We start from the raw sequence: 86522 nt of genomic DNA, 5'->3' as shown, positions 1-86522 counted from the left end.
TATCCCTTCCACATTCCAAGTAACTTAAATTTAAATAAAGAAAATCAAATAAAACATTGATAAAATTAAAAATTTTTATATTCAACCATCTGGTATAATTAAAACACCATCCCCTTTTAATTAAATATCTAAGATATCTAATTTATTAATACCTAATAAAATATTTCACACAAGAAGTGAAAGATAAAATCTACAACTGCATAACTTAAAATTATTTTACAGAGCGACTCCCAATGAAAATCAAACTCGCATTACTAGCACTACTATCATTCAACACAGCATCAGCCAGCGAAATATTCTTATTTGATCAAGTCACCGCTTTCAAACTAGGTGGTGTGAAACATAGCTTGAGTGGCATAGAGAAATACACAGGACAAAGAATTCGCATCGAGTGGCAACAAAGCCCCTACGAAAAGCCACAACGTTTAGATAGATGCATTGACACTTTCCAACAAGCGATGAATCAACCGGAGCGCTATTACTTACATGTTGAGCTATCCGAATCGACATTCATAAGTTGTGAAATCGGCGTGAAGGAAAGCTTGTTAGTAAACTGATCCTGGCAGTTTGATAATCCACGAGAGTATTCGTTATTACCAATCGTGTCTAATCTCATTCAAGTTCAGCGTCGACGATTAGACACCGAGAACCTGAGTCATAATTGATTTATATCTGTGACATATGCAACTTAATTTATACATTTATGTTGAATATATAAGGAAGACTAACTAACTTCGCATGCTCCACAAAAAACTAAAGGAACCATTTGCATGCGACGTTTGTTACCACTCTTAACTGCCGCTATACCTGTGCTCTTTTCACCAACGTTATTTGCTCAAAGCTACTATTCTGTAACTAACTGTGATCAGCTAGTAGACATATACAATGAAAAAAACAGACCACAGTACATCGATATTGTCGGTAATCTAGATTGTACAAGTTCTCCGACCTTAGTTGAGAGCCTATCGGGACTAATCAATGGTAATGGCCATACCATCACGAACCTGAATTTCCAAAGTGAAAGAGGATATAAATTAACCAAGGCAAATTTAAAAAACATCACATTTAAAAACACTTCTGTCCATAATGAAAACAGCTTTGATCACTTGTTTGACATCAATGATCATTGGCGAAACGTCAAATTCATAAACATTGAAACCACAGGTGCACCATTCAACCAGCTTTTTTATTCACTTGATAACAAAGAGCTTACAGATGTCTCAATTGATCTTGTGGGGGTAAAATTGGCAGTTGATAGAGATTTACTCTCTTCACGTATTTCTCGATCTAAAATTAACAACCTAGAGCTTTTGAATGCATTTGTAAGCCGCCATTCGTCAGATCCGCTATCTCTGCTTAGTAGGAATGTATCCAGGTCAACTTTAACGAACACTAAACTAGCTGATATAACAGTTGTCGGTGAACCTACTGGTGATAGAGGGAAAACCAACATAATAGATCAGATAGCTGACTCTGACATTAACGGGCTAACTCTATACAACGTTACATTCTCACGTTCAGAAGAAGATGCATTCTTTTATTCTGAGTCTGATAACAAAAGTACCTACACAAACATCTACCATAACCTGTTCGATGACACGAAAAATATTGGGACTATCCCATTAGTCTCACAACCTATAGACGATCCACTAAACCGTACGATCAATTTCCAATCTATGAATCAACCAATGCAAGCTCCGGCAATGTGTACCCCATATTTACTTCAAGATAGTTACTTTGGCATAAAAGCTGAATAAATAAAAAAGTGACTCAAGCTTAAGTGACCAAACTAAACTGGCCACTTAAGCTTCTTTTACAACATTGCCTGTTATCCTCAAAAATGAGAATAGGAAAAACAAACCCCGCTGGGGTTAAACTAGTGGTTAGCAATAAATAAGTGGCTGTTATCAACCAATTCAAAATGTTGTAACTCTTACTCCGTTTATCGTAAGACAATTACCTACCCGTTACAGGTTTACTGCCCAATAATAGTAGTAACAGAGCACCTACGACTATAGCTATATCAGCAATATTGAAAATACCAGTACGAAATGAACCAAAGCCTATATTGAGAAAATCTACGACCGCGCCATTATTTATAACTCTATCATAAAGGTTACTCGCTCCTCCGGATAGAGTCATTGAGATTGCAAACAACGAGTTAGCGCTTAATCGAGGACTTGTCACTAAGTAAGTAATGCCTAAACACAAGAAGACACTCACACCTAATACAAAAATACCAAATCGGAACTCATCCGATAGACCATTGCCCAAGCCTAAAAACGCACCAATATTTTCAGTATAGCCAATACGAAGAGTGCCGATAAAATAACTACGCACCATGTTCCTGGGCAAGTACTCAGCAGCAATAAGCTTTGTTATCTGATCAATACTAACGCACAAGAAGGCGACAACTGTTACCACCTGAATTCTCTTTTTTAACTCCATATTACCTCTATGTTATTAAAGTCTAATTGCACCCTGCCAAGCGCAGTCAACGTTTCTCGTATTCTAAAAAAGTATCAACTTATATGCGTCTAAAGTAAGGAGTTAAACACCTTTATAAAGTCTTTGTATAGGGCTATTTCCGCCCCGGCTCATGCCTATGGTATCGCGGCAATTCTGCATTTAAATCTTCCCAGTTAGCTTTCGAAGTCACGAAGTTGTGAGAAAGGGGACGCTCCAATATATCGCTATCTAATGCCCCTATGCGAAGGCGATACCTTTCTGGAGATTTAGCATTTGAACTGTATAATGGCGAACCGCAAGTCCGACAAAAATACTTCCGCTTACCCTCGCTGCTCTCGTAAAAGGTGAGCGAATCACTATGATCTGTTAGCTTCAGATCTTGCGCATTAATAAAACCATTTGTAGCGTAAGCACTTCCACTCGCTTTACGACACAATGAGCAATGACAGTGAATAATATCAGTTATATTACCGTCAAGTTCAAACTGGATTGAACCACACAAACAGCTACCTTTGTACATCTACTTTTCCTGAATTTAGTTTACGAATATCCGTCAGCACTTATAGCACCACACCATGAAATATCATCTCAATTCCTATCGACTGTATTCGGCCCTCTCACTTTACAAACGTCATTGGAATCACTTCAACTACCGCCATCAAAAAATAGGCTACTAATTTCAAGCAAGAACAACGTTTTACTCGTTAAGGAAACTTCCAATTTGTTAGATACATGTTTTTGATTATTTCTGATAAACAGCTTCCGACTAGGATTGACAAACAAATTCTGTCTATGACTATTATGAAGCATATTTTATAACAATCTACCACTCGCGGAGGCTACAACCTTAGTCCAATTAAGTTCAAGTGGATGTGCCTAGTAATGGTATGCACAGCCAGTTTTACGCAAAAAGCATTGACTTTCTTACATTAACGATTCGTCGAAATAATTAATCAGAAGCTAAGTAACTTTAATCGCCTGCTGATCAAGAGAAGTTATGCGTTGGTTGGAATGTGTCGATTACCTAGATTGCATTGTCGATTTTATATCCACGGTTTAGGCTAACGTGGTTATGCTCTCTTAGTTCTAAAATACCCTATAGTCGGAGTAAGAACAGTTGAGCATGTGACAGCATTTCCTTTCCAACGCTTCTCGAACCGCTATTCCGCATATTCCTCCATGCTTTCAGAGGCAGATTCTCGGGGTTATCTTTAGTAAATATTCATTAAGGGAATCTTTTAATCCCATCAGCAGTAGAAGTAAGTCGACAAAACGATCCATTCACTTGGTGAATCCGTTTTTACTAGTTCAGTAGATTTACATAATGATAATAAAAAGTGGTTGTAGAAACGAATTAATGAAGTCACAACGTTTGAGTTCAAAAGGAGAATGTAATCAACACACAACTTTGTAACAAACAGGTTGCATATCTAGAAAATGTAAATATATTAATCAGGCTAATTAAAACAACAAGTTAGGCTGATATATATTATGAAAAAACAGATCCTTTGCGCGTCTCTGTTGCTTGCGACTTATGCCAATGCAGCTATTGAGCTAACTGCCAAAGCACAAATGGACAATGGCTTCCCAATAGAAATACCTTATCCTGAACTCGAGTTTGCGGCAAACCAGCGTGGTAATGTTAACTTTGGTACTAAGTTTAAATCAGTCCAAGAACTTTGCTTCAAGTTCAACAGCATTGCTGATTACAATCCGTTCTACTTTCGCCCTTTTTTAGAGGGCGAGCTTTTCAGTTCATCTTTTGCAATCACATACCGACCTGGTCAGTATCAATGTTGGGTAGGCTCTGGGGACACTTTCTTGAGTGGTGATATCGATTTTATTCTTTGGAGTACTCGGGAGACAACCATATATGATTTTGAGTTAATGATCATAGGAGAGCCAGACGTTGAAGGTGATATTCTAACCATTAAAGCTGAAGAGCATACGATGAATGCCATAAACGGAAACTACCTAACACATACTGTTGAACCGCATACCACCTATGCTGTATCAATAATAAAAAATAACGCCATATATAATACTGCGTATGACAAATTTGGCAGTGTTGGCCTAACGTTTGTAGACCCTGAAGGCGTTAAACGTCTTGTCGCTGTAGAAGATAAAGAAGTATTGATTTCGACTCAAGGCGAGATAAATTTGTTCTTAGCTGACACAGATCAAGATAACAGCGGCGAGGTTTTATTGAACATTAAGAGAGCTTCCCCCGACTGATACACACAAAAAGATACACTCTGGTAGTCTCAAGCTGATTCCTATATTTGAGCGTTCAAGTATGAGCCCGATATTGCAAACTCTATAAAAAAGCCAGCATTCAATCTATCAGCACTGGCTTTTGCTTGTTGAAACGGTATGAAAATCGGGCTACCAATTATGGCCTTGACTCTTCAATCAAACCAGTATCTTTCGCAAAGTCATTATGATTAATTATCTTATTCACGTTTTAGATGGTTAAAGGCTTTTTATTCTCACCAATATAATTATATTAATTTATCAGTAACTTTTACTTAGTAACAGGATTAGCAATATGGTCAGTTGGAAGATAAGATACCTATTAATACCTCTATTTTTAACTTTACTTAGTTTCTCATCTTTAGCTAATTTTCAGAATTGCCGTGAAGAGCCATCTGGACTTTGTGTTAGCCTTATCACTGCAGATAATCACTATATCAATGTTTGGTTTGATCAAAGCATTTACGTTGATATTCTCGCTGTTGGTTATGACTTAAACTCTTGGCGTAGTTGGTTTGTATTAAGGGATAAATTTGCTTCTTTTAGTTCTTTTCAAGTTTCACATTTCGCAGACTACGATAATAATCGAAACGAAAGTGTTTGGTTTACGGCATACAAAGCTCAAGGAGCTGAGTGCTGGTTAAGATCGAAGTCGCTTTATTTTTATGAGTCTTGGGACGGTGCTGATCGCATAAAACGCCCTAAAAAATATTCTGACAGCAGGGCTTATGACACATCAGTTGATGAAATTATAGATAGAGTAAATGAAAGATACGGGTTTACAGATAACTCAGGAAATCAAATCACTTTTTGCGATGTTGAAGTTCCAGTAATTATGACTAACTAAAAGTATGAGTAACTTACTATTAGAGTGAATTATTTAACTTTTTCATACTCAAAAAGCAGTACTTGTACTCTAAAATTCATTGGCTTTGCTAGTACTTTTGCTAATTATGCAAGTGATTAAGAAAGTCCCAGTTTAGAATCTGCCTATGATCAGCGAGGGTCTGAAACTTCCTCCCCTCGCTGTTCATGTAGAAGCTCCACAGCGATTAAACGAACGGTCTACTATTTTAGCTAGTTTGAATACCAAGCTAATTTACATAGAAAAATGGTTCAATGATGTTCGTGATAACGACAGGGTTCCCAAATATAGTGCACCGCACTTCAATGGCTTATCTAAAAGCTTACTTCACTGACCAATTTGACTTTACTCCAACTTGGTATTCGGACATACAGCATATTCAATTAGTGTGTATCAGTAAGGGCCGTTTCCTGAGCCCCATCCTTGTCCACTCAGTGCGTTTTCTACTAGCTCCTCTATTGCCAGTCTCTCCGCTTCTTTTTTTGCACGATCTTCATTTTTAATGATGTCTTCGAGCGAAGTATGTAATCCAGAAAAAACAGGGCCAATGGACTCCATATTTTTATAGAAGTAACTTGGCAGCCGATGTGTGTTAAGTGTGTCTCTGAGACAATCTATCTGTTGCTCTTTGGTCCTTTGAACAAATGGACAACCATAATCTTCCGCTCTAAATTGATTAAACTCAGGCGTTTTAAGCTTTCTAACAAAATAAAACACATTATTTTTTATAACCCCACCAAAACCAGTTTCAAACATAAGGTCGGAAAGTTGAATTGATGCTATGTCTTCTCTTACCTCAGGGTTATTATTATGAATGTAAAGGATTAAATCTTTGGTACTAAAGGCACCAAGCGCTGCTCTGTAAAGCCTTATTTCTTGCTTGTTAGAGATGGTCTTGCTGAATAATGTTGTGTTCGTCGGCTTATGATAGACAGAGAGTACGTATTCTGACTCATCTTGTTCATGGAAAGTCGTAGAAGCTGTGATAGAAAATACTCCTTTTTTGAAAGTGGGAGTAAATACACACCTATCCTCTAGTAACATGTATAAAACAGTAGGTAGTCGCCATTCACTCCTGCTACATCCATACCTTAACACCTCACCTTCAAGTATTCTTGGTATTTTCTTCAACACAACATTTGTAAAAATATTTACCGCAAAAATTTTATTATGGGAACCAGGATCAAACTGACCTGAGCGAAGAGACGCCAGTTTAACTCCTGAAGAAAGTAAAGATTCCATTTGACCGGTAGCAGTAAGCCACCTGAATGTCATATTTGCAATACTCGATAAGCTCAGTTCTACGCCTTCACTTCTAATTGCATCTTTGATTTCTTGAAAAATCATGAGACGTTCGTTATCACTTAAATCATTCAAATTTCGAGTGCGATCGATAAAATAAGGCGCATTCTCATGAACATATGTTTTTAAACCCAGTAAAAAAGGGATGATTTCACGGACGTAATAGTGTGGGAAGGCAATGCGATAATTATCGAATCCCTCTATTGCGAGGGATCTTTTGGATACAAATTCAGCCACGTTTGTTTCACCGTAGCTTTTAATGGGTGAATAATCGTTATAATATTCAACAATAAAGGAGGTTGTACAATTTTCACAACGCACCACTCTGCCTGGCTTGTTTAACGTTTCTCCGATTGTAGAACTCATCAGTTCATTCATTTGCAGGCTTAAAATATTACCTTGAGAGTAGCTACTCAAAATGGATTGTAATAATAGCAGGTAAGCCCTAGAGAGATTGTTTTCAAAATTAAAGTTTTCCGATAAGAATGGAATATCAAGACGTTCAAATTGATTCTCCTCTAATTCTTTGAGTAATGTGGCATAAGCTCCTTTAAACTCTATGGGCGTTGCTTGTGCATTCGCTATTAATATTTCTTTAAGAAGCTCTTGCTTCATTAGGCTTATTCGTATGTTCACAAAGCTCAATGGAACATCGAATGCTGTGAGGTTTTCACCGCCTTGTTCTAACTGAGTATATGCATCTTGAAGATACAACAGTTCTTGCTGAGCGAGTGTAGAACCCGTCTCCCTTACTTTTATCTGTGCTGTAATTAAATGCGAGTATATCGCATGCTCACAGTATCCAGGACTGACTGTACATTCATTCGCAACCTCTAATTGCTTGAGAAGTAACTCTTCTGACTCTTCATTATTAAGGCTAGAATAATAGACACCTAATTCACTAGAATATATATGGTCTTTTAAATTATCAGACAGGGAGGTAGCATGTGCGGCGTTTATTGACAATAATAACGCCAACATGGAAATGAAGAAATTTTTGGGCATAACTGACTCTCTTTAGGACGGTATCTTGTAATACCGTTTTTACGTTTTATAGTATTAGTTCCATGCATCATACTTAAATCCAGTTGCATATCAAATTAAATCAACTAAAAACACCTATACTATTAAGTTATCATTTAAGACATCAACTAACTAATAAATACTCGTAAAGACTCCGAACCACTTAGGATATTGCTGTTTATAGGATTTTTATTTTTCACAAAATTAAAACAAAATTAACAATTGATTTTCATTCTCACCATATATACTGGAATAATTTTATTTTGGACTTCGAATATCCATTTACTATGCCTAAACGAAAATAAACGTCTATTATTCATAACTAAAATTAACCAATCACTTTTATTCACTTATCATACTAAGAGGTCAGGTAATTCCAATTTTTGAGTGAGTCATTAAAAATTATAATTTGGGGCGCACTTACGTTCGAAGGTATCCGTGGGCTACAATTCTCTATTCACGCTCAGCGCTTATTCAATAAGAATAGAATCGATACGATAATGTTCATAGCTGATCTTCAAAGTTTCAATTTTTTGCACTCTTCGCAATTTTATTAGGCGCCCTACAAGTTAATTTATCCTCGTAAACACTCCCCCTCCTTTGTGTTTTCTATAAATCTTACAACTCGCTAGCATCCTGTTAAGACAAGTGACAAAATTTGCGAAAATATGAGACCGATAACGCGACTCTGCGGGCATGAGTTGTGCGTTTTCCGTGGATTGTTTGTGTTTTAGCTGGGCTCTGCAATAGGCACAAAAAAGCCACCATGATCGGTGGCTATCTTGGGATAGTTGCATTTCAAACTTGTACTAATTCACAATTATCTATGAGTTGACATTACCAAAGCTGCACCAGCACTGATAAATGTAGTTCCAAACACCTTTCCGATAGTGCTCCCTGATACAAAGCTTTTAGCCCCAGCTTTTAACTTCTGACTCAAAAAAGAGTATGAGAGTAGACACAAAAATGAACACATCATAAGGGTAGTAACTAGTATTGAAAATTGATTAAACAAAGACTCTGAGGCATTAATGAACTGTGGAAAAAGTGCAGATGTAAATATAATTGCTTTAGGGTTTGTTAGTGAAATGAGAAGCCCTTGAGAATAAAGGCTCCGAGCACTAAATTTTTTTGGGTATGTGCTGTCGGCTGTTTTTAGTTTTACGCCATTACGCCATAATTTTACTCCCATATATAAGAGATATAACGCCCCAATTACTTTTATGATCGTAAAAGCTGTCGAAGAAACAATCACTAGCGCGCTTAATCCCAATATAGAGAAAGTAGACATAATAAATAGTCCAGTCACATTACCCGCCGCGGTAATAAGAGCACGTAGAGCCCCAAACTGTAGACTATGCGTTGATACTAGCAATATCGCAGGACCAGGGATTGCTGCTGCAATAAATGCAATTGAGCAAAAAGCTAACCAATTTTCAAAATTCATGATATTTCCTATTAAGAGAAAAGAAACGCAATACCAAAGCCAGCGTATCCCACCCTAACCATTCAAACCAACACATAGAAAAATACCACGCGTTGCGAGTCGTACTTCAAACTTGATACTTAAAGCGAAGCCGAAGTTGGTAAAAGTCTGTTTCATCGTGCTTAAGGTTCTTGCGCACGAACTCCCAACCATGGTGCTTATAGAATGTGAGAGCTCGATGGTTAGTTCGGCTTACTGAGAGTACAGCACGTAAACAACCCACTTTACTCAAAGTGCTTACAATATAATCGTGCACTTTTGGGGCGAGTCCTGACCCACGAAAATTCGACTTCAAGTAAATGAGGTGAGCATAGCCTGTCCCCGGCTCAGGTGAGAAGCTACGAAACACTAACTGCCCTGCAAGCTGGCCATCCACAAATATATGGATATAGAACCATCTTGATGTTGCTAACCTGTCTAATACTCGTTCGCGATAACCAAAGATGAAGTCATCGAAACCATCGTAATGTCCAAAACTACAAAAATATGCATCTTTTCTTGCAGCAACGCATAATTCAAAATCATCAGTGTTTATCTGCTGATAAAGTAATCTCCATACTTAACATGTCCTTCAAGCACATGACATTCAATCATGGGATAAGCAACGTAATATCAGGGCCGCCCACCGCATAACGCCATAAAGACCGAAACTAACGGGTAGTAAACTACCACGTGTCACGAATCATTCTTAAACAAATTTTTAGCAATCAAACTCTAGCACCATTGGAATATCAACCATTCCTTGGCGATTTCTAACGCCTTCTTTGCGTTTAAAACCAAAACGCAAATATACGCTTTCCGCATTTACCGCAGAGTTAACCGTGAATAGACCGCTATTGCCACTTTCTAATACTTTTTGTTTAACAGTTTCCCATAATTGACGGGAGAGCCCATGACCTTGAAAATCATCATCTACGAATAGATGGTACAGATGTGACTTGTCTCGTACTCCAGCCACACCAACGACTTCATTATTCTCGGTTACTGCAACAACATAGTCATGGTTTGTAGACAGATATTTTTCCATGTTTTTCTCTGACATTGAATCGAGCAAAATACTGTGTACCGACACATCACAAGTTGGGCAAACATATTTGTTTGTTAAAGGTAAGATCAACTCACTGATTGCCTTTGCATCACTAATTTCTGCATTCCTGATATTGATGCTCACTATTCCCCCCCTGATTGCTAATCGCTTTCTATCTATTAAACCGATACCAGAGAAGATACACATTTACACTCAACACGATCAATACGTCCTCTGTAGCTTATGCTTTATCACTTCACAAAATACAGAATTCTTATGCATAATAGCCCTAAAGCTATGGCTCATCTGGGGTTAATACGCCCATTGTGGAAGGCATAAAGACGGCCTCTAAAACGATAGAACTGTATAAACCCTCATTATAATTATGTATCGTGGGCTTTTCATTTCGATAGCTTTAAGGTATGGCATGAGAGAGATTTGCTAAGAGTGTGACGATGAAGCCGGCATAAATAAGACGTATTTCGGCAACTTATATTTTAGCTGTAGTGGCGAGTGCTACCTTAAAGGCTCTCAGTCAAGCAAACATGCACTAACGCTCACCAACACTCGACAAAAAAGATCGCTCTTTGCCTATCTCTGAAGCGCCTTGCAACAAGATCTGTAAACCTAAGTCGGGCAGACCATGCAATCAATGCTATGCCCCTTTCTGCTACATCCTGAAGAACAAACTCGCCATAAGCCTCCTTTATGGTCAAGCATCCACCGTTTTAAGACATTCATCTACTAGCCACTTTATAATGAATAGAGGGAACATTTTAGTTTTGCGCGATATTCTTGGTTATGCCGATATCAGTATGACAATGCGCTATGCCCACTTCGCACCAGAGCATCTATCTGAGTCAATTATCCATAACCCTCTTTCAAACCTGTAGCCTGCCGCCAGAAAATTTTTGCTCGGCTGTCGCCACTTTGTCGCAATTGCTAAATTTCAGGTAAAAAAAGAGCCACTTTAAAGTGGCTCAATTCTTAAAGATTTAACAGTTGTTTTAAACGTTACTCTTTACCGAATACGTTGTTCTCTTGCTCTTGTACACGGATGAAAGTCGTACGCTTAGTTAGCTCTTTAAGCTTCGCTGCGCCTACGTATGTACAAGTTGAACGAACACCACCAAGGATGTCTGAAATCGTGTCATGAACGGTGCCACGGAACGGAAGTAAAACAGTTTTACCTTCAGCTGCACGGTACTTAGCAACACCACCTGAGTGCTTGTCCATCGCCGACTGTGAAGACATGCCGTAGAACTTCATGAATTGCTTGCCGTCTTTCTCAACAACTTCACCACCTGACTCTTCGTGGCCTGCTAGCATACCGCCTAGCATTACGAAGTCAGCACCGCCGCCGAACGCTTTAGATACGTCACCAGCACATGAACAGCCACCGTCACCGATGATCATACCACCAAGGCCGTGAGCAGCATCGCCACACTCGATGATTGCAGAAAGTTGAGGGTAACCTACACCAGTTTTAACACGTGTAGTACAAACTGAACCTGGGCCGATACCAACTTTAACAATGTCTGCGCCAGCTAGGATTAGCTCTTCAACCATATCACCTGTTACAACGTTACCAGCAGAGATTACTTTGTCTGGGAATTCTGCACGTACTTTTTGTACATACTCAACTAGGTGCTCTGAGTAGCCATTAGCGATATCAATACAGATAAATACGAAATCTTCGCTAAGCGCCATGATTTGCTTAGTTTTCTCAAACTCAGCTTCAGAAGTACCTGTTGATACAAATACGTTGTTCAGCGTTTTCTTGTCTGCTGTTTTTGCGAACTCAGCCCACTGCTCTACTGTGTAGTGCTTGTGTACTGCAGTCATTACACCGTGCTCTGCTAGAGCCGCTGCCATTTCGAAACTTGCTACCGAATCCATGTTCGCTGCGATTACTGGTACACCAGACCATTGACGACCGCTATGCTTGAATGTAAACTCGCGGGTTAATTCAACTTGAGAACGACTTTTAAGAGTAGAACGCTTCGGGCGGAATAATACATCTTTGAAGCCTAACTTAAGTTCTTGTTCGATACGCATGATAATTTGTCCTGTAATCATATTACGTGTCGTGCGTTTTCGGTAAGCGTTGGCAGACGCTTTACTGAGTTTCGGACACAAAAAAACCGGAGCGTTGGCAGACGCTCCGGTTTTCAGCATTATAGGCTGTGATTTACTAACAGCAAGTCTGATATTTCATTTTTTTTTGTGCTATCCTCTCAAAGATTCCATATCTGGTAAAAGCTCCCCGCTCCTACTTTTCGACTAAATTCATAGTAATTAATAACTTAACAACACATTCACGCAAACGCAGTCGGCTTATTACGCAAACGTTTTCCCTTTAGATTCGGCGAAAAAATCTGCTATCAGGCAAATTTGTGAAAAAAGTGCCCTTTAATTACATAAAAATCACACTTTTCTTTAATCAAAAAATGCATTTTTTCTTAAATAATTTCATTTTTTCTGACTTTGTTCGCTTCCCGAGCCGATCTCAGCCCTCTTTTATCAGCCCTAAAATTTATAAAGTGTAAGGGCAAGTTCGATTAGTACGCCCGAAACTTGGATGAGCGGACTGAAATCGACAAAATATGGCAGGTTCGATGTGCTTATTGATGAGGTTCCAGCGGGGACAAACCGCTGTTGATAGAGCTAAATAATAACTCGACTAAAGTTAACGAACGCAGAACGCCTTCTTTAGTTTGAAATCATTACTACAAAATCAGATACAAAAATGGCCAAAGGGATTCACCTTGGCCATTTTTTATTGGTGTTCAGCTTACTCTTCTATGCTTGAGGCTCTGAGGCGATTCATCTTTACCTGAAAGGTATGTTAAGCCTTTTCCTGAAACATAAGAGCTTCTACTGTCGCATCCTGAATAGACAAGAACAATGATGTCACTTGTCCAGTTGGAGAACGCATTGGGTTAAGCGTGACGTTCTGATACATAAAGTCCGCTTGCTGAGTTACTGGCCTCACGTTGCGGCACTTAAACAGGTAAGGCCTTTGTTGCCAAGTAATAAAGCTACGACAGCCTAAGTCATAAACCGGTTTTGTTTTAAGCCTAAACCACTCTTCTGGGATTTCAGGAAACAGTTCAAAGATCGACTTACCAATCGCGTCGTGCGATTGCTTGCCACTATGGTGCGTCATGAAACCGTTCCACACTTGCACCTCAAAATCTCGATTGATGACCACCAGCCCCATATCGACGTTTTGAACCATGTCTACCATCCAGTGAAACTGTTCGAATTCAGCAGGAAGATTCAGCATATTAAAACTCCTCCATTAGGTAGGCCAATTTGTTGTCTAGAAGAGGCAGAGACTCATCAACAAACATAAATAGAAGGTCGCAGCGAATAGAAGTGCCATCAATGTTGTAACTGACTTCAAAAGTCATGGTCTTCTTAAACGATCCACTCGTGTTTTCGATAACAGAGTCAATTGAGATATGTTGACCTAGCAGAACAGGCGAGCTTTGGAAGAATCGAACCTCAGATTGCTCTCCTAACCCATTCAAGAAAGAGCCCACAAGGATGTTAGATACATCCATCAGCAGTTCTAACTCTTCCAGCTCTTCGCTTTCAGTCGGAACTTTCATGAGCTTTTTAAGATCGCTCACGCTCGAGTCACTTAATAAGACTAACGCTTCACCGGCAATACCTTCCCCACTGAAGCCTTGGCAAACACCCGATACTTGGTCGTTGTCAGCTAAGTCACGAAGCGCCATGTGCAACTCGCTCACTTCGAAGATATTCACGTTTGGTAGAGGTAGGTGAACGAATACATTGAAATGACGCGCCAATGCATCTGCTGCTCGACCGATCGCCACGTTCGCAACTTCCATATAGATGTCACGTCGGCGCAGAATTGGTAACTCTAGCGGTGCTGGCGTAATAAGTTGTGGCTGTTTAGGCGGCTCAACATGCTCACGTAGAATTGCTTTAAGTGCTTCTTGATCGATTGGCTTTCGCAAAAACGCTTTCGCGCCAAGGTCCAACACCTTTTGTTGCGCTTTAGGTTGGATGTCACCGGAAACTACGACAACTGGCGTGGTATCGCCTAATCGCTTCATCTCTTCCAATGTGCCATAGCCATCGAGTTCTGGCATGGTCAGGTCGAGGAACATCAGTTTAAACTGGTTTTTAGCTAGCTCTTCAAGTGCATGAAGCCCATGAATAGCAAAGGTTATATCTGCATTTAGAGAACTAGGCAGTGATCGAGCCATCTGCTTCCGTGCTAACGCAGAATCATCACATATAAGAACTGGGAACGACATAAATGCACCACTGATAAATCAAAGCTAATTCGAACGAGTGTAACAGATCATTATGGTATCAGGTACGGGATGAATAGATTTATATATCGATTATTAATAAGAATGATAAGACGGACGGGTGAGCGATTATTCTGAGTGATTCTTCAAGCAAAACAATATACTACCAAGGCTATAGCAACGAAGGTTACTGAGCCCCAATAATTACTTTTAATGAAGCTCAGCATTGCCGGTTAACACCACCGTCCATCAAAGCAGTGGTGTGTCGATAACTTGCCTTAGTAAGGAAGAGTCATAACTAGTAGCTCGGCCACAAGATAAGCAGTGCGAATCGAATGATCACCGCAAACACTAATAGTGCGATCCCTAAGCGATACCACTTGTACTCTCCAACACTCATTGGAATACGTTTATAAAACATAGTGATCACACCTTTCCAATCACTACTGCGTTTTCCATACTGCATCACACTCGTTAAGACAAACAGTGCACCAAGTACTAACATTCCCTTCTCAGCCCAGAACAATCCAACTTCCATTTGTATATTCCTTGATATAACGGTGAGCGACTCGGATCATTTTAGTCAGCTTTGTTCGATGTTTCTGTAAGACCAAGGTCTAACGCGCTTTAGCCAATCATCTAGGCTTAGCAACGAACTTAACTGAACGACATGTTCATATCGAGTTCAGCTTGCTCATCTATACTCTTGTTTCCACCAACAGGAGAAATTCAATGAAATCACTGAAAAAGTCACTTTGTGTATTAACTGCTTCAGCTTTGCTTGTTACTGCTCCGTTTGTGAGTGCATCGTCACCACAACAACCAACACAGCCAGCACTCAGCCCGCTACAAATGGTTATTGCTTCCTTGAATCTAACTGAAGAGCAACAAGCAGAAGTGTTCTCTCTTGTTCAAGACTAACAAACAAGCAGAACAGAAATTGATATGGACAGCGCGATTGAGTTGAAGAAAAAACAGATCGCCCTAGTGACTCAGCCTGAGTTCGATGAAGCTGAAATGGAAAAGGTTATCGAGACCGTTCAAGCCACTGAAAAGTCGATGGTGATGCAAGAGATGCGTCTTAAGAACAACATCTATAACTTGTTAACTGATGAACAAAAAGAGCAGTTTAAAACCATGATGAGGTCAGCGCTCTCTGGTGGACAGTAAGCACCCAACGGTTGAACCTGGCTATCCATAGCCGCTCCCTGATTCCTGATATTGATTCACTCCCCCATGAATCAAGTTAGATCAACAAAAGCCACAGTACTATCTGTGGCTTTTTGTTGTCGATAATAATTTCACTAAAAAGTTAGGAGGAAGCTGAGCAACCGATATTTAGAGCCTTGCTATTTTTGTTAAGCACAACCATCAAATGGATAAGCAGCAGAATACCTGTCACTCCTAAACCAACACCAATTCCCCCCCAGATTCCGGCCAATTCAAACTTGGGCATTAAGTACCAAGCTGCAGGTAAGCCAAATACCCAGTAACCAATCGCCGTCATCACCGTAGGCATAGAGACAATCTTCATCCCTCTAAGCAGGTTGATTGCTAACAACTGCCAAGCATCAACTATAAAGCAGAGTGCAACAACCCAGATAACAGAGGCCAGTAGCGATGTCATTGCTCCGGTACCATCATCAAGCTTGAAGATAGAAGCTATCATTTCCGGCCATAAGATAAAGACAGCCGACAGCGCCACACTCAACACCGACACTAACATGAAGCTTTGAATCGAGGTTCGTTTGATTCCTTCATAGTTGCCCGATCCGTAATCACGACCAACTAGAATTGCCGCAGCTTGCGAGAATCCGAAATTGAAGTTCCAAGTAAAACTCAAGCATTGCAGTAAGATTTGGTGCAGCGCTAGAGAAGCGATACTAATGGTCCCTGCCATCAAGGTGCCACCATAAATCAAACCATGCTCAAGCAACGCTGCAATCGCGATAGGTAAGCCCATCAATAGCAAAGGGCTCATAAGCTTAATAGAATACTCCTCTGTATGTAGCCAAGGGGCAAACTGTTTGAATTCGTCACGCTTGAATACCCAAACCGTGTAACCAATCATCACCATAAATGCCGCGCTCGCGGTGCCTAACCCAAGCCCTGTTAATCCCATTTCCAATGTAAAGGTTAAGAAATAACTCACTGGAACATTCAGAATTACCGTGATTATCGACATAACTAAAATAGAACGCACATTGCCAAACGCACTGGTTAAGCCACGCAACACCAATAAGATTAGCGAAGGCAACATCACCCATTTTAGAGCGTGCACGTATTCCATCGCTAGGGTAATCACTTCCTGTGGTTGCTTGGCAGCTTCTAATACCAAGGGGGCTAACCAGAAACTTGCCATTAAGAGCGCACTAAGTACAAACGCCAACATGGTTGCTCCTTTCACTGCCAACCGAATTTGGCTATTACCAAATTCAGGGCGAGCCACTCGTTGACCATAAGCGATCGCAATCAAATTCGCGACACAGCCCACCGTGCTACTCGCAATAATAAAGATAAAGAAGTAGATAGAAGCGCCTAAGCCACCAGCCGCAAGGGCTGACACGCTGATTCGCGACATCATCCAAACGTCAGTAAGGACTAAAGCCATGGATATCAGCTGTGAAATGATCAAAGGGAATGCAAGAGTGAGTATTTTTTTCATGAGCGCCTCGGTTAATTTCGACCAAAATACGATCGATGGGACTAGCGTTCAATTGATAAATTTGCGACTCTAACATTCCAAAAACTCATGCGATTGAATTATGACCCCATATCCTAACCTGCCATCCTCACATAATGGCTTAAAAGCCTTCGAAGCGGCTGCAAGGCTGATGAGCTTTACACTCGCTGCCGATGAACTCAACGTGACACAGAGTGCAATTAGCCGTCAGATAAAACAGCTTGAAGATGAGCTGAACGCATCTTTGATCATTCGTAAACATCGAGCGATTGAATTAACAGAGCAAGGTCATGATTTGTATACCGCTTTGCGAGAAAGCTACGGCAGTATCGAATCGGTTATCGCATCTTGGAGAGAACCAAAACAGAAACGTATCGTGATCAAGGCAACCCTGAGTTTTGCTACGCGCGTGTTAATCTCTAAGGTTCGTGAATTAAACGAGCGTTACCCAGATTACGAGATCGTGATTGTTCCTGTGATTGAAGAAGATGAAGCCATTAACAGCAGTGAGTATGACCTGTTGATCTTCCATACTCGATTCAAAAGCCGCTATGACAACGCTCCTGACATCACTTTCTTGCGTGAAGAGTTTATGGCGCCCGTGTGCTCCACAAGCTTAACCAATGCTTTAGGTTTGACTAAGAAAGATACCGACCTCGATTCGATCTTAACCATGCCAAGGCTTCACCCGACTTTAGATCACCATGATTGGAAGGTATGGCTGGCCGATGTTGAATCGCCACCAACAAAGCCCGTTAGAAATACCAGCTTCCTATCTTTGGATATGGCGCTCAGTGCCTGCCTATCTGGTGAAGGCGTCACGGTAACCGATCTGCTTTTGGTTTTGCAGGATTTGCAACGAGGTTTCTTGCACTGCCCGCAAAATGCCAAGATTCAACACAGTGCTTGGACCTACTTCATCCACCAGCGTACTCACTCTGCAGTGATCAACAACTTGATTGAGTGGCTTAAACAAGAGACCAAAAACGAGATCGAGCTACTTAAGTCACTCTCCCAGCAAAATCATTGGTCAGGAGTGATTGAAGACCATCACTAGACACAAGCTTACGCCAAGTGAATAAGCCGCAACATGTGCTGCGGCTTATACTAATGAAGTCATCGCTCTTCGTTTAATGGGCTAAGTGGCTTAACTCGACAGCACTTACAACTTAAACATACGCGCACTGCGTGGTGGCAGGTTAAACGTATGGTAGCGAGAAGAAATGGTTTCTGTCGCGCTGCTTAATACGTCTTTGTATTGAACATGCCAATTGAACTCGTGTTGGTAAGTATCAACGGTCACGCCACGCGTTTCTCCACATTTGTTTATCCCAACTACCCCTTCTTTGCCACGCTTGAACAGCAAAGTGCACTGGTCACTTGAAATCATAGTCATTGTTTTGCCTTGCATCGCGTTATGGAAGCTCAACATGTTTTTCATTGTCTGGCTATTCCAAACATTACCCCAACGACCATTATCTTTATCTTCTGAATCAGGAAGATCATCACTGTAGATCAGTGGAGTGCCGCCATCTTTACCAAGGATATACGCGTAAGCAAGCTGCTCATCTTGAGGATCCATTATTTGGTAACGGAAGCCGTCGTTGGTTGGAATATCGTGTGTGATAGTAAAGGTAATGGCACGGCTATCAGGCAATGCTTGTCCGTAAGCTTGTGGATCGTGCAGTTGGTTTAAACCACCGCCCATAGAAAACGCCGAGCGAATCGAAGCAAACAGCGGGAAGTCATACGCTGAGTGGTTGGTGTTGTTCAAGTAAGGTGCTAAGAAAGACTCGTAGCCACTGTTGCCAGCCCCATCATTGGTAATCACCTCACCAAACACATGCATGTTCGATGTGATTTCAGCCGTAAATACTTGGTCGATTTGGTACTGGCTCATGTGTTTCACCGCATCAATACGGAGCCCCTTGATACCCATCTCTTTTAGCGCCTTCAAATACAAACGCTGCTGTGACACTACCCAGTTATTTGGGTCAAGATCAGGTAGCCCGGTATCGCCATCAGCACCACACAAACGCCAGTATTGAACATGCCCAGGCTCATCCCAATCCCAAATACAACCAGCCGCATGAAAATCGTTCGCCGAGACAAAACCTTGCGCTAAGTTGCCGAAAAGAGTCTGGTCAGCATAGTAGCTTGAGCGGCTGGCATACTCGTTTAGCACTTCTGTACCAGGGTAGTTTAAGTCACTTCGCTTCCAGCTTTCATTCGCCATGTGGTTAAGTACAACATCCGCGTAAACATCAACACCGACACTTTTCAGTGCAGCAATCATTGCTGCTAGGTCTTGTTTATTCCCCAATGGAGAATCAATCGTGCGTAGATCTTGTGGTTGATAACGCGCCCACCATTGGGTGCCACTGGATTTCATCGCGGGAGCAACTAACACTTTTTTATAGCCAGCTTCGGCTATTTGATTAGCGTTGGCAGTTACATCTGAATACTTCCAATTGAATGCATGCAAAATTGTGTCGGCATAAGTCGCTGAACTAAAAGAGCAAAACGCAAGTGTGGATATGAGTAAGGTATTTATTGGCTTCATAGAACATATCTCTCATTACAAATTCACAAGAATGATATGAGTGAGAAGGATAATTAAAACGCCCTATAAATCAGAGTTGGATTAGCGTCACCTTCTGTTGATGTTGATTTTATAAAATTGAGTTATGGTCGATATTATGTGAGGCAAAATGTGATGTGCGTTTTGCGGTACATTGACGTATCCGTGACTAGTAGAAGATTAGAAATGAGAATTAATTGAATCAAGTTGACGAGAAAAAGACAAAGGCTTTGGTCGGGTCTTCTAAACTAAGCTATGATTCCTTTTCCCTCAACCGATTGATATTTTTATGCCTTCTTTCTCTTTTACAATGATCCCCGTTGGGGTTCGATTCATGCTCCTCTCCGCTTTTGGATTCGCACTGATGTCAGCCTGTGTGAAATACATCAGCAACTATGGCATACCTGTATTTGAGATCGTTGCGGCAAGGGCGTTAGTGTCTTTGATCATTAGCTATATCGACGTAAAACGAAAAGGCATTTCTATCTGGGGTAACAACAAACCACTATTGTTTGTTCGCGGTGCAGTCGGCACAGCAGCGCTGATGTGTGTGTACTACGCGGTAACAACTTTACCGTTAGCAGAAGCAACCATTCTACAGTATGTACACCCCGTATTTACGGCCTTGCTTGGCGTGTTATTCCTCAAAGAACACGTCCAAAAATCGACTATGATTTGCATTGTGTTCTGTCTAGCAGGATTATTGGTGATGGTACAACCAAGTATGAGCAGCAATACAAGCAGCGAGTTACCGTTATTCAGCATTTTGGTGGCGTTACTTGGTGCATTTGGTAGCTCAATTGCTTACGTGATTGTGCGAAAACTGAGCCAAACAGAAGACAGCTCTGTCATCATCTTTTACTTTCCATTAGTGGCTCTGCCAATATCGACAGCGCTTATTTGGAACGACTTTGTAATGCCGAGCCTATTCTTAACCGTGATGTTGGTTTTGGTTGGGGTTTTCACTCAAATTGGCCAATACGGTTTAACCAAGGCAATGCAGACTCAAGCAGCAGGTAAAGCTTCGGCTTACTCATACGTTCAAATCGTCTTCTCAGCGCTGCTAGGTGTTTGGATCTTCAATGAGATACCTTCAATATGTACATATCTTGGTGGGGGTCTGATTGTCACTGGCGCGCTTATTAATGTGTTTGGGAAACAGCTATTGGTGCCGTTCAAAGCTAAGTAGAACACCGAACGAAAGAGCAGTTAGCTAATCGTTCTAAAAAGGCATTGTGGAGTGTTCCACAATGCCTTTTCAGTTTTTCCTGCCTAACAATTCAGCTAACTTGTAGCATTTCGTAGCTTAGGATCATCACTCAGATACTCAACGAACTCGACCTCAAAGCCAGCCGGGTCCACAAAATAAACGTTCTTGCGATAAGGTTCTTCGGCACCAAGTTTAGCAATAGGGAAGCCCGCATCGATAAGACGTTGAGTAACGCTTTCGATATTATTGGTCACATAAGCGAAGTGCGCGAGGCCAACAGAATGCCCATCTAAATCTCGATTCTCACCCTCACCATGATCACTCATTGCGATGTATTGATACTCATCTCCAAAGTGTAACCAGTTACGTGGCTTACCTGACCATTCGCCCTTTCCTTCATCACGGACATACCAATGAGGGAACGCCGCTTTGTAGAAAGTCAGCATTTCTGGGATGTCTTTAACGACTAAATTTACATGTTCAAGTTGGATCATTCTTCTCTCCTTAAAGTATTCTCGTAAGCAACGTTGCATATCCTAATACCTCAAGTTAAGTTGAGGTAAAGCGTTAATTTTCGGTTATTTCCAAATCGCTTTGTACAGCGAGAACCTTGATATATGCTGGTGATATAAATGTTCCTACCATTCAAGCCAAAAGTAACATATCGGCAAATTCGTTTTCAGTATTTTGCATCTCAACCACTTTCAAATATCCAAAACCACTTTCAAATATCCAAAAGTTGTACTGTCGTATTGAGTAATGACACCCTAATTAACAGCGTATTCTTACTCGTACCATTATTTAGTTCCATAATGACTTTTTTGTCACTTTTAAGCTGAAATTCACGCCACTGAAGTGGGAGCACAATCTAATAGTACTCGCGTCTCTCTTAGTGATCGGAACCAGCAAGCAAACCGTAACATTTAAAATACAATTACTTAGCTGTTTATTTCCGATAACACAGAGGGAGCAACACATGGACAACAGGATCACCATCATTGAGTTTCTTAGAGTATTCGAGTTCATTCGCTCTTCAGGTGAACAACTGAACAACAAATATCAAGTTGGAGAAATGATAGCTTGGCATGATTACGATGGTTATACCTGTTGGCTAAGCTACAAAGACGTCACCGTGACATTGATGTTTCATGGTTCGCTTAAAATTGAGTACGACAACGCGTCAAACTACTCTGAATTCATTGACCATTGCCTGGGAGTGCTCGCCATGGAACCTACTTCGGACTAATGAGTAATGGAGAAAATTATGAATGAGTCGAACTTCACAACGTCTTCATTGTGTAAACGAGCAACCCCTTTATGGTTAACCCTGAGCCTTTCTTTGTTATGGTTTGAAACGTCAGCAGCAGGAATAGAGATGATTGATTTCACGCAAGCGAGCGAACACCAGCAATGGTCTGCGATCAACGACAATGTAATGGGTGGCATTTCAATAGGTGGGCTCGTTTATGATGGCGAGCATAGCCTATTTAAAGGTGAACTATCATTAGAGAACAATGGTGGATTCAGCTCAATAAATCGCTCCCTTGAATCGTTAAATCACGCGGTGAATAACGTAGAGTTGGCTTTCGTTGGTGACGGACGCACCTACCAGTTAAGGTTCACCACATGGAAAGACGGACAGCGAACCAACTATAAGCATAGCTTTGAGACCAGCAAAGGTGAGCAGCTCAAGAAGGTGTTCAGACTAGAGGACTTTCAAGCCGTATTTAGAGGTCGATTACTCAACAATGCACCAGAACTCAAAGCTCAAAACATCAAACAGGTCGGTTTTTTGATTGCAGACAAGCAGACCTCACCCTTTGAGTTAAAACTGATTCAGATTCAATTCAAATCATCCCAATAAATTGAAGAGAGCACAGATGAACGAAGCCCCAGACACCGGTCGCTTTGCAAACAATGTCTGGGGCTCTTCTATTCAAGCGTTAAAACTCATCGAATGCTCAAGGGTTCAAACGCCTATATTCTAGGTCATTAACACTTAGTATTTGATGGCTGTTTTACCAATCGATGCGCTGCTTTCAATACGTCGGTGTGCCTCTTTCAGCGTACCAGAACTCAAACCATTCAGTGTTGTGGTTAGCGTAGATTTGATACGCCCCGCATCAATCAAGTTCGCCGTTTGGAACAAGATGTCTTGCTGCTTCTGAATATCGTCGGTGTTGAACAGCGAACGAGTAAACATCAACTCCCAAATGAAGCCTACTGACTTACCTTGTAGTGCCGACAGGTCAATCTCACTATCAAACTCAACAATCGAACTGATCATGCCTTGCGGCGCAATCAACTCTACCATCGCATCCCAGTGACCTTTTGTATCTGCAACATTAAAGATGTAATCCACATACTGGATACCTTGCTCTCGTACTGATTCAACCAAGTTACGGTGGTTCACTACGTGGTCTGCCCCCATGTCTCTTACCCACTGCTCGGTTTCAGGTCTTGACGCTGTCGCAATAACGTTAAGGTTGGTTAATTGCTTCGCAAGCTGAATTGTAATTGAACCAACACCACCAGCACCGCCAATGATCAGGATAGATTTTTTCTCTTCAGGACGAACACGCAGACGATCAAATAACGCTTCCCATGCAGTAAGCGTTGCAAGCGGCATAACAACCGCGGCTTCATCCGTTAAGCTTTGTGGCGCTTTAGCTGTGATACGATAGTCAACGGCTTGGTATTCTGCGTTAGCGCCCATGCGTGTTACGTCACCCGCATAGTAAACACGATCGCCTAACTCGAAGCCTTCAACGTTTGTGCCTTTGCCAACCACTTCCCCAACAGCGTCGTAGCCCAACACTTTTGGTTGCTCAATTGTCTTATCTTTTGCGTTGCGAATACGGATTTTCGCATCTGCAGGGTTGATAGAAGTCGCACTCACTTTTACCAGTAAGTCATTCTCTTTTAATTCCGGCAGGCTCGTTTCAAATTCAAACAGGCTTTCGGGTTCTGTAATCGCTAGCGACTGAGTAAATCCGATGGCTTTCATTGTAGATGGTAGTGACATGATGCTTCTCCTTAAATTCGATAATTGAATCTTAGAGATTTCTCACTTTAGATAAACAGCCTAATGTTTGAATTATTATCAAATTATTTTTGATAATAACGTGTGCGTATGCAAGAAAAATACTAAGATTAACCACAGTAAAATGCCCAATCTTATGGCAAACAGAGCAACCGATTCTTGGCTCAGAACAGGGAAATGAAATGCTTCTTGAAGACTTACAAGTAATTTTAAAGGTTGCGGAGTTTCGCAGTATCACAGCAGCCGCCACTAACCTAGACATGCGCACAGCAACGGCAAGTGCGGCGGTGAAACGCGTTGAAGCGGCACTCGGCGCAGAGCTTTTCGTAAGAACCACTCGTCATCTTCGCCTCTCTCCCGCTGGAGAACGATATTTACCAGATTGCGAACAAGCGTTGAAAATGCTGGACCAAGCGAAACTCAATATGCGCGAGGAGCTTGGTGTCATTGATGGCGAAATTCGAATCGCGCTTGCGTCTGATTTAGGCCGAAACCTCGTCATACCTTGGCTAGATGAGTTTCTATTTGATTACCCTCAAGCGACACTTCGAACGAGCATCAGCGATAGTAACATCGATTTTTATCGTGATTCTGTGGATATGGCGCTGCGTTATGGTTCACCGACTGATGCCAATATGTATGGCTTCAAAATTTGTGATGTGCCGAGAATCTTATGTGCTTCACCTGAGTATCTCGCAGAAAAAGGCCGCCCAGACCATCCAAGTGATTTGGCCGAGCACAACGGACTGCTGTATCAACTTCATGACATGTTGCAGGACGAGTGGGTATTTAGCGACGGAACCCAAAACCACAAAGTAAAGCTCAAAGGAAATCGTGCATCCAATGACGCTGACCTAGTTAGGCGATGGTGTGTTGCAGGAAAAGGCATCGCGATAAAGTCTTGTTTGGATATGTCGAGTCATTTGCTGTCTGGCGATGTGGTCAAGATCATGCCCAACTATGAGCCGACACCAACAGAGCTGTGGTTGGTATGCCCAAGCCGTCAATCCATCACGCCAACTGTTCGTCTACTAAGAGATTTATTCCGTGAGAAAACGACAGAGATCCTTTCCCAGCTAAATAAACAAGGTGCCATCAACAGCAAAGCATCTTAGTGCTGGATTTCAAAACTGGATACAAAAAAGGCGCTAGCGAACCATTGTTCACGAGCGCCTTTTGCGAATGACTTATCACTGACCATGACAAACCGATTCGCTTACTTTAGAAGGTACTTAGTTACTCTTCGATGATATCGCAATCAGCACAACACTGAAGCGCTACTTCATGTTCGAACTCAATTGTGTCTTTACCGTCCTCAAGCAGCTCTGCGATCTCGTCAGCGACTTCTTGCTCATCATCCGCCTCGATTTCGCCTTCAAGCTCTTCTTCTGAATAACCAAAGAAGTTCAACAGCAAGTACTCGCGAGCTTCTTCTTTAGTGCAAACAACGTTCGCAGTAAGGTCTGGGGTAATCTCACCTTGTGCTAGTGTTTCAGTCAGTTGCGCTAAAACCACCTCTTTCATCGCTGGCGTTAACCAACCAAGATCTGTGCTTACTGTCGTTTTTTTGCAGTCAAAACAAGGCAGTTGGTGAAAGTAGTATTGAAACGTAGTCATAGGTAATATCTTCTTTAAATGTTGTATAGCGAGATTATGCGCGTTTTGTAGCAAAATACTATCTCAATCACAACTCCGAATGAGTGGATAGCTAGCTGTCGGTCAATAATTGCTTCACACAATCACTACCTAAATCGCTACACACATCGGCGTATTTGAGATCGGATCGCGGAATACTTTCGCATTTAGGTCAAACACATTATCAAGTAACGCCTCTGTCATCACCTCGTCGGGCGAGCCTTCTGCCACAACACTACCCTGTTCTAACACCACCAAATGATCGCAGTAACGACACGCTTGATTTAGATCGTGCAGTACCACTACCACCGTTTTGCCTTTGGCGTTCATCTGTTGCATCAAGTTCATTAGTTCCACTTGATGCGACATATCTAAATAGGTGGTTGGCTCATCAAGCAGCATCATTAAGACTAAGCTTGTGAAGCTCTATTTTCCTCATTCGTTCTGATTTTATAATTGTGTAACCAGCAACAAAGTAATCCGATACAAAGCCCCCAAAATGCACTTCCGATGCCCAATAAATTCGTACCAGAAGCTGTAAATAAGAACGTAAACAACGCAGGCTCTCTGTAGTGGTTGTCTGTCATAGAAACCGCTAAGCAGTTCATCAATGTGGGCATCACCGCTAACCCCGCAACAGCGATGACTACCGCTGAAGGAACTGCGCTAAATAAAGACACAAATGACATCCCCATCACGCCAGCTAATAAATAGAACACGCCCATCGAAATGCCTGCCATATAACGTGTTTTAGGGTCCTCATCGGCATTAGGGCCCATACAGATCGCTCCGGTGATTGCCGCAAGGTTATACGCGAAGCCTCCGAGCGGCGCTAATAGTAACCCTGTCACACCTGTGGTAGTGATGATCTTCGATGAATCTACCTGATATCCGTTTGCTTTAAGTACAGCAAACCCCGGTAAGTTCTGCGAAGCCATGGTCACGATGAACAGCGGAATACCAACACTAAGCAAAGAAAAGAACTCGAAATCAGGCATGATGAATACCGGTGTAGTTAACTCCAGCGTGACTTGACTGACATCGAGCTTGCCATAACCAACGCACATCACCAAAGCAATGACGAAAATGCTTGGGATGAGTAAGTTTCCTAATCTCGATTTCGCCAAAACAAAAACGGCAAGCATGGCCGCCACTATCTGAACTTCTTCCATTAACGACGCAAACAAGCCCAAACCGAACTGCAATAAAATCCCCGCCAGCATGGCCGATGCAATCGATGTTGGGATCTGTTTCAGTACCCTTTCAAATATCCCAGCCATGCCTACTAGCGTGATCAACAACGAACTAAACAGGAATACAGCAACCGCCTGACTCATCGTCAGACCTTCAAGTGAAGTAATTAACAGTGCTGCTCCTGGTGTCGACCAAGCCGTCACGACCGGTTTCTTGTAGCACAAAGAGAGCAATATCGTGGTTGCCCCCATACCAATTCCCAACGCCCAGAACCATGACGCAACCTGCTCTTGAGTTGCTCCGGCACTCATCGCAGCCTGGTAAATAATCGCTGCAGCGCTTGCATACCCAATAAATACAGCAATAAACCCAGTACTGACGTGGGAAAATTTTAGCTTAGTCATGTTATTTCATTCCTATGTGCGTTATAACGTCCATAAGCTAAACCTAGCACTTGTGCGCTATAACGCACAAGCTATTTATAGAAAAAATCTTGTAGAAAAAGTATGCAAAAAGAAATTAAAATCGGTAAAAATTTGAAACGCCTGCGCCAAGAAAAGGGCTGGAGCCTAGATAAAGCAGCAAAAGCGACAGGCGTAAGTAAAGCAATGTTAGGTCAAATTGAACGTGGGGAATCCAGTCCCACCGTCGCTAAGCTCTGGCAGATCGCATCTGGGTTTGAAGTGTCATTTTCCAGTTTCATAGCAGAAAGTTCGAACAATGAACTGACGAGTTTATTCAGAGATGCAAACGAGCTAAGGCGTGAGGAGTATAACGTTGGTTTCTTCGTCAGTTTGTTATTTCCTTTTGAAGAAGCATTAGGGTTTGAGATCTTCGAGCTAACCCTCGCACCTGGCTATCAGCATGAATCCGACCCGCATAATACTGGCGTTACCGAGCATATATTATGTATCTCAGGAGTGATGGCCGTGCTTTATGATGGTGAATGGCAAACATTACAGGCAGGGCAAGCGGTTCGCTTTAATGCTAACCAGAAGCACGGATATAAAAACCTCGGTAAAGACAATGCGGTGTTCCATAACGTCATCCACTACCCTGAAAAATAGAGGTTAACCTACACATCCGACCATTTATCAAGTATTAATAACAGTTGAAAAGATATGCATCTATTAGAATTAGGGAGCCCATAATCAAATGACACTAAAATCAAAACATGCCCTAGTTGTTGAAGGTGGTGCAATGCGTGGCATCTTTGCCGCTGGGGTACTAGATGGCTTTATCGACCACCAATACAACCCGTTTGATTTCTGCATCGGCGTCTCTGCGGGATCAACCAATTTAGCCTCTTGGTTATCTAACCAACGCGGCCGAACCTATACCATTATTTCCGACTACTCATGCCAACCTGAGTTTATTAACTTCAAAAAGTTTGCCAAAGGTGGACACTTACTTGACCTCGACTGGCTTTGGGATCATATCGCACTGCACTATCCATACGATATGGAAGCCTTCGGTAAACAACCGCTCCCTTTTCAAGTCGTGACCACAGATGTTGAAACAGGAAAACCACTCTACACGCAGGGTGAAAAAGATAACCTAGAAGAACTCCTCAAAGCTTCCTGCTCTGTTCCTATGGCCTACCGCACGCCTCTGAGAGTAAACGGTCGAAAGATGATAGATGGTGGTGTGGTCGATTCCATTCCTGTGATTGAAGCTTATAAGCAAGGAGCGAAACAGATCACGGTGATCCTCTCGCAAAAGCAGGGTTACAAAAAGCGCCCACCGAAAGCACCTTGGCTATTACGCCGCATGATGAAAGAGACACCGCAACTGGCTGAGGCCATGATCACGCGTGCAGAGCAATACAATCAAACCTTAGAGTTTATTGAGAGCCCACCTGATGATTGCACCATTAAGGTTATCGTGCCGGACGATAGTTTTGCTGTCGGAAGATTAACCACAGATAAAGACAAACTTGAAGCCGGTTACCAAATGGGGCTTAAGGCAGCAGAGCGATTCGTTACACAAACATAAAGCAGTTACTGAATGCTAAGTAGCTGGATTTAATCCCCCCTGCTCTCTAGCTGTAAAACAAAAAAGCGATCCACTTGGGCTCGCTTTTAAGTATTTGGTTTTAAGCTAAATTACAGAAGTTCTACCGACTGTTGAAGAATAATTTAGTAACTGAAGGTTTTGGAAAAAAGTGTATCAACGACCTTGCTAAATTAGTAAGAAATGAATAACCACTGGTATGGAAAAGTAAAAGAGCCTCATGACATCATGAGGCTCTATTGTTGGTTACCTTAGCAAGATCAGTGGGCCTGAGTCTCCTCCGCCACACGTCTCTGCATTGCGTGAGTAGTATCGGTGCTTAATAATAAGCTCTATATCATCCAAACCTTCAAGGTCTACTATCTCACCATATCGGTCACCCAACTTCACGGACAACCTCCAACCTGAAGCCGCAACACTTCTCTCTTTAAAGGCATACGTTGGGTTCAAAAACGCCGACTGACTCTCTTCGTCTGTCATGATGTTGGCCTTCATTTGCTGACGATAGCTGTCTTTAGCAAAGAAGTTACCATTCGACACATCCCAGAAGCGCGTAGAGTACGACACCAACTCATCTTTGATGCCCGTCTCGCCATCGGTTAACGAGCCCGGTGTACGACTGCGCATGTAGTTGTTACCACCGTACGTCAAGTAAGCTGGGGTCACCTCTTCACCAGAGATATCCATACTCACCTGCAAGTTAATAGCAATACCATCCAACTTATCTAAGTAAGTGCCCGCATCCACTAGACAGGTTAAGTCATCGTTGTCTGCAACCACTGGCCCTTGGAAGAAGTTCGAGCGTGGTAGCTCTTTCACCGTACTGAACTCTATCGTTAGCCATTGGTCTTGGCCCATGCGTTGAGTCAATTGCGCTAACTTGGCTTTAAACGCTTCATCCGCCGTCAACATCTCACCGCTGCCATCCAAGGCTGGGTACCACATCGTTTTACCGCGAAGCTTATCCACATAACCGAAGATGTGCTTTTTCACCGACAGAGTATCCGTCGCCTCTTGGCTCGTTCTCAGATTACGAATGTCATCAAAACGCTGTAACGCTTTAAAGTATTCAACCAACTGCGGGATTGTTTGAATTTTAAAGACTGACGCGCGATTGAACCCTTTATCTGGCACAACAAAGGCTTCTTGCCACTTGTACTCCAACGCTTGAACGGCATAGAACATCCACTCTTGCAGCTCTGCAAACGCTAACTCCGCGTTCAAGGCTTCTTTTGTCAGTACGCTGTAATGCACTGGGTTAGCATAGTAACGGTCTGCCTGTTGTTGCTGATTTTCACCCAACTGCGCAATCAGTCGCTCAGCTTCTGCAGTGAACCCTGCCAGCCTTTCCACTTCATAAGCCAGATAGCTCATCGACTTCGCGATGTCCACTTCGGCTGCTTCGAGCTCTAACATGAGCGCTTTAATGCGCGCCTTAGAGTTCACATCAAGTAAACCGCGCTCAAGACCTCGGATAGTCGCACGCTCTAACACTGCCAAAGTTTGTGTGTACTTGATGGCGTCATCACGTGACACGTCTTTCAGGTCTTCCTTTAAGCTAGCCAGCGCCGCTTGCACCTCGAATAAATCGACGTTGCCCGCTTCGCTAACAAAGTCATCCAGCGTGTCTAAATCGTCCTGTTTCAATAACTCACTAATATCGACATGAGCTTTGCCTGACGAGGAACCATCGCGCTTCGCTTCAAGCAACTGACTCAACGACAACTCATTCTGACCAAACTGCACCATGATTTTATCAATCGCATCATGAACTTGCTTCTCTTGCTCAAGACGCTCTATCTCAATGGTGATATTGCCTTCGATAGTCTCACGTGCTTTCTGTGCTCGCTCGACTCCCAATTTCGCCGCTTTAATGCTTTGTTGCTGTTGAGCGATTAAGCTGCCTTTTCTCTGCGCTTGCGTCTGGCTCGCGCACAGATTGTCGCCTTGTCCTACCGTACAACCCAGCAGCTTAAACAGCTGGTTATTCAGCGCTTGCTGCTCGTTAGCAAAGGTCTGTCTGAACTGGTCGCGTTGGTAGCGGTAGTTCTTATCTGCGTTTTTCGCCTCTTGCAGCGCTTTCTCTGCCGACGGTACTACGTCATACGCGCTGCTTTTGAGTAACGTTTTAATCGCGTCAAACGAGTCATACACGGTGTTGCCTTTGTCTTTGAACCCTTGCAGGAACAGGACAAAATCATCCGGAAGCCCTAGGTAGTTACCCTCACCTTTTAACCACTGAATCACTGAGCCCAGTTTCATCGTAAGGCTGTTGAGTTTTGCCTGCTCTGTAACCAGCATGGCGTTCACTTGCGCATCGCTGCCCAATAGCTGCTCAAGCTGCGTGGCTTTCGACGTCACACTGTTAAGCAGAGTTTGCGCTTCTGCCGCTAACGCTTGCATAGTATCAGTATTCGCATACACCGCTTTGAGCTTGCTCAGGTGCACTTGTTGCTCAAGCAGAGTGTTCATCATTTGATACACCAGCAGGGCGTCTTTGTACCCCACTACCAAGGCTTCGCCTTCAAAGATAGGAGAATGTTGGCCTTGGCCATTAAGGTATCGCGCACTCTGTAAATCACGATGCGGTAACTGTGTCGCATACGCTTGTGGGTGGTTATCGATAAGCGACCAGTACTCATTCAAGCTGCGCTGTAAAATATCTACGGCATTTTGACGGCTTCGCTCAAGGCTAGCGACCGAGACGTTTGCATCATTAACCCAGTCGATTCTGGCTTGATCAATCGAACGGTTCGCTAAAATAAATTCGGCAGCCGCACGGTCGTAGTAAACATCAAACAGTATCTCTTTAAGATAAAGTAAACCCGGTTTCAGTGCTGCAAAGCCCTCCACCACCTCAATGGCATTATCGGCTGTCGACTTCTCTGCATTAGCCCATAGCGTAGAAAAATCTTGGCTCAGTCTCTCAGAGCTCATCGTAGACACAATCTCGCCTAGCTTTGGGTCTAAGGTAAACATGTTATCAAGGTAGCGGAATGCGGCAGCGTTTTGTTGTTCAGCGTTATTAGAATAACGTGGGTAAAGCTTCGCCATTGTTTTTTCGATAGGTGAGTGGCGTAGCGGTGACACCACACAACGACCGTTGTTTAAGCTACCAGAAGGGCAGTGCTTCACGACAGGCTTGGTCACTGTTTTTTTACAAGTGCTGCCGGATTTTGTGTAACCACTAGGACAATAACTAATCTTTGCCTTATGCACATATTTAGCCCTCATTCCATGGAAGTAAAACCAATCGTCTAATACATTATAAAAGCCGCCGGAACCACTCAAATTTATTCCGCCATTACGAAATGCGGGTAGAGTCACAGGGGAACCGTTCCATTTCAATTGGTAGCGTCCCATCCAAGCTCTTCCTGTTCTTTCGACAACAGTTTGGCCATGCTCCACAAGTTTTTTTTTGCAAAAACCAGCCTTTGTACCACCATTAAGTCGTGGGTGTCGGTTGTCTTGAATATCATTGTAACCACTAGGGCAACCTGAACGTAAGTTTTGGGTGAATGTCTTAGTACAGCTCTGTTTATTCGCGCTCATACCATACCCCGCATCACACTTTAGGGATGCGGGTTTTAAACAACTCATGCCTTGTTTATCAAACCCTGAAGGGCAAGTGTGATAAACAAACTCCTCACCCAATGGATAAGGCGTATTATTGGCGGCCTGGGCAACACCTGACTGCATTATTGAGAGCGTAAAAAGCCCCACCAAACTGCGTTTAGTATATTTCATTATTTTTCTTCTTTGGTTTTTGATTATATAAATAGACTGTTACGATTTATCCCGAACTATTTTTAAACTAACTTTCCTCCCGTATAAATTCAGACCGATTTGTTTAATAATGGCTTCAGATATGGCATAGAAATTGTTGTACGTGATCATCGTATAAAACTTTATACTCAAAAATAACGCCCACACCTTTCCAAAGAATAACCAACTATTGATAAAATTAATATAAATCAAGTTGCATAAATAAAATATATGCTACATCAGAATAAAAACACCGTCATTATGATTTTATAAATTTTTGTGGAGAATTAAGCTACGTGAATAGGGTTTATTAGCCGCCACAAACATGACAAATCACGTCTCCCTGCGTAACGAAAACTCCCTTCTTTAACCGTGGCCATTTCCCACAACACCATTTTGCCGTATGTAAATCACACTTAATACGCAACCAGTTGAATGATTCATTTGCAATATTTATATTTCGCCAATACTTATAAAACCAAGAGATACAAATGAAGACGTTAGCCTATTCAATAGGAGTGCTGCTGGGTGGTTTAACAACCGCGGCCCTCGCCAATGAGCCGAGTGCGGTGTCGCCAACCGTGATTTCTTTACCGACAGGACCGGGAACGATACAAGGGCTTGGGGAGGGATTTAATACCCAATTAAACACAGGGACCAGCCAAGACCAACTGAATTTTAGCTTACCAACAGGCCGTAACCAGATGACGCCTGAGTTGTCGATTACTTACGACAGTGGTTATGGCAATGGTTTAGTCGGCATTGGGCGACGTTTGAGCATACCTTATATCCAACGACAAACCGTTAATGGCCTGCCCAATTACGACGACAGCCACCCCGATGTTTATGTGAATCACCAAGGGCAAGAGCTGGTTCACATTGGTAACAATGAATATCGAGCCAAAATTGAAGGGCAATTTGTTAAATACCAAAAGCTGACTAACGGCTGGCGAATGACTTTAGCGAATGGCGGTGTCTGGGTATTAGGGCAGAGCAGTAACGCACAACACCAAGACAAAAGTGGGCACAAAGTCTTTCAGTGGTTTATCGAGAGCATGACCGATTCTCATGGTAACCAAATCAACTACCATTATGACTCACTTGATAACAGCCAAGCAGTATACTTAACGCAAATTGACTACAATGACGGCGCGAGTGTGGTTGAGTTATCTTATGAGTCAAGGCCGGATCCCATTGTTTCTTACTTACCAACCTTTGAATTGACCAAAGCCCTTCGCTTAAAAAAGATAGACACTTTTAATCAGCAAACCCCGGTCATGTCTTACCAGTTTGACTATGAGGCAACGTCAGATTGGCAGAGTCTGTCTCGCCTATCACAAGTTTCAAAAGTCGCCGCCAACGGGCAAGATAGCGCCCCCCCGACCCGCTTCAAGTATACCCACTTTGACCCAACGCTTGCGGCGTCGCACTACGTCCCTTCTGCAAAGTTATTTCCTTTAAAGAGTCCAGATGTTGATTTTATTGATATCAATGCAGATGGTTTACCCGATGTGATTAACACCGGCTTTTCACCGCACCGTTATGCACTTAACCAAGGCAAAAACCCACAGGGGGAAGTTCAATTCTCTAAAATGGTGAAAATGAGCAGCCACTCTAGAAATAAACTCTCCAGCCAATATGTCAAATGGGGAGACTTAAATGGCGACGGCAAAATCAATATGCTGAATGCGATCCGTCGCAACAGCTATGTTTATGGGTTAGATGAAAACTACAATTGGCAACCGCAGGGCAATTTAGGCAACCAAACACTGTCGATTAATAGCCCTAATGCTCGATTAATCGATATCAACCATGACAGATTAGCCGATGTCTTTGTCACCAACAGTCATTCAAGAAATGGCGTTTTTGACCATACTGTTGCGATAAACAACGGGAACGGTTGGGACACGCCGATCAGCATGCCAATGCCCGAACTCAGTGTTGGGGTTCCACTGGCAAAGTCGACCTCTCATATGGCCGATATGAACGGTGATGGACTCAACGACTTAGTTCACATGGATCAAAAGTCAATGTACTTTTTCGCCGGTAAAGGCACAGGCGGTTATTCAGAAGCCATTCATGTCGATAATATTCGTGAGACTGCGAAAAGTATTCACAATACAGATAAAGTTCAGTTTGCCGATTTAAACCATGATGGCCTCGCTGATCTTGTTTACTTCAATGGGTTCAACGTTACTGTGTGGCCAAGTAAAGGCCAATCAGGACCTCAAGGAACATTAGTGTTCGGTCAACCGCTCACGTTCACACACCCCGATAAATTCGCCCCTTCTAAAACCAAATTGGCCGATATTGATGGCAATGGCGTTGTCGACATCGTGTGGTTTCGTTCTGGCAAACATGAAAAGTCGTTTACCTATTTATCCATTATTCCGGGTGATTTACCCAACCAATTGCTCTCCGTCGATAACGGCATAGGGCAAACGTCAAGCATTCAATACGCGACCGTGGCTTCTGAGATGTTACGTGATGAAAAACAAAACACCCCATGGCAACATACCCTGCCTATGGCTATGCAAGTCGTGAAATCAGTCACCACGGAGGACGCCAGTCGCCCAGGCCAAGCATCGATAAAAAATTATCAATACCGTGACGGTTTTTACTTTGCAAAAGAGCGTAAGTTTGTTGGCTTTAGCGAAGCAACACAACGCGATTTCGCTTCCCAATCAGCACCGGAAAGTCAAACTCACTACACTTTTTTACTGGGTCTTAATGACGAATCATTGCGCGGAAAGATATCGAAAATAGAAAAGAAAGATGCGGAGGGACGTCTTTTTTGGCAAGAGACATATCAGTGGTCATCAAAGCGTTTATTTGACAGTATTGATGACGATAGATTCGTGTCATTTGCAAGCAAAACGCATCAAGAAAAAAAACTCATAGAACAAGGCCGTGGAAACCCTATTTCGCTGGCATGGGATTACGATTACGATGATTTTGGTAACTTAGTCCTTAAACGCGAACATGGCCGCCTTGACGATCGCTTTCAAGATCAACGTGAAACTCGTTGGCGCTACAGTGCCGAGAATGCAACGTCATTGGCTAACTGGCAATTACATCTTCCCATTGAAAAAACCATCACCAATGCACAGGGTAAACTGGTTGCAAAAACTCAATGGTTTTATGACGATGAAAGCTTTAGTGGTGGTAACTTAGGCGCCGTGTCAACAGGTAACCTAACCGCGACTAAAAAATGGATTTCACCAAGTAAGAACAACCAAATTATTTTTAGTCAACGTTCACATTACGACTCTTACGGCAACGCGACAGAGTTCTTTGGCCCTCTTTATGGGGAGCAGCCTGGGCATAGGATTAGCGTAACTTACCAAGAGGGAATATATCCAACCAAAGAGAAACTTCACTTAGGTGGCCAGAGCCTGGTTGCCAGTGCGAGTTACGATTCTTCATTGGGCGTAATGACTCTATTTGAGGATTTTAACCAACAACAAACTCACATACAGTATGACGGCCTTGGCCGAGTCACTGATATCATTGCGCCGGGCGACAGCACTAGTGCACCCACACAATCGTTTGAATACCATTACCAACAGAATTTTGATGGCGTCATGGTCAACTGGATCCGCAGTTTACAGCGTCTTGAAAAAGATGGCCGCCATATTGAACGCCGCCAATATTATGATGGTGGCGGGCGCAATCTAATGAACGTAAGCCAAACGGAGCAAGGCCCACGAGTCAGTTTGAAGAATAATTTCGATAGCCGTGGACTACTAGCCAGTGAAAGCATGCCCTATTTTTCGGCGAGTATGGCTTTTCATTCTGGGATGGGGTCACAAGTCATTCGAAACAAATACGACGCGACCAACCGTACAATCAGTAAATACCTGCCGGCCACTGACTCGCAAGGTGAAACATTTACCTACAACGAGTACTTGCCTCTTAAGTCATGGGTACAAGATACCGCACAAACGGTTATCGGAGGCCAACACAGCGGAGCCGGTAAATGGTTAATATTTGATGGCCTAGGTCAATTACGAGAGGTAAAAGAATACGTTGGTGTGGATGTCAATGGTGAGCAAAGCACTCTGCAAGATTGGACCACCCGATATGAATATGATGCGCTCGATAATTTCACTCGCTTAACCGATGCATTTGGCAATACCCGAACTATGCTTTATGACGGTTTAAGTCGCCAAACGTATCGAGACGATCCAAACCGTGGACAAGCTTGGTTTAACTACGATGCTGCGAGTAATCTAGTTGGCACCATAGATTCACGAGGCATGGCACACACTTACCTTTATGATGGCCTTAGCCGACAACTTGAAGAGCGTTTCTATCAAGACCAAACGGCTATCCCAGCAACAGGTTTCCATTCGCTGATTCTCGATCCAAACAAGGGTAATATCTCTAAGCGGTACCAATATGATAGTAACCAAGATAAACAGCTCCATCATTTGAAAGGCCGACTTGCACAAGTTATCGATGAAGCAGGAAGCAGCTGGTTTGGTTACGATCAAAACGGTCGTCGTACTGTTGAAAAACGTCAAATCAAAGCCTTTGGTCAACAATCGGATATTTATACGACTAAGCGCACGTATAATAGCGCCGGTAAAATCACGCAACTGACTTACCCAGACAGTACCCACCTTGACTACCAATACGGTAAAGGCGGTGAGTTATTGGCGATGGGTAACATTATCAACAACATTTCCTATAGTGCCTCTGCGCAATTGAGCCATGTTCAATATGGTAATGGCATGCAAAGTGACTATGAATACGATGCGCTGAACCGACTCAAGAGCCGAGAAACCACTCGTCAATCAGACAGAACACGTCTTCAGTCACTCAATTATCAGTATGATGAGGTATCGAACTTACTCGGCATTACCGATCAACGAACAGAGCAAGATAAAAAGACCATTGCCAAAGAACTAGGGATCGAGAATCACTATTCTGAGCTCGACCAAACGCGCTTTTATGACTATGACGATTGGTATCGAATTGCACTCGAACAAAATAAGTTAAAGCTCACTCAATACCGCTTTGATCCAATTGGTAACCTTATTGCTAAAAACACCAACGATCCAATCCTAGGTGACAACAACTTAACTTTACGCTACGGCGGAAACACAGGCACTGGAGAAGATAAACGCTACAACCGACAAGGGTTACGCAAAACCGATATAGCAGGACCACAAGCGCTCACCCATGCTGATGTAGGTATCAGTTATGATGCGGCAGGTAACCAGTTACGCTCAGGGAATCAACAATTTCAGTGGGATCATGCGAACCGCTTGAAACAAGTCGATAACCCGAAAAACCAAGCAAAGTACGCCTATGACCACAACAATAAACGACGCCTCAAAGTCGTTAAGGACATTAAAGGAAAGGTCACAACAACTTGGTATATCAGTGATGATGCTGAGATTCGTGAAGGTCAGCTGATCAAGTTTGCTCGTTTAGGCAGCCACCGTGTAGCCAAGACAAGCAAAAGTGATGACACCTTCACTCCAGAAGTTTATTATATTAAACAGCACCTTGGCTCAACAGAACTGACTGTGGACAATTCTGGTCAAGTCATCAATGCGTTCAATTACGAACCATTTGGTGATGTGGAAGCGCAATTTGGTCAATCGGATAAAACGGTTTATCGTTTTACCGATAAAGAGCAAGACAAAGAATCTGGACTTGGTTATTTCTCGCAACGCTATATGAACCATAGCTACGGGCAATTCATCACCCCCGATCCTGTGTTTGCAAGAGAGGCCCGATTCACGGATCCTCAACGCTGGTCACCTTACGCCTATGGGCGAGGCAATCCGCTGAGGTATAGCGATCCTACGGGGGAGTTCATCAGTGACGTTATGAATGGGCGGTACGATTTAGGTACTGTGGGTTATCATGAAACGATGTCAAAAATGGAAAGCATTGCGGCTAAAGCTCATGCTGATACATTGCGTGAAATAAGATGTGCTAGTAACACCATAAATGAGGTAGCTGCTACTGTTGTAATTGTCGGAATTGCTGCACCAGTCATTATAAGCTCAGCCCCGGTACTTGAAGTTGTCGCTGTTGTGACAGTTACAGCTGAGGTCATAGCAGCATCTTCAGGGGCTGTTGAAACTTATATAGACGCTATTGATGGCGACGAATTTGACGCCGTTGATGCTACGAATAATCTTCTGGGCGTAGGAGCGACCGCTACTACTCATGCAGTTAAAAATTCTAAAGAATTAACAGATTTTGGTCATTGGACTACAGATCTCGTAAGCAATACTTTTGGTGTTTCATCATGGGGAGCGCAACAAGCTGCAAAGCTTGATAACAATAACTCAAAAACCAATCAATCTACTGACGGTAAGAAAAACGGAAATGATGGTATGGCAAATCATCGAGGTAGTGATAGTCCAGATAACGATGCAGAAAGTACTAGTGGGGCTGAACAGTCATCAAACACTAAGCTAGACTAAGATGACAAAATAGATCAAAACATAGCCCTGCTGAACAGGGCTATGCTATTTTTAATTAAAATATAATAGAGAGATAGGATGAATAAAGAAGATACAATTAAAACGAATGCTTGGTTTTTATTTTTTACTCTACTCCTTTGTTATTCAATTGTTATTTGGCCTAAAGTCATGGCAGATAAAGGAGACGTGTATTTTTTTTCAACAGCTTCATTCTCAATTACAATCTTTTTTTTTACATTCCTTTCACCCTATTTTATCTATTTCAATTACAATCTCCTGACGGGGAATGCAAAAAAAGACCTCTCAAGTAAAGTTTCCATTTTTATCTTAGTGCTAGCGACTCTCGCCCCTGTTTATCCAAGCTTTATGTATTACTCAGATTTGGACACTTTGAAAACTCAACATAGTGAATACTATTGTGGTGCAGAAATTAAAATAGGGCGATCAATGCCGTTACTCGAAAAGTTTTCATTCAATAAACAATGTGGAAAATAAGAATAAAGAATGGGTAAGAAAATATCAGAATATAAGTACTCGATAATATGCTTAATAAGCATTACTGTATGCAGTTACCCATTCATTTACTTCCCTTCAGGGGAATATGACTCAGATAGAATTTACTTTTTTTCTGTAATAAGCTCATTCATTGCATTTTTTTATTAACATACACTATCGTACAGCTAGTACTAATAATAAAAAATAGAGATGACAAATATCAATTTGAAAATCATCGTATCGGTACTTATTTTATCATCGCCATATCACTATCTGCTCTTTATTATTTAAAAGTTGAAGATTACAAGGAAAATAGCGCTGGCTACGTATATTGTGGCTCAATAATGAAAATGAAACTGAGAGGTTCTGTGGGGCTTTTAGAGAAGTTTGCAATATCTCAAGATAAATGTGATGAATGATTGTTATCACCGGTATTGCAATAAAAGTGTGTGCGTATTTGTGAATCAGTGACGTTTCTAAATTGGGATTTATCGGATTAGATTTTTTAGGGAAAACACGCGCGTCTAAAATGGGTAGAGCATTTGAACTAAAACCAAGCAAAGTACGCCTATGACCACAACAATAAACGACGCCTCAAAGTCGTTAAGGACAGTAAAGGAAAGGTCACAACAACTTGGTATATCAGTGATGATGCTGAGATTCGTGAAGGTAAGCTGATCAAGTTTGCTCGTTTAGGCAGCCACCGTGTAGCCAAGACAAGCAAAAGTGATGACACCTTCACTCCAGAAGTTTATTATATTAAACAGCACTTTGGCTCAACAAAACTGACTGTGGACAATTCTGCTCAAGTCATCAATGCGTTCAATTACGAACCATTTGGTGATGTGGAAGCGCAATTTGGTCAATCGGATAAAACGGTTTATCGTTTCACCGATAAAGAGCAAGACAAAGAATCTGGACTTGGTTATTTCTCGCAACGCTATATGAACCATAGCTACGGACAATTCATCACCCCCGATCCTGTGTTTGCAAGAGAGGCCCGATTCACGGATCCTCAACGCTGGTCACCTTACGCCTATGGGCGAGGCAATCCGCTGAAATATAGCGACCCTACGGGGGAGTTCATCAGTGACATTGCGAATGGGCGATATGATTCAGGTACTGTGGGTTATCATGAATCTATGTCCAGCATACAAGGTATTAATACTAAAGCTAGTTCTGGTGCATTTAGTGCTGTTAAAAATGCCTGTAATGTTACTAGTTCGGTTGCGGGTGATATAGCTTTCACTGCTGGAGCAGTTAGCCTTGCCTCGACAGCAACAGGAGCTGGCTTACCTGCTGGCGCTGCAGCAGGTGCTGTGGCTTTAAGCAGCGGCGCCATAGCTGTCTCAGATATTGAACGATAGTGATAACCAGACTCTGTTTTCCATTCCGATATTGTTCCATCTCTCAGAGCCGTTACCGCTTTGTTTCTGGGATGACCGTCTTCCCAAAGAGCTGCATTCTTTCGAGGCAGTATTAACGGAGTACAGCCTTTATTTTTAAGAGTCTCGTAGCAATTTTTTGTGTCATATGCTCCATCGGCGGATACGGCAGCGACCTTTCTACGTAGTGGGTTGAGTAACGTCGGTAGCACTTCACTATCGCCTACATTTACAAGACTGACTTCCGCGCTAATCACTTCGTGAGTATCCACATCTACAGCTAAGTGCAGTTTACGCCATGTCCTACGTTTTTCTGCACCATGCTTTTTCACTTTCCACTCACCCTCACCAAAGACTATGAAGCCCTTAGAATCAATGGCTGTATGGCGAATAGCCCCTCTCGATTTATTGCGATATTTAACCTGAACTGTCTTCGAGCGTTTACTGATACAGGTGTAGTCAGGGGACGTTAGTGGAACATCTAATAGCTCAAAAATAGAGTCGATCAAGCCTTGAAGAGCACGTAAAGGAAGAGAGAAGATGCCCTTAATCATCAAGGCGGTTTCAATCGCTGTATCAGAGTACTGAAAGCCTCTACCACGCTTACCATGATGGGTTTTGCATCGCCATGCATCTACGGCTGAATCATCTATCCAGAATGTAACCGAACCACGTTTACAAAGGGCCTTATTGTACTCCGCCCAGTTAGTTATCTTATTGTTTGATTTACCCATATCACCGCCATTCCAATCGTTCCAAATGATCAGATCGCAGGACTTGGAAAAGGTTCAACTAATTTAGGCAACAACGCCCAATAAAGTGAGAGAAAAATTACTCAAAAAAAATTCCTAAACAATACCAAAGCCAAACTAGATGTGACTTGGGAAGAATTAGCCGAGCAATCGGGGATTAAACCAAAAACATCGAAGGCCTATAGAATGACTGAGTATTCAGAAAATTATAGAATTATTCCCGACCTCGCAAAATTTGCTCAGAGATAATATGAAGCCAATTGAATTTCAACACACCTCACAATACAATTGGTAAATCAACTCAATCAATGATAGAAAAGAATAAGACTTTTAGCATTAGTTAATTCATCGGGGTCTTTGTAGGCTAAACAATAGTTATTTTTCTATTAAGCGCTGGGAAAGAATCGATAAAAAAATGCTCTTTAACATCCTCATGGGGGTGGTTTTGCTTATTTTTTAAAAACAGACCACAAAATGATAATAAGAAGTTCTTCATCTAAAGCTGATTGAAACAATCAAGGTTAATAAGCTTCTAATACAATGAACGGGGAAAATATGAAACTCAGTACTTGCCTGGTGATCTTTTGTACATTTATAACTACATTCAAATTATACGCCTCTGATACAACACCATCTATAAACATGGTAATTACCAACAAAACTCGCAGTATATTAGACATTTCCAATGTAAGTGTTGAATCAGATATTTCTCAGCATTCATTAAACCCGAACGAAACATTATCTGTTGCTAAAAGTATCAGTTTTATATTTCCTAAGTTATGTACTCAAAGTCGATTATACCCTAACGCAGTCTCCACAGATGGCTCCCGACACAATTGGACCATGAAGTCGTCATCAACGTTAGATTTTAACTTAAATACCTCGGGACTTGGTAAAGCCATAACTTGGCCGAATTTCACAGCGCTAGACTTATACTCCTGCGCACCACTGCCAGCGAAAGCCTACCAAAAGTTTATGGCTCAATTTGGTCCTCTTAAATTTAGTGTAGGTAATAACCATATTGAGTATCGCTTAGCAGCACATGCAGGAGCGGGGTCCATGCAGGGAACCCTGATTGATAATGGCTATGTCTATACTTGGTGTGCTTACAACTCAGATTCTGCTCTCAATAAATGTCAGTCGGAACTTTCTCAGCAAACAAAACTATTATTAAATCAACATATCAATACTCATCATCAGCCGACGTATCTGATACAAGTTTTTGAGCTACCGAAGAACCAGACACCATACAGTGAGATCTTCTTTTTTGGTGATAGTTTAACCGATACTCACAATGCGTTCAGTATCAGTGGCGGGGATCTGCCCAAAGGTGTGTTTTACAATGGGCGTTGGGCTGATGGCCTAATGTGGCCCGACTATGTAAGTATGTTGACGGGAATTCCTAGTCACAATTATGCGTTTGGGGGTATGAGAGTATCACGTCGGTTTGACGCAAATTTAAGTGCGGCAACGCATATCAAAACATTGAACACTGATATCATATTCATGCCTTCTGGATTTCCTATGTCGCCAAGCTTAGAGGATGAACTTAGCGTTGCGATGCCTCACTTAAAACGTCGTTTGGCTAAAGCAAAGGTTGAACGTAAAGTGATGACGACTTTCCTTATGGGAGGCAACGACTTTATGGCGATGGCAGGTGGAGAAATTGAACGTAATTATCCATCAATTGTACAAACTTTGATTACTAATATCCGTCAAAACTTAATTGCGAAGCTTAACCATCATGAGCAAGAGCGGATCAGCATTGCTCTTTTTGAGCTTCCTGACATTAGCATCGCACCTCAGTTGTACCATTCAATGCGCGATGGCGTAACTGTAACTACCTTAGAAAAATTTCGTCTGCAAATTGAATTGTTTAATCAAGAATTGGGGCGTGCATACGAACGCCTCAGAAGTGACTACCCACACATAGAATTTCTCTACATACCTATTCACGATTGGTTAAAAGACATCCAGAGAGAAAAAATGCACTATGGCTTTTCTAATGGTCTTTACGGGGGCAATTATCATCAGGGATTATCAGCTCAGATGTGGGGACAAGCCAAAACCATGCTTAATCAACAAAGTGAAAATAATGGTACTTTGCGAAATATTAATGATAGCAGTAACTTTTTGGGGATCTTTAATTTACGTGGTGATAATGAAACAGCCGGGGCGGTAGGCGTGGGTTCCATAACTGCTGGACCAATGGAGAGCTTTGCCAGTGACTCTCTAATTCCATATCGTCCAAGTCTTATAAATAAAGCTATAGTTGGTGGAGCTGTTCACCCGTCGGCGAAAACACACTTTATTCTCGCATCCCATTTTATTTTTCAACTTCTTACGATACCGGAAAATTATGCCTCATCGGTTATGATAAAAAAAATATTCGATACAGAAGGCTTTAGGCCACAAATTACCCAACAGAAACGTATTACGTTCGCGAGCCTACTCGATTTTGCAGATAATACTCATAAAGTACCTGATTTCGCGGGTTGCGCTAATGGAGAAACGTGTCATTTTCGCAACGGTAACGATAAGTATGTCTATTCTGATGGTTTTACACCGAAAACTTTCCGAGTAGTTAATCATTCGGCAAATCCCAACTGTCCTGATGGAAATTGCTCTGTGTTCACTGTTTTTAATGCTCGGGGTTATTCACGCAATATTAATAACCTTGAATACTTACGCTTATTCCCTACTGATGGTTCGGGGCTGGTGATCCCACTCGGAAGTTATTCTCAGCTAAAATTTAATCTCAAGTCGCCCTATACTGACTTCTCTGTAAGGACTGAGCAAATAGAAAAGCATGGGGTTTGTAAGGTATTAGCCGTGAGTCACGGAATGTGGGGAACGACAGATGGGCGATGTTTTAATGACGATTATACTGTCTGTATTGCTGGAAAAGGATGCGAATAAAAGGTCTACCTGAAAGTCCGGAGTTGTTAGTAAAACTACAGGTATTGCATAGTGAAAAGCCTACTATCAGGAGTAAAGGAAAGTAGGCAAAGTATATATGATGATAATCAAAGTCAGTAATCTTGTTGTGTGTCGATCAGATCTGACTGAACGCTCTCCAGTTAATAAGCGTGAAACTGGCTTAAGGGAAGCGAATAAACATGTAACGTAATCAGAGACTCATCGTCAGCCTGTAAGTTCGATATCAGATTGGTATAATTATTTGCACTAACATATGGTTAGAATAAGCATTAGAAAAGTGCTATGGCTACCACATGCATTTGATATCTGAAACGGCGATGTATCGAGTCAAACACTTGCTTGGTGGACGGCTAAGTCTCAGAAATTACAACGCACAAGTAAGTGAAACTTACGCGATGATCAAAGCGTTGAACAAGCTTACAGGGCTTGGTATGCCTAAAACCTGCCATATTGGCTAACAATTATCCTAAATGGGGCTGTTCGGCTTCGAAAATGGATTACGTAACAAAGCCACTATTCATTTGAGACGAAACCTGGATGACTTGACTGCCTCTATCAAAATTTTAATTTGTGAACTTTCGAGACATAAGCAAGTTAGCACAAACATGCTGAATTAAGGAAAAAAATGAAATACAGCAATAAATAGAGCTAGTAATAAACATGCTGTCACACGCTGCTTTACGATAATCTATTAAACATGTAATTAGAAAAAAGCGAGCCACTTGGGCTCGCTTTTCAATATTTAGTTTTAAGCTAAATTACAGTAGTTCAACTGACTGCTGAGCAATGACGAACTCTTCATTGGTTGGTATAACCATTGCTAGTGCGCTTAGCATCTCAGACTTAGCGATGATGCCGCCTGCGCCAAATCGAGCAGCTTCGTTGCCAGCAACATCTTCAACAAAACCTAGGATCTTAAGGTTTTTCAGGATCTCACGACGGATTGGTAGAGAGTTCTCGCCGATACCACCAGTAAAGATGATGCCGTCTAGAGAGTCTAGTGTTGCAAGGTAAGAAGCAACGTATTTAGCTACGCGGTATGTGAATACTTCGAAAGCCAGCTTAGCGCCTTCATGGCCCTCTTCCATCGCTTCTAAAATGCCACGAGCATCGCTCGTTAGACCAGACACGCCTAGGAAGCCAGACTCCTTGTTAAGAGAGTTGAAGACTTGCTCTTGTGACCAACCTTTCTTAAGTAGGTATTCGATGATACCTGGGTCTAAATCACCACAGCGTGTACCCATCATAAGACCAGAAAGCGGTGTGAAGCCCATTGATGTATCAACACTGTTACCATCTTTGATAGCACATACCGATGCGCCGTTACCAAGATGAACAGAGATGAAGCTAGATTCTTCAACAGGCTTATTTAGCATCTTCGCAGCTTCACGGCTTACAAAGTAGTGGCTAGTACCGTGGAAACCGTAACGACGTACACCGAAGTCTGTGTATAGCTCTTTAGCGATTGCACCAGTAAATGCGCGTTGTGGCATTGTTTGGTGGAAAGCCGTATCAAATACAGCGAACTGAGGCAGAGAAGGGAAAGCTTCAATCGCTGCGCGGATGCCGATAGCACCTGCTGGGTTATGAAGTGGAGCAAGATCAGATAGGCTCTCAATCTCGTTCGTTACTTCTTCAGTAATGCGAACCGTTTGAGTGAACTTCTCACCACCGTGAACGATACGGTGACCGATAGCAACGATATCAGCCGTAAAACCAAGGTCTTCCATCAGGCCTACCAATTTGCCAATAGCAATCTTGTGGTGGCTACCTTCACCCTGAATAGCAATTTCAGTTTTATCGCCTTGATATTTCCAGCTCATACGAGCATCTTCAAGACCAAAACACTCCCCTAAGCCACTCAACACTGCTTCACCAGAAACAGAATCAATGACAGCAAATTTTAGGGATGAACTACCCGAGTTAATAACCAGAACAAACGAATTAGACATTGGATATGGATCCTGTTGCATTACGAATTAGATGAAGTGTTTACTTCAATTTTAGTTAAGCCCATTATTCAATAATTTTTGAATCTTTCAACTTTTGTTTTTAAAAAATCACCAAATGAACACAATTAAGTTGATCTTAGTCATCATTTTATTTATTTCGAGAGCAAAATTAAAAAATAGTTGAATATGAAAACGAACAAACTGACAAGGTAAACGACTGCTTAAACTATTTTTAACTTGATTTGAGTGATCCGGTAGGCGGTCAACATCATAATATGAAGCAACAACATTCGCTCTATCCAACACTCTCCATTCTCTCGAAGTTGAGCCCTGCGTAAGCAGACTACATAGCAATTTAAGAGGCTTTTATTACTACTACCTCAGCATGTAGCAGGTGATTTAAGTATAGTCTTATAACGCCATACAGCTATGTTAACGGAACAAGATAGAGTGATTGCTCCCTTTACCCGGAAGTTATAACGATCATTTCTAACTGGGTTGCAGAGGTAATATCAATATTGGCGTGAAGTAAGGTGCGTTAGTTACGAGCAGTGCGGTCGGAAGAACGAACAAGCAGGCACAAAAAAAGCCGAGCATAATGCTCGGCTTTTCAATTCAGTGTCTATACTAGAGCGTCTAAGCTAAAGGTTGATTAACCTTCGTTGCGCTCTGGACGACGACCACGGTTACCGCCGTTGCCATGGCCACGTTCGCCACGGTAGTTGCCACGGTGATCACCACCTCGGTTACGGTCGAAACGACGCTCGCCATCACGGCCGCCTTCACGGTTACCATCGCGGTTACCATCGCGGTTACCGTCACGGTTGCCACGGTATCCACCGCGACCGCCTTCACGATTACCATCGCGGTTTCCGCGGTAACCACCACGACCACCATCACGACCGCCACGGCCACCGTTACCACGACGTGGTTCACGGAAATCGTTAAAGTCTACTACAACAGCGCCAGCTTCTTTTTGACGGATGCGTAGCTTGCTTAGTTTACCAGCAGTTTCAGAGTTCATTGCTTTTGGCAGTTGAACGTAAGTTGAACCTTGGTCAAGTTTGATAGCACCGATAGAACCTTTAGTTAGGCCAAGCTCGTTTGCTAGTGCGCCAACGATATCTTTAACCTGAACACCTTGCTCACGGCCAACTTGTAGTTGGTAAGTATCCCAGTCTTGAGTATTAAAGTCACGGCCACCGTTATCACGGTTTTCACGACGCTCTTTACGACGGTTCTTGTCACGCTCGATAGCAGCGATCATTGGGTCTTCACCAATGTAGAACAGTGGGCTCTTACCTTGCTGACGCTTAAGAAGCATTGCAGCTAGAGTAGCTGCATCAACGTCTAGAGACTCTTGCAGGGTAGTAATAAGACCTGAGAAGTTTTCTAGAGCTTTGCTTTCTTTCTCTGTTTCAAGTTCAGCGCCAAGCTTAGCAACGCGTGCAGCAGCAACTTGGTCACGTAGAGGAAGTTGGATTTCTTCCATTGTAGACTTAGTTACGCGCTCGATTGTGCGAAGCATACGAATTTGGTTTGTGCGAACTAGAAGGATCGCTTTACCTTTACGCCCAGCACGGCCAGTACGACCAATACGGTGGATGTAAGATTCGACATCGAATGGGATGTCGTAGTTGAATACGTGAGTGATACGTGGAACATCAAGACCACGAGCTACAACGTCAGTTGCAACTAGGATATCGATTACACCTTGTTTGATGTGATCAACAGTGCGCTCACGTAGAGACTGAGGAATATCACCGTGCAGTGCAGCAGCTTTGAAGCCACGTGCAGATAGCCAATCAGCTAGACGCTCAGTATCTTGACGAGTACGTACGAATACGATTGACGCGTCAGTTTCTTCAGTTTCTAGAAGACGAGACATTGCTTCGTCTTTTTCTACGCCTTTAACAACCCAGAAGTTCTGCGCTACTTTATCAACTGTGTGGTTAGTACCAGCAACGTCAACTTTTGCAGGGTTACGTAGGTAACGGTCAACAATTGTCTTAACCATTGGAGGCATAGTTGCAGAGAATAGTACACGTTGTGCAGATTCTGGCGCTTGCTCAAGGATCCAAGTAACGTCATCTACGAAGCCCATTTTTAGCATTTCATCTGCTTCATCAAGAACAAATGTATGTGCTTCATCTAGGTGTAGACGGTCACGAGTTAGTAAGTCTTTAACACGACCTGGAGTACCAACCACAATGTGAGCACCACGGTTTAGAGCGCGCATTTGGTCAACGATTGAAGCACCACCGTAGATTTCAATAACTTTAAGACCTTTGATGTCACGGCCTAGGTTTTTGATTTCCGCAGCAACTTGGATCGCTAGCTCACGAGTAGGAGCCATGATGATTGCTTGTGGTTTGTGTTGGTTTAGGTTGATTTTATTTAGTAAAGGCAGAGAGAATGCTGCTGTTTTACCTGTACCAGTCTGTGCTTTACCTAGTGCGTCACGGCCTTCAAGAAGAAGAGGAATAGCTGCTGCTTGGATTGGAGTTGGAGAAACGAAACCCATGCTATCAAGAGCTGAAAGGATGTTTTCGTTTAGGGCTAATTCATTAAATTGAATTACAGATTCGGACATTGGGATCCCACTATATATAAGTAAACAAAAGGTCCCGGGAGCTCTACCATTTCCAATACTGATCCAATCAGATACTGATTCCATTCAGAGTTACGAAGCAGTAATAAAACACTTCAAGCCATTAGGGACGTCTAAGGGAGGCGGATTATTCCTTAAATGCATAAAAAAAGCCAGAAAAAATTGAATTACATCACATATTTTTCGGTTTTCTTTCAATACTGGCTACCATATCGTCAAAACTTGATGAATATCTCGTCATAGCCGTTTACATCAATTGAATTGAACCTAGTAAATAAGATGACAATTAATTTACGCTCCTTTCGGCTTTAAGTAGTAATCAGGCTTCGCAATGATTATAGTGTGCTCAATTGTTCTCGTAAGATAAAAGTAAGATGTTTCAAGATAACCCTCTACTCGCTCAGCTTAAGCAACAAATCCAAGAAACCCTCCCGAAAAAGGAAGGCACAATCAAAGCCACTGAAAAAGGATTTGGTTTTCTAGAAGTAGATAGCAAGACTAGCTACTTCATCCCGCCACCGTATATGAAGAAATGCATTCATGGTGACAAAGTAGTCGCTATCATCCGTACTGAAAAAGAACGTGAAGTAGCTGAGCCAGAAGAACTAGTGGAACAAGGTCTTACTCGATTCATCGCACGAGTAAAGCTGTTCAAAGGTCGACTTAACGTTGTTCCTGATCACCCACAGCTGAAAAAGCTGCAACTTAAAGCTAAAGCTCAGAAAGGTTTAAACCCTGAGACGCTAAAAGAAGGCGACTGGGTTGTTGCACACATCATTCAGCACCCGCTAAAAGGCGATAATGGCTTCTTGGCGCAAATCTCAGAAAAGATCACTGACGCTGACGACAAGATCGCACCTTGGTGGGTAACTCTCGCACAAAACGACCTTCCAAACAGCGAGCCGGAAGGTATCGACAACTGGCAGATCAACGATGATGCCGATCTTGCACGTGTAGACATGACCCATGTTCCTTTTGTGACTATCGATGGCGAAAGCACAAAAGATATGGACGATGCGCTATACGCGAAAAAGAAAGAAAACGGCGATTTTGAACTGACTATAGCGATTGCTGATCCAACAGCGTATATCTCTCCAGATGATGTAATGGATAAAGTAGCTCGCGAGCGTGGCTTCACTATTTACCTACCTGGTCGTAACATCCCAATGTTACCTCGTGACCTTGCAGACAACTTATGTTCGCTTATCGAGAATGAAGTTCGCCCAGCTCTATGCTGCACAGTAACGGTCTCTAAAGATGGCGTTATTGGCGATGACATCAACTTCTTCGCAGCGAACATTAAATCTCACGCTCGTCTAGCGTACGACAACGTATCAGATTGGCTAGAAACAGGTACCTCAGAGAAGTGGCAACCATCTGAAGAGATCGCAGCGATTGTTTCTGATCTACACGAATTTGCACAAGCACGTTCAGTATGGCGCTCAGCAAACGCAGTGGTATTCCCAGATCGCCCTGACTACCGCTTTGAACTAAGTGAAGATAACGATGTTGTTGCTATTCACGCAGATATGCGTCGTAGTGCGAACAAGTTGGTTGAAGAGTCGATGATCAGCGCAAACATCTGTGCAGGTCGAGTGTTAAAAGAAAGCTTTAACCAAGGTGTGTTCAACTGCCACTCTGGTTTCAAAGCCGAGAAAATTGCAGACGTTCTTGAACTGGTTAACCCACAAGCAGAAACACCGTTCACAGAAGAGCAGATCGTTTCTCTTGAAGGCTTTGCAGCATTGCGCCGTTGGTTAGGTTCACTTGACAGCAATTACTACGACAACCGTATTCGTAAGTTCCAAGCGTACAGTGAAATCAGCAATGAGCCTGCACCACACTACGCAATGGGTCTAGACATTTACGCGACTTGGACGTCTCCAATTCGTAAATACGGTGACATGATTAACCACCGCATGCTGAAAGCACATATCCTTGGCAAAGCACCAATTCAAACGCCAGATGAAACGATCGGTGATGAACTTGCGGTACACCGCCGCCATCACGGTATGGCGGAGCGTAACGTTGGTGATTGGTTATATGCTCGCACCCTAGCTAACGCACCAGCAGAAGAAACACGCTTCCAAGCGGAGATCTTCGACATTAACCGTGCAGGTATGCGCGTTCGCTTGCTAGAGAATGGTGCCGCTGCATTTGTCCCTGGTTCTCTCATTCTCGATAATAAAGAAAGAATCGAGTGCAACAGTGATATGGGTACTGTATCTATCGATAAAGAAATGGTATACAAACTGGGAGACGTTTTAGAAGTCGTTCTCTCTGAAGTTAACCAAGAAAATCGTAATTTAGTAGCAAAGCCTACTCAAGTATTTGCGGACTTGCCTAGCGAGCCTGAGACAACAAACGAAACCGAAGCTCAATAGCTTTAACGGTTAGAGCTTTTAAGGTTACGGCTTTCAAGGTCAAAAGCTTAAAAGGTTCACTTCTAAAGGCGCTAATTATTAGCGCCTTTTTTGTAAATGTCTCGTGCTTAAACAATACTAAAATTAATAAGCAACTCGTTTACAACGCCAAAGAAGCACATTATGTCATCAATAACAGTTACTCAATTCAGAAACTTCATCCCCAGGAAACGAGAACGGTACCCCGCCTCTAAAAATGGTATTTTCATCGTTTCAAAAGGCTGTATTTCTTTCGTGCTCCCCGATGGGACTGAAGCCTCATTGCAGGCAGGCGATTTCACACTTTATAACTCAGGCCAAATCAAAGACATCACAGTAGATACAGAAAACGGCGAATTCAGCGCAACCTGCTTAGATTTTGATTTAGATATTTTCCAGAAGTTCAGTAACCAATTCAGTGACCTAGAATCCACTCGTGTCCCCAGCCAGTACATCAAATTCAACCAAACCGACACCGAGATCTGCGAACTGAAAAACCTCATCATGTCTTTAGCTCATTCTTCAACTAAAAATGACTACGCACTCAGTCAATTAGGGTTAGGTTTGCTCTCACTGATGGTCGAACAATACCCTGCACTGCTAGTTATCATCGCTCGAGCTTCAAGGTTAACGGTGACACAGAAAGTCATTCACTACATTGAACAAAATATTGAAAATAATATCTCTTTAGACACATTAGCCAGCTATATGGGAATGTCGCCGGCCACACTAAAGCGTCGTTTATCAGCTGAAGATCTTTCGTTTTCAAACTTGTTGAAGATCAAGCGTATTGCTCATGCCGCAACGCAGCTGAGAACGTCGACCAAATCCATTACCCAAATAGCTTATGAATCTGGCTTTAAGAGCGCCGCACATTTCAGTACCGCCTTTAAAACGTACCATGGAAAAACACCGAAAGATTTCCGGTCGCTTATTGCACAATCTCAACTGCAAAGCGTGAAACCTCAGGTTTAAGGAGTTGAGGTGAAAGATTTGGTTTCGGCACATCGAAGCCGATAGATTTAGGCGTTCTATCACCACCAGCTAAGACATAAGGTTGGTGGTTATGACCAAAAGTACGATTTGGGATCTTTTCCAATCTCAGCCAACACTGCTTCAAGGTCTTTCGATTTAGGAAGATAAGGGTAAGGTCCCCAAGCCACAGTATCAGACTGTGCATCATCTTCTAATGGCACTGTAATCAGCCAACATGCTGACGGCTCATCAAAAGTCACGCAGGCAATGTCGTTTGTGTAATTACTATGAGATGAGTCGAGCAGATAATGCGCCTGTGAGAACATCACACCGCCCTCACATTCTTCAAATAAGGATTTGCCTAAATCAACAGGTAAACTGCTATTACGGGAAGTACAGAGCTTTTCAGCCCCAACGAGAAGACGATTAAGTTCTATATGGATGACGGACATAACACTCCTTGTAACTTCATAGAAATTCTCAAAGTTGAAATTCCTTTTGAAAGCTTAGGACTCAACCAAGATTTTAGCGAACCCACCCCAACAAAATCCCGACCACGCTCCCATAAACCCGTCTTACTCACGTGAGGGGTCTCAAACCGAACATTCATTAGCCCTTTTCACCATAAGGCAAGCATATGGAATTTCACAAAAGTGTCATATAACCCACCTATGATATGCGACACATGTTATTAACTAGGAATTGTTTATGTTACGAGTCGCGCTTGCCTCTCTTTTATCGTTAGCCCTGTCTTCCCAAGCTGTTTTAGCGCAAGAAACCAATATTTCGGGCTCCACTTCTGTTTCTCGAGTGATGGACGTATTAGCAGAGGAGTACAACAAGACTCACCCTGAGAACTATATCGCGGTTCAAGGCATCGGCTCGACAGCGGGTATTACCTTGGTTAATAAAGGTGTGGCTGACATCGGCATGAGTTCACGTTACCTAACTGATCAAGAGCAGAGCGACAAACTCAAAGTATTCCCAATTGCTTTTGACGGTTTAGCTGTTGTAACTAATCGCTCAAATAGCGTGAATAACGTTTCTCGTGAGCAACTGTTTGATATCTACAAAGGTAAAATCACCAACTGGAAAGAAGTGGGTGGTGACGATCAACCTATCGCGGTTGTAACTCGTGAAGCGTCTTCAGGTTCACGCTACAGCTTTGAAAGCTTGCTTGGCTTAACGAAGATCATTAATGACCGTTTGGTGTCTGACATCAACCCAAATAACTTGGTAGTTAACAGTAACAGCATGGTTAAAACCATCGTGAACCACAACCCACACGCCATTGGTTTTATCTCTGTTGGTTCAATCGATCGTTCAATCAAGGCCATCACTTTTGAAGGTGTAGAACCGACATCTAAAAACATCGCTAACCATAGCTATGAGTTGGCTCGCCCATTCTTGTTGCTGCACAAGATTGATTCTGTTTCTGAAGAGAGCAAAGATTTCATTAAGTTTGTGAAATCTAAACAAGGCCAAGACCTTATTGAAGAATACGGCTACACTCGCATCAAATAAGTGAGTAAGTTTTGTCTTATGAAAACAAAAAGAGAGAGCATCACGCTCTCTCTTTTTTTGAATATTTATAAATCGCTTACTTACAAACCACTTAGAAGTGAAGTTGAATCACCGAAACGATAACCGCACCAGGTCGACGAACACCTTCGATTTCTACGCGAATCTCGCGTTCGACCTCTAGACCTTTCTTAATTGGTGTTACTTTTGTTAACGTACTTTTCGCACGAACGTTACTGCCCGATTTTACAGGGTATGGGAAACGAACTTGGTTAAGGCCAATGTTCACAACCATTTTAGCGGTTGGAAATTGAGACTTGTCAGGATCAACGCTGTCAGTCAAACGAGGAAGCAGGGACAAAGTTAAGAAACCATGTGCGATCGTCGTTTTGAAGGGAGAATCAGTTTCTGCTTTCTCAGGCTCAGTATGGATCCACTGCATATCTTCAGTCACAAGACCGAATTGGTTAATACGATCTTGGCTTACATTGATCCAGTCTCCAGTATGGATAACTTCACCAATCTTCTCGCTCAGCTCATCAAACACAAGTTGTGCTTCTGGCTTCAATACGATTGGCTGCTCTAATGGCACATCTTCGTTTACCGCAGGTTTGTGGTGATCACGAACCCATGCAAAGAAGTGGCTATTTTGTGTGCGGTTCAGAAAGTCTCCCCAGTAGTCTCTAAGAGCTGGAGACATCCATTGCATAAACTCTGAGTGTTGCGATGACAAGCTGTCGCCTCGGTGTTTAAATAAATCAATGACCTTCATAAGAACCTCAATGCACAAAAAATTTCAATATAACTTCGTAATTTTGAAACAGTTCACACTATTGTGCAAATAGTTTCGAGCATACAAGCGTTAGCTGAATAGCAATATTTCATTAATAAACATGCACTTATTAATAAAACATCATTTTATTAGAAAACCAAAAATAGAGTGTTAGCTCTATCGCATAATAAGAATTTGATTATATAAAAAGCGTTTTTATACATCTGAGTAATAGAAAAGACTTAGCAGACTGCTAAGCCTCAATTTTTACAAGGATTAAGTTTTTACAAGGATTTATTTTAAGAAGAATCCGCTTTATGAAAAGTGACTTCATCTACTCATCATCGAGTGGCACTAATTTCGTATTGCCGCCATGTGCTTTTCCACGCTTGCGTTGTACAAATGCATAGAAGCCTGGGATTAGGAATGTACCCGCCAACAACACACATAACAGACCACCGATCAGTTAAATACCCAGAGAGTTTTGTTGGCTCACGTAACCAGCACCGGCTGCAAAGATTAGTGGGAAGATACCCAAGATAAACGACCAAGACGTCATGTTCACAGCAGGGAAACGTAGCATACCGCCCTTCACAGCTGCATCGTCGATTGGTGCGTCTTTCTCTTCACGCTCGACCTTCGCAAATTCCACAATCAAAATTGCATTCTTTGCTGCCAAGGCTATCAAGAGAACCAAACCTATTTGCGCATACAAGTTTAACTGCGCGCCCGTAGGGTTCAGTGCCAAGAAGGAACCCAGAGTTGCAACCGGTACAACCAAGTTAATAGCAATCGGGATCTTCCAGCTCTCATACTGAGATACCATGAACAAATAAATAAAGATCAGTGCCAATGCGAAGGCAAAGATAAGGCTTAGCTTTACGTAGAGAAACAGTTTGGTCTTCAGCCATCGTGGTGTTGACATTCTCGATGTCCAAGAACGCATCATCTCCAGGATGCAAACGTACTAATCAAAAATACAGGGGTCGCAACAACAGGAACCAAAGTTGGAAGCGCGCTACCAAAGGTCAGGCAGGTTACTACAATAACGAGCCAAATCGCTTCGATTAATTATTTATACCTTTGATTAAATAAGCAGCAAAAAATGGTGTAGTAACTCGGTTCTGAACATTGACCCAAGCCATATCTGGGTCAGTACGAATATCAAAAGTTACGTTAAAGTTTTATGAACCATCGTTGACAACTTTTTAATATGCCCGAGGAATAACAATTATAACTCGCGAAAGTGTTTCAACTTGTAAATTGAAATTGGATATATATCAACCCTTTACAAACCATCAACAATTCATGATCAAATATACGTTTGTTACTTCCCCTCTCTGTATATATTGTCTAACATAATGTGGTTTCAATAATAAAAACTCATACTTCCTTGTTAAGGTAATTCGAATGATTTCAAAATGGGCAAAACGTTTCTATCAAATGGCGGAATTAGTCGGTTCCTGGAGTAAAGATCCGTCCACTCAAGTTGGTGCAGTTATCACCAAACACAACCGCATTGTTTCAGTTGGCTTTAATGGCTACCCTCATGGCGTATCAGATAGTGCTGACACTGACGAGCGTGAGATGAAATACCTGAAAACACTTCACGCAGAAGAGAACGCAATCTTGTTTGCTAAACGTGATTTAGACAGCTGTGAAATCTGGGTGACTCACTTCCCTTGTCCAAACTGTGCAGCAAAGATCATTCAAACTGGTATTTCTACGGTTCACTGCCCAGAGCAAAGTGAAGACTTCCTTTCTCGCTGGGGAGACAAAATCAAGGTGAGCCAAGATATGTTTGAGCAAGCAGGTGTACAAGTCGATTGGTTGCCACTGGCAGACCTTGACTAAGCGAGCAGATAGCAAGAACAAAAAAGCCGAGAGTCGATATTATCACTCTCGGCTTTCTTTTGTTTGGGGCTCAGCTGAATGCAGGATCAAGCGCTGACAGGAAATGCTTCAGCATACGCTTCCATGAAATCTTTACGAATCTCTTGCTCTAAGTGAACCGCCTTCTCGGTTGGGCAGAAAATCATAAAATGGACCTCTTGCTCACCCGTCGAACTGCTTGTGATGTGAATATGAGGCTCTGAACCCGGAAGGTCGACGCCAGCATGCTTTTCAATGACGCTGTTATAACGACGCGCAACATCAATGAACTCTTCACAATGCTCTTCAATTTTCGAGATTAAGCCAGGTACCATTGGGTAGAGGTTCACGAAGTCTTTCACTGTCACCGTGAAGTTATGATAAACGTAGCGTTTCATAAAGTTGAGGTTCTTGACTGGGTAAATAAAGAACATGCTGTTAGGTAGCGTGGCCGTCTTGCCAGTGAAGTGGTATTGCCCATGATAAAGGTCGATTTCCTGAATCACTGTCGCCATCAAGTTGTGTTCGATCACTTCACCACTAATTTTACCCACTTCAATCCAATCACCAATTCGGAAAGACCGGGAGCTGGCGCGTTGAATCGAGCCGGTGAAACACAAAATGATCTCTTTCGAAGCCACTACGATCGCAACGGCAATCGCTGTTACTGAGAGAGCAAACTCACTAATTTCAGACTTCCAGAGGAGGAAAAGCGTAATGACAATAATCGCAAAGGTGCCATTTTTAGTGCGGGACATCCAATTACGTTGGTCTTCGCTAAGGAAAGCAACATCACCCCTAATTTGAGACAATGTGATTCGGCGGATAATTAAAACCAGGCTGATAATCAGCGCACTAAAAATAAACTTATGAGCGAGTAGAAAATCTATTACTTGCCACACTTTTTCCATTACTTAATCCTTAGCATTACAACGTTTAGCTTTACGACGGCTAGCGGTACAACAACTAGCAGCTTTAACAACAAAGCAGCTTAAAACTGCGCTATGAAAAAGCGCTCAATTCTAGAGCGCTCGATTTCATACATATTTCAGCTAGGGTGAGGCTATCATTTTATCTTGGCAGAAGTAATAAATTGGCCAAAAGTTTCACACCAAATCACAACGGTATTAAATCGATTAAGATCAGTACCTTCCGGTAGTTCAACCATAAAACGGTCAAATGTTTTGACATCTCCGACTCTAAGTAACTCGCTCTTACTGTCATTAAAGGCTTGCTCGGTTTCAATGAACTTAGGAGAAAGGTAAACCTTGTAGTCCGGCCCTGGAGCAAGTTCGCCTTCAAACGCAATTGCACTTTCTGAAACCGAAACAATACCCTCGCCCCAATGTAAGAAATCACTGTCTTGGCGGTCTCTAGTGAACTCACCAGTATAAATGGCCTGTTGGCTGATCGCTTCAACCGAGCTCGAAGATGGAGAATCAGGCTCAATTAAGATGGGTAATGCGTAAACACCAAGCCCAAAACCAACAGCACCCACGGCTAGGTGGGTGCAGAGTAAAACTAACTTTTTCATCGCATACTCCCTTATGTTTAAAGAGAGTATTATTGAATACTCCAAAAAATACAAAGAGATATCGTGTTAAAGGCCGCTATTTTTGGTAGTAAGCGGCTGTGCGTTGCGATAACTCAACAATCACTTTTACCGCTTGTTCCATGCCCTGAATAGTGATGAACTCATGAATACCGTGGAAATTGTAACCTCCAGTAAAGATATTCGGGCATGGCAAACCCATGAATGACAAGCGAGAACCGTCTGTACCACCTCGGATCGGTTTGATCATCGGCTCCACATCGCACTCGATCATCGCTTGCTTCGCCAACTCAATAATATGCTGATGGGGTTCAACCATCTCTTTCATATTGAAGTAGCTACCGGTAAGAACCAATTCCACATGCCCTTTCTCAAGACGCTCATTCAATTCATCGACTTTCTGTTGCATGAATGCCTTACGCGCTTCTACGCCTTCGCGCTCAAAGTCGCGAATGATGTAACCTAGCTCAGAGCGAGCGACACCCATTTCCGCTGACTTCAAGTGGTAGAAACCTTCATAGCCTTCAGTGCATTCTGGCCTTTCTTGTGATGGCATCATCAATTGGAACTGCGCAGCAATGTTCATCGAGTTCACCATCTTACCTTTTGCGGTACCTGGGTGAACGTTGACACCATGACAGATAACATCCGCACTTTTGGCATTGAAGTTCTCAAATTCCAACTCACCAACGGGTCCACCATCAATGGTGTACGCCCATTCGGCACCAAACTTTTCAACATTAAACAAATCCGCACCACGACCGATCTCTTCGTCTGGCGTGAAACCAATGCAAATGTCACCGTGTTTGATTTCAGGGTTTGCTTTTAGATAAGCGATAGCACTGATGATTTCAGCGATACTCGCTTTGTTGTCTGCACCCAATAAAGTCATGCCATCGGTAGTAATAAGGTCATGACCATGCAAAGCATCAAAATCAGGGTATTGGCTTGGATTCAAGCTTTCACCACTCGTGCCAAGCTCGATGGTTCCGCCTTGATAATCTTTAATCACTTGAGGTTTTACATTCGCGCCGGATGCGTCAGGAGCGGTATCCATGTGTGCGACAAACCAATAACAGGTACAGCGTAATCTACATTCGAGGGCAACTTTGCCATCAAATATCCATTTTCATCCAAAGATACATCTGTTAGGTCTAAGGCGGTCAATTCTGACTTCAAGGCTTCAGCAAAGGTGATTTGACCCGGTGAACTTGGGCACTGCTGATTCGAAGGATCAGATTTAGTATCAAAAGTAACGTAATTCAGGAAACGTTCTACAAGCTTTTCCATAATTCATCTCACCATGGATTAAGTAATTGATTTACTGAATTAATTATTAGATACGTGTACAGAGTCAGTAGCGAGGTGTTTCATATTACGCCCCTGACTATCTATGTATTTGCTCTAAATCATTATTGTGCGAAATTTGATGGGCTTCCTATACTGAATCTAGAGGGTTGCGTCATTTCAGTATTGCGTTCGGATGATGAGCGATCGCTTTGTACACATTCTACGCCCTCCGCTCTCAGCCTAAAAAAAGTACAGTGTGGATGATGATCACAATTTATCTCCGATGCAGAATCTGCCATACATTAGACGGAGATATAGCTATGACGATTAATAAATATTTCATTTTCTCTCCTCAAGCCTCTGAGGAACAAATTCAACCAGTATTAACTGAAAAAGAAGTTCAAAGGCAGGAAGCTATAAAGCAGGCGCAAACCCAAGGTGGATTTGATACCGGCGCAGCCTAGTAGATCACGTATATCTAACACCATCCCCTCTTATAAATGAGCTCTATTCACTATCCGGTAGAGCTTGTTTATTTTCATTACTTCTCCCCTCGATTTGTTTTTAATTCCATTGACACTACCAATCATTGACATGTGTTTCTCGCTCCAAAGCTTTTGTTACTTTTCACACATTACGCAGGCTGACCCAAGGCGATGAGAAATGACTCATTAAAGTGCCTTAACCGATACCTTGTCTTGTCATTTTGTGCTAATAATTCATATTCGTTTTCATCCATCACTCGCCCTTTTTTCAAAACTATAATGCGAGTACCAGAGAACCCAACAACAGGAATCCTGAATTCAATGGAATATTCAAAACTAGGAAGTAGTCAAATTCCCGTTTCCCGAATTTGTCTTGGGAGCATGACTTGGGGGCTGCAAAATACTCAACAGCAAGCCGACCAACAAATTGAATACGCACTAAGCCAAAGCATTAACTTTATTGATACTGCAGAGATGTACGCAGTACCACCTTCTCCAGAAACCTATGGTAAAACCGAAGCGATTATCGGTAACTGGTTGTCACGCAACCCACAGCGTCGCCAAGAGTTAATCATTGCCAGTAAAATTGCGGGTCCTGGATTGCCTTGGGTTCGAAACGGTGGCCCTATCACTGGTGAAGCGGTGATCGCCGCAGTTGATGCCTCGTTGAGGCGCTTGCAAACGGATTATATCGATCTGTACCAACTTCACTGGCCAAATCGAACAACACCGCACTTCGGTAAGCACTTCCCTAACCAGATTCGTTTTAGCGACATCGACAGGCAACAACATGAAGCTGAAATGTTGGAGATCTTACAAGCTCTTGCAAGCTGTATTAAAGCAGGCAAAATCCGCCACGTTGGTCTATCCGATGACAGCACTTGGGGCATTAATACTTACCTTAAGTTAGCCGAGAAGCATGAATTGCCGCGCATGGTCTCTATCCAAAACGAATTCAGCTTGCTGCACACGAAAGACTGGCCATATTTGATCGAAAATTGCGTGCATGAAGACGTCGCTTACTTACCATGGTCACCTTTGGCGGCCGGTATGCTTAGTGGCAAATACATTGATGGCGCAAGGCCGGAAGGTAGCCGTTGGACTTACATGCAGCGCAAAGGTATTTTCCGTGATACTGAATTGGCTAATGAAGCAGTTAAAGGCTACGTAGAAGTGGCAAACGCACATGGATTCACGCCGAGTCAGCTCGCCTTAGCATGGTGTAACCAAGTGGATGGGGTTACCTCAACCATTATTGGTGCAACCACTATGGAACAGCTTAAAGAGAACGTAGCAGCGTTCAGCAAGCCGCTTTCTGAAGAAATTCTAACCGATATCAACACCGTTTTTCAGCGCTACCCTGTGCCGTATTAGGTGGTAGGTTAAGCTTATCCGGTTCTGTTGAGCTTATGTTGCTTCTATAAGAGTGCACTATTTAGTGCGCTTTTGTTTTTTAAGTGGGTCGCTTTTGCTTTTATATGGATTGCATTGGCTTATCGCACTTTTGGTTCTCTAACCTTTGCTCTATAATGCGCTGGCTTATATCTAGGATAAAAACATGATTTCAAAAAACCAATTAAAACTCCTGCGTGCTTTGGGCCAAAAGAAACAACGTAAAGCCCACGGCCTGTTTTTAGTTCAAGGTGAAAAGAACGTTCTTGAGCTGTTCAATAGCGACTTAGTCGTAAAGAACGTCTTTGCTACTGATGATTTCTTATCTGAAAATCACGCAGCACTGATTGGGTTTGATTGTGTTGAAGCTTCGCTAGACGATCTAACCAAAGCGAGCACTTTGGTAAGCAACAATGCCGCAATTGCTGTGGTTGAGATTCCAAAGGTTGAATTACCAGAAGCGACAGGTTTGATGATCGCGCTTGATGGCGTATCTGACCCGGGCAACCTAGGTACGATCATTCGTGTAGCAGACTGGTATGGCATTAAACATATCGTTGCGAGCAGCGATTGTGCTGATCCATACAACCCCAAAACCATCAGCGCGACCATGGGCAGCTTTGACCGAGTACACGTGAGCCAAACGGATTTACCAGCTTACCTAGAGCAAGCAAACCTACCTGTTTACGGGGCGTTCTTAGAAGGCGAAAGTGTTCATAAGACTGACTTTACTGCGAACGGTATTTTGCTGATGGGCAGCGAGTCTCACGGCATCCGTGAACACGCAGCTAAGTTCGTGACAGACAAGATTACCATTCCAGCATTCGGTGGCGCTGAATCTCTGAACGTAGCAATGGCTACAGGTATCATTCTTGACAACATGCGTCGTCAACATAATTAGAGCTCACCGCTCACTGACTAACAGGCAGTGTGCAGATATTAAAAAAGGCGTATTGATTCAATCAATACGCCTTTTTATTTGAGCTTTTAAGAATTACTTCTCTAGCATTGCCAACTTATCAGGCACGCCATTCCATTTTTCTGCATCATCCATTGCTGGTTTTACTTCTGTCTGCACAGGCCAAATCTCAGCAAGTTCTGCGTTCACTTCAATGAAGATCTTTTGATCTTCAGGCAGTTCGTCTTCTTGGAAGATCGCTTGAGCATCACATTCAGGTACACATAAACCACAATCGATACATTCGATAGGGTTAATTACCATGAAGTTTGGGCCTTCATGGAACGCATCTGCGGGACACACTGCCACACAGTCTGTGTATTTACATTGAATACAATTATCGCCTACGACAAATGCCATGATGCTCTGCTCTATAAGTTAGTCAAAATTGAAGAATGGGGATAATACTCATCCCAAAGCAAAATTCAACATCATACGACTCTAATATCATGTCTATTTGCTCCATGTTTCCAAATTAGTATGACAGATAAATCAAATTCTCGTAAAATGCGCGCCATTGTGAGCTTATCGCTTCTTCCCAACATCAGTGTTACACCAAACTCTGTATTCACTAGAAGCGGTCTAGCTAAGACACCTATAAGTACGAGACATCGAAATGATACGTTTAACCGAAATTAAACTTCCACTAGACCACGAAGAGTCTGCCATTGAAGAAGCGATTGAAGCGAAGCTTGGCATCAACTCAGATCAGGTTATCTCTTTTAATATCTTTAAACGTGGCTACGATGCTCGTAAGAAATCAAAGATCCTGCTTATCTACACGCTGGATGTTTTCGTTGAAAACGAAGCTGAGTTATTAGAAACCTTCATAAGCGATCCACACGTCAAAGTGACTCCAGACATGGAGTATAAGTTCGTAGCCAAAGCGTTGGAAAACCAAACTGAGCGCCCTGTTGTTATCGGCTTTGGCCCTTGTGGTCTATTCGCTGGTCTAGTGCTTGCTCAAATGGGTTTCAACCCAATCATCGTTGAACGTGGTAAAGAAGTTCGCGAGCGTACTAAAGATACCTTTGGTTTCTGGCGTAAGCGGACTTTGAACACAGAATCAAACGTACAGTATGGTGAAGGTGGCGCAGGTACATTCTCTGACGGTAAGCTCTACAGCCAAGTTAAAGATCCAAAACACTACGGCCGTAAAGTGATCGAAGAGTTCGTTGCAGCTGGCGCACCAGAAGAGATCCTATACGTAAGTAAGCCGCACATCGGTACCTTCAAACTGGTTACCATGATCGAAAAAATGCGTGCTTCTATCATCGAGCTGGGCGGCGAAATCCGCTTCAGCACTCGTGTAGATGACCTTCATATGGAAGATGGCCAAATCACTGGTCTAACACTTTCTAACGGTGAAGAGATCAAATCTCGCCACGTTGTACTAGCTGTTGGTCACAGTGCTCGTGACACATTTGAAATGCTGCATGACCGTGGTGTTTACATGGAAGCGAAGCCTTTCTCTGTCGGTTTCCGTATCGAACACAAACAGTCAATGATTGACGAAGCTCGTTTTGGTAAGAACGCAGGCAACCCAATTCTAGGTGCTGCTGACTACAAGCTGGTTCACCACTGTAAGAATGGCCGCACTGTATACAGCTTCTGTATGTGCCCTGGTGGTACTGTGGTTGCTGCAACCTCTGAAGAAGGCCGAGTTGTAACCAACGGTATGAGCCAGTACTCTCGTGCAGAACGTAACGCAAACAGCGCAATCGTTGTTGGTATCGACCCAGAACGCGATTACCCAGGTGACGCTCTAGCAGGTATCCGTTTACAACGTGAACTAGAAAGTGGCGCATTTGTACTCGGTGGTAAGAATTACGATGCCCCAGCACAAAAAATAGGCGATTTCCTGAAAGATCGCGATCCAAGTGCTCTAGGTGATGTACAACCATCATTCACACCGGGTATCCACCTAACTGACATTTCAAAAGCGCTGCCTGACTTTGCAATCGAAGCGATTCGTGAAGCAATCCCTGCGTTCGAGAAGAAGATCAAAGGCTTCTCTACCCCAGATGGCCTACTGACAGGTGTTGAGACTCGCACGTCTTCTCCGGTATGTATCAAGCGTGGCAAAGACTTCCAAAGTATCAACCTGAAGGGCTTCTACCCTGCTGGTGAAGGCGCGGGTTACGCGGGTGGTATCCTGTCTGCTGGTATCGACGGTATTAAGGTTGCAGAAGCACTTGCGTTGTCTATGGCAGAGCAGAATCAAGCTGAGAAGATAGAGCTTATTAAATAACTCTCCTGATGAAAGTCTAACTACAAGGCTTATGCCTAAACACGTTATACATTGTTAGCTTCCAGAGCTTATTTGCAGTGTCAAACCGCGCACACCATGGTCAATGGTATGTGCGGTTTATGTCTCTCTACGAACCCTCTTTACTCGAGGGAACTGCACTCCAGATTTCGTTTTCATGCGATTGTTTGTCAGAAAAGCCAGCTCTGCTATGATGGTAATGCTTAAGTTTGCCCAATTTGGAAAAGTATTGCTGTCAACTGTACTGCAGTGTGTTGAATTGTTCATTTAGAGTATAAACAGCTAAACCACTCTTTTATCAGTGGTTCACTTCCTCCTTTAATTAATATAAAGCCTAAATCCTCACTGTCTAAAATAATAGCAAAACCTACCCTGCCTTCTTTTATTGCTGATAAAGCTTCGTCATCATTACACTCTAGAATTTCCACTCTGAGATTGTGAAAAAACCGACAAGTGGCATTAGTGTACCTAAGAAGGGGGGATGATTGGATGTTGATGCACCAAATAAAGCAACTCTCACTAATAGTCGTCGCAGCCATTATGCTTTCGATAAGTAGCTATGAGGGTATTTAGATTAAGTAACGAATAGCTACATTCTAAATACCCTCGTCATAATCTAGACTTTGTCCCTAATACCGTTATAAAACATCACTAAAGGCACAAAAGCAAAAGGGATTAAGTTTTCAATAACAATACCGACCTCTCACGGTCGGTATTTATACGTTGTCAGTACTGGGTAAACGCTACAGGCGGTTCGATACCTCTACCAAAGACTCTATCTCTGTAATCTGAGACCATATATCCATGAGAATCATCTGCTCAAATGGACGCCAACGAATTTCCGGCAATGCTAACACATGACTAAGCTGTTCATTAATCTCTATCCAATACTGGTCTCCAAGATAGACATTCTCGGGCACCGATTGGGTTAGATAGTAATGATGCGATTGTCCCTGATATAATGTCCAATTTGTAGTACTGGTTCTCCCATCAGAGAATGGTAATGCTTGAGCCCAGGGCTGACGAGAGTAGTACATGTATGTTTTGTCTAAAAAAGCACTAAACAACACACCTTGAGGCTGAGAAGGCCAAATGGCTTGCTGCCACTGCAAAGGTAGGAAGTTGAGTGATTGATGTTGACGCTGTTCATATTGAAATCGAAATATAAAATCGCCAAGTTTCGTCCAAGCGGTTTGGATATCTTCTTTAAACATCCTATTTCTTATCAATTGAAACAAAAACGGTTTAGCCTGTTCCGCTGATAAGTGACTTGGGATCTTCTCGAAAATCTCAAACAACTCTGGCATGTCTTTTTTAATCACTTCCAACGAAGGGTTACCTTTATAGGGCAAAGCTGACAGACTTACATCTTCTCTATTTTGCCACTGTTGCCAAAGATTTATATAAGGCTCATCAAGCTCAACGTTTGTCCATCCACGCATAACACGCTCGTTGATGTAACTGCTCAAATCGATGTTGTCCAAGGGCTCAGACAGCTTTTGTAAAAGTGGATCAGAGTCTTCATCAAAAAAGACTTCTCTGCCTTGATAAACTTGGCAAGAGTACACTCCGCAGATCAGCTCTCCTTCCCCAACAAGAAATCGCCCTGTTCGCTGCTCCTCTTCGGTAGCACGTCGCTGTATAATCGACAAAGAAAAGTTATCAATCGCAATTCGCCGCGCACGTTGATACAAATACAGTCGATAACTTCGAATACTTCCGCTGTTTAAAGTGTCACGCACTAGAGTGTCAATACTATTGCGCTGAATTTCGAATATCTTTTCTCGCCATTCAATAATATGGCTCACTGCATTCTCTATAATATTTTGTTTATAAGCGAGGATATCGCCACGGACTTTGTCGATATGTGGATATTTTCCGATACCATAAAGTTGCCCGACATTTCCCATTAACATTCGATAGCTACATTCCCTCAAATTGTTAATAGCTCCACTAGATACAACACCCAAATTATTAAGTTCCTCCCGAACCTCTAACTTTGGGTTGATACAAGCTTGCTCACCAAATTTCTGAATCACGTGCGGTGGACGGTTATACAAATCCAACATTGTGCTGGCGTATTCGATATCAATTGCAGAAAACATTTTATTGATGACCTCCTGCAACTCTAATACTTTTGCACTATACGTTGCGTCGTAGTGAAGTAATTGAATAGAAGCAAGTCTTTTAGTCAACTCGATAATATGCTGCTTTAATTGTTCATGTTGATGCTCAATGGATTCTGCAGACGCGGTGTTTAGCCTTTGGAGCACGGTTTCTTGTCCATAGCTGTAGTGCCCATTTTTCAGCCATTGATTAAGCCGTTTTTCTGGGTTGTCCAATGTAGACAGGTAATCATAGTACCCAATAGCAAAACCGACAAAAGGGATAGGCTCAGCAGTAACACTCAGTCGGTGTAATTCGCTTGCAGAGTCATCCCACATTGTTCTCGTTAAATCTTCAACCCAAGGTGCGAAAAAAACAATATCTAACACGCTTGAAAAAGCCCTACCTCCATTTTTAGCTAGTTGCCAAAGAGCTTGGCGCTCAGACACACGCTCCAGTTGGGCAATTCTTTTTGCACTGTTGGGCTGACTATTTTTACTATCTATTACATCTGTAACTCCAGCCCAATGTTCAGCAAACATACCTTCGTCGCTTATAGGAAGCACTAGACTTGGAATTTTATCCAATGCTGCAATTTCTTTAACATCAGTCAGTTCACTCTCAAATTCATAGTCCAACCGAGCCAGCCACTCGTGCTCTTCTTCAAGAGTTTCAGCTCCAAGATTACAAGTTTCCAATGCATTGGCATTCAAGCTTACGCAAAGACCAATGAACAATATTAAATTTTTGATCTTCATTATAGGCTCCAACACTTCTTTGACTTAGGTAATCTAGAGTTTGCCACTAGCGTTACATTGTCTTTTTCTGCGAGCTTAGACCAGCGCAAACGATTCGCGTATATCACACTTGGATTGGGTTGATCTGATCTCACGATCCGATTGACTAATAGTTTTTGAGAGCTACCTGCAATATTTTCGGACATCGTCAACGCGGAAATATCGTCATTGGTCGAAATCAGGACCACTTGTTCCGATTGAGTTAACAAATCTCTGCCCTCATTACTAATTTCATCTGCGTTTATTTGAATGACAGAAGATGGGGTATTGCCTTTTTTAATACTATCCGCGGCCTTTTCAATCGTTGCTACTGTTAGGCGCTTTTCAACCTCTGTTAACGATGAAAAATTATCACCTTCGAGAAGAATAACTTTTCGATCCGCCTTGATGGCTAATTCAAGGGCGGTACGCAACACTTTATCGAGTTTTGGGAAGCCATTTTTTCGTTCAATTAAGCTTGTGCTTATTAGTAAAAGAGATTGAGGGTTACTATGGAGTGCCTCACTTACTTTTGTCGTACTGAGTGATGTTGAGCTCAATACTCCAGAGGTAGTTTGTTTTACGCTTTTTAACGTTATATCGGTCGGAGTTGATGAGTAATCAATCATAGAACCCGGCCAATACATGTCACGAGCTTCATTTCCAAACTCTTTAGATAAATGGTATTCGGATACTGGCACTTCAGATTTCAAACGTTGAATATTAGTTTTAACGCGAGCGTAATCAGCCTTAGATACCGATTTATTCTTTAATGCTTCTTCCCAAACATTCATCACGCTTTCTCTTCTTTCGATAGACGATTGACGTGAAGTAGTGAGTGTTTTTAACTTTGTACTCCCTTTTTGGTAGGAGAGTCCTGTCGCCTCTATCTCACGTTTCATTAAGCTAAATTCAACCACCTCTCCCTCTGTAAACTCTTCTCCATTATGAGTTGTACCAGCGACAGGTGCACGATGACGAATTCGTTGCGTACCCGTTGGTAAGCCGCCAGTTAAATAGTCACGAGCATGTATAAGTTCATGCCCGAGTGCTATAGAAGGTTCAATAATAGTTGAGTCACCTGGGATTAAAACGGCATTATCGATGTCAAAATAGATTACTGCAGGAACACCAAGCCCATTTGATTGATAATTCACAAATTCAGGGGAGGCGATTAGAGGTTCTGTGACAAACTGCTTTCCGCCCCTAGGGGGCCTTATTACAACGTGAATCTTTTCTATAGTACCATCAACTAGACCTTCGGTATGGAACGCTACAGCACGTTCTTTGTTTGGCAGCGCAATCGGGGCATAGTGAGAGGTTTGGTTGATAATGGCTCTCCCCGTGCGAGTCTGCTTCAAGTTTTCAAATAAAGTAGCAATTCCGAGAACGAACTCCTCCGAATGTGCTTGTACATATATTCCACTTTCTACCTTAAATAAATAACCGTCTTTACTCTCTATATCAATAATGTTTTCCCCATCGGGGGGACCAAAATAAACTGATGAATGAGCGAAGGTTGATAAGAAAAGTGTGGTAATTGCTATTAGTAATTTCATAATTCTCCATAAAGCTATAAAAACATTTAAACCTCTTTATTCACTCTCCAACACTTATTAATACTTGTTATTAATGTGCATCAAAATTTATAACTAGCCAAAAAGCCTGATCATATAAACCCTATAAAAAAGAGGGCTATAATACAAGGCTAATTTCCCATAAATTTTAAACACTTCATGCTAAATCACTACAACGTATAAGATTGGCAAGATAAGATAGTAAATATAGGAGGATTATGTAGATAAAGGAGGGTTGCCAACATGCTCAAAAGCACGAAAAATAAAACACTAACAGTTAAATAAAATTATGTCACCAACTATTAATCCATAAAAAAAAGAAGGTGATAGTAGTATCAGTTTAAGGAGTAATTATGTTGTAGGTAAGTAGCAAAAATTTCGTTTCATATTAATACTTATTTATAACTTTTTCTGAAAATCAAATTAAACCATTTCATAAAAATAGCAGTAAGTACTAAGTAAAATAATAGAGTTTTCATTATACAAACTGCTTTTTAGGTTGCTGTTCAGACGTTCCAAACGATTATTAAGACATGTTAATCTGAGCGCCCACGCCCTTTTATTGTCCACTGGAAGACCACTTTTCCATCTTGTACGGCATACAAAGTATCGAAATTATTCAATGTCGTATCACAGTGGCTTGGCAACAGAATAACTTGCTGTCCAAGTTCAAAAATCTCGCAACCTTCTTCATGATGAAGGATACCGTGTTCATCCCCGCCAGTTTGATACCTTACTCCTTCACGACCTTCAACAATAGGCATGCCAAGATCAATAGAAAGACATTTCATCCCTGCATCAATCACGGTACGCGAAGGCGCTGGCTGACTAATCACGGTGCTTAGCACTTTGAGGGCAGGAGAAAATTGCTGATTCTTGGTTGCATTGGTTTCGTCTCCAATTGCAAGATAAGCCGCATCCATAAAAAGATACGAACCGGCTTGGATTTCACTATACCCCAATCCTTGATAGGCAGTGTATGTCCCAGTTCCTCCTCCGCTAATTATCTGAGGAGCCATACCTTTAGGCTCTAAAGTAGATCTAATGAAATCAAACAAAGGCACCACAACAGATCTCGCCTGCTCATTTCGCGAACAGTACCCCTTAACATGTTGTAAGTGTCCGCTATAAGCTTGGACTCCGGCATAGCTAACGCCATCCGTAATTTGAATCGCTTGGATAAGCTCCACTAAATCGTCACCAACCTGAACACCACATCGCTGCTGACCGCATTCAACCTCTATCATCAGCTCAATACAAATATTTGCCGCTGATGCGGCTTTGGCGATTTCTACAACATGATAATGATCGTCAATCACCTGAATAAAACGGGCGTCAGGATGACCTTGATGTAGAGTGATTAAACGCTGAATCTTCTTTTGCCCCGCAATAGGCGTGGTTATGAGAATATCCTTTATACCACCTTGTGCCATCACTTCCGCTTCGCCTAATTTGGCCACACAAATACCCTGCGCTCCCGCGTCTATTTGCATTTGTGCAACAGCAGGAATTTTGTGTGCTTTGGTATGAGGACGAAGAACTAATCCTAAATCGTTAATGCGTTCCTGCATCAACTGAATATTAATACTCATTGCGTTAAGATCCACGATCAATGAAGGAGTATCTAAATGACTGATATCCATAAAAGTATCCTAGCTAAAATAATAGTTTCTTATGACTGTAATATGCCCGGATTATAAGGTATGAATCACTTTGAGCAAGGCTATTTCTAGACAAATGAATAACATAACTTTTACTTGTGAACTAACAATAGGCTTTGGTTTAACACATATGCTCAGTGAAGATAATGTAAAGTGACCGAGAGAATTCCACTGTTGATTAGTTACCATTTACTTAACACTGATAGAGCTAAAAGCGTTTGATACTAGCGATACACAAGCAACATGGTAGAATGCCGCCATTAATCTTATCCTTGTATAAGATTGTTGAACCTTTCCATCGCTATTTAGCCAAATCATACCGAGAAACTTATGCCATTTTCCAAGCTTGGATTAAGCTCACCTATTGTTAAAGCCGTTGCAAAACAAGGCTACGAAAAGCCAACCTCTATTCAAGAAAAAGCAATTCCAATTGTACTTTCTGGTAAGAACCTTATTGCGGCAGCACAAACAGGTACAGGTAAAACTGCGGGCTTTGTTCTCCCTATCTTAGAAATGCTAAGTAAAGGTGAAACGCAACGTAAGAAACGCATCCGTGCTGTGATCCTTACACCAACGCGTGAGTTGGCGGTTCAGGTTGAGCAAAACATCAAGAAGTACGCGAAGTTTTTAAACCTAACGTCGTTAGCTATGTACGGTGGTGTCTCTTACCAGCATCAAAAAGATCGTTTGATTGAAGGTGTTGATATTCTAGTAGCGACGCCAGGACGTTTGATCGACATGTATGGTCAACGTGCGGTTCACTTTGATGAAGTTGAAGTATTAGTACTGGATGAAGCAGACCGCATGCTAGACATGGGCTTCATCGAAGACATCAACAAGATCATTGCTCGCTTACCGCAAGATGTACAAAACCTGCTGTTCTCAGCAACGCTTTCAACACCGGTTCGTGCACTAGCAAAGAGCGCGATCAATGATGCTGAAGAGATTTCTATTGCTAAAACAGACGCATCAAAAGCGAACATTGAACAATGGCTAGTAACAGTAGATAAAGATCGTAAGTCTGCACTACTGAGCCACATGATTACTGAGGGTAACTGGGACCAAGCACTTATCTTCATCGAAACCAAGCATGGAGCAGCTAAGCTCGTATCTCAACTTGAAAAGCGTGGCATTCATGCTGAAGCGTTCCACAGTGGACGTAGCCAAGCTATTCGAGAAAAGATCCTGGCCGACTTCAAGAAAGGTAACCTCAAGTTCCTAGTGGCAACAGGCGTTGCTGCACGCGGTATTGATATCGATAACCTACCACGCGTTGTTAACTACGATATGCCTTTCCCAGCAGACGACTACGTTCACCGTATTGGTCGTACAGGCCGTGCTGATGCAACAGGTGAAGCGATCTCTTTCTTATCAAAAGACAACTTCAAGAACCTATGCATTATTGAAAAGCGCCTTGGTCACTTGATTGAACGCCGCGTGGTTGAGGGTTTTGAACCACGTAAAGAAGTGCCTATTTCGGTGTTGAACTTTGTGCCTAAGAAGAAAAGAGAACAGCAAGAAAAAGAAGGCAAGTAATTAGCCAAGCTTGATTTCAAGCCAAAGCAGATTGCCAAATTATGACAAAACGAAGCCAATTAAAGCTTCGTTTTGTTCTTTAAACCAGTGAGAGTTAGAGGGAAACCAATGATCACCCCAATTGCAACACGATTAACCCGAGGCCAAGACCTAAAGCTTGAACTACAAAAACTAGTGACCAAACATAAGGTCGCTGCGGGCTCTATTGCATCTTGTGTGGGCTGTGTTTCTCAGATCAATATTCGCTTAGCAAACGCAAACTACACAAAGTTAATTCAAGCGCCGTTCGAAATCGTGTCGGTTATGGCAACACTAACGCCCAACCACCAGCATGTTCACATTTCGGTAGCTGATCAGAATGGCGACGTGATTGGTGGTCATTTACTTGAAGGAACCATTATCGCAACCACCGCTGAATTGATTCTTCATCGTTACGATACCTTGACCTTCAGCAGAGAGCATGACGATTCGACAGGTTATACTGAGCTCACTATCAGTGAAAACCCACAATAAGCTGGCTATACCGAAGGCAATACCAACGCTTACATAAAGCGATACAGATAAACAGTTATTAGGGAACATAATGGCTACAGACTCCGCAGACTCCGTTATCGTTCTCGATTTCGAAACCACTGGCTTGTCCCCGAATATGGGCGATCGGGCGATAGAAATTGGTGCCGTGAAACTCGTTAACGGCGAAGTAGTAGACACCTTTCAAAAACTAATGAACCCAGGTTTTCGCGTGAGCGGGTTCATTGAAGGCTATACCGGAATCACTAATCGTATGTTAAGCACTGCTGCAAGCTGTGGAGAAGTGATGGATGAATTTTCTGACTTCATTCAAGACAGTCCATTGGTCGCTCATAATGCCTCGTTTGATAAGCGGTTTCTTGATGCAGAGTTAGGTAATATTGGTCGTGATTACAATGGGCAATTTGCATGCTCAATGCTGATAGCTCGTCGCCTTATCCAAGACGCACCGACTCATAAGTTAGGTGATCTTGTGCGTTTCAAGAGTATCGACAACGATGGCACTTTCCACAGAGCGTTAGCCGATTCAGAGATGACAGCAAGGCTATGGTTATTAATGATTGATGAGCTGCAGAGTGACCATGGTATACGACAGCCTAGCTTCCAGTTGATGCAGAAAATATCCAAGACAGCCAAAGGCGCTATCCCAAAGCTCCTATTGAGCAGCCGAGGCTAATAGCGTTCACAATAAATAGTTTAGTTAGAAGGCCGCTTTATGTTTCTAGAGCGGCCTTTTCTTCTATTAGAAAGGCTGATTTACGCCCTACTCTTGCAAGGTAATCAATGTTGACTCAAGGCTCTCTAATTCATTCATGAAATAAGACCATTGCTTATCACTACTTACCGCTGCGATATTCACTAAGAACTTGGTGGATGTCTGCATATTCTTGTTGAGTTGAGATTCCAAACCGTCTGGGTAATAAGACTCATTGTCCAAAAGTAACTTCATGATAATCGACTGAGAGATATGCAAGTCACTCTTCTTTCCCATAAGTAGAGTGAGATCTTGATAAATATTATTTTGATACTCTCGCCAGTTATCATTGGTATTTATCCACTCTTGAGACCAAGTCGCAATAATCTGTTTTTGTTCTTTTGATACCGATCCTAACCATCGCTCTAAACGCTCTTCTATTCGCTCGCGATATCGTTCTCTAGAATCATCATCATTCAAAGATAATCTCTCTTCGTAAAACTCTTGCTGCTTTTTTCTAAAGTTGCTTAAGAACTCTCTATCCTGCTTAGGGTTAAGCTGCATACTTAACGCGTAAATGTCAGGAGAGAATTTATTAATGATGGTTCGAATGTGACTCTTTATTTGTTCACTTTGCTCAACAATAAAAGCGGAGTTCAACTCTGAACGACGCATATTTTGCAGCATTTGTAGCTGTTCAATGTAAAGCGGCAGCTGAGTTTCTTTGTGCCATGCTTGAAGAGAGTCTAAACGAGCCTCTAACTCAGACTCTTGGCTATTGGATAGAGAAACAAAGTCTTCTATGTAACTCACCGCAAACCAACTGATGTTGTTATAAGCGAATTTAGTTCCACACCCAACAAATAGGAAACAGACCAATAGAAGTAACCAACGGCATTTTCTCATTACACCCTCTCACAGCCTATTACTAATCAGTAAACCCAAACGACAAGATAGATTTACTCTTGATCTTATAACATTAGCTATAAAAGCAAGTTCTCGTAAAACTTTCAGATAAATTGAGACTTAGCCTTGCCAAATAAGCCATTTCGGCAAATGATTAAAATAAAACCTATTGTTAGCAGTGATATTATTCGGCTTTTTTGCTTATTTGAAATGCAAGTTGGAAATAGCTGCACACTTTAAATGAGTATCGAATGAACAGTATTTGTGAGGGAAGCTTATGGCCGCAATTCCTGAAAATACCAGCGCGTTAGAATACGAGCTTTGCTATTTTGACGATGGGAAAGTAACTACCATGACCATAATAGCGAGCAACCGACAGGAAGCGATGACTTGGTATCTTAACGAAGGGAAACATCTGAACGACCTTTATTCGATAAGGCCCGATGAATAGAGAGCAGATTAATCGTTATATAGAATGGGTAAATAGACCAACCCATTAAGAGACACCCTTTACTGCACCGCGCTTAACGTGACAGTAAAGGGCTAGAATCTCGAATTACTTCAGAATTCGGGCGCGGAACTGACGGCCCTTCATTTTGCCTGATTCGATCTTATTCAATGCTTTCTTAGCAACAGAACGCTCTACCGCTACGTAAGCACGCATTGCGAATAAGTTAATCTTACCTACCGACTTGCCTTCGATACCACCTTGACCAGTCAATGCGCCAAGAATATCACCAGCACGAAGCTTGGCTTTCTTACCACCATCAATTTGGATCGTCACCATGTTTGAGTAGTATGGTTTTGCGATTGGTTTCGCTGGTAGTTCAGATGGCTCGATTGGCATGTCCATGTACTCATCAATTTGAGCCACACGGTACATCTCTTTTTCGCTAAAGAAGCTGATCGCCACGCCTTTGCTACCTGCACGACCTGTACGACCAATGCGGTGTACGTGAACTTCTGGGTCACGAGATAACTCGAAGTTGAATACTGCATCTAGGTTATCAACGTCTAGACCACGAGCCGCAACGTCTGTCGCAACTAGAATCGAGATAGTTTTGTTTGAGAACTGAACCAAAGCTTGATCACGTTCGCGCTGCTCCATATCACCATGCAGTTCGATAACGCTAAAGCCGCGGTGGCTAAGTTCGTCAGTTACGTTCTGTACTTCTTTCTTAGTGTTACAGAACACAACCGCAGATTCTGGTTGGTGATGAAGTAACAGCAACTCTAGAGCGTCATCACGAGCTTCAGAACCTTCTAACTTGTAGAAGTGTTGTTGGATGCTTGAGTGATCGTGCGTTGATTCAACCTTCACCATTTCAGGGTTACGCATGATGCGGTCTGCAACAGATTTGATCTGTTTAGGGAAAGTCGCACTGAATAGCAGAGTTTGACGTTCTTTTGGTGCTGTATCGATAACTGCATCCAACGCGTCTTGGAAGCCCATCTCTAGCATGCGGTCCGCTTCATCTAACACAAGCGTGTTCAGCTCAGACAAGTCAATGCGGCCTTTCTCTAGGTGATCAAGAATACGACCAGGTGTACCTACAAGAATGTGCGCGCCATGCTCTAGTGAGCCAATTTGCGGCCCCATTGGCATACCGCCACAAAGTGTCAGCACTTTAATATTGTGAATGCCACGAGCAAGCGTACGAATCTCTTTTGCTACTTGGTCTGCCAATTCACGAGTCGGACATAACACTAAAGACTGAACACGGAAACGCTTAACGCGCAGGTTTTGTAGCACACCTAAACCAAAAGCAGCTGTTTTGCCTGAACCCGTTTTACCCTGACCGATAACGTCCTTGCCATTTAGGATCGTAGGAAGACTTAACGCTTGGATCGGCGTCATTTCAGTATAACCAAGAGAATCCAACGTATGCAGAAGCTCAGGTTTAAGGGCGATTGAAGAGAATTTTGAAGTGCTCAATGGAAATATCCAACTGGTGAAAAACAGAGTGCATTATGAGTGTTTTTGAAAATTATTCCACCTTAATCACAGTTTTGAAGAAATAGGTTAGGCGAACACAAAAAAGCCAGCTTTGTTAGCTGGCTTTTGCTTCTTTACGGATTGCTTTCTATGGCACACCATGGCCTTTAGAAGCCACCCACACGCGATACCATTGTTCGCGAGTCAGTTCGATTTTCAGTGCATCGACAGCTGTCTTAACGCGTTCAATCTTACCAGAGCCAATGATAGCAATTGGATTCGACGGTAAACGACGTACCCAAGCGTAGATCACCTGGTCAATACTATCAGCATCCACTTCTTGACAAATCGCTTCTAGTTCTTCACGAACACGAATTGCTTGTGCAGAATCACCACTGAAAATACTACCACCACCTAAACAAGACCATGCCATAGGACGAACACGGTTCATCTGTAGTTGATCCAAAGTACCATCGTGTACAACGTCGAAATTCAATGGGTTGATTTCAACTTGGTTAGTCACTAACGGTTTGCCTAATCGAGATTGCAATAATTCGAATTGACGTGGTGAAAAGTTAGATACACCAAAGTGCTTAACCTTACCGACTTTGTGCAGCTCTGCGAAGGCTTCTGCTACTTCGTCTGCATCCATTAAGGCATCGGGACGGTGAATCAGCAACACATCAATATCGTGAACGCTTAGGCGCTCCAATGAGTTATTTACTGATTTGTAGATATGCTGTGCGCTAGTGTCATAGTGATTGATCTTACGCTCAGGAGTTTGGTCGCCACACAAGTTTATATCACACTTGGTGACAATTTGAATCTCGTCTCGAAGGCTAGGCTCCAGCGCAAGTGCTTCACCAAACAACTTTTCACATTGGTAGTTACCATAGATATCCGCGTGATCAACCGTTGTAATACCAAGGTCTATGTGTTGCTTAAGGAAAGTTAGACGTTGTTGAGGGGTCATACCCCACTCTTCCGTACGCCAGTATCCTTGCACCAACTCAGAAAATTCTGGGCCTTGTGGCGCTATCGTTACTTTTGCAACCATGGGTTGTCTCCTTTATCAATACTGAGCGTATCCTATGCTCGTTTTACCGACGTCTCAACGTTTAACAAATGGCAAAGGTAAACGCTTGCTAAAACTGTGAGAGCAACAGAAAAACGAACACTCAAATCAATAATAGCTTGCCGTCTGGCTCTCAGGCGTTCTACGAAAAAGGTGGTTTACTCAAATGAAAAATAACACTTTCTATAAATTTGAGTGATTAAAAGCGATTAAGTTCCACGGTCAAATTGTCTCCGTCACTAGTGAGAACGATCCAAGGAGAGTCAACATTCGGGACATTCCATCGGCTTATTTGCTCTGAAGAGTCGTGCGATCCATTCATAAACTCTATTAACTGCTTGTCCACTATGTCAGCACTTACTCCCTCCCTTTCCGCGTGTTCAAGTTGGGTCACAACATCGAACTCATCTTCCCCAATACGAATTGAGCTGAGCGCAAAGCCGTCTTGGCGCAGGTATGCTTGAAGTTTGGTATGACTTAATTTGGAATATGGCAGTGTGAAACGAACAGCTTCGACACTTGATGCTCTTAAGTCCAACTCTACATACACATCAAGATCGTAGTACTGCGTTAGGTCACTACACAGCTGAATGCCTTCGACTTCGCCACAATCCATTAAATCGATGTCGTTAATATAGTGTTGGGAACTAGGCTGAGCGTGGCTCGTGTTAAACACGGTTCGCAGCCACCAGCTTTCACTCGCTTGAACGGAGAAAGAGAGGATATTGAAAGCTAATAGTACGATTAGGGCACAAAGACGTTTCATTAATGTTGCTTATTCAAATCACTAGACGTGACTCATTATACGTAACCAATCAACCTACAACCTGTACAGCCACAAATTTTAGGCGAAAAAAACGGGCATACATGCCCGCTAGGTAAATTCATCGCCGAATAACGTAATCCGTCACGTTGAGAACCATTACGAAAGTAAGGATATCACTCTGCCAGCAATGTTGGAGATTGCCATACCAATTACTTATATCCACCTTCAATTGCAGGTTCTTCAAGCGACAATCTCACTTTGTTACGTTGAATCGCTTCTGGCGGTAAGCTGATGAAGCCGTACTGGTTTAGGACTTCTTGATGGTCTTCAGAAAGCGTTAGGCCGATAAAGAATTTCTCTTGTTCAGTAAACCCTTTACGGTGGGCTGGGATGTTCAAATACATGTAATACACAGTCGCTAATGGGTAACGCCCAGAGAGGATTGTCTCTTTGTTAAGGTCATAATTAACCCCTAAGTTATCGACAACGCTCAGCCATTTCACATCAGAGATTTGATCCGAGTATACGGTGTAACCAATCGCCGCCTCTTCGTCTTCAATCTTGTTTATAAGATGTGGTAAGTCCGATAGGAACTGAGTATGTGCATATTCTCCATCCGCTCCACACTCAACCCAACTGGAAAAGGTAGTATGCCCTTTCAGGTTATGGTTAATGGCGAAAGGCAGCATATGGGTGTCTAGGCTTTCGCCGTTACGAGCATCACTAGTTGGCGACCATTTAGGGTGCTTAGGATCATTTGAGCATCCAAACACATCGATAAGTTCAGCGACTGTAATAGATGTGGCAGGGTTATCCTCATTGGCCAGAATTGCAATCACATCGGCGGTAAACAATAGCTCTGTCGGCCTGTAGCCGTAGCGCATATCAAACCTTGCCATCTCTTTGTCGGTCCACTTTTTCGCAGTAATACCCACACGTGAACGCTGCATGATCATTTGCTCTGGCACGCTGTCGCTTAACAAAAGCTCCAAGTCGATCTCTTGACTCTTAAGCAAGTCTTCAACCAAGGCTTCCATATTAGGCTCAATGGCGACTAAGCCGATCTCAGTAACGTCATTCGCCAATGTTACTGGTGAGATAAAGACCAGTATAGTGGTAAGTAATAAGCCAGATTTATTCGATAGACTCTTCATTACTGGCCTCCTTCCGGGTCAATCATTATCTTAGATCCAACGTCACTGTTACTGTCTAGCTGCATCTCTGAAGTAAAAATATTCCAAGATGGGTTCACTTCCATACTCTCGGTTTTTAACACAGCAATGGTTCTACGTTTACGCTTGTGAAGATGCTGAGTTAGGCTGGTTATCTGAGTAAATTCTTGCTCAAAGATACGCTTACTATCGATTCCGCGGTCGATCAGTGCGTCTCGGATTACGCCCGTTCTTTTCTTAGCCAATGCCTTGTTGTAAGTGTTGGTACCCTCTGAGCTAGTATCGCCCACCAAGGTTACTGAAGCATCCGGTTGCTCACCAAGCAAACGAACTAACTCATTCAACACCGCTGTATGCTCTGGTTTAAGGTCGTACTTATCGAAATCAAATGCTACGCTGAGTACTTCAACGTTCTCTACAATCGTCCAGTTCGCACACCCTTTAATATCAACAGTTACGCCTTCAGGTGTGTCCGCGCACAGGTCTCGCTGGTTAATGACACCATCACGGTCATTATCCGCTAAATCATCGATTTGGTGACGAGTCATGGTGATGTCTGGCGTTTCAGCACAGCCCATTAGCAAAATAGAACTAAGTAGTGCGAGTTTAATATGTTTCATTACTTGTTCTCCCCTTGCCACTCTTCAGGATGTTCAACCCTCAATGCGTAGGTCAACATGCCCATCGCGTTTAATACTCGGTATGCTGCCAATGTCTGATCGTATTCTGTGCTGATGAAGTTTCGTCGAGCTAAGAAAACCTCAACCTTGGCATCGAGAACATCCAGTAGGCTTCGTCTTCCAACATTAAATTGCTGGATATAACCTAGTTCGGCTATCTTGGCAGCATCCACGTTCTGTTGAAGCAATAACTTTTGCTGTTCAAGCATTTTGTAAGCGTTCCAAGCGAGTTGAGTCCCCTCTTTTACTTCGCGCTCAGTTCTGACTCGAATCGCTCTAGCCTCTTCTACACGCCACGCTGATGATTCGACACGTGAATCGGTAGAAAAGCCATTAAACAGATCGTAATCCATGGTCAGCATGATTCGCGCATCTTCGTCGACGCCACCAGGAGGGTTCGAGACGTTGTCGTTCTTATTCGCGTGAAGCTCTAATTTAACCTCTGGATAGTAATCGCCTTTCTCTCTACGCATCTCTTTACGAGCGGCATCGATATCAAGCAAAGAAGCTTTGATTTCAGGGTGATTCTCTACCGCCTGTTCAAGCGCTACTTCAGCAGAACTTGGTAACAGAGCGTAATCAAAACGTGGATACACCAAGTTCACCGCCGGCTTACCCACTAATCGTAGGTAATGGGTTTGCAAATCAAACAGGTTGTTCTGAGCCGCGATCAATGAAGATTGTGCCGTCGCGACACGAGCCGAGATCTGAGCTAAGTCTGAATTACTGCTTAAGCCTTTGCTCTTTTTATCTTGGATATCTTGATAGATCTCTTGGTGCTCTTTTACATTACGTTTAGACAGCTCCAGAAGCGTCTCAGCTTTCAAGATATCAAGGTAGTTTCGAACCACATCCAGTGACACATTTTCAGCACGAGAAATCAGCGTCAAACGCTCCGCTTCCGCTTCGTAAGTTAAACGGTCGACATTCGAGGTCGTTTTGAAACCATCGAACAGTAGCTGAGAGACTTTGACGCCAATTTCTGTTCGTGTTAGGCCTCGGTCGTCGGTATCAAGCTTACTGCCACTGTTATAGCGAGTCTCTTCATAACCCGCTGCTGCATATAAATTGACTTGTGGCATATACAAGCCACTCGCCGCATCTCCGTCTCGTATTACCGATTGGTATCTGGAGTACTGCGCCAATATCTCTGGACTATAGTCAATGGCAAATGCCACTGACTCTTCTAATGAGGCTGCTTGAGAAAGCCCGCTCATTAGTAAGCAAGAAGAGAGTAAGAATTTTGAATGCATTACACTTCCTTTTATATTTACGCTTGACGCACTTCATCGCTCGCGAAGTGAGTTTTCCTTAGCTCGTAAAATAGGTTTCAACCAATAACTCAATACTGTTTTTTCACCTGTTAAAATATCAACCGCCACTTGCATCCCTGGGATAATGCTAAAGGCAGAGTTTTGTTGCTGGTCTTCGTTTAATTGAATATGGGCTCGGTAATACGCGTTGCCGTCTTCAGTTTGCAAGGCATCGGCACTCACGTAAGTCACCTCACCTTTTAGCCCGCCATAAATCACAAAGTCGTAAGCCGAGAACTTGATCGTGGCGTCTAACCCCTTATGAACAAATGCAATGTCTTGCGGGGAGATCTTAGCTTCCACAATCAGCTGACTGTTGGATGGGATCAGCTCAATAATCGGCTCACCAGGGCGGACAACACCACCGATGGTGCGAACAAAGATCTCTTTCACCGTACCGTCGACAGGCGCTACAATTTCCGTTCGCTTCAGTTGGTCGGCGATTGCCTGTTGGCTTTCGTTTAGCTGCGCGATTTTGCTGGTTACTTCGTTAAGCTGACCTTGCACCTTGGTTCTAAAATCCAATGCGATGCTGCGGTGATCGGCAATAGATTCTGAGTACGCCGCCATCTGTTTCTGAGCTGCCACTCTTGAACTTGCAATATCACCTTTGAGCTTTACTACGTCGCGATTCAATTTTAATAATTCAACTTCAGCAACCGCACCGCTGGCCACCACATCTTTGAGCATGTTGCGCTCTCGAATCACGATATCTAAGCTGCTCTCAAGAGTCTGAATGTTATTAAGCGTATCAACACGAGCCTGAGCTTGTTGCTCAATACGCAGTGCCGCCTCTTCCAACTCCGACTTTAATTGCCCCAAACGCTCAAGATAGTTCGCTTTGGCATTCATTAATGCAGGGTGGCTTGATACATCAACAACAATGTCTTGTGGCACCAATACCACTCGCTCATACCACTCTTTAGCATCATTGTTTAACATCACGGTTGAGAGTTCAGCTCTCAACCGTAACTGCTGAGCCAGTAAGGTATCCGCTTGTTGAGCCGACTCTAAAAATGCTGCTTTAAAACGCGTGTCTTCTAATTTCGCCAGAGGCTGACCTTTCACCACAGATTGACCTTGTCGCACCATGATCTCTTGAACCAAGCCACCTTCTAAGCTCTGAATCGTTTGTACGGAAAGGCTAGGCACCACTTTGCCCTCGCCAATCACCACTTCTTCAAGAGTTGCCCACGTCGCCCAACCGATAATCGACACGATCAACAGTGCGCTTAACCAAATCAGCTTACGAGAACGAAACGCTAAGTGATTATTGGTCCATTGAATATCGTTACTGATGACGACCTCCTTTCACCACTGAAACCGTCTTAAAGCGGCTCGCCCCCTTAGGGACACTTTTCTTCTGTAGCGATAGAATATCTTTAGGCTCACCTTCAGCGACTATCTGACCTTTGTCCAACACAATCACACGGTCACACATCATCAAGAAGGAAGATTTGTGCGAGCTAATCAGCATAGACGTTTCTCTCGGCATACTTTGCAGTGCATTGAAGAACTGTATTTCAGCTTGGTTATCTAGCGCGCTGGTTGGTTCATCCATAATCAAAAGCTTTGGAGAGCGGTACAGTGCTCTTGCAATCGCGACAGCTTGACGTTGACCACCAGAGAGCAGTCGACCGCCTTCGCCCACTGGCGTTTCTAAGCCATTGCTTAAACGTCCCATATAGCCGTTCAAGCCCGATTGCTGTAGTACAAGTCTTAATTTTTCTTCGTCAACGTTGGTCGCCCCCAGGGTCACGTTGTCGTACACGCTACCAAAAATAAGGTTAGTGTTTTGCCCTACCCAACCCATACCACTTCGTAAGACACTGGTCGGCCAAAGCTGTCCATCAATTTCTTGATAGAACGCTTGCCCTGTCGTGGGTAGATACTGGCGAGCCACAATCGATAATAATGTGGTTTTTCCGGCACCTGCAGCACCAATCACACCAACTCGCTCACCGGGTTTGATCTCTAATGATATGTCCTTCAATACTGGGCTTTGCGTTTCTGGATAAGAGAATGTCACTTCATCAAGCCTCACCCCACCATCAAAGTCGCCCTTGTCTATCACTTGGTGTTTCGACTCTTCTTGAGGCAACTCCATAATCTGGTTCAAGCCTTCAACCGCCGAACGGGTTTGCTGAAATCTCAACATGAGAAGAGAAAGTTGATTGACCGAACTCGCGGCTCTGCCACTCAACATCACCACAGCTATCAAGCCACCCATGCTCAATAGGCCTTCAGAGATCTGATAAACACCGAAGATGATCAGCGTGATGGTGACAATCTGCTGACTGGATTGAATGGAATGCGTCACGATGTTGGAGTAATGACGAGACTGAGTCTGCCATTGAGATAGCGAAGAGATCGTCTGCTCCCAACGCTTTTGAGTAATGCCTTCCGCGTTGTTCTGCTTGATATCAGGAAGTGTTGTTAAACTATCGAACAACTGTGCTTGTCTTTGTGTCGAGAGACGTGCGGTTTCATCAAACGTTTTTTCTACTTTGCCCTTCATGGCAATACTGAGCACGATCAGCACCAGCATGATAGTAACCGGAATGAACATCATCGCACCGCCGAGCCAACCGATGAGCAAAAGGAACAGCAAAGTAAACGGTAAATCGACCAGCGTTACCAAAGAAATGGAAGTGAAGAAATCTTTTACGCTATCGAAGTCTTGAAGCTGCCTTGCGAATGCACCTACCGATTGCGGCCGGTTTTCGAGTTTCATACCGAGAACTTTTGAGAACAACTGAGAAGACAGCTTGTTGTCTATATAGCGCCCAGCCATATCAGTCACAGAGCTTCGTGAGCTTCTCAATACCCAATCAAAAATAACGACAATACCAACGCCTGCGGCCAGTACCCAAAGCGTGTTGAATGCTTGGTTTGGTACAACACGGTCATACACGTTCATGGTAAAGAGTGGAACGACTAGCGCCAATACGTTGATCAAGAACGAAGCGATAAACAAGTCTCGGTACCAAGGTTTCACTTCTTTAACTACTCGCCACAACCAGCGCGTGTTTGATTTACTGTCACTGCGTTCGTGCGATTGAACACGAGCATCATCAAGAGCTTGAGCGCCAACTTGCCAAACATAAGCTTCGACTTGTGCGACCAACTCTTTTAACGAGATAGTCTGGCTAGAATTAGATTCACAATCTAAAACCTCAAAGTCATCACCAGCGCCTTGGGTAACAACAACTGGGCATCCTGTCGCTGATTCCACAGCAACAACCGGAAACTGACATTGAGTCAGCAACTCTTTTTTTACATGACTCAGAGTCAAGCCTGATTTCTCAATCGCTCTTGGGAAAAGTGACTCATTAAGCCTTCCTTGGTCTAAAGGTAGGCCAGACACTATTTTGGACGGGTGGCTACGCACACTAAAATGCTCGCATAACCACTCCACACAACCTAGCCAGCTGTCTTTTTGTTCTACCAATCTAAAACTTCCTTTTATAGACTGTACATCTAACTTACAGCGTTAAATTATTGTCTTCTATCAGTTTTTGTAAAATTTGTGCTTCTAATGCACTGCTACTATCACCCTGATACAAATCATCATACGTAACATCGGCTAGTAAGATATTTTGTTGGACGTCATCGTCTCCATTGGCCTTGATAGAAATCGTTACGCCTTCCGTTGATTCTTCTAGATCGAGGTACAGTGTCGCAACAATGCCAGTCGCGATACCTAAGCCACCCAGGATACCTGACAAATCAATCGCATCCGTGTCTGGTGAGGCATCAAAATCTTGAACCACATCGAAGCTCGGCGCATCAGCGCTACCTAAACCTGAAGATTCAAATACAAAACTATCCGAGCCTGTACCACCAATTAGCAAATCATTGTCGTTTGTTGCGTTAATCGTAGAGTCACCTTCAGCTACAAATTCAACCGATACGGTTTGTGGGAGACCAACCGCTTGGTTATTACCGATTTCTGCTGATGGCTCAATCGTTAGATCAAATTGATCACCACTGTTATAGCCCCCTGTAATCGCTAGATTCGGCACATCCGCTAGTTCCACGACATACTGACCATCAACCATAGATCCATGCGAGAAAGTTAAACCTGCAGGAATATCGTAGATGGTAATAAAACCCTCCTCAGAATAGGCAGGGTTGACGAGAGAAAGGTCTAAACCAAGAGGAATCGTGCCACTCGCTTCAGCGACAATTGATGGGTATTCAAGGCTTAGCAACGGAGCATCGGGCTCTGGTGTAATCACCAATGTCATATCTTGTGAACTTGGTGCGCCAGTATCTGTGACCAAATTACCAAGCACCGTATTTTGGTCAACCGTTTGACCTGTGATCGTAATATCGAGGTTGCCCCAAGCATCGCCAGCAAAGAACTCAAGCTCATCAACAGAACTTGCTTTAACGAGGATCGAAGCTTGTATAATGCCGCCAACATTAGTGAAAGAGCTTGTTTCAGAACCAATGCGAATTCTATCAAGCCCAGTTAAACCCGAAGGGTCCGAAGTCCCATTCACCGTGACTGTAATTAATAAGAACTCATCACTGTTGGTCTCGAAACTATTCGCATCAAGTGGAATAACAATGCCTTCATCTTCAGTGCCTGTCATCTGTCCAGGTAAGTCGAAGAATTCCACCTTATCACCAATAGGGTTCACACCAACGGTAAAGTCAGATTCGGTATAGCGGATTTCAGTGGTGCCGATTTCTTGAGTGATTGCCTCAAGTACCAGATTCATATCACCACTGAAATCTCTTGGCGGCATAATCACTAAGTTATCCAACTGGCTTGGATCTAATTGCCACTCATAGGTAGGGTTTCCATTGAACGTGCCGCCATCTGCGCCATTGTTTGGAACAATGGCGCAGATGGCGGCACGTTCAATGGA

At 42.8% G+C, this 86522-nt stretch carries 64 protein-coding genes and 8 pseudogenes; 31 read left to right on the top strand and 41 right to left on the bottom strand.

Going from position 1 to position 86522, the window contains the following annotated elements; genetic code table 11:
• Positions 1-233 precede the first annotated feature (233 nt).
• Together A3712_RS12950 and A3712_RS12945 are read left to right on the top strand one after the other, a co-directional pair.
• Positions 234-557, top strand: coding sequence for a hypothetical protein (locus tag A3712_RS12950; RefSeq protein WP_063523781.1), 324 nt, complete (start codon positions 234-236; stop codon positions 555-557).
• A gap of 213 nt (positions 558-770) precedes the next feature.
• On the top strand, positions 771-1757 hold the full coding sequence (locus tag A3712_RS12945; protein ID WP_063523780.1) for a hypothetical protein: 987 nt from the start codon (positions 771-773) through the stop codon (positions 1755-1757).
• 199 nt (positions 1758-1956) lie between these two features.
• Here A3712_RS12945 and A3712_RS12940 read toward each other — a convergent pair whose 3' ends face one another.
• Together A3712_RS12940 and A3712_RS26780 are read right to left on the bottom strand one after the other, a co-directional pair.
• Positions 1957-2448, bottom strand: coding sequence for a signal peptidase II (locus A3712_RS12940; RefSeq protein ID WP_063523779.1), 492 nt, complete (start codon positions 2446-2448; stop codon positions 1957-1959).
• Between the two features lie 133 nt (positions 2449-2581).
• Entirely contained in the window at positions 2582-2989 is a 408-nt protein-coding gene (locus A3712_RS26780; RefSeq protein ID WP_082856239.1) for a GFA family protein, read from the bottom strand.
• A gap of 971 nt (positions 2990-3960) precedes the next feature.
• On the opposite strand from A3712_RS26780, the gene A3712_RS12935 reads away from it, so the two are divergent.
• Both A3712_RS12935 and A3712_RS12930 read left to right on the top strand, forming a co-directional pair.
• Positions 3961-4704 (top strand): hypothetical protein, encoded by a 744-nt coding sequence (locus A3712_RS12935; RefSeq protein ID WP_063523778.1) that lies wholly within the window; start codon positions 3961-3963, stop codon positions 4702-4704.
• 313 nt (positions 4705-5017) lie between these two features.
• Positions 5018-5569 (top strand): hypothetical protein, encoded by a 552-nt coding sequence (locus tag A3712_RS12930; protein ID WP_063523777.1) that lies wholly within the window; start codon positions 5018-5020, stop codon positions 5567-5569.
• Between the two features lie 411 nt (positions 5570-5980).
• Here A3712_RS12930 and A3712_RS12920 read toward each other — a convergent pair whose 3' ends face one another.
• The 4 genes from A3712_RS12920 to A3712_RS12905 form a co-directional block, all read right to left on the bottom strand.
• A complete protein-coding gene (locus A3712_RS12920; protein WP_063523775.1) occupies positions 5981-7894 on the bottom strand; it encodes a hypothetical protein in 1914 nt (637 codons plus the stop codon).
• 838 nt (positions 7895-8732) lie between these two features.
• Entirely contained in the window at positions 8733-9359 is a 627-nt protein-coding gene (locus tag A3712_RS12915; RefSeq protein WP_063523774.1) for a LysE family translocator, read from the bottom strand.
• Positions 9360-9465: 106 nt separating this feature from the next.
• A complete protein-coding gene (locus tag A3712_RS12910; RefSeq protein WP_063523773.1) occupies positions 9466-9933 on the bottom strand; it encodes a GNAT family N-acetyltransferase in 468 nt (155 codons plus the stop codon).
• Positions 9934-10098: 165 nt separating this feature from the next.
• On the bottom strand, positions 10099-10569 hold the full coding sequence (locus A3712_RS12905) for a GNAT family N-acetyltransferase (RefSeq protein WP_082856238.1): 471 nt from the start codon (positions 10567-10569) through the stop codon (positions 10099-10101).
• A gap of 376 nt (positions 10570-10945) precedes the next feature.
• On the opposite strand from A3712_RS12905, the pseudogene A3712_RS28305 reads away from it, so the two are divergent.
• A pseudogene (locus A3712_RS28305) lies at positions 10946-11318 on the top strand (site-specific integrase); the annotation flags it as partial.
• Positions 11319-11439: 121 nt separating this feature from the next.
• Here A3712_RS28305 and A3712_RS12900 read toward each other — a convergent pair.
• The 4 genes from A3712_RS12900 to A3712_RS12885 form a co-directional block, all read right to left on the bottom strand.
• Complete coding sequence (locus A3712_RS12900) at positions 11440-12483, bottom strand: GMP reductase (RefSeq protein ID WP_063523785.1); 1044 nt, start codon at positions 12481-12483, stop codon at positions 11440-11442.
• Positions 12484-13273: 790 nt separating this feature from the next.
• Positions 13274-13714: a PAS domain-containing protein gene (locus A3712_RS12895; RefSeq protein ID WP_063523772.1), complete on the bottom strand. Its 441-nt coding sequence runs from the start codon at positions 13712-13714 to the stop codon at positions 13274-13276.
• A 1-nt stretch (position 13715) separates the two neighbouring features.
• Positions 13716-14720: a response regulator gene (locus A3712_RS12890; protein WP_063523771.1), complete on the bottom strand. Its 1005-nt coding sequence runs from the start codon at positions 14718-14720 to the stop codon at positions 13716-13718.
• Positions 14721-15015: 295 nt separating this feature from the next.
• Positions 15016-15255 carry a hypothetical protein gene (locus tag A3712_RS12885; RefSeq protein ID WP_063523770.1) on the bottom strand — a complete coding sequence of 80 codons (240 nt, stop codon included), beginning with the start codon at positions 15253-15255 and terminating at the stop codon, positions 15016-15018.
• A gap of 194 nt (positions 15256-15449) precedes the next feature.
• Here A3712_RS12885 and A3712_RS12880 point away from each other — a divergent pair.
• Positions 15450-15887 (top strand): annotated as a pseudogene (locus A3712_RS12880) (Spy/CpxP family protein refolding chaperone).
• Between the two features lie 142 nt (positions 15888-16029).
• Here A3712_RS12880 and A3712_RS12875 read toward each other — a convergent pair.
• Positions 16030-17382, bottom strand: coding sequence for an MATE family efflux transporter (locus A3712_RS12875; RefSeq protein WP_063523769.1), 1353 nt, complete (start codon positions 17380-17382; stop codon positions 16030-16032).
• A gap of 100 nt (positions 17383-17482) precedes the next feature.
• Here A3712_RS12875 and A3712_RS12870 point away from each other — a divergent pair, with 100 nt between their 5' ends.
• Positions 17483-18457, top strand: a complete 975-nt coding sequence (locus A3712_RS12870; protein ID WP_063523768.1) for a LysR family transcriptional regulator — start codon at positions 17483-17485, stop codon at positions 18455-18457.
• Between the two features lie 105 nt (positions 18458-18562).
• Here A3712_RS12870 and A3712_RS12865 read toward each other — a convergent pair whose 3' ends face one another.
• Positions 18563-19963, bottom strand: a complete 1401-nt coding sequence (locus tag A3712_RS12865; protein WP_063523767.1) for an alpha-amylase family protein — start codon at positions 19961-19963, stop codon at positions 18563-18565.
• A 307-nt stretch (positions 19964-20270) separates the two neighbouring features.
• On the opposite strand from A3712_RS12865, the gene A3712_RS12860 reads away from it, so the two are divergent.
• Positions 20271-21170 carry a DMT family transporter gene (locus A3712_RS12860; RefSeq protein ID WP_082856237.1) on the top strand — a complete coding sequence of 300 codons (900 nt, stop codon included), beginning with the start codon at positions 20271-20273 and terminating at the stop codon, positions 21168-21170.
• Between the two features lie 95 nt (positions 21171-21265).
• Here the strand turns inward: A3712_RS12860 and A3712_RS12855 are convergent, their stop codons facing one another.
• Positions 21266-21685, bottom strand: a complete 420-nt coding sequence (locus tag A3712_RS12855) for a VOC family protein (protein WP_063523765.1) — start codon at positions 21683-21685, stop codon at positions 21266-21268.
• A 482-nt stretch (positions 21686-22167) separates the two neighbouring features.
• Here A3712_RS12855 and A3712_RS12850 point away from each other — a divergent pair, with 482 nt between their 5' ends.
• Positions 22168-22437, top strand: a complete 270-nt coding sequence (locus tag A3712_RS12850) for a DUF3081 domain-containing protein (protein WP_063523764.1) — start codon at positions 22168-22170, stop codon at positions 22435-22437.
• 6 nt (positions 22438-22443) lie between these two features.
• Complete coding sequence (locus A3712_RS12845; protein ID WP_082856236.1) at positions 22444-23055, top strand: CIA30 family protein; 612 nt, start codon at positions 22444-22446, stop codon at positions 23053-23055.
• Positions 23056-23190: 135 nt separating this feature from the next.
• Here the strand turns inward: A3712_RS12845 and A3712_RS12840 are convergent, their stop codons facing one another.
• Positions 23191-24216 carry a zinc-binding alcohol dehydrogenase family protein gene (locus tag A3712_RS12840; RefSeq protein WP_063523762.1) on the bottom strand — a complete coding sequence of 342 codons (1026 nt, stop codon included), beginning with the start codon at positions 24214-24216 and terminating at the stop codon, positions 23191-23193.
• 200 nt (positions 24217-24416) lie between these two features.
• Here A3712_RS12840 and A3712_RS12835 point away from each other — a divergent pair, with 200 nt between their 5' ends.
• The gene (locus A3712_RS12835; protein WP_063523761.1) at positions 24417-25349 is read left to right on the top strand and encodes a LysR family transcriptional regulator; all 933 of its coding nucleotides are present in this window, start codon (positions 24417-24419) and stop codon (positions 25347-25349) included.
• A gap of 121 nt (positions 25350-25470) precedes the next feature.
• Here the strand turns inward: A3712_RS12835 and A3712_RS12830 are convergent, their stop codons facing one another.
• From A3712_RS12830 to A3712_RS12820, 3 genes and pseudogenes are all read right to left on the bottom strand, one after another.
• Positions 25471-25851, bottom strand: coding sequence for a hypothetical protein (locus A3712_RS12830; protein WP_004737837.1), 381 nt, complete (start codon positions 25849-25851; stop codon positions 25471-25473).
• A gap of 129 nt (positions 25852-25980) precedes the next feature.
• A pseudogene (locus tag A3712_RS12825) lies at positions 25981-26274 on the bottom strand (ferric citrate ABC transporter ATP-binding protein FecE); the annotation flags it as partial.
• A 5-nt stretch (positions 26275-26279) separates the two neighbouring features.
• A complete protein-coding gene (locus A3712_RS12820) occupies positions 26280-27467 on the bottom strand; it encodes a benzoate/H(+) symporter BenE family transporter (RefSeq protein ID WP_063523760.1) in 1188 nt (395 codons plus the stop codon).
• 102 nt (positions 27468-27569) lie between these two features.
• Between A3712_RS12820 and A3712_RS12815 the strand changes: the two genes are divergently transcribed.
• A complete protein-coding gene (locus A3712_RS12815; RefSeq protein WP_063523759.1) occupies positions 27570-28130 on the top strand; it encodes a helix-turn-helix domain-containing protein in 561 nt (186 codons plus the stop codon).
• Between the two features lie 88 nt (positions 28131-28218).
• Positions 28219-29058, top strand: coding sequence for a patatin-like phospholipase family protein (locus A3712_RS12810; protein ID WP_063523758.1), 840 nt, complete (start codon positions 28219-28221; stop codon positions 29056-29058).
• 264 nt (positions 29059-29322) lie between these two features.
• Here A3712_RS12810 and A3712_RS12805 read toward each other — a convergent pair whose 3' ends face one another.
• Positions 29323-32130: a hypothetical protein gene (locus A3712_RS12805; RefSeq protein ID WP_063523784.1), complete on the bottom strand. Its 2808-nt coding sequence runs from the start codon at positions 32128-32130 to the stop codon at positions 29323-29325.
• 1202 nt (positions 32131-33332) lie between these two features.
• Between A3712_RS12805 and A3712_RS12800 the strand changes: the two genes are divergently transcribed.
• The 4 genes and pseudogenes from A3712_RS12800 to A3712_RS28870 all read left to right on the top strand — a co-directional run.
• The gene (locus A3712_RS12800; protein WP_082856235.1) at positions 33333-39290 is read left to right on the top strand and encodes a toxin TcdB middle/N-terminal domain-containing protein; all 5958 of its coding nucleotides are present in this window, start codon (positions 33333-33335) and stop codon (positions 39288-39290) included.
• A gap of 78 nt (positions 39291-39368) precedes the next feature.
• Positions 39369-39785 (top strand): hypothetical protein, encoded by a 417-nt coding sequence (locus A3712_RS12795; RefSeq protein WP_063523757.1) that lies wholly within the window; start codon positions 39369-39371, stop codon positions 39783-39785.
• Positions 39786-39794: 9 nt separating this feature from the next.
• A pseudogene (locus A3712_RS28300) lies at positions 39795-40204 on the top strand (hypothetical protein).
• 372 nt (positions 40205-40576) lie between these two features.
• Positions 40577-40804, top strand: a pseudogene (locus tag A3712_RS28870) (RHS repeat-associated core domain-containing protein); the annotation flags it as partial.
• Between the two features lie 113 nt (positions 40805-40917).
• Here the strand turns inward: A3712_RS28870 and A3712_RS12790 are convergent.
• Positions 40918-41904, bottom strand: a complete 987-nt coding sequence (locus tag A3712_RS12790) for an IS5 family transposase (RefSeq protein ID WP_443083596.1) — start codon at positions 41902-41904, stop codon at positions 40918-40920.
• A 573-nt stretch (positions 41905-42477) separates the two neighbouring features.
• Between A3712_RS12790 and A3712_RS12785 the strand changes: the two genes are divergently transcribed.
• The gene (locus A3712_RS12785) at positions 42478-44841 is read left to right on the top strand and encodes an SGNH/GDSL hydrolase family protein (RefSeq protein WP_063523782.1); all 2364 of its coding nucleotides are present in this window, start codon (positions 42478-42480) and stop codon (positions 44839-44841) included.
• A gap of 293 nt (positions 44842-45134) precedes the next feature.
• A pseudogene (locus tag A3712_RS26760) lies at positions 45135-45320 on the top strand (IS5/IS1182 family transposase); the annotation flags it as partial.
• Positions 45321-45620: 300 nt separating this feature from the next.
• On the opposite strand, the gene A3712_RS12780 reads toward A3712_RS26760, so the two are convergent.
• Positions 45621-46814 (bottom strand): acetate/propionate family kinase, encoded by a 1194-nt coding sequence (locus A3712_RS12780; protein ID WP_063523756.1) that lies wholly within the window; start codon positions 46812-46814, stop codon positions 45621-45623.
• Positions 46815-47466: 652 nt separating this feature from the next.
• Positions 47467-49491: a DEAD/DEAH box helicase gene (locus A3712_RS12775; protein ID WP_082856233.1), complete on the bottom strand. Its 2025-nt coding sequence runs from the start codon at positions 49489-49491 to the stop codon at positions 47467-47469.
• Between the two features lie 308 nt (positions 49492-49799).
• On the opposite strand from A3712_RS12775, the gene rnb reads away from it, so the two are divergent.
• The gene (gene rnb, locus A3712_RS12770; RefSeq protein WP_063523754.1) at positions 49800-51809 is read left to right on the top strand and encodes an exoribonuclease II; all 2010 of its coding nucleotides are present in this window, start codon (positions 49800-49802) and stop codon (positions 51807-51809) included.
• 162 nt (positions 51810-51971) lie between these two features.
• Positions 51972-52802, top strand: coding sequence for a helix-turn-helix domain-containing protein (locus tag A3712_RS12765; RefSeq protein WP_063523753.1), 831 nt, complete (start codon positions 51972-51974; stop codon positions 52800-52802).
• Between the two features lie 89 nt (positions 52803-52891).
• On the opposite strand, the gene A3712_RS12760 is transcribed toward A3712_RS12765, so the two are convergent.
• A complete protein-coding gene (locus tag A3712_RS12760; RefSeq protein WP_063523752.1) occupies positions 52892-53254 on the bottom strand; it encodes a DUF3024 domain-containing protein in 363 nt (120 codons plus the stop codon).
• Between the two features lie 256 nt (positions 53255-53510).
• On the opposite strand from A3712_RS12760, the gene A3712_RS12755 reads away from it, so the two are divergent.
• Positions 53511-54326: a phosphate ABC transporter substrate-binding protein gene (locus A3712_RS12755; protein ID WP_063523751.1), complete on the top strand. Its 816-nt coding sequence runs from the start codon at positions 53511-53513 to the stop codon at positions 54324-54326.
• 91 nt (positions 54327-54417) lie between these two features.
• Here the strand turns inward: A3712_RS12755 and A3712_RS12750 are convergent, their stop codons facing one another.
• Positions 54418-55095 carry a MaoC family dehydratase gene (locus A3712_RS12750; RefSeq protein WP_063523750.1) on the bottom strand — a complete coding sequence of 226 codons (678 nt, stop codon included), beginning with the start codon at positions 55093-55095 and terminating at the stop codon, positions 54418-54420.
• Positions 55096-55429: 334 nt separating this feature from the next.
• Positions 55430-55963, bottom strand: a pseudogene (locus tag A3712_RS12745) (efflux RND transporter permease subunit); the annotation flags it as partial.
• Positions 55964-56505: 542 nt separating this feature from the next.
• Between A3712_RS12745 and A3712_RS12740 the strand changes: the two are divergent.
• On the top strand, positions 56506-56949 hold the full coding sequence (locus A3712_RS12740) for a dCMP deaminase family protein (protein WP_063523748.1): 444 nt from the start codon (positions 56506-56508) through the stop codon (positions 56947-56949).
• Positions 56950-57035: 86 nt separating this feature from the next.
• Here the strand turns inward: A3712_RS12740 and A3712_RS12735 are convergent, their stop codons facing one another.
• From A3712_RS12735 to pepT, 3 genes and pseudogenes are all read right to left on the bottom strand, one after another.
• A complete protein-coding gene (locus A3712_RS12735; protein WP_063523747.1) occupies positions 57036-57878 on the bottom strand; it encodes a mechanosensitive ion channel family protein in 843 nt (280 codons plus the stop codon).
• Between the two features lie 155 nt (positions 57879-58033).
• Positions 58034-58501 (bottom strand): DM13 domain-containing protein, encoded by a 468-nt coding sequence (locus tag A3712_RS12730; protein WP_063523746.1) that lies wholly within the window; start codon positions 58499-58501, stop codon positions 58034-58036.
• A 76-nt stretch (positions 58502-58577) separates the two neighbouring features.
• Positions 58578-59809, bottom strand: a pseudogene (gene pepT, locus A3712_RS12725) (peptidase T).
• 320 nt (positions 59810-60129) lie between these two features.
• On the opposite strand from pepT, the gene A3712_RS27795 reads away from it, so the two are divergent.
• The 3 genes from A3712_RS27795 to A3712_RS12715 all read left to right on the top strand — a co-directional run bounded on the left by A3712_RS27795 (position 60130) and on the right by A3712_RS12715 (position 62587).
• Positions 60130-60273 (top strand): hypothetical protein, encoded by a 144-nt coding sequence (locus A3712_RS27795; RefSeq protein ID WP_197465823.1) that lies wholly within the window; start codon positions 60130-60132, stop codon positions 60271-60273.
• A 342-nt stretch (positions 60274-60615) separates the two neighbouring features.
• The gene (locus A3712_RS12720; RefSeq protein ID WP_063523745.1) at positions 60616-61668 is read left to right on the top strand and encodes an aldo/keto reductase; all 1053 of its coding nucleotides are present in this window, start codon (positions 60616-60618) and stop codon (positions 61666-61668) included.
• Positions 61669-61852: 184 nt separating this feature from the next.
• Positions 61853-62587: a TrmH family RNA methyltransferase gene (locus A3712_RS12715; RefSeq protein WP_063523744.1), complete on the top strand. Its 735-nt coding sequence runs from the start codon at positions 61853-61855 to the stop codon at positions 62585-62587.
• Between the two features lie 93 nt (positions 62588-62680).
• Here A3712_RS12715 and fdxA read toward each other — a convergent pair whose 3' ends face one another.
• Complete coding sequence (gene fdxA / locus A3712_RS12710; protein ID WP_004737806.1) at positions 62681-63004, bottom strand: ferredoxin FdxA; 324 nt, start codon at positions 63002-63004, stop codon at positions 62681-62683.
• A 256-nt stretch (positions 63005-63260) separates the two neighbouring features.
• Between fdxA and A3712_RS12705 the strand changes: the two genes are divergently transcribed.
• Complete coding sequence (locus A3712_RS12705) at positions 63261-64895, top strand: NAD(P)/FAD-dependent oxidoreductase (RefSeq protein ID WP_063523743.1); 1635 nt, start codon at positions 63261-63263, stop codon at positions 64893-64895.
• 761 nt (positions 64896-65656) lie between these two features.
• Here A3712_RS12705 and A3712_RS12695 read toward each other — a convergent pair.
• The 3 genes from A3712_RS12695 to A3712_RS12685 all read right to left on the bottom strand — a co-directional run bounded on the left by A3712_RS12695 (position 65657) and on the right by A3712_RS12685 (position 71015).
• Positions 65657-67777 (bottom strand): hypothetical protein, encoded by a 2121-nt coding sequence (locus A3712_RS12695; protein WP_063523741.1) that lies wholly within the window; start codon positions 67775-67777, stop codon positions 65657-65659.
• Positions 67777-69354, bottom strand: a complete 1578-nt coding sequence (locus tag A3712_RS12690) for a hypothetical protein (protein WP_063523740.1) — start codon at positions 69352-69354, stop codon at positions 67777-67779. The genes A3712_RS12695 and A3712_RS12690 overlap by 1 nt, the downstream gene beginning before the upstream one ends.
• Before the next feature lie 554 nt (positions 69355-69908).
• The gene (locus A3712_RS12685) at positions 69909-71015 is read right to left on the bottom strand and encodes a DSD1 family PLP-dependent enzyme (protein ID WP_063523739.1); all 1107 of its coding nucleotides are present in this window, start codon (positions 71013-71015) and stop codon (positions 69909-69911) included.
• Between the two features lie 348 nt (positions 71016-71363).
• Here A3712_RS12685 and A3712_RS12680 point away from each other — a divergent pair, with 348 nt between their 5' ends.
• From A3712_RS12680 to A3712_RS12670, 3 genes are all read left to right on the top strand, one after another.
• The gene (locus tag A3712_RS12680; RefSeq protein ID WP_063523738.1) at positions 71364-72569 is read left to right on the top strand and encodes a DEAD/DEAH box helicase; all 1206 of its coding nucleotides are present in this window, start codon (positions 71364-71366) and stop codon (positions 72567-72569) included.
• Between the two features lie 108 nt (positions 72570-72677).
• Positions 72678-73082, top strand: coding sequence for a PPC domain-containing DNA-binding protein (locus tag A3712_RS12675; RefSeq protein ID WP_063523737.1), 405 nt, complete (start codon positions 72678-72680; stop codon positions 73080-73082).
• 70 nt (positions 73083-73152) lie between these two features.
• The gene (locus tag A3712_RS12670) at positions 73153-73776 is read left to right on the top strand and encodes a 3'-5' exonuclease (protein ID WP_063523736.1); all 624 of its coding nucleotides are present in this window, start codon (positions 73153-73155) and stop codon (positions 73774-73776) included.
• Positions 73777-73863: 87 nt separating this feature from the next.
• Here the strand turns inward: A3712_RS12670 and A3712_RS12665 are convergent, their stop codons facing one another.
• Entirely contained in the window at positions 73864-74700 is an 837-nt protein-coding gene (locus A3712_RS12665) for a DUF6279 family lipoprotein (protein ID WP_063523735.1), read from the bottom strand.
• Between the two features lie 277 nt (positions 74701-74977).
• On the opposite strand from A3712_RS12665, the gene A3712_RS12660 reads away from it, so the two are divergent.
• Entirely contained in the window at positions 74978-75151 is a 174-nt protein-coding gene (locus tag A3712_RS12660) for a hypothetical protein (protein WP_004737794.1), read from the top strand.
• 105 nt (positions 75152-75256) lie between these two features.
• Here A3712_RS12660 and dbpA read toward each other — a convergent pair whose 3' ends face one another.
• From dbpA to A3712_RS12615, 9 genes are all read right to left on the bottom strand, one after another.
• On the bottom strand, positions 75257-76636 hold the full coding sequence (dbpA, locus tag A3712_RS12655) for an ATP-dependent RNA helicase DbpA (RefSeq protein ID WP_063523734.1): 1380 nt from the start codon (positions 76634-76636) through the stop codon (positions 75257-75259).
• Positions 76637-76784: 148 nt separating this feature from the next.
• Positions 76785-77693 carry an aldo/keto reductase gene (locus tag A3712_RS12650; protein ID WP_063523733.1) on the bottom strand — a complete coding sequence of 303 codons (909 nt, stop codon included), beginning with the start codon at positions 77691-77693 and terminating at the stop codon, positions 76785-76787.
• A gap of 217 nt (positions 77694-77910) precedes the next feature.
• The gene (locus tag A3712_RS12645; protein WP_063523732.1) at positions 77911-78477 is read right to left on the bottom strand and encodes a hypothetical protein; all 567 of its coding nucleotides are present in this window, start codon (positions 78475-78477) and stop codon (positions 77911-77913) included.
• A gap of 209 nt (positions 78478-78686) precedes the next feature.
• Positions 78687-79631, bottom strand: a complete 945-nt coding sequence (locus A3712_RS12640) for a PstS family phosphate ABC transporter substrate-binding protein (protein WP_063523731.1) — start codon at positions 79629-79631, stop codon at positions 78687-78689.
• On the bottom strand, positions 79631-80269 hold the full coding sequence (locus tag A3712_RS12635; protein ID WP_063523730.1) for an OmpA family protein: 639 nt from the start codon (positions 80267-80269) through the stop codon (positions 79631-79633). Before A3712_RS12635 ends, A3712_RS12640 begins: the two co-directional genes overlap by 1 nt.
• Positions 80269-81582 carry a TolC family outer membrane protein gene (locus A3712_RS12630; protein ID WP_063523729.1) on the bottom strand — a complete coding sequence of 438 codons (1314 nt, stop codon included), beginning with the start codon at positions 81580-81582 and terminating at the stop codon, positions 80269-80271. The genes A3712_RS12635 and A3712_RS12630 overlap by 1 nt, the downstream gene beginning before the upstream one ends.
• 33 nt (positions 81583-81615) lie before the next feature.
• On the bottom strand, positions 81616-82941 hold the full coding sequence (locus A3712_RS12625; protein ID WP_063523728.1) for an HlyD family type I secretion periplasmic adaptor subunit: 1326 nt from the start codon (positions 82939-82941) through the stop codon (positions 81616-81618).
• The gene (locus A3712_RS12620; protein ID WP_063523727.1) at positions 82934-85093 is read right to left on the bottom strand and encodes a type I secretion system permease/ATPase; all 2160 of its coding nucleotides are present in this window, start codon (positions 85091-85093) and stop codon (positions 82934-82936) included. The genes A3712_RS12625 and A3712_RS12620 overlap by 8 nt, the downstream gene beginning before the upstream one ends.
• A gap of 34 nt (positions 85094-85127) precedes the next feature.
• On the bottom strand, positions 85128-86522 hold a 1395-nt coding region (locus A3712_RS12615), incomplete at its 5' end, for a type I secretion C-terminal target domain-containing protein (protein ID WP_157618755.1).

The organism is Vibrio sp. HI00D65, assembly GCF_001635455.1.
In the GTDB taxonomy this organism is placed as follows: domain Bacteria; phylum Pseudomonadota; class Gammaproteobacteria; order Enterobacterales; family Vibrionaceae; genus Vibrio.
Note: the sequence above shows the minus strand (reverse complement) of the source record. Positions and strands in the feature narration are given on the sequence as shown.

Excerpts from the sequence above, each read along its gene's own strand:
- A3712_RS12950 (WP_063523781.1), top strand. The coding sequence starts at position 234 with ATGAAAATCAAACTCGCATTACTAGCACTACTATCATTCAACACAGCA.
- A3712_RS12945 (WP_063523780.1), top strand. The coding sequence starts at position 771 with ATGCGACGTTTGTTACCACTCTTAACTGCCGCTATACCTGTGCTCTTT.
- A3712_RS12940 (WP_063523779.1), bottom strand. The coding sequence starts at position 2,448 with ATGGAGTTAAAAAAGAGAATTCAGGTGGTAACAGTTGTCGCCTTCTTG.
- A3712_RS26780 (WP_082856239.1), bottom strand. The coding sequence starts at position 2,989 with ATGTACAAAGGTAGCTGTTTGTGTGGTTCAATCCAGTTTGAACTTGAC.
- A3712_RS12935 (WP_063523778.1), top strand. The coding sequence starts at position 3,961 with ATGAAAAAACAGATCCTTTGCGCGTCTCTGTTGCTTGCGACTTATGCC.
- A3712_RS12930 (WP_063523777.1), top strand. The coding sequence starts at position 5,018 with ATGGTCAGTTGGAAGATAAGATACCTATTAATACCTCTATTTTTAACT.
- A3712_RS12920 (WP_063523775.1), bottom strand. The coding sequence starts at position 7,894 with ATGCCCAAAAATTTCTTCATTTCCATGTTGGCGTTATTATTGTCAATA.
- A3712_RS12915 (WP_063523774.1), bottom strand. The coding sequence starts at position 9,359 with ATGAATTTTGAAAATTGGTTAGCTTTTTGCTCAATTGCATTTATTGCA.
- A3712_RS12900 (WP_063523785.1), bottom strand. The coding sequence starts at position 12,483 with ATGCGTATCGAACAAGAACTTAAGTTAGGCTTCAAAGATGTATTATTC.
- A3712_RS12895 (WP_063523772.1), bottom strand. The coding sequence starts at position 13,714 with ATGCTGAATCTTCCTGCTGAATTCGAACAGTTTCACTGGATGGTAGAC.
- A3712_RS12890 (WP_063523771.1), bottom strand. The coding sequence starts at position 14,720 with ATGTCGTTCCCAGTTCTTATATGTGATGATTCTGCGTTAGCACGGAAG.
- A3712_RS12885 (WP_063523770.1), bottom strand. The coding sequence starts at position 15,255 with ATGGAAGTTGGATTGTTCTGGGCTGAGAAGGGAATGTTAGTACTTGGT.
- A3712_RS12875 (WP_063523769.1), bottom strand. The coding sequence starts at position 17,382 with ATGAAAAAAATACTCACTCTTGCATTCCCTTTGATCATTTCACAGCTG.
- A3712_RS12870 (WP_063523768.1), top strand. The coding sequence starts at position 17,483 with ATGACCCCATATCCTAACCTGCCATCCTCACATAATGGCTTAAAAGCC.
- A3712_RS12865 (WP_063523767.1), bottom strand. The coding sequence starts at position 19,963 with ATGAAGCCAATAAATACCTTACTCATATCCACACTTGCGTTTTGCTCT.
- A3712_RS12860 (WP_082856237.1), top strand. The coding sequence starts at position 20,271 with ATGCCTTCTTTCTCTTTTACAATGATCCCCGTTGGGGTTCGATTCATG.
- A3712_RS12855 (WP_063523765.1), bottom strand. The coding sequence starts at position 21,685 with ATGATCCAACTTGAACATGTAAATTTAGTCGTTAAAGACATCCCAGAA.
- A3712_RS12850 (WP_063523764.1), top strand. The coding sequence starts at position 22,168 with ATGGACAACAGGATCACCATCATTGAGTTTCTTAGAGTATTCGAGTTC.
- A3712_RS12845 (WP_082856236.1), top strand. The coding sequence starts at position 22,444 with ATGGAGAAAATTATGAATGAGTCGAACTTCACAACGTCTTCATTGTGT.
- A3712_RS12840 (WP_063523762.1), bottom strand. The coding sequence starts at position 24,216 with ATGTCACTACCATCTACAATGAAAGCCATCGGATTTACTCAGTCGCTA.
- A3712_RS12835 (WP_063523761.1), top strand. The coding sequence starts at position 24,417 with ATGCTTCTTGAAGACTTACAAGTAATTTTAAAGGTTGCGGAGTTTCGC.
- A3712_RS12830 (WP_004737837.1), bottom strand. The coding sequence starts at position 25,851 with ATGACTACGTTTCAATACTACTTTCACCAACTGCCTTGTTTTGACTGC.
- A3712_RS12820 (WP_063523760.1), bottom strand. The coding sequence starts at position 27,467 with ATGACTAAGCTAAAATTTTCCCACGTCAGTACTGGGTTTATTGCTGTA.
- A3712_RS12815 (WP_063523759.1), top strand. The coding sequence starts at position 27,570 with ATGCAAAAAGAAATTAAAATCGGTAAAAATTTGAAACGCCTGCGCCAA.
- A3712_RS12810 (WP_063523758.1), top strand. The coding sequence starts at position 28,219 with ATGACACTAAAATCAAAACATGCCCTAGTTGTTGAAGGTGGTGCAATG.
- A3712_RS12805 (WP_063523784.1), bottom strand. The coding sequence starts at position 32,130 with ATGGCGAAGCTTTACCCACGTTATTCTAATAACGCTGAACAACAAAAC.
- A3712_RS12800 (WP_082856235.1), top strand. The coding sequence starts at position 33,333 with ATGAAGACGTTAGCCTATTCAATAGGAGTGCTGCTGGGTGGTTTAACA.
- A3712_RS12795 (WP_063523757.1), top strand. The coding sequence starts at position 39,369 with ATGAATAAAGAAGATACAATTAAAACGAATGCTTGGTTTTTATTTTTT.
- A3712_RS12790 (WP_443083596.1), bottom strand. The coding sequence starts at position 41,904 with ATGGGTAAATCAAACAATAAGATAACTAACTGGGCGGAGTACAATAAG.
- A3712_RS12785 (WP_063523782.1), top strand. The coding sequence starts at position 42,478 with ATGAAACTCAGTACTTGCCTGGTGATCTTTTGTACATTTATAACTACA.
- A3712_RS12780 (WP_063523756.1), bottom strand. The coding sequence starts at position 46,814 with ATGTCTAATTCGTTTGTTCTGGTTATTAACTCGGGTAGTTCATCCCTA.
- A3712_RS12775 (WP_082856233.1), bottom strand. The coding sequence starts at position 49,491 with ATGGAATCAGTATCTGATTGGATCAGTATTGGAAATGGTAGAGCTCCC.
- rnb (WP_063523754.1), top strand. The coding sequence starts at position 49,800 with ATGTTTCAAGATAACCCTCTACTCGCTCAGCTTAAGCAACAAATCCAA.
- A3712_RS12765 (WP_063523753.1), top strand. The coding sequence starts at position 51,972 with ATGTCATCAATAACAGTTACTCAATTCAGAAACTTCATCCCCAGGAAA.
- A3712_RS12760 (WP_063523752.1), bottom strand. The coding sequence starts at position 53,254 with ATGTCCGTCATCCATATAGAACTTAATCGTCTTCTCGTTGGGGCTGAA.
- A3712_RS12755 (WP_063523751.1), top strand. The coding sequence starts at position 53,511 with ATGTTACGAGTCGCGCTTGCCTCTCTTTTATCGTTAGCCCTGTCTTCC.
- A3712_RS12750 (WP_063523750.1), bottom strand. The coding sequence starts at position 55,095 with ATGAAGGTCATTGATTTATTTAAACACCGAGGCGACAGCTTGTCATCG.
- A3712_RS12740 (WP_063523748.1), top strand. The coding sequence starts at position 56,506 with ATGATTTCAAAATGGGCAAAACGTTTCTATCAAATGGCGGAATTAGTC.
- A3712_RS12735 (WP_063523747.1), bottom strand. The coding sequence starts at position 57,878 with ATGGAAAAAGTGTGGCAAGTAATAGATTTTCTACTCGCTCATAAGTTT.
- A3712_RS12730 (WP_063523746.1), bottom strand. The coding sequence starts at position 58,501 with ATGAAAAAGTTAGTTTTACTCTGCACCCACCTAGCCGTGGGTGCTGTT.
- A3712_RS27795 (WP_197465823.1), top strand. The coding sequence starts at position 60,130 with ATGACGATTAATAAATATTTCATTTTCTCTCCTCAAGCCTCTGAGGAA.
- A3712_RS12720 (WP_063523745.1), top strand. The coding sequence starts at position 60,616 with ATGGAATATTCAAAACTAGGAAGTAGTCAAATTCCCGTTTCCCGAATT.
- A3712_RS12715 (WP_063523744.1), top strand. The coding sequence starts at position 61,853 with ATGATTTCAAAAAACCAATTAAAACTCCTGCGTGCTTTGGGCCAAAAG.
- fdxA (WP_004737806.1), bottom strand. The coding sequence starts at position 63,004 with ATGGCATTTGTCGTAGGCGATAATTGTATTCAATGTAAATACACAGAC.
- A3712_RS12705 (WP_063523743.1), top strand. The coding sequence starts at position 63,261 with ATGATACGTTTAACCGAAATTAAACTTCCACTAGACCACGAAGAGTCT.
- A3712_RS12695 (WP_063523741.1), bottom strand. The coding sequence starts at position 67,777 with ATGAAGATCAAAAATTTAATATTGTTCATTGGTCTTTGCGTAAGCTTG.
- A3712_RS12690 (WP_063523740.1), bottom strand. The coding sequence starts at position 69,354 with ATGAAATTACTAATAGCAATTACCACACTTTTCTTATCAACCTTCGCT.
- A3712_RS12685 (WP_063523739.1), bottom strand. The coding sequence starts at position 71,015 with ATGGATATCAGTCATTTAGATACTCCTTCATTGATCGTGGATCTTAAC.
- A3712_RS12680 (WP_063523738.1), top strand. The coding sequence starts at position 71,364 with ATGCCATTTTCCAAGCTTGGATTAAGCTCACCTATTGTTAAAGCCGTT.
- A3712_RS12675 (WP_063523737.1), top strand. The coding sequence starts at position 72,678 with ATGATCACCCCAATTGCAACACGATTAACCCGAGGCCAAGACCTAAAG.
- A3712_RS12670 (WP_063523736.1), top strand. The coding sequence starts at position 73,153 with ATGGCTACAGACTCCGCAGACTCCGTTATCGTTCTCGATTTCGAAACC.
- A3712_RS12665 (WP_063523735.1), bottom strand. The coding sequence starts at position 74,700 with ATGAGAAAATGCCGTTGGTTACTTCTATTGGTCTGTTTCCTATTTGTT.
- A3712_RS12660 (WP_004737794.1), top strand. The coding sequence starts at position 74,978 with ATGGCCGCAATTCCTGAAAATACCAGCGCGTTAGAATACGAGCTTTGC.
- A3712_RS12650 (WP_063523733.1), bottom strand. The coding sequence starts at position 77,693 with ATGGTTGCAAAAGTAACGATAGCGCCACAAGGCCCAGAATTTTCTGAG.
- A3712_RS12645 (WP_063523732.1), bottom strand. The coding sequence starts at position 78,477 with ATGAAACGTCTTTGTGCCCTAATCGTACTATTAGCTTTCAATATCCTC.
- A3712_RS12640 (WP_063523731.1), bottom strand. The coding sequence starts at position 79,631 with ATGAAGAGTCTATCGAATAAATCTGGCTTATTACTTACCACTATACTG.
- A3712_RS12635 (WP_063523730.1), bottom strand. The coding sequence starts at position 80,269 with ATGAAACATATTAAACTCGCACTACTTAGTTCTATTTTGCTAATGGGC.
- A3712_RS12630 (WP_063523729.1), bottom strand. The coding sequence starts at position 81,582 with ATGCATTCAAAATTCTTACTCTCTTCTTGCTTACTAATGAGCGGGCTT.